This window comes from Desulfosporosinus acididurans, from assembly GCF_001029285.1.
GTDB classification, from domain to species: Bacteria; Bacillota; Desulfitobacteriia; order Desulfitobacteriales; family Desulfitobacteriaceae; genus Desulfosporosinus; species Desulfosporosinus acididurans.
In genome coordinates this window covers 115343-230685 of the sequence record NZ_LDZY01000002.1, presented here as the reverse complement: position 1 = coordinate 230685, position 115343 = coordinate 115343, and the positions used below count along the sequence as shown (strand labels likewise).

The 115343-nt window shown below is 41.2% G+C and carries 110 protein-coding genes, 4 pseudogenes and 2 other annotated features (1 of these 116 cut by a window edge); of the genes and pseudogenes, 32 read left to right on the top strand and 82 right to left on the bottom strand.

Annotated elements, in window-relative coordinates; translation table 11 throughout:
• The 20 genes from ileS to DEAC_RS03045 form a co-directional block, all read right to left on the bottom strand.
• A protein-coding gene (gene ileS / locus DEAC_RS03140; RefSeq protein ID WP_047808585.1) for an isoleucine--tRNA ligase crosses the window boundary here: on the bottom strand, positions 1-661 show its 5' end (the start). Its footprint begins 2438 nt before the window's first position; the window shows 661 of its 3099 coding nt (coding positions 1-661); its start codon is at positions 659-661; its stop codon lies beyond the left edge, outside the window.
• Positions 662-737: 76 nt separating this feature from the next.
• Positions 738-964 (bottom strand) — a binding site (T-box leader).
• A 406-nt stretch (positions 965-1370) separates the two neighbouring features.
• Positions 1371-4898 carry a pyruvate:ferredoxin (flavodoxin) oxidoreductase gene (nifJ, locus tag DEAC_RS03135; RefSeq protein ID WP_047808584.1) on the bottom strand — a complete coding sequence of 1176 codons (3528 nt, stop codon included), beginning with the start codon at positions 4896-4898 and terminating at the stop codon, positions 1371-1373.
• Positions 4899-5162: 264 nt separating this feature from the next.
• On the bottom strand, positions 5163-5972 hold the full coding sequence (locus DEAC_RS03130; protein ID WP_047808583.1) for a CoA-transferase subunit beta: 810 nt from the start codon (positions 5970-5972) through the stop codon (positions 5163-5165).
• Complete coding sequence (locus DEAC_RS03125; RefSeq protein ID WP_047808582.1) at positions 5972-6946, bottom strand: CoA transferase subunit A; 975 nt, start codon at positions 6944-6946, stop codon at positions 5972-5974. The genes DEAC_RS03130 and DEAC_RS03125 overlap by 1 nt, the downstream gene beginning before the upstream one ends.
• Positions 6947-7006: 60 nt before the next feature.
• The gene (locus DEAC_RS03120; RefSeq protein WP_047808581.1) at positions 7007-8155 is read right to left on the bottom strand and encodes an acyl-CoA dehydrogenase family protein; all 1149 of its coding nucleotides are present in this window, start codon (positions 8153-8155) and stop codon (positions 7007-7009) included.
• 50 nt (positions 8156-8205) lie between these two features.
• Positions 8206-9564 carry a thiolase family protein gene (locus DEAC_RS03115; protein ID WP_047808580.1) on the bottom strand — a complete coding sequence of 453 codons (1359 nt, stop codon included), beginning with the start codon at positions 9562-9564 and terminating at the stop codon, positions 8206-8208.
• A gap of 296 nt (positions 9565-9860) precedes the next feature.
• Positions 9861-11951, bottom strand: coding sequence for a sigma-54-dependent Fis family transcriptional regulator (locus DEAC_RS03110; RefSeq protein ID WP_047808579.1), 2091 nt, complete (start codon positions 11949-11951; stop codon positions 9861-9863).
• Positions 11952-12309: 358 nt separating this feature from the next.
• Positions 12310-12693 carry a desulfoferrodoxin gene (locus tag DEAC_RS03105; protein WP_047808578.1) on the bottom strand — a complete coding sequence of 128 codons (384 nt, stop codon included), beginning with the start codon at positions 12691-12693 and terminating at the stop codon, positions 12310-12312.
• 23 nt (positions 12694-12716) lie between these two features.
• A complete protein-coding gene (gene rd / locus DEAC_RS03100) occupies positions 12717-12878 on the bottom strand; it encodes a rubredoxin (protein ID WP_047808577.1) in 162 nt (53 codons plus the stop codon).
• 358 nt (positions 12879-13236) lie between these two features.
• Positions 13237-14394, bottom strand: coding sequence for a UxaA family hydrolase (locus DEAC_RS03095; protein WP_047808576.1), 1158 nt, complete (start codon positions 14392-14394; stop codon positions 13237-13239).
• 18 nt (positions 14395-14412) lie between these two features.
• Complete coding sequence (locus tag DEAC_RS03090; protein ID WP_047808575.1) at positions 14413-14700, bottom strand: UxaA family hydrolase; 288 nt, start codon at positions 14698-14700, stop codon at positions 14413-14415.
• A 318-nt stretch (positions 14701-15018) separates the two neighbouring features.
• Positions 15019-16977 carry a sigma-54-dependent Fis family transcriptional regulator gene (locus DEAC_RS03085; protein WP_047808574.1) on the bottom strand — a complete coding sequence of 653 codons (1959 nt, stop codon included), beginning with the start codon at positions 16975-16977 and terminating at the stop codon, positions 15019-15021.
• Positions 16978-17258: 281 nt separating this feature from the next.
• On the bottom strand, positions 17259-17606 hold the full coding sequence (locus tag DEAC_RS03080; protein ID WP_047808573.1) for a cupin domain-containing protein: 348 nt from the start codon (positions 17604-17606) through the stop codon (positions 17259-17261).
• Between the two features lie 26 nt (positions 17607-17632).
• Positions 17633-19282, bottom strand: a complete 1650-nt coding sequence (locus DEAC_RS03075) for an L-lactate permease (protein WP_047808741.1) — start codon at positions 19280-19282, stop codon at positions 17633-17635.
• 219 nt (positions 19283-19501) lie between these two features.
• Positions 19502-20278, bottom strand: a complete 777-nt coding sequence (locus DEAC_RS03070) for a LytR/AlgR family response regulator transcription factor (protein ID WP_047808572.1) — start codon at positions 20276-20278, stop codon at positions 19502-19504.
• A gap of 13 nt (positions 20279-20291) precedes the next feature.
• Entirely contained in the window at positions 20292-21992 is a 1701-nt protein-coding gene (locus DEAC_RS03065; protein ID WP_047808571.1) for a LytS/YhcK type 5TM receptor domain-containing protein, read from the bottom strand.
• 210 nt (positions 21993-22202) lie between these two features.
• Positions 22203-23021: a GDSL-type esterase/lipase family protein gene (locus DEAC_RS22035; RefSeq protein WP_053006264.1), complete on the bottom strand. Its 819-nt coding sequence runs from the start codon at positions 23019-23021 to the stop codon at positions 22203-22205.
• Positions 23022-23064: 43 nt separating this feature from the next.
• The gene (locus DEAC_RS03055; protein ID WP_242847062.1) at positions 23065-24039 is read right to left on the bottom strand and encodes a DHHW family protein; all 975 of its coding nucleotides are present in this window, start codon (positions 24037-24039) and stop codon (positions 23065-23067) included.
• 221 nt (positions 24040-24260) lie between these two features.
• Positions 24261-25667, bottom strand: a complete 1407-nt coding sequence (locus DEAC_RS03050; RefSeq protein ID WP_047808569.1) for an MBOAT family O-acyltransferase — start codon at positions 25665-25667, stop codon at positions 24261-24263.
• Positions 25668-25713: 46 nt separating this feature from the next.
• A complete protein-coding gene (locus DEAC_RS03045; protein WP_047808568.1) occupies positions 25714-26193 on the bottom strand; it encodes a DUF4358 domain-containing protein in 480 nt (159 codons plus the stop codon).
• 404 nt (positions 26194-26597) lie between these two features.
• Here DEAC_RS03045 and DEAC_RS03040 point away from each other — a divergent pair.
• Both DEAC_RS03040 and DEAC_RS03035 read left to right on the top strand, forming a co-directional pair.
• Positions 26598-27883 (top strand): annotated as a pseudogene (locus tag DEAC_RS03040) (IS110 family RNA-guided transposase).
• Positions 27884-28317: 434 nt separating this feature from the next.
• Entirely contained in the window at positions 28318-29211 is an 894-nt protein-coding gene (locus tag DEAC_RS03035) for a GDSL-type esterase/lipase family protein (protein WP_047808567.1), read from the top strand.
• A 113-nt stretch (positions 29212-29324) separates the two neighbouring features.
• Here DEAC_RS03035 and DEAC_RS03030 read toward each other — a convergent pair whose 3' ends face one another.
• Both DEAC_RS03030 and DEAC_RS03025 read right to left on the bottom strand, forming a co-directional pair.
• Positions 29325-30167: a GDSL-type esterase/lipase family protein gene (locus DEAC_RS03030; protein WP_047808566.1), complete on the bottom strand. Its 843-nt coding sequence runs from the start codon at positions 30165-30167 to the stop codon at positions 29325-29327.
• A gap of 260 nt (positions 30168-30427) precedes the next feature.
• Positions 30428-31444 carry a resuscitation-promoting factor gene (locus DEAC_RS03025; protein WP_161796411.1) on the bottom strand — a complete coding sequence of 339 codons (1017 nt, stop codon included), beginning with the start codon at positions 31442-31444 and terminating at the stop codon, positions 30428-30430.
• A 287-nt stretch (positions 31445-31731) separates the two neighbouring features.
• Positions 31732-32010: a binding site (T-box leader), on the top strand.
• A gap of 72 nt (positions 32011-32082) precedes the next feature.
• On the opposite strand from DEAC_RS03025, the gene iorA reads away from it, so the two are divergent.
• From iorA to DEAC_RS03005, 4 genes are all read left to right on the top strand, one after another.
• Positions 32083-33870 carry an indolepyruvate ferredoxin oxidoreductase subunit alpha gene (gene iorA, locus DEAC_RS03020; protein ID WP_047808565.1) on the top strand — a complete coding sequence of 596 codons (1788 nt, stop codon included), beginning with the start codon at positions 32083-32085 and terminating at the stop codon, positions 33868-33870.
• A complete protein-coding gene (locus tag DEAC_RS03015) occupies positions 33871-34458 on the top strand; it encodes an indolepyruvate oxidoreductase subunit beta (protein ID WP_200903081.1) in 588 nt (195 codons plus the stop codon).
• 9 nt (positions 34459-34467) lie between these two features.
• Entirely contained in the window at positions 34468-35694 is a 1227-nt protein-coding gene (locus DEAC_RS03010) for a phenylacetate--CoA ligase family protein (protein ID WP_047808737.1), read from the top strand.
• A gap of 343 nt (positions 35695-36037) precedes the next feature.
• Entirely contained in the window at positions 36038-37162 is a 1125-nt protein-coding gene (locus DEAC_RS03005; protein WP_047808564.1) for an NAD(P)/FAD-dependent oxidoreductase, read from the top strand.
• Between the two features lie 12 nt (positions 37163-37174).
• On the opposite strand, the gene asrC is transcribed toward DEAC_RS03005, so the two are convergent.
• The 4 genes from asrC to DEAC_RS02985 form a co-directional block, all read right to left on the bottom strand.
• Entirely contained in the window at positions 37175-38161 is a 987-nt protein-coding gene (asrC, locus tag DEAC_RS03000; protein WP_047808563.1) for a sulfite reductase subunit C, read from the bottom strand.
• Positions 38162-38176: 15 nt separating this feature from the next.
• A complete protein-coding gene (asrB, locus tag DEAC_RS02995) occupies positions 38177-38998 on the bottom strand; it encodes an anaerobic sulfite reductase subunit AsrB (protein WP_047808562.1) in 822 nt (273 codons plus the stop codon).
• Positions 38991-40001 carry an anaerobic sulfite reductase subunit AsrA gene (asrA, locus tag DEAC_RS02990; RefSeq protein ID WP_047808561.1) on the bottom strand — a complete coding sequence of 337 codons (1011 nt, stop codon included), beginning with the start codon at positions 39999-40001 and terminating at the stop codon, positions 38991-38993. Before asrA ends, asrB begins: the two co-directional genes overlap by 8 nt.
• A 277-nt stretch (positions 40002-40278) precedes the next feature.
• The gene (locus DEAC_RS02985; protein ID WP_047808560.1) at positions 40279-41274 is read right to left on the bottom strand and encodes an NADH:flavin oxidoreductase; all 996 of its coding nucleotides are present in this window, start codon (positions 41272-41274) and stop codon (positions 40279-40281) included.
• Positions 41275-41568: 294 nt separating this feature from the next.
• Between DEAC_RS02985 and DEAC_RS02980 the strand changes: the two genes are divergently transcribed.
• The 4 genes from DEAC_RS02980 to DEAC_RS02965 all read left to right on the top strand — a co-directional run bounded on the left by DEAC_RS02980 (position 41569) and on the right by DEAC_RS02965 (position 45209).
• A complete protein-coding gene (locus DEAC_RS02980; protein WP_047808559.1) occupies positions 41569-41895 on the top strand; it encodes a DnaJ family domain-containing protein in 327 nt (108 codons plus the stop codon).
• A 287-nt stretch (positions 41896-42182) separates the two neighbouring features.
• On the top strand, positions 42183-42839 hold the full coding sequence (locus DEAC_RS02975) for a response regulator transcription factor (RefSeq protein WP_047808558.1): 657 nt from the start codon (positions 42183-42185) through the stop codon (positions 42837-42839).
• A complete protein-coding gene (locus tag DEAC_RS02970) occupies positions 42836-44290 on the top strand; it encodes a HAMP domain-containing sensor histidine kinase (RefSeq protein ID WP_047808557.1) in 1455 nt (484 codons plus the stop codon). Before DEAC_RS02975 ends, DEAC_RS02970 begins: the two co-directional genes overlap by 4 nt.
• Before the next feature lie 46 nt (positions 44291-44336).
• Positions 44337-45209 carry a hypothetical protein gene (locus tag DEAC_RS02965; RefSeq protein WP_047808556.1) on the top strand — a complete coding sequence of 291 codons (873 nt, stop codon included), beginning with the start codon at positions 44337-44339 and terminating at the stop codon, positions 45207-45209.
• Between the two features lie 214 nt (positions 45210-45423).
• On the opposite strand, the gene nagA is transcribed toward DEAC_RS02965, so the two are convergent.
• The 6 genes from nagA to DEAC_RS02935 all read right to left on the bottom strand — a co-directional run bounded on the left by nagA (position 45424) and on the right by DEAC_RS02935 (position 50421).
• A complete protein-coding gene (gene nagA, locus DEAC_RS02960; RefSeq protein ID WP_047808555.1) occupies positions 45424-46587 on the bottom strand; it encodes an N-acetylglucosamine-6-phosphate deacetylase in 1164 nt (387 codons plus the stop codon).
• A 108-nt stretch (positions 46588-46695) separates the two neighbouring features.
• On the bottom strand, positions 46696-47190 hold the full coding sequence (locus DEAC_RS02955; protein WP_047808554.1) for a rubrerythrin family protein: 495 nt from the start codon (positions 47188-47190) through the stop codon (positions 46696-46698).
• A gap of 153 nt (positions 47191-47343) precedes the next feature.
• Complete coding sequence (locus DEAC_RS02950; protein ID WP_047808553.1) at positions 47344-47553, bottom strand: DUF3006 domain-containing protein; 210 nt, start codon at positions 47551-47553, stop codon at positions 47344-47346.
• 55 nt (positions 47554-47608) lie between these two features.
• Positions 47609-48529, bottom strand: coding sequence for a ComEC/Rec2 family competence protein (locus DEAC_RS02945; protein WP_047808552.1), 921 nt, complete (start codon positions 48527-48529; stop codon positions 47609-47611).
• A 393-nt stretch (positions 48530-48922) separates the two neighbouring features.
• Entirely contained in the window at positions 48923-49597 is a 675-nt protein-coding gene (locus DEAC_RS02940; RefSeq protein WP_047808551.1) for an SOS response-associated peptidase, read from the bottom strand.
• A 275-nt stretch (positions 49598-49872) separates the two neighbouring features.
• A complete protein-coding gene (locus DEAC_RS02935) occupies positions 49873-50421 on the bottom strand; it encodes an isochorismatase family protein (protein ID WP_047808550.1) in 549 nt (182 codons plus the stop codon).
• Between the two features lie 428 nt (positions 50422-50849).
• Here DEAC_RS02935 and DEAC_RS02930 point away from each other — a divergent pair, with 428 nt between their 5' ends.
• The 3 genes and pseudogenes from DEAC_RS02930 to DEAC_RS02920 all read left to right on the top strand — a co-directional run bounded on the left by DEAC_RS02930 (position 50850) and on the right by DEAC_RS02920 (position 52967).
• The gene (locus DEAC_RS02930; protein ID WP_047808549.1) at positions 50850-51071 is read left to right on the top strand and encodes a hypothetical protein; all 222 of its coding nucleotides are present in this window, start codon (positions 50850-50852) and stop codon (positions 51069-51071) included.
• A gap of 544 nt (positions 51072-51615) precedes the next feature.
• Positions 51616-51972: pseudogene (locus DEAC_RS24760) on the top strand (helix-turn-helix domain-containing protein); the annotation flags it as partial.
• 137 nt (positions 51973-52109) lie between these two features.
• Positions 52110-52967 carry a pyridoxamine kinase gene (locus DEAC_RS02920; RefSeq protein ID WP_047808547.1) on the top strand — a complete coding sequence of 286 codons (858 nt, stop codon included), beginning with the start codon at positions 52110-52112 and terminating at the stop codon, positions 52965-52967.
• A 93-nt stretch (positions 52968-53060) separates the two neighbouring features.
• Here the strand turns inward: DEAC_RS02920 and DEAC_RS23460 are convergent, their stop codons facing one another.
• Positions 53061-53225, bottom strand: coding sequence for a hypothetical protein (locus DEAC_RS23460; RefSeq protein ID WP_161796410.1), 165 nt, complete (start codon positions 53223-53225; stop codon positions 53061-53063).
• A gap of 197 nt (positions 53226-53422) precedes the next feature.
• Complete coding sequence (locus DEAC_RS02915; protein ID WP_047808546.1) at positions 53423-53980, bottom strand: DJ-1/PfpI family protein; 558 nt, start codon at positions 53978-53980, stop codon at positions 53423-53425.
• Positions 53981-54252: 272 nt separating this feature from the next.
• On the opposite strand from DEAC_RS02915, the gene DEAC_RS02910 reads away from it, so the two are divergent.
• Genes DEAC_RS02910 through DEAC_RS02900 form a run of 3 tightly spaced genes read left to right on the top strand, consistent with a single transcriptional unit; the run spans position 54253 to position 56110 of the window.
• On the top strand, positions 54253-54621 hold the full coding sequence (locus DEAC_RS02910) for a GntR family transcriptional regulator (RefSeq protein WP_047808545.1): 369 nt from the start codon (positions 54253-54255) through the stop codon (positions 54619-54621).
• The gene (locus DEAC_RS02905; RefSeq protein ID WP_047808544.1) at positions 54621-55319 is read left to right on the top strand and encodes an ABC transporter ATP-binding protein; all 699 of its coding nucleotides are present in this window, start codon (positions 54621-54623) and stop codon (positions 55317-55319) included. The genes DEAC_RS02910 and DEAC_RS02905 overlap by 1 nt, the downstream gene beginning before the upstream one ends.
• Entirely contained in the window at positions 55313-56110 is a 798-nt protein-coding gene (locus DEAC_RS02900; protein ID WP_047808543.1) for a hypothetical protein, read from the top strand. Before DEAC_RS02905 ends, DEAC_RS02900 begins: the two co-directional genes overlap by 7 nt.
• Before the next feature lie 171 nt (positions 56111-56281).
• Here the strand turns inward: DEAC_RS02900 and DEAC_RS02895 are convergent, their stop codons facing one another.
• The 11 genes from DEAC_RS02895 to DEAC_RS02840 all read right to left on the bottom strand — a co-directional run bounded on the left by DEAC_RS02895 (position 56282) and on the right by DEAC_RS02840 (position 66357).
• Positions 56282-56734: a GGDEF domain-containing protein gene (locus DEAC_RS02895; protein WP_053006262.1), complete on the bottom strand. Its 453-nt coding sequence runs from the start codon at positions 56732-56734 to the stop codon at positions 56282-56284.
• A 147-nt stretch (positions 56735-56881) separates the two neighbouring features.
• Complete coding sequence (locus DEAC_RS02890; protein WP_047808542.1) at positions 56882-57979, bottom strand: RNA-guided endonuclease InsQ/TnpB family protein; 1098 nt, start codon at positions 57977-57979, stop codon at positions 56882-56884.
• A gap of 4 nt (positions 57980-57983) precedes the next feature.
• Positions 57984-58382, bottom strand: coding sequence for an IS200/IS605 family transposase (gene tnpA / locus DEAC_RS02885; protein ID WP_047808541.1), 399 nt, complete (start codon positions 58380-58382; stop codon positions 57984-57986).
• Between the two features lie 40 nt (positions 58383-58422).
• Entirely contained in the window at positions 58423-58821 is a 399-nt protein-coding gene (locus tag DEAC_RS02880; RefSeq protein WP_161796409.1) for a tetratricopeptide repeat protein, read from the bottom strand.
• A gap of 340 nt (positions 58822-59161) precedes the next feature.
• Entirely contained in the window at positions 59162-59800 is a 639-nt protein-coding gene (gene trmB, locus DEAC_RS02870) for a tRNA (guanosine(46)-N7)-methyltransferase TrmB (protein ID WP_047808538.1), read from the bottom strand.
• A 33-nt stretch (positions 59801-59833) separates the two neighbouring features.
• On the bottom strand, positions 59834-60451 hold the full coding sequence (locus tag DEAC_RS02865; protein WP_047808537.1) for a TetR/AcrR family transcriptional regulator: 618 nt from the start codon (positions 60449-60451) through the stop codon (positions 59834-59836).
• A gap of 193 nt (positions 60452-60644) precedes the next feature.
• A complete protein-coding gene (locus DEAC_RS02860; RefSeq protein WP_047808536.1) occupies positions 60645-61502 on the bottom strand; it encodes a damage-control phosphatase ARMT1 family protein in 858 nt (285 codons plus the stop codon).
• A gap of 315 nt (positions 61503-61817) precedes the next feature.
• Positions 61818-63365, bottom strand: a complete 1548-nt coding sequence (locus DEAC_RS02855; RefSeq protein ID WP_047808535.1) for a DUF4153 domain-containing protein — start codon at positions 63363-63365, stop codon at positions 61818-61820.
• Positions 63358-63591, bottom strand: coding sequence for a helix-turn-helix domain-containing protein (locus DEAC_RS02850; protein ID WP_047808534.1), 234 nt, complete (start codon positions 63589-63591; stop codon positions 63358-63360). The genes DEAC_RS02855 and DEAC_RS02850 overlap by 8 nt, the downstream gene beginning before the upstream one ends.
• Before the next feature lie 16 nt (positions 63592-63607).
• Positions 63608-64069 carry a DUF2975 domain-containing protein gene (locus DEAC_RS02845; RefSeq protein ID WP_047808533.1) on the bottom strand — a complete coding sequence of 154 codons (462 nt, stop codon included), beginning with the start codon at positions 64067-64069 and terminating at the stop codon, positions 63608-63610.
• 347 nt (positions 64070-64416) lie between these two features.
• Positions 64417-66357, bottom strand: a complete 1941-nt coding sequence (locus tag DEAC_RS02840; RefSeq protein ID WP_047808532.1) for an endonuclease MutS2 — start codon at positions 66355-66357, stop codon at positions 64417-64419.
• 640 nt (positions 66358-66997) lie between these two features.
• Here DEAC_RS02840 and DEAC_RS02835 point away from each other — a divergent pair.
• Positions 66998-68074 (top strand): GTP pyrophosphokinase, encoded by a 1077-nt coding sequence (locus DEAC_RS02835; protein WP_047808531.1) that lies wholly within the window; start codon positions 66998-67000, stop codon positions 68072-68074.
• A gap of 66 nt (positions 68075-68140) precedes the next feature.
• Here DEAC_RS02835 and DEAC_RS02830 read toward each other — a convergent pair whose 3' ends face one another.
• The 6 genes and pseudogenes from DEAC_RS02830 to DEAC_RS02810 form a co-directional block, all read right to left on the bottom strand.
• Positions 68141-69238 carry a plasmid pRiA4b ORF-3 family protein gene (locus DEAC_RS02830; protein WP_047808530.1) on the bottom strand — a complete coding sequence of 366 codons (1098 nt, stop codon included), beginning with the start codon at positions 69236-69238 and terminating at the stop codon, positions 68141-68143.
• A 204-nt stretch (positions 69239-69442) separates the two neighbouring features.
• Positions 69443-69643: a 3'-5' exonuclease family protein gene (locus DEAC_RS24100; RefSeq protein WP_242847061.1), complete on the bottom strand. Its 201-nt coding sequence runs from the start codon at positions 69641-69643 to the stop codon at positions 69443-69445.
• 216 nt (positions 69644-69859) lie between these two features.
• A complete protein-coding gene (locus tag DEAC_RS02820; RefSeq protein WP_047808529.1) occupies positions 69860-70198 on the bottom strand; it encodes a type II toxin-antitoxin system HicB family antitoxin in 339 nt (112 codons plus the stop codon).
• 2 nt (positions 70199-70200) lie between these two features.
• Positions 70201-70458, bottom strand: coding sequence for a type II toxin-antitoxin system HicA family toxin (locus DEAC_RS02815; RefSeq protein WP_047808528.1), 258 nt, complete (start codon positions 70456-70458; stop codon positions 70201-70203).
• 274 nt (positions 70459-70732) lie between these two features.
• A pseudogene (locus tag DEAC_RS24670) lies at positions 70733-71038 on the bottom strand (hypothetical protein); the annotation flags it as partial.
• 257 nt (positions 71039-71295) lie between these two features.
• On the bottom strand, positions 71296-71643 hold the full coding sequence (locus DEAC_RS02810; protein WP_047808527.1) for a winged helix-turn-helix transcriptional regulator: 348 nt from the start codon (positions 71641-71643) through the stop codon (positions 71296-71298).
• Between the two features lie 111 nt (positions 71644-71754).
• Between DEAC_RS02810 and DEAC_RS02805 the strand changes: the two genes are divergently transcribed.
• The gene (locus DEAC_RS02805) at positions 71755-72147 is read left to right on the top strand and encodes a pyridoxamine 5'-phosphate oxidase family protein (RefSeq protein ID WP_047808526.1); all 393 of its coding nucleotides are present in this window, start codon (positions 71755-71757) and stop codon (positions 72145-72147) included.
• A gap of 89 nt (positions 72148-72236) precedes the next feature.
• Here the strand turns inward: DEAC_RS02805 and DEAC_RS02800 are convergent, their stop codons facing one another.
• From DEAC_RS02800 to DEAC_RS02785, 4 genes are all read right to left on the bottom strand, one after another.
• Positions 72237-72740: a PaaI family thioesterase gene (locus tag DEAC_RS02800; RefSeq protein WP_047808525.1), complete on the bottom strand. Its 504-nt coding sequence runs from the start codon at positions 72738-72740 to the stop codon at positions 72237-72239.
• A 16-nt stretch (positions 72741-72756) separates the two neighbouring features.
• Positions 72757-73572 carry a nitroreductase family protein gene (locus DEAC_RS02795; protein ID WP_047808524.1) on the bottom strand — a complete coding sequence of 272 codons (816 nt, stop codon included), beginning with the start codon at positions 73570-73572 and terminating at the stop codon, positions 72757-72759.
• A 146-nt stretch (positions 73573-73718) separates the two neighbouring features.
• Positions 73719-73976: a phosphopantetheine-binding protein gene (locus DEAC_RS02790; protein WP_047808523.1), complete on the bottom strand. Its 258-nt coding sequence runs from the start codon at positions 73974-73976 to the stop codon at positions 73719-73721.
• Positions 73977-74322: 346 nt separating this feature from the next.
• Positions 74323-74721, bottom strand: a complete 399-nt coding sequence (locus tag DEAC_RS02785; RefSeq protein WP_047808522.1) for a rhodanese-like domain-containing protein — start codon at positions 74719-74721, stop codon at positions 74323-74325.
• A 309-nt stretch (positions 74722-75030) separates the two neighbouring features.
• Here DEAC_RS02785 and DEAC_RS02780 point away from each other — a divergent pair, with 309 nt between their 5' ends.
• Together DEAC_RS02780 and DEAC_RS02775 are read left to right on the top strand one after the other, a co-directional pair.
• Positions 75031-75456, top strand: coding sequence for a MarR family winged helix-turn-helix transcriptional regulator (locus DEAC_RS02780; protein WP_047808521.1), 426 nt, complete (start codon positions 75031-75033; stop codon positions 75454-75456).
• Positions 75457-75605: 149 nt separating this feature from the next.
• Complete coding sequence (locus DEAC_RS02775) at positions 75606-76325, top strand: DUF169 domain-containing protein (protein WP_047808520.1); 720 nt, start codon at positions 75606-75608, stop codon at positions 76323-76325.
• 4 nt (positions 76326-76329) lie between these two features.
• On the opposite strand, the gene DEAC_RS02770 is transcribed toward DEAC_RS02775, so the two are convergent.
• The 6 genes from DEAC_RS02770 to DEAC_RS02750 all read right to left on the bottom strand — a co-directional run bounded on the left by DEAC_RS02770 (position 76330) and on the right by DEAC_RS02750 (position 82212).
• Positions 76330-76911 (bottom strand): Uma2 family endonuclease, encoded by a 582-nt coding sequence (locus DEAC_RS02770; RefSeq protein WP_047808519.1) that lies wholly within the window; start codon positions 76909-76911, stop codon positions 76330-76332.
• 397 nt (positions 76912-77308) lie between these two features.
• Positions 77309-79759, bottom strand: coding sequence for a DsrE/DsrF/DrsH-like family protein (locus DEAC_RS02765; protein WP_047808518.1), 2451 nt, complete (start codon positions 79757-79759; stop codon positions 77309-77311).
• A gap of 404 nt (positions 79760-80163) precedes the next feature.
• A complete protein-coding gene (locus tag DEAC_RS02760; RefSeq protein ID WP_047808517.1) occupies positions 80164-80637 on the bottom strand; it encodes a hypothetical protein in 474 nt (157 codons plus the stop codon).
• A 52-nt stretch (positions 80638-80689) separates the two neighbouring features.
• Entirely contained in the window at positions 80690-80848 is a 159-nt protein-coding gene (locus tag DEAC_RS23455) for a hypothetical protein (RefSeq protein ID WP_161796408.1), read from the bottom strand.
• A 12-nt stretch (positions 80849-80860) separates the two neighbouring features.
• Positions 80861-81499, bottom strand: coding sequence for a nitroreductase family protein (locus DEAC_RS02755; protein ID WP_047808516.1), 639 nt, complete (start codon positions 81497-81499; stop codon positions 80861-80863).
• 20 nt (positions 81500-81519) lie between these two features.
• Positions 81520-82212, bottom strand: a complete 693-nt coding sequence (locus DEAC_RS02750) for a DNA alkylation repair protein (protein WP_047808515.1) — start codon at positions 82210-82212, stop codon at positions 81520-81522.
• A gap of 294 nt (positions 82213-82506) precedes the next feature.
• Between DEAC_RS02750 and DEAC_RS02745 the strand changes: the two genes are divergently transcribed.
• Positions 82507-82827, top strand: coding sequence for an MGMT family protein (locus DEAC_RS02745; RefSeq protein WP_047808514.1), 321 nt, complete (start codon positions 82507-82509; stop codon positions 82825-82827).
• Positions 82828-83037: 210 nt separating this feature from the next.
• Here DEAC_RS02745 and DEAC_RS02740 read toward each other — a convergent pair whose 3' ends face one another.
• Positions 83038-84381: a VWA domain-containing protein gene (locus DEAC_RS02740; protein WP_047808513.1), complete on the bottom strand. Its 1344-nt coding sequence runs from the start codon at positions 84379-84381 to the stop codon at positions 83038-83040.
• 65 nt (positions 84382-84446) lie between these two features.
• Positions 84447-84980, bottom strand: a complete 534-nt coding sequence (locus DEAC_RS02735) for a YehS family protein (RefSeq protein ID WP_200903079.1) — start codon at positions 84978-84980, stop codon at positions 84447-84449.
• 257 nt (positions 84981-85237) lie between these two features.
• Between DEAC_RS02735 and DEAC_RS02730 the strand changes: the two genes are divergently transcribed.
• Both DEAC_RS02730 and DEAC_RS02725 read left to right on the top strand, forming a co-directional pair.
• Entirely contained in the window at positions 85238-85606 is a 369-nt protein-coding gene (locus DEAC_RS02730) for a hypothetical protein (protein WP_047808511.1), read from the top strand.
• A 355-nt stretch (positions 85607-85961) separates the two neighbouring features.
• Positions 85962-86234, top strand: a complete 273-nt coding sequence (locus DEAC_RS02725; protein ID WP_053006261.1) for a hypothetical protein — start codon at positions 85962-85964, stop codon at positions 86232-86234.
• Between the two features lie 192 nt (positions 86235-86426).
• Here DEAC_RS02725 and DEAC_RS02720 read toward each other — a convergent pair whose 3' ends face one another.
• From DEAC_RS02720 to DEAC_RS24095, 4 genes are all read right to left on the bottom strand, one after another.
• A complete protein-coding gene (locus tag DEAC_RS02720; protein WP_047808510.1) occupies positions 86427-87269 on the bottom strand; it encodes a site-2 protease family protein in 843 nt (280 codons plus the stop codon).
• Positions 87270-87610: 341 nt separating this feature from the next.
• Complete coding sequence (locus DEAC_RS02715; protein WP_200903078.1) at positions 87611-88531, bottom strand: ketopantoate reductase family protein; 921 nt, start codon at positions 88529-88531, stop codon at positions 87611-87613.
• A gap of 373 nt (positions 88532-88904) precedes the next feature.
• Positions 88905-89552 (bottom strand): flavodoxin family protein, encoded by a 648-nt coding sequence (locus DEAC_RS02710; protein ID WP_047808508.1) that lies wholly within the window; start codon positions 89550-89552, stop codon positions 88905-88907.
• Between the two features lie 205 nt (positions 89553-89757).
• The gene (locus DEAC_RS24095) at positions 89758-89919 is read right to left on the bottom strand and encodes a hypothetical protein (RefSeq protein WP_242847067.1); all 162 of its coding nucleotides are present in this window, start codon (positions 89917-89919) and stop codon (positions 89758-89760) included.
• Between DEAC_RS24095 and DEAC_RS02705 the strand changes: the two genes are divergently transcribed.
• Positions 89843-90442, top strand: coding sequence for a DMT family transporter (locus tag DEAC_RS02705; RefSeq protein ID WP_242847060.1), 600 nt, complete (start codon positions 89843-89845; stop codon positions 90440-90442). The genes DEAC_RS24095 and DEAC_RS02705 overlap by 77 nt on opposite strands.
• Before the next feature lie 251 nt (positions 90443-90693).
• On the top strand, positions 90694-91518 hold the full coding sequence (locus DEAC_RS02700; protein ID WP_047808507.1) for a hypothetical protein: 825 nt from the start codon (positions 90694-90696) through the stop codon (positions 91516-91518).
• Between the two features lie 301 nt (positions 91519-91819).
• Here the strand turns inward: DEAC_RS02700 and DEAC_RS02695 are convergent, their stop codons facing one another.
• The 8 genes and pseudogenes from DEAC_RS02695 to DEAC_RS02660 all read right to left on the bottom strand — a co-directional run bounded on the left by DEAC_RS02695 (position 91820) and on the right by DEAC_RS02660 (position 101878).
• Positions 91820-92680 carry an NADH-quinone oxidoreductase subunit B family protein gene (locus DEAC_RS02695; protein WP_047808735.1) on the bottom strand — a complete coding sequence of 287 codons (861 nt, stop codon included), beginning with the start codon at positions 92678-92680 and terminating at the stop codon, positions 91820-91822.
• 46 nt (positions 92681-92726) lie between these two features.
• Positions 92727-94430, bottom strand: a complete 1704-nt coding sequence (locus tag DEAC_RS02690) for a hydrogenase large subunit (protein ID WP_047808734.1) — start codon at positions 94428-94430, stop codon at positions 92727-92729.
• 33 nt (positions 94431-94463) lie between these two features.
• On the bottom strand, positions 94464-95936 hold the full coding sequence (locus DEAC_RS02685; RefSeq protein WP_047808506.1) for a hydrogenase 4 subunit F: 1473 nt from the start codon (positions 95934-95936) through the stop codon (positions 94464-94466).
• Between the two features lie 10 nt (positions 95937-95946).
• A complete protein-coding gene (locus DEAC_RS02680) occupies positions 95947-96621 on the bottom strand; it encodes a hydrogenase (RefSeq protein WP_242847059.1) in 675 nt (224 codons plus the stop codon).
• Positions 96614-97570, bottom strand: coding sequence for a respiratory chain complex I subunit 1 family protein (locus tag DEAC_RS02675; protein ID WP_047808505.1), 957 nt, complete (start codon positions 97568-97570; stop codon positions 96614-96616). Before DEAC_RS02675 ends, DEAC_RS02680 begins: the two co-directional genes overlap by 8 nt.
• A gap of 39 nt (positions 97571-97609) precedes the next feature.
• On the bottom strand, positions 97610-99667 hold the full coding sequence (locus tag DEAC_RS02670; protein ID WP_047808504.1) for a proton-conducting transporter transmembrane domain-containing protein: 2058 nt from the start codon (positions 99665-99667) through the stop codon (positions 97610-97612).
• A 43-nt stretch (positions 99668-99710) separates the two neighbouring features.
• Complete coding sequence (locus DEAC_RS02665; RefSeq protein ID WP_047808503.1) at positions 99711-100259, bottom strand: TetR/AcrR family transcriptional regulator; 549 nt, start codon at positions 100257-100259, stop codon at positions 99711-99713.
• Positions 100260-100517: 258 nt separating this feature from the next.
• Positions 100518-101878: pseudogene (locus DEAC_RS02660) on the bottom strand (transposase).
• Between the two features lie 271 nt (positions 101879-102149).
• Between DEAC_RS02660 and DEAC_RS02655 the strand changes: the two are divergent.
• Positions 102150-102458, top strand: a complete 309-nt coding sequence (locus DEAC_RS02655; RefSeq protein ID WP_047808502.1) for a carboxymuconolactone decarboxylase family protein — start codon at positions 102150-102152, stop codon at positions 102456-102458.
• A gap of 389 nt (positions 102459-102847) precedes the next feature.
• Complete coding sequence (locus DEAC_RS02650; RefSeq protein WP_047808501.1) at positions 102848-104149, top strand: homocysteine S-methyltransferase family protein; 1302 nt, start codon at positions 102848-102850, stop codon at positions 104147-104149.
• A gap of 58 nt (positions 104150-104207) precedes the next feature.
• On the opposite strand, the gene DEAC_RS02645 is transcribed toward DEAC_RS02650, so the two are convergent.
• Positions 104208-105092 (bottom strand): LysR family transcriptional regulator, encoded by an 885-nt coding sequence (locus DEAC_RS02645; protein WP_047808500.1) that lies wholly within the window; start codon positions 105090-105092, stop codon positions 104208-104210.
• A gap of 144 nt (positions 105093-105236) precedes the next feature.
• On the opposite strand from DEAC_RS02645, the gene DEAC_RS02640 reads away from it, so the two are divergent.
• A complete protein-coding gene (locus DEAC_RS02640; protein WP_047808499.1) occupies positions 105237-106481 on the top strand; it encodes an MFS transporter in 1245 nt (414 codons plus the stop codon).
• Between the two features lie 70 nt (positions 106482-106551).
• A complete protein-coding gene (locus DEAC_RS02635) occupies positions 106552-106803 on the top strand; it encodes a hypothetical protein (protein ID WP_047808498.1) in 252 nt (83 codons plus the stop codon).
• Positions 106804-106973: 170 nt separating this feature from the next.
• Here the strand turns inward: DEAC_RS02635 and DEAC_RS02630 are convergent, their stop codons facing one another.
• The 5 genes from DEAC_RS02630 to DEAC_RS02610 all read right to left on the bottom strand — a co-directional run bounded on the left by DEAC_RS02630 (position 106974) and on the right by DEAC_RS02610 (position 111012).
• On the bottom strand, positions 106974-107642 hold the full coding sequence (locus tag DEAC_RS02630; RefSeq protein ID WP_047808497.1) for a flavodoxin family protein: 669 nt from the start codon (positions 107640-107642) through the stop codon (positions 106974-106976).
• Positions 107623-108165 (bottom strand): flavodoxin family protein, encoded by a 543-nt coding sequence (locus DEAC_RS02625; protein ID WP_047808496.1) that lies wholly within the window; start codon positions 108163-108165, stop codon positions 107623-107625. The genes DEAC_RS02630 and DEAC_RS02625 overlap by 20 nt, the downstream gene beginning before the upstream one ends.
• 34 nt (positions 108166-108199) lie before the next feature.
• A complete protein-coding gene (locus tag DEAC_RS02620; protein ID WP_047808495.1) occupies positions 108200-108847 on the bottom strand; it encodes a VC0807 family protein in 648 nt (215 codons plus the stop codon).
• A gap of 2 nt (positions 108848-108849) precedes the next feature.
• Complete coding sequence (locus tag DEAC_RS02615; RefSeq protein WP_047808494.1) at positions 108850-109419, bottom strand: PadR family transcriptional regulator; 570 nt, start codon at positions 109417-109419, stop codon at positions 108850-108852.
• Between the two features lie 765 nt (positions 109420-110184).
• Positions 110185-111012: a DUF1906 domain-containing protein gene (locus DEAC_RS02610; RefSeq protein ID WP_053006260.1), complete on the bottom strand. Its 828-nt coding sequence runs from the start codon at positions 111010-111012 to the stop codon at positions 110185-110187.
• 350 nt (positions 111013-111362) lie between these two features.
• Here DEAC_RS02610 and DEAC_RS02605 point away from each other — a divergent pair, with 350 nt between their 5' ends.
• Genes DEAC_RS02605 through DEAC_RS02595 form a run of 3 tightly spaced genes read left to right on the top strand, consistent with a single transcriptional unit; the run spans position 111363 to position 114165 of the window.
• Complete coding sequence (locus DEAC_RS02605) at positions 111363-111923, top strand: UBA domain-containing protein (protein ID WP_047808493.1); 561 nt, start codon at positions 111363-111365, stop codon at positions 111921-111923.
• 33 nt (positions 111924-111956) lie between these two features.
• Positions 111957-112634, top strand: coding sequence for a response regulator transcription factor (locus DEAC_RS02600; RefSeq protein WP_047808492.1), 678 nt, complete (start codon positions 111957-111959; stop codon positions 112632-112634).
• Positions 112624-114165: a sensor histidine kinase gene (locus DEAC_RS02595; protein ID WP_047808491.1), complete on the top strand. Its 1542-nt coding sequence runs from the start codon at positions 112624-112626 to the stop codon at positions 114163-114165. The genes DEAC_RS02600 and DEAC_RS02595 overlap by 11 nt, the downstream gene beginning before the upstream one ends.
• A gap of 111 nt (positions 114166-114276) precedes the next feature.
• Here the strand turns inward: DEAC_RS02595 and hydE are convergent, their stop codons facing one another.
• On the bottom strand, positions 114277-115332 hold the full coding sequence (hydE, locus tag DEAC_RS02590; RefSeq protein ID WP_047808731.1) for a [FeFe] hydrogenase H-cluster radical SAM maturase HydE: 1056 nt from the start codon (positions 115330-115332) through the stop codon (positions 114277-114279).
• Positions 115333-115343 lie beyond the last annotated feature (11 nt).

Genomic DNA, 115343 nt, shown 5'->3' with positions numbered 1-115343 from the left:
AAAAGTATTCCTCGGCATCTTTTTTCTTGAACTTAACGTAGACAGTATTGGTCTTTATTTCCTTATATCCTTGGGCAACTTCATGGGAAGCCAACCCCGTACCGCAGCGTGAACAATAGGGGAGGATTTTATGTCCTTCATAGATTAAACCCTGTTTGAAAAACTGATCAAGAATCCACCACACGCTTTCAATATAATTATTATCTAATGTCACGTAAGGATGATCTAAATCAATGGAATACCCCATCCGTTTTGTCATTTCCCGCCACTGTTTCTCATAACTAAATACAGATTCCCGGCATTTTTGATTGAATGCGGCAATACCATAAGCTTCTATTTCCTGTTTATTGGAAAGCTTAAGTTGTTTTTCGACTTCGATTTCTACAGGGAGCCCATGAGTATCCCATCCGGCTTTGCGTTTAACTTGATACCCCTGCATAGACTTTAAGCGGCAGACGGAATCTTTAAGAGTTCTGGCTATAACGTGATGGATTCCCGGTTTACCGTTAGCTGTAGGAGGCCCTTCATAGAAAACAAAAGGAGTCTTACCTTCTCTAATTTGAATACTTTTATCGAGTATCTCATTTTTGTCCCAGAAATCAGCGATTTCGCTTTCTTTATGAGCTACGTGTTGCTCAGCTAAAGGTTTGAAGTCAGCCATGATTATCTTCCCTTCTCAATGAGTTAATTGTGGCAAAAAACTGTGGCGATAACAACAAAAGTCCCTAAGTCTATGACTTAGGGACGAATTATCGCGGTACCACCCTTTTTATTAATGGATTGTTCAAGAAACAATCCGTTAATCACTCAAAACATGTAACGTATGTCACTCGGAGCAGCTTAATTAGTTCAGCCGCCCAACTCCAAGGTGATCTTCATAAAGAACCTTCGTCATAATCTTTCAGCCAGGGATTATGTCTCTAAGAACCGGATTCTAGATTACTGTCCTTTTCATCGTTGTTTTCCATACTTTAACCGAAATTATAAAACTTTAAACCTACACCATTAGTCTTTTACTCAAGGTTAACATTTACAATCCCCCCACGTATCCTCGAATTATAATACCCATACGCCTAAAAGATTGTAAGAAATAACGTGAAAATCCAAATTAAGCGTATGCGAAAGGGTTAATAAAGTTAGCCAATTAGTAGATCTAATTAATAAAGTTTAACCAATATTTTGCTAAAAGTAAACCCTTCCTAGTACTTTTTTTACCCGGAATACTCATTTTAATCTCGCTGCCCACGCTTTACCTAAAAGCCTGGCACCTGACATGGACCATAATGTAAACTCCAGTAAGAATGAGGACGTTACAAAAACCTAAGGTTTAAGCAACGTCCTCATTCTTCACTTTACTTATAAATCGGTTTTCAATATTGCATTTCTGCAAAACGCTTTAAGGTTTGATATTTATCTCGAGCATGACCTTCGGCAACATCGAACATTTCCTGTGCGACATCCGGGAATACGGTTAGCAGAGAAGAGTATCGGATTTCGCCTTTGAGGAAGTCTTGGAAAGAAGCCGTTGGCTCTTTGGAGTCAAGTATAAATGGATTCTTTCCTTGATCCTTAAGGCGGGGGTCAAAGCGCCAGAGATGCCAATAACCGGCTTCGACAGCCTTTTTCTGCTCAAAAATACTTGTTCCCATTCCGGATTTAATTCCATGGTTTATGCAAGAAGCATAGGCAATAATAATCGAGGGGCCATGATAACTTTCGGCCTCGGCAATCGCTTTAATCGTTTGATTCATATTCGCTCCCATGGCTATTTGGGCAACATAGACATAGCCATAGGTTGTGGCAATGAGGCCTAAATCTTTCTTACGGACTCTCTTACCTGCTGCTGCAAATTTGGCGATAGCCGCCGTCTGCGTGGCCTTTGAGGATTGTCCGCCGGTGTTGGAATACACTTCCGTATCCATTACCAGAATGTTTACATCATCGCCGCTGGCGATGACATGGTCGATTCCATTATAACCAATATCATAAGCAAAACCATCACCTCCGAAAATCCAAACGGAAGGTTTAATGAGATAATCTTTCTTTTCTTTGATTTCACAAAGAAGCGGATTACCTGCAGAATCTTCATTCTCCATCACTTCAAGCAACCGGGCAGAAGCTCTTTTTGATCCTTCACCGTCTTCCATATTATCAAGCCATTCACGGAAAGCGTCTTTGAGATTATCGCTTAATGCGCTTTCTAATCCTTGGCGCATCAATTGAGCAAGCTTTGCTCGAACCTGTTTAGAACCTAAGTACATACCATAGCCGAACTCGGCATTATCTTCAAATAAAGGATTCATCCAAGCGGGGCCTTTGCCTTCGGCATTAACCGTATAGGGAACCGAAGGTGCACTGCCTCCCCAGATTGAAGAACAACCTGTGGCATTAGCAATAATCATCCGATCGCCAAACAGCTGGGTTACCAGGCGAGCATAAGGTGTTTCACCGCAACCTGGACATGCTCCGTGAAATTCAAGAAGCGGTTGGGCAAATTGACTGCCTTTCAGGGACTTAACATCCATGAGATGACGCTTTTCAACAACATGTTTAATCGCGTATTCCCAATTTTCGGATTCCATTTCTATTTCATGGTCAGCAGGTTTCATGACAATGGCTTTACCCGGTGCGGGACAAACGTCAGCACAGTTTGCACAACCGGTACAATCGAGGGGAGCAACCTGAATTCGGTAGTGGTAACCTTCCAGCCCTTTGCCGATCGGTTTCTTAGTTTTGAAAGTATCTGGAGCTTTCTCAAGCTCGCTGTCATCCAAGAGGAAGGGACGGATCGTTGCGTGAGGACAAACATAGGAACACTGATTACATTGGATACATTTATCGATTTGCCATTCAGGCAAGTAGACGGCAATTCCTCGTTTTTCGTAGCGCGTAGTGCTTAAGGGGAAGGTCCCATCCTCCACCCCAACAAAGGAACTAGTCGGCAAGTCTTCTCCTTCATGACGCGCCATAGGCCTTTGAATATTTTTAACAAAATCCGGTTCATCTTTAACAGGCATTTCCTCATCCGGAACTTCAGCCCAGGAAGCAGGAACCTCCACTTTATGTAGAGCTTCAATTCCGCGATCCACAGCCTTATGATTCATCTCTACGATGTTGGAGCCTTTTTTGCCATAGACTTTCTGAATAGAGTCTTTGAGGTATTGAATAGCGTCCTCAACAGGGATGACCTTGGCTAATTTGAAGAAGGCAGCCTGCATGACCATGTTAATCCGCCCGCCAAGACCAATTTCCCCAGCGATGGAAATAGCATCGATAATGTAAAAATTGATATTGTTCTTAGCTATATATCGTTTTAAAGAAGCCGGTAAATGATCGCCGATTTCTTCAGCACTCCAAGGACAGTTTAAAACAAACGTTCCGCCTTTTTTCAAACCCTTAAGAATGTCATAGTGATAAATAAATGACCTATTATGACAAGCAATATAGTCGGCGTCAAACACCATATAGGAGGATTTAATCGGTTTCTTGCCAAAGCGCAAATGAGAAATCGTTGTACCACCGGATTTCTTGCTGTCATATTCAAAGTAACCTTGAACATAGAGATCCGTATTATCACCAATAATTTTGATAGCACTTTTATTGGCCCCAACTGTACCGTCAGAACCGAGTCCCCAGAATTTGCAGCGTATAGTACCCTCCGGCGAGGTGTCAACGGTCTCTTCGATAGGTAAAGACGTATTGCTCACATCGTCAACAATGCCAATCGTAAAGCGATCCTTAGGCTGAGCCTTCTTCAAATTCTGATAAACAGCGATTATCTGTGACGGAGTGGTGTCTCTGGAACCCAAACCATAACGCCCGCCCACAACTATAGGTTTTGAGGATTCATGATTAAAGATCTGAACAATGTCCAGGTACAGAGGTTCCCCCGTCGAACCCGGTTCTTTTGTCCGATCGAGAACGGCAATTTTTTTAACAGATTTAGGTAAAACATCAAAAAAGTATTTTTTGGAAAAAGGCCGGTATAAATGTACTTTTATTAGTCCGACCTTTTCTCCCCGCTGGGCTAAGAAGTCTATAGTTTCTTCAATGGTATTGCAGACAGAACCCATGGCGACAATAATCGTTTCTGCCCCAGGATCACCGTAATATTGGAAGGGATGATACTCCCGTCCGGTTACTTTTTTAATCTCTTTGAAGTAATCTTCAACGATATCAGGAACAGCTTCAAAGATAGGATTGGAAACTTCCCGGCCTTGGAAATAGATGTCAGGGTTTTGGGCTGTTCCTCTGAGAACAGGGTGATTGGGATTTAAAGCTCTATCTCTGAATTCTTTAATCTTATCATAATCTACAAGCTTCCCAATCTCATCGTAGCTTGTCGTTTCTATTTTCTGGACCTCATGGGAGGTTCTGAACCCATCAAAAAAGTGTAAAACCGGAACCCTTGATTTAATCGCTGCAAGATGGGCAACAAACCCCAAATCCATGGCTTCTTGAACGTCATTTGAACAGATCATTGTAAAACCGGTTTGACGAGCAGCATTAATATCTTGATGATCACCAAAAATTGATAAAGCATGAGTTGCCAAAGCCCTGGCACTAACATGGAATACTGCCGGCACCAGATTTCCGGCCATTTTATACATCTCGGGAATCATAAGCAGTAATCCCTGAGAAGCAGTGTAGGTTGTCGTCAGGGCTCCAGCTTGAAGGGAGCCATGAGTTGCGGCGGCAGCCCCTGATTCTGATTGCATTTCCACAACTCTTACAGGTTGATCAAATAAATTCTTCTTACCGTGGGCAGCCCATTCGTCAACCCCTTCTGCCATTGGGGAAGAGGGCGTGATTGGGAAGATCGTTGCAACCTCAGTCAGAGCATACGATGCTTCTGCTGCAGCTTGGTTCCCGTCCATTGTTTTCATTTTCTTAGCCACACTGAGAGCCTCCTCTGAAAAAACTTTAAATCTGGTCCAAATTAGTATTCGTCATTGAAAAACTCTCATACATGATTTATAGGAAAAATAACAAATTCGATATCCATTTAATACTGCCTAAGCGAAAAAGGTTGACATATCTCCGCCCAGGAAGATAAGTCAACCTCTTCTTTTTACCTCTATTATCAAATCCTAAATGTCCCGCTTTTAGCGAGCATGGACACCCGTTGTTCACATTAGACCGAACAAGTTCACTGTGAGCACTTATTTCATAATGATTCCTTCAGGATCGATGACTTTGTAGAGCAAATCCAATTCTTCGTACGTAGGAGTCAGCGTTTCTCCCTGACATCGGGCAATATTAAGCTCGAAACTGCAGTTCTCCCGGCATTCCTCAGGCGTGAAACCTGGATGAACGGTGTCAAGGTACATTTCGCCCTGCTCGTCAAAACGATAGACTCCCATGTCAGAAATCACGGCGGCCGGGCCGCCATTGAAGGCCGGGCCGTAGACTTGTTGTTTGGGAACCCATTCTTGATCCGGCCAATGAGGAATTTTCCAACCCGGAGAGGTAATATAGCTGACTCTCTCCACAAAGCGCCGTTTTTGACCTAACTGAGGCATAATTAAAACACTTCTCTTCGCCAGAGAGTGTATATCCGAATTTCCACCGCTGCCGGTAAGTCTTTTGCCTGTAGGGCCGCCCATGAAGGTGCAGTTAACGTTTCCATAGCGGTCAACTTCTGCCCCTCCCAGATAAGCCAGGTCAACTTTACCTGACTGGAGCTGCCCGAAAACATCCGTTAAACCATCAGCCACAGCCGCTTGATAACTACAGCGGGCATCTGCCACCGAGGTCGGCAGATCAATAGGTCTGCCGTCAATTGAACCTGACTCATAAATGCATACAGCTGTAGGGGCTTGAGTATGCTGAGCAACCATGATTGCTAACATCGGCAAACCGGTCCCTGCAAAGACGATTTCACCATCCTTTACTTCTCGAGCAGCAGCACAGGCTAAAAGATCCATGGGCTTAAATTCGCCGGGTTTAGAATATCCTTTTTTGCTCTCCATTATCTCGACCCCCTTTTCATTGTCGAAGAATAGCCTAGAGCAGGATTGGCTCTGAGGGATTCTAGGCGGTTGATTCCCAGCTTATTAAGATATTCCTGAAAATCTTTGACACCAAAGATCCATTCCTCAGCCCATTGGTCAAAGCCTTCTTGAGTCCGAGTCGCTTTAAAAAAGCTGGAGATAAATTCACCGTCCGGTTCATGTACCCCATATAACCCCGTTGGGTGAGCACCCCAAGGCAACTCAACAATATAGTCAACCAGGTATCCCGGCAGCATATTGCGGGTTGGTTCCCGCCGCAAGTATTCCTCTGGAACAATTTGTTCTGTAATAATAATATTGTGCTTCGAAGCTTTGATAACTTCCTGGTCGCTGAATTTTAACCCCTCAACTCTTACAGTTCCTTCATTGCCTGCCATCTGAACATGGGTGATGCACCAGTCCGGATTAGCAGCAGGAACAAGAATAATCTCAGAATCTGTGAAGGGCTCTTTATACATCATGTATTTATGCTTGCCGATATGACGATTGGAGCCATTACGAAGTCCCGCTTTACCAAGATTATCATTCTCCGGATTCAACATATCGCAGCCCATAGCAGAATAGGTCGGCAAAAAGGGGAGACCTTTTGCTCCGGCAGTTAACCGGTTTAAAATATGAATATGGGCCCAATCTTCGTATAAAATTTCGCCCTTTTCAATCCTGCGGGCAAGATTGCTGCCAAATTTCCCATAAAGTTCATGCCCGCACCAGCTCGATTCCCATATGCCAACGCAGCCGGCTCCGACAAGCATATCATCATGTGTTCCGCCATTAACCTCTACGAGGTGAAGATTCCGCTTCTTCTGGCGAATCAATTCATAAATAGCAGCCATAGGACGACGCCAGACTGTAAATCCTCCGAAGGTTAACATATCCCCGTCATTGATCTGCCCGATAGCTTCTGTAAGGCTTACAACTTTAGGTCTAGCCATGACACAACCCCCTCACTGTTATTTCATTGCTTCCTTCAGTGCACGCAAATCCCAATTAATCTAAAAACGGCCGATGACTTCCCGTCCGATAATCATACGCTGAATTTGATTAGATCCTTCGTAAATTTGGGTAATTTTAGCGTCTCTCATCATGCGTTCGACCGGGTATTCCGAGCAATAGCCATATCCGCCCATCAATTGTACACAATTGGTGGTAACCTCCATGGCAGTATCTGTAGCGAAAAACTTAGCCATTGACGCTTCCTTGTTATGAGGCAAGTTATTGTCTTTGAGCCAGGCTGCTCGATAAATTAACATTTGGGCAGCCTCAATTTTGGTGGCCATTTCAGCAATCATGAACTGAACACCTTGATTCGCTGCCAGCGGTTTGCCAAATTGTTGTCGTTCTTTGATGTAGTTATTGGTATATTCCAAAGCCCCTTCAGCAATTCCCAGGCCCTGGGCACCGATTGTGATGCGACCGCCGGCCAAAAGCCCCATGGCGACAGCAAAACCGTTATTAATCTCTCCCAGGACATTTTCTTTAGGAACTTTTACGTTTTCAAAATTCAGTTCCACCGTCGGTGAACCATGCATTCCCATTTTCTCAACAGGCTTGCTGATGGTAAACCCAGGAGTGTCCTTTTCAATGATTAAGCAGGTAATCCCTTTGCCATTAGGCTGGGAGGAATCAGTTTTGACAAACGTGCAATAGGTTGTTGCCTGACCTCCATTGGTGATAAATATTTTGCTGCCGTTAACCAGGAAATGGTCACCCATATCTTCGGCCCTGCATTTCAGCGAACCAGCGTCCGATCCGGCATTAGGTTCGGTCAGTGCATAAGCCCCGATAATCTCACCAGTGGCAAGTCTTTTGAGATATTTTTCTTTTAGCCGCTGACTCCCATATAAGTAAATACTCATACAGCCTAAACCCGTGTGTACGCTCGTAATAACTGCCGTCGAGGCACAGGCTTTGGCTAATTCCTCAACAATAATTGCAAAGTCGAGATAAGTACCGCCTCCACCGCCCCATTCTTCCGGAACAGGAAACCCTGTCAATCCCAGTTCCCTCATTTTATTCCAAGTTTCCACGGGAAACTCATGGCTCTTGTCAATTTTTTCGGCCAATGGGGCAACCTGACTCTTGGCAAACTTCCTTACCATGTCCCTGACCATTAGGGTTTCATCGCTGAGCTGAAATTCCATCCTAACTCCACTCCAATCATTTAATAGTAGTAATAACCCCATTAAAGCCCTTAGTCTGCATCCACACGTATCAGCATAGCGTCACCTTGGGCGTGACCGGCACAGATTCCACAAACCCCATACCCTCCGCCGCGACGTTTTAGTTCATAGGCTAAGGTCATGACAATCCGAGCGCCTGAAGCCCCAATGGGATGACCGTAGGCAATAGCCCCGCCGTTGACATTAACCTTTGCATACATCTGTTCTTTGGTCATCCCCAGAATACTCCTGGCGCTTACGAGAACCACGGCTGCGAAGGCTTCGTTGATTTCGATAAGCTTTACATCTTCTAACGTCATATTGTTTTGTTCCAGAACCTTCTTGATAGAAAGACCGGGAACCGTGGCAATGTCCTTCGTAGGCTGTGACACCTCCGCATAATCCACTATGGTAAAGAGAGGTTTAATCCCTAATTCATCAGCTTTAGCGCGGCTCATCAGCAGACAGACATCCCCCCCATCATTCGTACCGGGGGCATTACCGGCGGTTACACTCCCTGGCTTTCCGGTTACGGCACTGACATGATTGAACACCGGTCCAAGCTTAGCCAAACCTTCCAGGGTAGAATTAGCACGCGGTCCTTCATCCTTTTCCATAATTTCCTGACCCTTTTTGACAGCAACGGGAAAAACTTCATCATCAAGCTTTCCGGCAGCGATGGCTGCTGAGGCAGCTAATTGGGAATGAAGTGCCCATTCGTCCTGTTCTTCGCGGCTGTAGCCGAATTCATCGGCTACTTCAGAACCATGAATAGCCATATGCCGATCGTAAATCGAATCCCAAAGGCCATCTTTAACCATTAAGTCTTCACAGGCCGCATTGAGCAGACCCATCTTCTTGCCGCGTCTCATATCAGGAAGGGCAAAGGGAATCTTGCTCATGCTCTCTTGTCCGCCGGCAATGACGATATCCGCTCTTCCCAGGGCAATCATTTGCGCGGCTAAATCGATGGTTTTCACACCCGAAGAGCAAACCTTATTCACCGTAATCGAGGGTACATGTTCGGGAAGTCCTGCCAAAAGAGTGGCCTGGCGGCTGGGAACCTGCCCGCAGCCGGCTTGAACGACGTGACCCATAATGACATAGTCAACATCACCAGGGGCGACCTTGCCTTCAGTTCTGTGGATCACTTCTTTAATAGCTAAAGCTCCTAATTGAGCAGCATCATACTCGCCTAAAGCCCCAAGAGATTTACCATATGGAGTCCGGCAAGCTTCTACACATACCACCTCTCGTTGTCGTGCATAGGTATTGCCGATTTTCCGTCCCATAGTCGAATAATCAGGCTTTCGTTCGCCATAAGCACAGATTTTCGCATCTTTGTAGTAATTTTTTCTAACTATTTTTAGCTTTTGCACTTCCTTGGGCATCTGTCTTCCTCCATTCAAATCCCTTATTTTTTTATATGTCCGAATCGTAAGAATTATTTTGCAATTACTATGCCACTGAAGACTGCAGGCCTTTATAATCTTAAATTCAGTTGATCCATCAGCCTATACCGTTGCTAATCATGAACTTTTAACTCTCAAGACCGCTATCTTTGCACATGTTAGCCTCTGAGAGGACAAAAAATCGTCCCGAAAGCGGACACATCTGTTCAAAGTGTGTCCGCTTTCAGGACGACAGGAGGTACTTGAAAGTATGAAAACCACTAACGGGGATATAACTAGTTTTTCAGATTATATTTATTCAGTTTATCATAAAGCCTAGATCGACTAAGGTTAAGGATTTTGGCGGCCTTTGTCTTGTTCCCGCCGGCTTTCTCTAGAGCTACGATAATCATATTCCGCTCTATGCGGGCAATCTGATCTTGATGGCGGATCTCACCATTATTTGTCTGACTTTCAGAGGAGCTGTTGCTTAGAATTTGATTTGGCAAATGAGTTAAACGTATTAAACCGCTGCGTGTATAATTAACGGCCCTCTCAATAACATTTTCCAATTCACGTATATTTCCCGGCCAGGAATAGTTTAAGAGGGCTGCCATAGTATCATCGTCGATACCCTTGACATTTCCTTTAAGAATATTATTGAATTTCCCGATGAAATAATGGGTTAAAGGTTTAATATCTTCCCAACGCTCCCGTAAAGGAGGTAAATGCAGATTGATAACATTTAAGCGATAAAAAAGATCGGCTCGAAACTGACCTTCAGAAATGGCTCTATGAAGATTTTTATTCGTTGCCGCAATAATTCGGACATTGACTTTAATGCATTTGGTACTGCCTAAACGTTCAAATTCACGATCTTGCAGAACCCTAAGCAGCTTCGATTGTAAACCAAGAGGCATGTCGCCGATTTCATCTAAAAAAAGAGTACCGCCATCGGCAATTTCTATTCGTCCTTGTTTTCCGCTCTTTGCGGCCCCCGTAAATGCCCCCCCTACATAGCCAAACATTTCTGCCTCCATTAAGTTTTCCGGAATGGCTGCACAGTTTACCTTTATGAAGGGACCCTTCCAGCGATCACTACAGGCATGTACTGCCTGAGCCACTCCTTCTTTGCCTGTACCGCTCTCCCCGGTAATTAAAACAGTGGAACTGCTTGAGGCAACAATCGTTATTTCTTCCTTCAGCTTTTTCATTTCGCTGCTCTCAGCAACAATATTATTCATAATATCTTGAGCAGTTTTGCTTCTCTGTAATTCCTCCTGAAAAAAAGTTACTTTGTTTTCCAGTAATCTTATTTTATCGGCAAGTTCTCGAACTTCAGCAAGTTGGGGAAATACTGCTTTACCTACTGCACCCACAACCTCGCCTTCTCGAACAATGGGCAGGCGGGAAACAATAATCGGCTTACCCTGAATTGTCATAACGTCACTTGTTTCCGAAACACCTGAACCAGCTACTAAATGAAGCCTGCTGTCCGCCATAATTTCCGTAACATGTTTTCCGATCATTTCTTTGGAAGGCAAGGCTAAAAAGTCTGCCATAGCCTGATTAACTAATGCAGTTTTTCCCTTTTCATCCACCACAATAATACCATCATGAATAATATTTAGAACTGTATCAAAAGTCTTGTTTAAAGCTTTAACCGTCTCTAATTCTTTAGCGGCCTGCTCTAAATCTGTGAGGTCTTGAAAAATCACAATTCCTCCGGCGATGCTGCCTCCAATATTTAAGGGAGTTATGTTAACAATCATGGTAATGTTATCATGCTTATATTTCAATCCTATTTTAACCTCACCATTGACCAAAGCCGGAGTTAAGTCCAGATTCGGTAATAGCCTATTACACCCGCACCCAAGATAGTTCTCAGACTTTAAGCCTAATATACGGCTGGCGCCAATATTCAGGTGTGTTACTATGCCACTGCTGTCAACGGCAATGACACCATTGTGCATGGAATCTAGAATAGCTTTTAATTGACCATTAAGCAGTTCAGATTGCCTAAATAAAGTCATAACCATATTCGTCTTACATAAAAGGCCAATTACTTTTCCTTCCTTGTTGACGACAGGAACAGAGCCCACAGGACTCACTTTTACAAAATCCGCTAACTCTTCGTCGGAGATATCATCGGAAATACTAATCACTTCTTTGATCAGATACGGATCGACGATGTCTTGATGGGTTGCTCCATTTAGGATTGCCCGATAAAGACTGCTCCTGCTAAATATACTCACAAGACTTCCTTTTCCATCTAACACAGGGATAATTGCAATTTTTAAATCCATGAAAATCTGCACAGCTTTGGCAATCGTGTCGCCAAGGACTAGATATGAGATTCGCTTATTAGTCCCTTCCTGCAGGAGCATATCTGATCACTCCTTTAATTTTTACTCAAACCGGCTTCTCCTTGAAAAATTTGAGAAGTTTGCGCAAATACCGTTAATGGTTCTATATGTTCGAAAATTTTCTATATATTCATACCATTCTATACTCTTTATATATTCCCTGCTCCCTTACTTCTATATAAAAAAAACCATTGAGTGTTACCATAAACACGTAAAGACCCTCCTTATAAGTTTACTAAGATAAGTTTACTAAGATAAGTTTACTAAGTTTTTATAACTCTAAGCAATATTTTCTCATTTTTCTCATTTCTTTAAGAACCACAACCAAAATAACAGACGGAAATTAATCCGTCTGTTATTTTGATATATCTTTATCCAGTTACTGAGCATTTTTCCATAAACCATGTATTGTACAGTATTCTCGTACTTCCAGGACTTCTGAAGCATTAACTTTAAACAATGCTTCAGGTGGATCATTGGGCGTAAGTTCCACTCTTAGTACTTGATCTTTTGTTAACACCTCAATGAAGCGAATAAAATGTTTTTCTTCCATTGGGTGAGCAACACTGCCTACTTTTACTTTTACCCAGCCAGCAGACGGCTCGATAACGGGAATATGCTTTTCAGTGCTGGCTTCAGTAACACCCGCTTCCAATTTCTCCATGGGCTGATGACAACACACTAAGGCAGGTGCTCCTGGATTCACTACTTCAACCACATTACCACAAATACTGCACTTATATAATTCTCGCAAATTCGTCATTTCTTATCCCTCCAAAACAATCGTTAATCAACAGGTTCAAATTGATCTTTGCTAACACCGCATGTGGGGCAAACCCAATCCTCTGGTATGTCTTCAAAAGAAGTGCCCGGTGCAATTCCTGAATCAGGATCTCCTAAGGCCGGATCATAAACATAACCGCAAACAGTACATTGATATTTTTTCATTGTCTTTTCCCCCTTAATATTATGATTTTAAGTATTAAGCTAATTAGTAATTAATAAGTGTTAACTCATTTACCTTGTTCTTATTTTATAATTAATTTAATTATAAATCAATAATTAAATTTGATTTTCTCTAAAATTTTTTTCGATTTATTTCGACATATAGTTGATCATGATTTAGGGTTTACCAATAACTGTTCCTCTATTCATCCATTGGCGTCTTGACATAAGCTGAAAGCACCGACAAAAGAAGGATTCCTACATCGCGGAACCCTTCTTTGCAAAAATATATTCAAAGAGCCTTAGTTCATGTCAGATATTTCGAATTTCTTTATCCGGTTATCATTATTTGCCAAGGCCATTAATAGGTCGGAGCAATTTTATAAATTCCAAACTCCTTGTGTCCAAGACTTTCAGCCTTAGGCATATGCCCGTTAGCGACTTCAACAACCATCTCGTAGATTCTTTTTCCGACTTGTTCAATAGTTTCTTCGCCGGAAATAATGGTTGAAGCATCAATATCCATGTTATCTTCCATCATTTTAAACGTCCGCTCGTTGCCCGTGATTTTAATGACCGGAGCAATCGGACAGCCTGTTGGAGTTCCCCGCCCGGTAGTAAAGATAACGACGGTAGCTCCGCCGGCAACCATACCGGTAATTGACTCGATATCCTGCCCGGGAGAATCCATAACGTATAGACCCTTGCCCTTGGGAACTTCGCCGTAGGCCAAAACGTCCTGAATAGGGGCATGTCCTGCCTTATGGATACAGCCCAAAGATTTTTCCTCAATCGAACTGATTCCGCCGGCAATGTTTCCCGGTGTTGGTTGGCCGCCGCGTATATCGACGTTCAGAAGTTTTGCCCTCTCTTCACATTCGCGGACATAGCGGATTAATTTTTCTCCAATCTCCGGCGTCTTACAGCGACGAGCCAAAACGTGTTCGGCGCCAATAAATTCTGTTGTCTCTGAAAGCATAGACGTACCACCTGCAGCAACAAGCATGTCTGAGGCAATTCCACAAGCCGGATTAGAAGCTAAGCCGGAGGTGAAATCAGAACCGCCGCATTCAATAGCCATAACCAGTTCACTAACATCTGTTTTTTCAGGCTGTAAATGGGCAACTTTGCGGGCGAGTTCACCGGCTTTACGGAGTCCTTCAGCCGTGGCTTTGAGTGTCCCGCCAACTTCTTGAATTACTATTACCTCCACTGGTTTCCCGGTAGCGGCGATTTCATCAGCGACCTCACGAATAGGAACACCTTCACAGCCAAGTCCGACGACTAGAACTGCTGCAACATTCGGATTCTTACCAAGGCCAATCAATGTGCGAACAGTTTGTTCATGATCAGCCCCGATTTGACAGCAGCCATGCTGATTGGGAAGAGCTACCGCTCCGGGAACCTGAGCTGCTATATTGGCTGCAACTGTACTGGAACATACTGCCGTTGGAATTATAGCAATATGATTACGTATGCCTACTTTACCGTCAGGACGTCTATATCCCAAAATCTCCATCATAAAATCCTCCCTTTTTTACTTATCTCCACGGCCGCGCAAGCTCTCCATGTTATGAACATGAACGTGCTGGCCGACTTTAATATCTGTAGTTGCGCCTCCAAGGCTTTCTCCGTATTTAATAACCTCTTCACCTTTTTTAATCTCCCGAATAGCCACTTTATGACCAAGGGGGATATCCTGAAGAAGAATTACCGATTGTTCTTGATCTCCTATAAAATAATGAATTTCAGTACCCGATGTAAAATCGTCCACTAAGGTGGCTACATTGTCTTTAACATTAATCACCACTGCTTGTTTTTTCAAAGAGATTCACCTCCAAATTAATACCTGATTTATTTACGCAAAAAACATGCCATATTTTAATGGTTGTCAAAATTAGGATCCACTCCCACTTGTAGAAGGGGGAGTCTTACGATTGGATAAAGTATTTGGAGCCAAGAATATTATGCTTTGCTCCTTGATTACATCACAGCAAAAGCAGCACCGCTTTATAATTCAACAACTTTGCGTTGCAAACTAAAACGATGCTGCATTATGCAACAATTTATACAATACCACTATTACGCCCAGTTCTAAATATAGCAAAAGTGTGTTAAAAGGACCGTCCCCCTGACACTCCTGTCACTCTTGGCGTCTTTTGCGCCAGAGGGTTGAACGGTCAATGCCAAGTCGTCTGGCAGCACGGGTAAGATTATGATTTTCTAACTGCACAACTTTCTCAATCACACGCTTTTCGATGTCATTTAAACTTCCTTGAACGGATACAACGTTTTCAGCAGGATCAGATGTCTCAGGCGGCTGAGAAAAAAGTGCCTTTTGCTGGCTTTCGGGATTCTGATGAGGTCGATCTAAGAGATGGGCAGACTCGTTTTGGTTTTTAATAAAGGAAACAGCCATTAAACTTTCTGGAAGGATCAAGTCGGTTTCAGACAGAACAATAAGTTTCTCAACACAATTTCTTAATTCCCGCACATTACCGGGCCATTGATAGTTTTCAAAGGCTTGATAAACTTCTTCGGTAAAGTTGAGCTTGGGCTTTCCCAATTTAGGAGCAAGCTCATGAAGGAATTTCGTCATCAAAAGCCGTATATCCCCTTTTCGTTCCCTCAGAGGGGGAACCGTTAAACCTAAAACATGTAAACGGTAAAATAAATCTGCCCGAAATTCGTTCTTCTCCACAGCTTCATTCAGCCTGCGATGGGTAGCTGAAATAAGTCGTACATCCACCGGAATTACCCGGTCACCCCCAACCCGCATGACTTCCTTTTCTTGCAAAACCCGCAGCAAACGAGCTTGGACATGGAGGGGCAATTCCCCAACCTCATCAAGAAAAAGTGTTCCTCTGTGGGCTAATTCAAAGAGTCCAGCTTTTCCGCCTTTGCGAGCCCCGGTAAAAGCCCCCTCTTCATACCCAAACAGTTCACTTTCTAACAAATTCTCCGGCAAGGCAGCACAGTTTACAGCCACGAAGGGACCATTTTGACGCAGGCTCACTTGATGAATTCCCTGGGCTAAAATTTCCTTTCCCGTACCCGACTCCCCCTGAATCAAAATGCTGCTGTCTGTAAAGGCGTATTTTCGGGCTTGATTTAGTATTAAATGTACAGAATTGCTGTCTCCAATAAAATCCTTTAGTGAGAATTTAGCAATTAATCCTTTGTGGTAGAGCTTTCGACGAATATTATATTCGGCTTGCTGAATCTCCTGGGCATTCTGCAAGGTCACTACTGTCCCTAAGTGGGTATCTCGGACAAGTATGGGGTAAAGATTTAGAACCAAATCTCTTCCGTTCACCCTTTCAGGGTGGCCTGTGAATTTTTTAAAATGAATCCCTGCCAACAATTGAGGTCGGAATAGAGTCTTGGCCGGCTTCCCTAAGATATCTGGAGTAAGCTCCAGCATTTTTAATGCTTCGGCATTTATGTTAACAATTGTCTCGTTTTTATCGATAGTGACTACACCTTCATGAACTGCATTAAGAATTACTGTACTGAGTGCTGTTTTGGCACGATCCCTTTCCAGAGCTTCAATAAGCCCCTCAGCTTGTAAAATGGCTGCAGCAATTGATTCCGGCCCAGACTTAATGAGATGCACCGGTCGATTTAAAATTTCCGAATAGCGAACAGCAAGAGTGTCTCCGATAATTACTTTTGTTTGCGCCAACTCTTCTTTATTCAGGGACTGGAGTGAATCATTTCCTTCTTCAAGTTCATATATAAAGTAGTTAAGCCCAAACATTTCTGCAACAGTTCGACAGCCTTTAATGACGGAAGGAAAACCAATAATACCGAAGGAACCCTCAATATCCCTCAAAGGATAGAAAGCCCGCAAGATATCATAACCGGTCACCTCAACGTCAACGACAGGAATAGTTACGGCTTGACGAATTAAGGAAGCTGTTCCTCCACGGCTAATAATTACTTCAACCCCGTCATTAAGAGCCTTTTGGGCAGCCGCCGCACCATCGCTCATATCTGCCACAATAACGCGGCACGGCTTTTTCAGTACCTCAACAGTTTTTCTAGCCTCTTCGGCAAGCTCTTCATAAGGTGCAACAAATAAAACGCGCGAATAGTCCATATGTCCTCCCCAAAATTCTCATTAAATGCTTAGTTGTGACATCAGAACAAAGTCTTCAGCGAAAGAACCACTGTTTGACCATACGAATTAGTCATATTATATACTATCCCAGCAAGAGGACATACGAATATCTTAAAAATACCATGGACCTTCAAGTAGAGCTGCTTCGCCCACAAGAGCGAAGTTACCGCATGAAACAAAGCTCAATGTTAGGCAACAAATAAGGGCTCAGGTCAAAAATAAATGTTTGACCTAAGCCCCTATGCCTTAAGGCTTGAAAATTACAGTTTTATTACCTCAACAGGAACAGGTCCGCAAACACCTACGAAAACAAAGCGATTGGTTCCTGTATTTCTCATCCCATGAGTTTGACCCGCTTTGGCCAAAATAGCCATGCCCTTTTTAATGTTCACCTCTTGACCTTCACCAGCAAAATAAAGTCCGGATTCCCCTTCTAAACATATCCAAACATCGTCAGCATTTGGATGGGCATGCAAAAAAACTTCTTGCCCTGGTTCGAGACACCACATGGCGGCCAGTGTTTTATCAGATTCATAGACTGACACCTTCTGCGGAGCATTCTTATCAAATTTCGCCAATTGCTCCAAATCAAATACTCTATCTTTCATGATCATGACCCCCTTCTAATTTTCTACTAGGCAGCAATTACAGGAAGAGCTCCCGGAATGACATAGGCAAAAATCAAGATCATAACAATAACAATGCCCAAAAGTGTTACCGAATATTTCAGAGTACGTCTGAAGATATCTGTCTCCCTCCCAACTAACCCAACGGCCGCACAGGCAATTGCTATAGATTGAGGAGAAATAAGCTTACCAATGATTCCGCCGGTTAAACTGGCAGACACAGTTAGGATAGGATTTAAGCCAAGTTGGCCCGCTGTCACTTGCTGTAGTTTACCAAATAAGGCAGCTGAAGAAGTAACAGAACCGGTAAGAAATACTCCTAACCAGCCTAAAATTGGAGAGAATACGGGGAAAATAACACCGGTTGAAGCGAACGCCAGACCTAACGTATACGACATGCCCGAATAATTGGCTAAATAGGCCAGGCCAAGTACTGAGGCAATAGTCACTAGCGAGAAGAATAATTGTTTTAACGTTTTGCTAAAAACTCTTACTCCAGTCGCCGGACTTATTCCTAAAATAATCATTGAGATAATTGAGGCAACTAGCATAGCAGTTCCTGGTGCGGCAAAAAAATCCCATTTGTAGTTCGCAGCATAGACGGCAGGTTTAGTTGCAATGGGTGCAGCCTTATAAACAAGGCCGTCTAAACCCGGCCAATGGGGAATATTAACAAACCACTTTAAATCCTTCGCCACCCAATCTTTAAACATAGACGTACTCCAAAATCCCATGACGAGGGTTAACATTAAGAAGGGTGACCAGGCCTTAAAAACCTGACCTCCTGTATAGTGAGGTTCATTAGCCGCCGATATTTCCTGATCATTGGGAAAACGCCAAATAGATTTAGGTTTCCAAAAACGCAGAAACAACGTCATGCAAAATAAAGAGACAATCGGTGAAACAATACTTGGAAGTGTTGGTCCCAGGTAATTCGTTACAATGAAAAAGGGAATCGCGAAACTAATCCCAGCCACTAGAACCGCCGGCAAAACTTCTACTGTTTTTTTCCATCCAGCCATGACGATTAACATAGCAAAAGGAATAATAATAGCTACAATTGAAACCTCACGACCAACTGCCGCAGTAATAATATTTTCGTTAATACCAGTGACCGATCCCATCATAATCGTCGGAGTTCCCACAGGCCCAAAAGGAACCGGCGGAACATTGGCCACAAGGCAAATAACAGCCGCCCATAAGGGATCAAAGCCCAAACCGATTAACATAGCTGCGGCAATGGCTACGGGTGCACCCTGACCGGCTGCCCCTTCCATAAAGGCTGAAAAGCAAAAAGCAATCAGCAAGGCCTGCATTCGGCGATCGCTGGAGATTGAAGAAATAGAACTTTTAATAATATCGAATTGTCCAGCTTCAACAGTAAGATTATATAAGAAAACGGCTGAAACAATAATCCAGCCAATGGGAAACAGTCCATTGACCGCCCCTAAGATTGTGGAGGAAACCGCAGCACCAACAGGCATTTTATAAACGAGTACAACATCAATAATTGCTATCAATAAGGTTAAAAGTCCGGCGACATGACCCTTCATACGCTTTATGGCCAGGGCCCAGAATAAGAAAAAGATCGGGATCGCAACAACTAATGCGGTTAGGCCAGTGCTTCCTAATGCTGAGTAATTCTGTAACCAGTGCATGTCATTCATTCCTTTACCAATTATTTAAGTACAGGAACCCCCCTAGAAAAAGAAAATCTTAGAAATTTAGTCCCTTTACGCACCGCCCTTCATTAATAAATCAAACAAAATTTGCAATTCTGATTGTATTTTACAAAGGAAAAGTTCACTGAACTTCGATTTAACAAAAAAGACAGGATATTATGTCTAAACAGCCATAAATCCTGTCCGAACGGATTTTTACAGTTTTAAACGTTGTCTTAACGATTTAACGTGCGTACGACTAACATGAATTCCCGAACCATCTTCCATCGTTAAATTGAATGTGTTATTAAACCAAGGAACAATAGCCCTAATTTTATTGAGATTGGCGATATAACTCTTATGAACTCTTAAAAAGGAGTCTCCTAAAATGCTCTCCAGTTCATTTAAGGAATAATGGGTTAGATAATTGCCATCACCTGCAAACACCCTGACAGATCGCTCTTCAATTGTTGCATAGATAATGTTTTCGATCGGAATTAAATATATCGTTTCATTTTCTTCAACTTTGAGTTTCAATTTATCGTTATTCGTCCGAAGTAGCGCGTAAATGCTATCTAACTTGTCTTTAAACTCGCTGGACAGAGTTCCTTTGTCTCTCTCCATTTCTATACGAGTTTTTAGTCGCTGGAGCGTTTCAAACAGCCTATACTCTTTGAAAGGTTTAAGCAAATAATCTGCAGCATTTAAATCAAAAGCCTGCACAGCATAATGATTATAAGCAGTAGCAAAAACGATGGCAGGCTTAACAGCAAATTCTTTATCCTTCGAAATTCTTAAGGCAGTGTCGATACCGGAACCGTCAGGCATCTCTATATCCAGAAAAACTACATCGGGCTTTAATTCTCTTACTTTTTGCAATACTTCTTCGTTGGTTGAGGCTTCACCTATGACCATAACGCCCTGCATTTTAGTCAGTAGATAAACAAGTTCGTCCCGGGCTGGCTGTTCATCATCTGCTACGATAACTCTCATTGCATTCTACTCCTTAAGCGATTTCCAAATGGGATACTTCAGGAATTTTTAAAGTCACCACAGTCCCTCTGCCAAGATCACTGTTAATCGTGAATTTTGCCTGCCCATGGTAGGCATATTTCAATCTCTGTTCAATATTTTTAAGGCCAATGCCTAACCCTTTACTTTGAACGGTTATTCCTGATTGCAATAATGTTAAGGTTTCTTCGGGTATACCTACTCCATTATCAATGATTTTAATCACAAGATAGCCTTCATCCTCAACAGCCGAAATAATCACCTTTCCGCCTGAATTTAAGGGATAAATCCCATGTTTAATGGCATTTTCAATTAATGGCTGAAGTGTTAATCCCGGGATCTGCCAATTTAAAGTTTCCTCCGCTATCTGTTCCTGGACATTTAAGCGATCAGAAAATCGTGCTTGCTCAATTGCTAAGTAAGCTCGAATATGATCACATTCCTCCCGCAAGGAGACAAAACGATTACCACTCTGCAAATTTATTCTAAAAAAGTCACCTAACTGTAATAATAAATCTCTAGCTTTACCGGGGTTTGTTCTGCAGAAGGACACAATGGTATTGATAGCATTAAACAGAAAGTGAGGATTAATCTGGGCTTGGAGTGCTTTCAATTCGGCTTTACTAACCAAGTGAGCCTTTGTTTCTAAAGCTGACAGTTCCAACTGAGTCGAAAATAATTGCCCAAGCCCCTCGGCAAATTCCCAATCAACTTTTGTTAAACTTCCTTTTCCTTGCCTGAATATTTTGAGTGAACCTACAACAGTGTTCTTAAACTTTAAAGGAACAATTAAGGCTGAACCCCGAAGGCCAGTATTCTCAAAAGATCCGCTTTCTTCTCCACTCACAGCCAATTTTATTTCACCTGTTCGTATGCTCTCCATCGTCTCCTTAGCCATGAACCCCAGGGCATCTGTTTGGTGATCCGCCGCTTTGCCCACATGGGCCAAGACATTGTGATCTCCAGTGATTGACACGGCACTAAAATCGGAGCGTTCAATAATTATATCGCAGACTTTCTTAGCCGTTTCTTCATTGAGTCCGAGCCGTAAGATAGGGAGAGTCAGGTTCGCGATATATAATGCTTTTTGTGCCTGCAGGGCACCAATTCGTTCTTCTTCAAGAATAGACTTTTGACCAATTCCGTAAAAAACAGCAATTCCTATTCCATTCATCACAATCATGGGAGGGCCCATCGTTTTGACGACATCCCAACCTGCAGAGGTGGGTTGGGCCAATAAAATCATTGCCATCTCCAGGATTTCAGAACCAATACCAATTAAGACGGTCTGCTTCCAAGTTAACATTTTGTTGGAAGCATGTTTACTAAGAACTCCGGCTAAAAAACCATCGAGTACTGTCGCAATTCCACAGCTCAGGGCTGTTGATCCCCCCAAGAGCAGTCGATGCCCCCCGGCAATAATCCCTGAAGCCAAACCTACAATCGGCCCGCCTAAAAGTCCACCGGCGACAACTCCCACTATTCGTGAATTTGCTAAAGCTCCTTTTGTCGGCAGACCAATATAGGTTCCAACAATCCCTACACTTCCAAATAGTAATATGAGAATGACTTTTTCTTTTGTATTAATCATTCCTTGTATTGTCCTTTTGAATAAGGGAGTAAGGCTTAATAAATAGGCAATAGTAATTATAAAACTTGTGTTTAAGGCAAGCTGCTTAAAAAGACTTGAATACATTCCTAACCTCCCTTTATGAAGTTTCACTTTGAGAAGCGTTTAATCTAATCCTGAAGAAAACTTGTTTAAAACTCAAAACAAAATTTTCCCAACAGATTAATAATTAATCGCCCGTAAATACAATTAAACCAACCCGCCATGCCTTTCTTTGCTTGGACTTGCCGGGTTGGTTCTTAGGGTCAAGGTCTAGTGATTGGATAAAATTAAGCGCTATTTAAGAAGGTTCTCCAGATAGGTTAGCCACATACGATAGAAATCCGATTTAAAATGAATGCCATCGCCTTCGTACAAGTTTTTATTGCTGTCATTCAAGATCGAGCTTAAATTAACATAGTTTACGTTTTCTTTATTTGCCATCTCAAGGAGTCCGGTATTGCATTCTTTAATATGGGCATTGTTAAGGTGAGGGTTTTTAACAATGTTCTCCAAAACAGGAAGCATAGATGTGACATAAATTTGGGAATTTGGCAGGTTGACTTTTAACTTTTCTACTAACTTCGTATAGTCGTCTACAAGGACTTTGCTTGAAGTTCTGTCATCTGCCTCATTTAAACCGATAAGTATAAAGACACGCTTAGGCTTGAGTGCTATAACTTTATCAGCCTCGTCAATGCCTTTAGTAATACTAAGACCCATTTCTGCAATAACTCTGCTGTCATCTAAATAATCATAAAATGATAATCCTTCCGTTATAGAATCACCAAGGAAAGCATCATCCTTAAAGAATTCTTTAAAATCCGAGGTCTGTTGTGCCGCAGGCTCATTGGCAGAAGTTATAGGCTGCGATTTTGTCTCTTGCGCATCAGTAGTATTGGGAGAGCTTTTTTCAGCGGTATTTGTAGGAGCTGTTGATTCTTTGTTTGAGGAACCCGCGATAGTATTGTTGTCTGTAGCAGGACTCTGAAGAGAACCTGAAGCCTGAGCTTTATTAGAACCGGCAAAAACAAAAATTGATACGCCTGTGACGACCACAACAAAAATTATCAGTCCCAGTATTATTGGCCAGCGTTTTAATTTTCTAATATCCATAAGCCCTACCCCCATACCCAATAGTTATCTGAAAATTATCAATTTAATTGGATGAGTCATTATAAAATGTATTTACATTATATAAAATGAGCAGATCATTGATCTTATTCGTTGTAACTAATTTACTTATGTCATCTTCATAATACCTTGGATCTACAACATAGATTTCACTATAATGACTCATGAGAAAAGGAATTAAGCAGTTAGCAAAGGAATCTTTAACTATTAAAAGCTTTTTCCCACCGGGTACACTAGTCGTTATTTTTACTAGACCGTAATTCCCGCCAAAAAATACATTGTACTTGTCTTTTGTCTGAAGACTTTTCATATCATAAATAGTATTGGTAACTTTGTTCAAATCAACATAGTCCACTGTATAACTTTTTTCATCTTTAGGAACGTATAGTTCAATACTATCTGGTTTTAGAAATTGATAACCACTTTTTGATGCCAATGAACCCAGAAAATCATCAGTGACATCCTTAATATTATAATAGCTTTCAGCATGAGCCTTGAATCCCATATACTTCGAAAGCTCTTGATATGCATAATAAGCGCCCTTCGACGTCCAATGATGATCTGTCCGGTAGAAAATGTATTCATTCTTTTTGGAATTCAAGGTATCAGATACATCAACGAATTTTATACTTTTATCAAGTAACTGCTTCGTTTGCTTAAGAGCCGCCGCTTCACTGTCCGTTGGAGCATATGCCGGAAGATAATCCTTTAATATCTCTGCAGTCGTCGGAACCATCATTAAATACTTGTTTGCCAAGGGAGCTTGAGCCGCAATCTGATTAATGGTGTCAAGTTTAGACTTAAAACTTCGGGTGCTAGGTTTAATGTATGTTTGAATTAAGTAGTTATGTTGACTTAAGAATACACCATTACTTTCATTTTTAAGGAATAATCTTTCACAGTCAGTTTTAATTCCGATCCACAAATCTCTTAATACGAATTGGTCTTCGATATACTTCTCATACTCTTTAGTAAACCGTCCTTGAAAGAGATTTTCCAAGGAGAAGACAGGCTTCTGTTCAAGGTCCCTATTTTCTGTTTCAGAAAAGGTTTTAATCGGTGATATCAAATTGAAGAAAACAAGTAAGAAGATATATATACCCACGAAAATTCCCAAAAAATATTTATATGATAAACTATAATTCTTCAAAATAATTCTTCTTTCTCCAAAATTACATAACTATCGCGCATAGTTAACTCAACTTTCAAGCGAAAGTTGAGTTAGAATCTGAAATATAAAAATGGATTATAGCTTTCATTAACTAAGTAGGCAGTACATAATACGACAATGAGCATATAGGCAACAGGAATAGCAATGGTTCCGGTTACTTTCATAGTTTTCTTAAATTTATTCAATAAATTACGCATAAGAGGTGTGGAACAAATGGCGAGTATAACAAACAATATGGCATTAGTATAGAGATAGTATAATGAATGCCCATCAATCAGTTTATTAGCTCCAATCCCAAACATTGTTCTAATAAACCCTAACCCTTGACTTAAGCTGTCAAACTCAAAAAATACCCAGCCTACAATGACAACCAAAAGTGTATAGACATGACCTATAAATCTGGGTTTATTGTTAAGCCATTTTAATAAGAAGAATTTCTCTAATACTACAAAACTTCCGAAGTATAAACCCCACACAATAAAATTCCAGTTAGCTCCGTGCCAAAAGCCTGTTAAAAACCATACAACAAACAAATTTCGCAGTTGTTTCCATTTACCTTGTCTGTTTCCCCCAAGAGGTATGTACAAATATTCTCTAAACCATGTACCGAGTGATATATGCCACCTCCGCCAAAATTCCGTAACATTCCTGGATATATAAGGGTAATTAAAGTTTATATTTAATTCAAAACCAAGCATCTTGGCAAGGCCGATAGCCATATCAGAATAGCCGCTAAAATCAAAGTAAATTTGAAAGGTGAAGGAAATAATTCCTATCCATGCTGTGAGAATAGATATTTCCCCCTGCGGAGTTGCTTTGATGCTGGTCCATAAGATGCCAATATTATTAGCAAGCAAAACCTTTTTAGCTAGCCCGATAATAAAAAGCTCAAGGCCATCTAAAAATTGAACTAAGTTTTGTTTTCTGTTGTCTATCTGCTTTGAGATATCAATGTACCGTACTATCGGCCCAGCAACAAGTTGAGGAAACATAGTTACAAATGTAGCATAGGCTAAAATCTTCTTTTGTGCAGGGACTTTCCCTAAATAAACATCGATAATATATGACATAGACTGGAACGTATAAAAGGAAATTCCCAGAGGTAAAGGAAGACTTTTAATCGTTAAATTAAGATGAAATAAGGCCGAAACGTTGCTGACAAAAAAACCATAGTACTTAAAAAAACTTAGCAGGCCAAGATTTACTACTAAAGACGCAATTAAGCCCAATCTTTTTATAACGATATTCGCAGAATTTTTTTCAATAATCAGCCCATTAGTATAATCAAAGACTATTGCGAAAAGCATAATTACTATATAGACAGGTTCTCCCCAAGCATAAAATATTAAGCTGGCAAGAATTAAAACAATATTTCTTAGAGACTTTGGTACGATATAATACAAAAGAAGAGTAATGGGCAAAAATTTAAAGATAAAAAGCAGACTACTAAAAACCAAATTGCCACTTCCTAAACGAAATCAAATTAAATTAGATTTAAAAACACTAATTAAGCACTTGATCGATTGCACTGGAAATTTTGTCAGCATCTTTGGAAATAATTAAGATAACAAAATTCCCCTTAGCTTTGACGATATTATGTTGAACAAGATATGTCTCGTCAGGAAGATATCCGCCGAAGTTCCTTTCTTGCTTATTGATGCGTTTCTTAATTTGGTCTTTAATACTTTGAATATCATTAGAATTTTTAACTTTGAAAATAGCTAATTCATCAGCTTTTATATTAGAAGATGCCGTGTAAAGTGCGAAATCAGAAAGTTCGTCACTATTTATGCCATATAACTTCTTTAATTCTGCAGCATCTGCAAGTCTCATTTTAGAAATATCAACTGTTTGTTTGACTTTCTGAACTATATCTGCCGCAGAAGGGTCTTTAGCCGCTACTGTTTGCGATGAACCACATCCAACTAAGGTTATGACCGTAATTAACAGCATTAAAGAAATAATTCCAAACTTTTTCACCATTTCCCTTTATCCCCCGTTTTCGTAAATAAGTACCCAAATTTCTTGGTAATATGTGAATAAACTCATAAGTATAGGCTATATTAATCTGAAAACCTTGTCAAGACGCAAATTATTACAGAATTATTACAGTATGTTTAAATTATTATTACGGTGAATTTTCCAATTCTAATCTTGATTTAGAAGTCTCGTAATAGTATATTTATAGCAAAATATCGCAAAAAAGCTATACGATTCTTCAGGGCAGCATAATCTAAGATGACGATGTTAGATACTAGTTCTTTGTTCAGAAAGGAGCATTCCTGTAGTAGGAAAAAATGAGCTTTGTCAAAAAGAAGACCTCACGTTACAATTTGAAAGGACTGTTGGCCAACAGAATCCAATCAAAATAACGGAGGTCATCCCAAATGAATTTTACACAAAACGAGAAACTAAAGCAACTTTCTGAAAGAAGTATTGTTATCGGAGTGGACATCGCCAGCGAGCTTCATTACGCCAGGGCTTTCGACTGGCGAGGAGTAGAGCTGGGCAAAGTATTCAAGTTTGAAAACAGTGCTGAAGGATTCAGGGATTTCTATGCATGGATTGAACGTTTAAAAGGTCAAGCACAAAAGGACTGCATAGTGGTAGGCGCAGAGCCAACCGGCCATTACTGGTTCGGCCTGGCATCATATCTAAAAGAGCAAAGCATTAAGCTAGTCCTCGTAAACCCATTCCATGTAAAGCGTAGTAAGGAGCTTGATGACAACCACCCCAGCAAAACGGATGCTAAGGACCCCAAAACAATTGCTAAGCTGGTCATCGAGGGGAGATACAATGAGCCCTATATCCCGGAGGGGATCTATGCAGAACTGCGAATAGCGATGGCTTGCAGAATGCGCATCCAAAAGGAAATGAGCAGTATAAAAAATCGCATTCAGAGGTGGCTGAAAATCTACTTTCCCGAGCATGAAACGGTGTTTGGAAAGTTTGATGCGACAAGTAGCATGCTGGTTCTGCAAGTTGCCCCGCAACCTAGGGATATCAAAAGACTTGGAGTAGAAGGAATAAACCGAATTTGGAGAGACAACAAGTTGAGAGCAGTCGGAATGAAAAGGGCTAAGAGCCTGTATGAAGCTGCTCAGAAGAGCATTGGTTGCACCGAAGGAGAGTCTTGTTCCCGAATGGAAATTCAGCTATTACTCCAAGACTATCACACTAAAACAGCACAATATCAGGCAGTCATAGAAACCATCGATGAGTTGTGCCGTCAGATACCAGAAGTAGCGAAGTTACTTGAAATTAAAGGTGTTGGCCTTGTTACCGTGGCAGGCTTTCTCTCCGAAGTTGGAGATATTAGACGCTTTAATTCTCCAAAGCAGATCCAAAAGCTTGCGGGCTTAGCCTTACGAGAAAGCAGCTCAGGTAAGCACAAGGGACAGACCACGATCAGTAAGCGCGGCCGCGCACGACTGAGGGCAATCCTATTTCAAGCAGTGATGCCGCTAGTCGCAAAAAAACGCAGAGTTTGCAGAGATACACAACTACTACACAACAAGGATCAAGAATCCCCTGAAGAAGAAACAATCACTAATTGCCCTTAAGCTGTAAACTAATTCGGGTGTTCTATGCAATATTAACAAAAGGTACAGAATACGATCCAGAAAAGCTAATTAAGGACATTCATCGTCCAGTTGAGCATTTAGCAGCGTAATTAGAATAGCAGCGAAACCATAAGAAACAAACGATCTGTGGGTTAAAGCGTCACCACAGAAGCGAGCAATCCAGGTAACCTAGCAAAACAAAAGAGCTGGTAGTCAGTCGCATATTTTTCCATTAGAGCAAGGACTCGGTAGAGGAGCATAACTGACACCCAATCATGGATAGGTGGAACGAAGGAATTTAGGGCAGATTTATAATCTTGACCCTGTTAGACATGGGAGGTTTACCACCGTGAGAATCATGGGTTTACAACGGCCAACATATCCACAAATAGTAGACGTTGGCTTTGCCATATCCAATTTCTCCGAATTAGACATTTTATGCGAATTCTATCCGTGGTGAGCTAATTTGGTTAGCTAGGAATTCTATGAAAATACGAGATATCTAAAGAAAATATCAAGATATTATAGGGAGGATATAACAATAATGTATATATCTAATCCTGATTTAGCAACATTACTTCAATCCAGTACTCTTAATCAAGAATCTTCCACCAAAAGCGAACTGCCTGCATTTCTCAATTGCTTTGAAACATTTTTGCAATACGAACTTTTACATACTGAAGACTCTTCCGGTCTATTTAACTCCAATTCCTCAAGCTTTGATAATTCAGATAATTCATTCCCTAATATATTGAGCGTCCATAATAATATGCTCACGAATCAGCTTTTTACTAATTTAATTGCCCATACCCTTCTCGAACATGAAACCGGTTCGCTGCCTTTGGAAGATAAAAATCAAGTTGCCCGAATTTATTCACAGAACCAGCCCATATACTCCACCTCATCTAACAGCAATTACAATAAAATATTTAATAATGATGTGTTTTTAGGAGATTCAATAACGAAAGGATTATCTGCCTACAAACTGTTGGATGATTCCAAGGTCTATGCCCAAGTTGGAATTGGTACTGACAAGGTTAGACAGTTGGTTGATTCGGCGGCAAAACAGAATCCGCAAAGAGTTTTTATTATGTGTGGAGTTAATGACGTGGGAAAATATACAAAGGCCCAATTTACTCAGCACTATACCGACTTAATAAATACGGTCAAGGCCGAATGCCCAAATGCCAAAATATATGTACAATCTATCCTTCCTGTGCAAAATCAAGCAACTCAAAGAAATCCCTCTTTAAATAATGTTAATATTGACGAATATAATTCGGCAATCTTCCAGATAGCCAATAATGAAAATGTTGGATTTATTAATCCTTCATCTTTAGTTAACTTTAATCAAAGTTACTATGCCAATGATGGCATACACTATAAACCGTCTTTTTATACTTCTTGGTTAAACTTTCTGCAAAACAATGCTCTATAGCGATATCCTGATTACCCAAAAGAAGCCGCTGCTAAACGACTGAATCGTTTTATAGCAGCGGCCTTACGTTTGCATGGAGGTCCTTTTTAAAATTGCTCTAACCAGCTTGAGAATTATAATAGTTGTTTAACATTATTTTTAATCACCGCAATCCAGAGGGGATACAACTCTGATTTAAAGTGCAATCCATCTGAAAGAAGTAAATTTGTCGCATTAGGAATACTCTTGGAAATATCCAAATACGTTACATCTTCTTCAGCAGCTACAGCTTTTACAATCTTATTCAGTTTTTGCGGCTCCAAATTCCTTTGCGGTTGATCAATGGTACTCTTCATAGGCATCACAGATTGCAAAATAATTTTGGACTCGGGGAACATCCTTTTTGTGGATTCTATTAATTCTTTATACCATTTTTGGTAAGAACGCATATCATAGCCAAAATCGTTTGCTCCAAACATCAGGAATACATAATCTACCGAACCATTACATCGACTCCTGATTATATTGCTGTTGTCTCCCAAAAGTTTAGCCCCTTCATAAACATGAGCCCCAATTTTGGCATAAACGTGGTCCTGTTTTACTACAGTATTGTGAGACTTCTTAAATCCATATGTTATTGAATCACCGACAAATATTACATTTGAAAAGTCGGCCTTTATTTCTCTGCTTGGCACTATAGTCGATAATGAAGATCTCGATTGGGATTCGGATTGAACAATAGTTTGAGTTGAGGGCGCAGAAGCGGGGATTGTTCTGGTTTTAGTCTGGGTCTGGGTCTGGGTTTCCTTTGCTGTTGAATCAGGAGATTGCGTGGGATTGTTTGCTTTTCCAGCCCTTAAGGGCAAGAAAAAGCCAAAGATCAATAAAAACAATAGCCCTGTAACGATCGTGGCTTTTAGCGATAGGTACCAATTGATAGGTTTCTTTAAGTATTTGTATTTTCTAAAGCTAGTCATTTATCCTACAACTCCTCTCGCGAATTGTGTAACATCAATCGCTTTAGACCTATGAAGCGTCCATAAACAAAGCTTCTGTTTCGTTTACATATTTTACCATATATAGATATTGATGTACCAGCCTTTCTGCATTATCTTTACCACTACCTCTTATTGTTTTCCAAACATGCTTTAAAGCCAAAAAAACTCTAGCTTCCTGCTAGAGTTTTCATAATCCGTACTTATTAGAACCATTTCGATTATACCCGCTATGGGATGTTTTAAAGAATATATACTTTTACATATTTAACAGCCCATCTGCGAGCTTCCGCAGATGTATCAAAGAAAACATCAATCCAATTTCCTCGAATTGCCGTACCGGTATCAGCGGCAACGGCAAAGCCATAACCTTCGACAAAAACTTTAGTCCCATAAGGTATAACGCTGGGGTCTACGGCAATCGTGCTGTATCCGTCCGGATTTCTCACTGCCATTCGTCCAGAACTAGTGTAAGTACTGCCAACACCATGAACAGCATAATAGGCTGTCGACTTAACTTGAATAACTTTTTTATAATCAATTTGTTGTCCGCCTCTAGATACAGGCATTGAAGGAAAGGTGCCGACAACTACAATTTTATCAACGGGCTTTTTCGTGAAATGCTCATCTATAATTTTCTTTGAAATCTCTTTACCGTTTTCATAGATTGTATCAAAAATAGTTTGTTTTTCTCCATTTTGTCCTTCTTGCACCGTTTGTTCATAGGTATTAGGCAAACTGCTGTCAGGCCTTCTAATAGTATTATAGGCAACCGTATCCAGGGAAGAAAGAGTCTTATGCTCAACTCTAACCACATCAATCTTTATCCCATTGTACAATTTAGCTTCTTTTTCAGGGGTAACTTTATCTTCCGAACCTACGACGATTCCTTGAGAGGTTAAGAAGTCTTTGACATTATCCTCAGGAGAGTATTTTGTAGTTTCTTTCCCTTCAAGGGTTAAATTTACAGCGACGGCATGTTTTACAGTTATGGTCGAATGATTAGTTACTTTCGAATCCAGCGCTGGAGTAACTTTATCATAAGGAGATATTTTAACACCTTCGCTAAATAACACTTGACTTACATTAGATTTATAGGTAATGACATTTTTCGAATTGCCATTAATAATAATGCATACGGATTTTCTTGTGATTAAAATAATAATCACAACAGCAAAAAGTGCTGTTAACGTTAAAGGTAAGATAGTTTTAAGTAAATTTTTCTTATTAGATTTAAGATCACCTCTAATCTTTGCCAAAATATTTAAACATTTGATTCTTAAGTTTACTATGAAACTCACCCCACTTTAAATGATAACAAAGGAGGTTTAGCGAAGTTGTCACCCTGATGTTGGCTTATTGTATCATATAATTGCGTTTAAGTAAATATTAGTTGTATTAGCAGGAAAATATTCCATAATAAGTAAATAGCTTGACCGCAAATACCTGCAGATATTTTAGCATTTCACCGCATCTGCACGAGAGAGCTTACCAGGTGCCTATTGACAAAGGAACTTATTCCATCTAAAATTAAGTAAATTTTAAATTAAATCCTATGATCAGAAAAAGTAACTGATGAATATTGAGAAGCGAGCCGGCGATTGGTGAAAGGTCCGGTGCAGTGGAAATCAGCGAATGGTTCTGGGAGGAGCAGGGTAAAAGAGCAATGCTTAACTAGCCCGCGCCGTTGTCCCTGCGTTATAAGGGAAGGGTATTAATACTAAGGTTTGACACCTGCGTTGCGTACCTTTTGAAGAGAAACCAACTTTCCGAGAAAGTGCCGGTTTCTGAATTGGGTGGCACCGCGAGCTATATCGCCCCATATTTATGTGGGTGATATGGCTTTTTTGCTTTTAGGAAACCTTTATTTTGAAAATCATATCAGGGAGGTAAGACTATGGCATTAGAGTTATTAATGGGCAATCAGGCTATCGCTCTGGGTGCAATTCGCTCCGGAGTCGGAGTCGTTACAGGATATCCAGGTACACCTTCAACTGAAATCCTGGAAACAGTTGCTAAGAGGAATCCCGGCATCTATGTTGAGTGGTCTGTCAACGAAAAATCGGCATTGGAAGTTGCCTCTGGCGCTGCTTTCGCCGGGTTTCGAACCATGGTAACCATGAAACAGGTTGGACTAAATGTAGCTTCAGACCCCTTAATGAGTCTGGCCTACCTTGGCGTCAAAGGAGGCATGGTTATCGTCGTCGCCGATGACCCCGGCCCGATCTCTTCACAAACGGAACAGGACACCAGGCATTTTGGCATCTTTGCCAAATTACCTGTCTTTGACCCCTCTTCTCCCGAAGAAGCCTATCTGATGATCGGTGATGCTTTTGAATACTCGGAGAAATATAATACTCCCGTGTTATTCCGTCCAACTACCAGAGTATGCCATGGTTATGCCACAGTCGATCTTGAAGAAAAACGCTTTGAAGTTAAAGCCGAGGGCTTCATTAAAGACCCCAAGTGGGCAATTTTCCCCCGGCTTTCTTACCTCAATCATTTGAAAATGGAAGCACGACAGCCTGTGCTTAGTGAAGATTTTTCGTCTTATCGCTATAATTCCCTGCAGGGAAGCGGTAAAAAGGGGATTGCTTCCGGAGGAATCAGTTATGCCTATACTTGCGAAGCATTATCAAACCTAAAGGGAGAATGCAAAATCTTCCGCGTGGCTACACCGCATCCTTTCCCGGAGAAATTGGCTCTCGAATTCCTGACAGGCCTTGATGAAGTTCTCGTAATCGAAGAATTAGATCCTGTTATTGAAAAAGAATTGGTTTACTTATGCGGAAAGCATCATTTACCTGTGAGAATTATGGGCAAGCTGACAAAGCATATCCAAAACGCCGGGGAAAATTCAGTCGAGTCAGTCAGTAAGGCCGTTTCTGAATTTTTGCGAATCCCAATTCATCCTGTAAAACCCTCTGAGGATATGCCGGCTCTTCCCGTCAGGCCGCCTGTTTTATGTGCAGGTTGTCCGCACAGAGCTTCTTTCTATGCCGTAAAACAAGCGATGAAAGGGCGAAAGGCCGTTTTCTCCGGTGACATCGGCTGCTATACGTTAGGAAACGCCAAGCCCTTGGACATGGTTGATACGTGCCTTTGCATGGGCGCCGGAATTACCATAGCCCAAGGCCTTCATCGAGCAGAACCCGATGCGGTAAATTTTGCTTTTATCGGAGACTCTACCTTTTTCCACACGGGTATACCCGGTGTCATTAATGCCGTTTACAATGAGACAGATATTGTTCTTATTATCTTAGACAACTCAACAACTGCTATGACCGGTCACCAACCACATCCGGGAACAGGCAAAACAATGATGGGAAACATTTCTGAAAAAATCAAGATCAGCGAAGTGCTGAAAGCACTCGGCGTTAAGCATATTACAACGATGAATCCTTTTAACCTCCAAGACTCTAGCGCAGCCGTCGAAGAAGCAGCCGCCAACAAGGGGATATCCGCTGTTATCTTTAAATCCCCCTGCATTGCTGTTGCCGACCCGGCACCTGTCTTTTCAGTTGACAGCGACAAATGTACAGGCTGTAAACTATGTATTAAGGAATTGGGATGTCCGGCTATTGTTAAAGATAATAACAAAGTTCGAATTGATGCTTCCTTATGTTATGGCTGTTCAATATGTGCACAAGTCTGTCCATTTAAGGCAATCGGAGGTGCAAACTAAATGATTAATTGCATTTTAGCGGGGGTCGGCGGTCAAGGTACGGTACTTGCATCGAAACTCATTGCCCAAACGGCCATGGGCAAGGGCAAAAACGTCCGCACAGCGGAAACTATTGGTATGGCACAGCGCGGCGGCTGTGTCGTCAGCCATGTCCGAATTGGTGAAGAGATTCATTCTCCCTTGGTTCCCCTCAGGTCCGCCGATGTTATTATTGGCTTTGAACCTGCCGAAGCGGTGAGAAGCTTGCCTTATTTAAAAGAAGAAGGAATTGTCATTGTCAGCCAAAAAGATATCAAGCCGGTTACAGACTCTCTTGCCAACACGAATTATGAGGGAACAGAAATGCTTGACTACCTGAAAAGTCATGTCAAACGTCTGATCATTATTGATGTTGAGCCAATCTTCGCTGCCTGCGGCAGCACTAGAGTTTTAAATATTGCCCTGCTGGGAGCGGCGGCAGCTGCCGGTGTATTCGATATTTCTTTGGCAGAAATAGAGCGAACCATTGAGCATAAATTACCACAGCAATTTATTGCGATGAATCTAAAAGCATTGCGTGCAGGCGCTAAAACCGCCATAAAGGAGTAATTTAAAATGATGAATCAGGCCCAATTTGACGCTATTAAAAAAATGCTTGTCAAACTTTCCCGAGTCGATGGGTTTTATAAGAAAAGATTTGCAGACATCGATGTAACGGCTATTCAGAGCCAAGGGGATTTTGAAAAGCTCCCTTTTACTGACAAAGGCGATTTAAGAGAGGCTTATCCCTTAGGACTTCAGGCAGTTCCCGACAGTGAAATTGTTCGTATTCACTCCTCTTCCGGCACGACGGGTACTCCGGTAATCATTCCCTATACTAAAAAGGATGTTGCTGATTGGGCAGAAATGTTCAAACGCTGTTATGAAACTGCCGGGTTAACCAATTTAGACCGAGTCCATATCACGCCCGGTTATGGTTTATGGACTGCAGGAATAGGTTTTCAGACCGGTGCAGAACTGTTAGGTGCTATGGTTATTCCTATGGGACCTGGGAATACGGACAAGCAAATTCAGATGATGAAAGATTTAAAAAGTACAGTTTTATGTGCGACGTCTTCCTATGCCTTACTTTTAGCGGAAGAGATCACCAAACGCAAAGTCAAAGATAAAATTCATCTTACTAAGGGCATCATTGGTTCAGAGCGTTGGGGAGAAAAAATGCGCCGCCGCATAGCCAATGAACTCGGAGTTCAGCTCTATGATGTCTATGGTTTGACTGAAATCTACGGGCCCGGCATCGCTATGAGCTGTGATCAAGAATGCGGCATGCATTATTGGGATGACTATTTCTATTTTGAGATTATTAATCATAATACCGGAGAACCGGTTCCTTTTGGGGAGATCGGCGAGTTGGTTATTACAACTCTCCGTAAAGAAGGCGCTCCGCTCATTCGCTATCGCACTCACGATCTGACGCGGTTCATACCAGGAGAATGTGCTTGTGGTTTGAAATATCCAAGGATCGATACCCTGATTGGCCGAACCGACGATATGGTTAAAGTTAAAGGCACAAATATTTTTCCGGCGCAAATTGATGAAATGCTGCGGGAAGTTGAGGGAGCAAGCAGTGAATATCAGGTCATTATTGACCATTTGAATGGGAAAGATATTATGACGGTGTTCTTTGAAACGGAGAATGAAGCCGATAAACGAGTCATTGAACAGAACGTCAAGCAACATTGTAAAGCAAAAATCGGAATCACAATTGTGCCAAAGGCTGTTGCCATTGGTGAACTTCCCCGAAGTGAGAAGAAATCCACGCGGATTTTCGATAACAGATATTAAGCGCTTTTGCCAGCCTCTGGCGGCAGCGGCAGGTTAGTTGCACTGAAGCTAGATGAAAGTCTACAACCGAAGATTATAATTTCAGATTATACTTTCTGATATTACAAATAGCCCGAGAAAATCCTAATTGCTGGAAGTTCTCGGGTTTTACTTTACTTTAATCCAATTGTAAGACGCCCACTTCTCCCAGTGGGGGCGGTTCCCAGTTCACTCTCTAAAAAAAAGATCAAGCACAGTTTGGAAATGTTGACAAATACCAAGACATAACGCTTATAATTATAGAGTAAGACTAGTAATACCTTGGAAAATTTACGTTCACAATTGACAAAAAGGGACGGTAGCTATGGAGCAAGTAGATATTGTTGTTATCGGAGCGGGAGTCGTCGGTTTAGCCGTCGCTGCGGAACTATCAAAGCAATTCAATGATCGTTCTCTGGTCCTGCTTGAGCGGCATAGCAAATTTGGGCAGGAAACCTCCAGCCGCAACAGCGAAGTCATCCATGCCGGTATTTATTATCCATCAGGAAGTCTCAAGGCAAACCTATGTGTTGAGGGCAACCAACGCCTTTATCACTTCTGCCGGGCTTGGAATATTCCTCATCAACGAATTGGGAAATTAATTATTGCCCGAAGTGAACAGGAAATCCCAGTACTGGACTCCCTTCTGGAACAGGGGCAAAAGAACGGAGTTAATGATCTGGAACTTATCGACAACGATCAGATCGCCCGATTAGAGCCCCACATTAGCGCGGTCGCCGCCGTCTTATCTCCTTCTACCGGGATCGTTGACTCTCACCAGTTGATGTTAAGACTTGAATGGTTAGCTCTTGAACAAGGAGCCGTTATAGCCTATCAGCATAACGTCCAAGGTGTTGAACACATGGATAAGGGCTATGAGGTGACTTACCGCAACCCGGCAGGCCAACTCGAAACACTGCGCTGCCAATGGCTTATCAACTGTGCAGGCTTAAATTCAGATCATATTCCTTCCTTCCTGGGGATTGACATTGATAACAGCGGTTACCGCATCTATCCCTGCAAAGGAGAATATTTTAGTGTTCCGAGCTCCAAATCCGCACTGGTGTCACATCTTATTTATCCGCCTCCCCTCAAGGCACTGAAGGGCTTAGGTATACATGCTACCAAATCCTTGGATGGTCGGCTGAGGTTCGGCCCCAATGCTTTCTATACCGAAACCCTGAATTATGATGTAGATGAAGCTCATGGGCAGGAGTTCTATAATGCCGTCACAACGTATATGCCATTTTTAGACTCTGAGGATTTCTTGCCTGACATGGCCGGCATACGCCCAAAAATTCAGGCCCCTGGTGATCCCGTTCGCGATTTCATTGTCTGTCATGAAGCCGAACGCGGTTTTGAAGGGTTAATTAACCTCATCGGCATAGAATCGCCCGGTTTAACCTCTTCCCTGACTTTGGCTGAAAAAGTAAAGGATTTAATGTACTAATTATTGACCAAATTAGTCAAAAAGACATTTTTTATCATAGGTGTATCCTGAGAAATCCAAATAATTGGCTGTTTTTGCTTTCGGGCCCAATTCAACTCCCTTAAGCATCTCCTCTCTAAAGACAGGATAGCCTGTGCGATCCAGGATATAACCAACATGTTCTTTAGGAAGAGAACGGTCAATGTGCTTATCAATATAATCATAAAGGTTATTACACAGCCGCAGGACTGCTTCTCGTTCTGCCCATTCCAGGAATGGAGCAGCTAAACGAGGATTCTTTTTCCCGGTTCTGCCCATAACCACAACTCGATAATATTGTCCGCCCCGAGTCCAGGCACCTGTCGGACATTTCAAAACACACTCGCCGCAGCCTATACAGCGGGAAGCATCTCGTTTCACTTTATAATTGACTATGGAAAGAGCCCCGGTAGAAACCTTGGCACAATTTTTAACACAGGCTTGGCAGTTAATGCAGCGCTGGGCATCGTAAAGAGGTTCAACCTGTCCAATAATGCCGATATCATGCATATGAACTTTTACGCAGTCATTGGGGCAGCCGGTGACTGCAATTTTAACGTGGGGATTATTAGGGTAAATAATTTTCTCGATATCCTTAGCTAAAGCCGTCGTATCAAACACAGCATTAGTACAAACTTTATTGCCGATACAAGCTACTACATTTCGTGTCCCAGCCGCAGGATAACCCTGAGCAGGCTGCTCGAGGAGTACTCCGATATTAACTTCCAGTTCCTCAAGGAATGGCTCGAGGAGAGCATTAATTTCCTTCATGTACTCAAAAGGAATAGCAGGAATTTCCAAGCCTTGTCTTGTCGTGAGATGAACTTCGCCATTGCCGAAGCGTTCAGCTATTTCCTGGACCAGCGGAAGCAGCTTTACCGGCAAATGACCTCCGGGTACCCTGAGACGCAGACAGGTAAGATTTCTGTCTTTCGTAATCCGCCAGGCATTTTTCATAACTTTTTTTGTATTAATTGTCATCCTAAATCCCTCCAACTAATCCAAGAGAGTTTGCGCTTGAGCAAAATTAAATACCGGACCTTCCAAACATACATACGTTTCGTCAATCTTGCAATGACCGCATTTGCCAAGGCCGCAAGACATTTTACGTTCAAAAGAGACCCAAATGTTCTCTTTGGCTAAGCCTCTGCACAGGAATTCTTGAGCAGTAAACTTCATCATGACCGGCGGACCAACGATGATAACCCGCACATCTTCCAGGGAGGGTATCTCTACATCCGGAATCAAAGCAGTAATAAGACCTGTTCTGCGGCTGCAAGAATTGGCGATTACTTCGAGGTTTCCAGACTCATCAAGTTTATCAACGGTAACTTCAACTCTGAACGTTTGGGCCCATTTATCTAAGTCATGTTTAAACAAAACGTCGTTAGGGGTTTTAAATCCGGTTAAAATATCGCACCGTTGCAAAAGCTCCGGACGAGCATAGAAGTAATTAATGACACTTTTGACAGGAGCAAGTCCTGTTCCACCTGCGGCGATAATCAAATGTTTATTGTAAAAGGACTCCAGAGGAAACCCTTTCCCATAAGGGCCTCGCAGGAAAAGATAATCTCCCGGAACTAGCTTATCGATACCCCCTGTCACCTGGCCAACCCTGCGAATGGTCATTTCGATATAGCCATCCCCAAAGTCACTGATGGAAATCGGACATTCCCCGACTCCGGGAAGGGAGACTTCCATAAATTGACCGGCAATAGGTTGTATCTGGCACTCTAAACGGTAGGTCCAATCCAGTTCGGTCTGTTGATATTTAGCGAGAATTTTAGCCTTAAAGGGTATATAGCTGTTTTTAACCACGGTTTCCTGCCTCCTCTTTGCCCAGGCGGTCGATGCAGTGAGCCAAGGAGATGTATTCGGGACAGGCATTGTCACAACGTCCGCATCCAACACACATATGAACTCCGAATCTTTGTTTAAAGTCTTTTATTTTGTGCATAACCTTGAAACGCATCCGCTCTCCATTATTACGGCGAAAGCTGTGCCCCCCGGCCATATCTGTAAAACCATCGATCTGGCAGCTGGCCCAAACCCGACGTCTCTCTCCGCACTTAGGGTTATCGTCATAGAAAATATCCTGCATTGTATAACAACTACAGCTGGGACAGACGACAGTACAGCGTCCGCAGGCAATACAGCGTGAACCATACTCCTCCCAGATAGGGTTTGCAGCCACCGATTCAAGGACCAGATTTTCTGGGACCTTAACTGATTGCTTATTACTCTCAACAAACTTAGGAGACACCTCAATCGTCTCACCATGGAAGGCAAACAATCCTTCAATGTCTTCTTGAACATCGCTTAGATAAACACCGTTCTCCAAACGCACAGATGCACTGTAGTTCTCAGTCTTATTAGTTCCCATACTAACGCAAAAACAACTGTCAAAGCTCTCCTGACAATCCATAACAATCAGCTTTAGTTTATTTCTCAGTCTCTCATAGTAATAATCCGCAGAGAGACCGTTTTCTAACATTATTTTATCCAGACGTTCTACCGCCTGTATGTCACAAGCACGCAAGAAAACAATCATACCTTTTTCATCAACAACAGCTTCACTAAACCCATTTTCATTAAAATAGAAAAGTCTCTGAGTAACAGGATAAAAGGTTTCTTTAGGAGAAAAATAGGACTTTTGGTTAAAGACAACGTCTTCAATTTTTGAGATTTCAGCATACCCGACCAAATCGGTATCGGAAAACTTGCCTTTGCCTTTTAATAAAGTCGGCGCATAGACTCGGTACTTTTCCCTTAGACTCTCAAGAAGCTGATTAAACGCCGCGGCGGTAAACCTATAGCCCAAAGTTCACACTTCCTTTGATTTCTTTTACTTCAATGTTAAGTATAAGCCCTTAACTCTTTTGTGACTGTGATTGTTATCACAAAAAGCTTGCCTTAGATCTTAAATCTTAATCCTTTTTAACAAACAAGTTTAAGAATTAAAACAGCCAGAGCAATTTAACCTCTGGCTGTTAATTTAAACGCGAGGGAAGAGTCCATCCTTTCAGCGCGATAGCATTTGTTATGGGCTGGACACCTTCGTCACCGAAACCCCGATGTTCGGCTTCAGTTGAACGAGTTCACTCGAAACTTCTCATTGCATTTTGGGCCCAATTAGAATCTTTGTAAATAGCCCTGCCAACACCAACCAAATCGGCCTTTTTGTCCCTAAGAATCACTTCAGCGTCTTCAGTTTTAGTGATACCACCGGTAACAATAACAGGAATTGACACTGCTGCCTTGATAGCTGCAGAATAGGGGGCAAAGTATCCGGGTTCTTGAACGCCTGGAAGGGAATATCGGCACATTCCCCCCGAGATATCTAAAATGTCGACCCCGGCCTGAGCAAAAGCTGATGCGGCTTTTTGACTATCTTCAATGGTAAGGCCATCTTCTCTGTAATCCGTTGCACCCATACGCAGAAGAATCGGGAAGTCACCAACCGCCTCGCGGATCGCCTTGATAATTTCTAGATGAATTTTGATTCTTCCTGTAATATCCCCACCATACTCATCGGTTCTTTTATTTGTCAGGGGGGATAGGAATTGGTTGAGGAGGTAGCCATGGGCAGAATGAATCTCCACACCATCAAATCCCGCCTTTTTTACCCGGACCGCAGCTTCTTTGAAATCATTAACAACTTCTTTAATCCCCTCTTTGTCCAAAGATATAGGCATCACTGCATTTTCCTTAGAAGGATTACTTATAGCCGAAGGGCCAACTGGTTTCATACCAGTAACTTCTTCGCTGGCGGCGCTTCCGGCATGGTTAACTTGCATCACTGTTTTGGAACCATTATTACGGATAAGGTTAGACAGCTTTTTCAGTCCGTCTATAAGAGAATCCTCAGCGACGGAAAGTTGATTTTTACTGGCTTTTCCAGCAAGAGTGACATAACTATGTTCAATGATTACCAGAGAAAGATAACCACCCTTAGTTTTTTCCTCATAATAGTTCAAAATATCCTGGGTGATGCCCCCATCTATTCCAGATTTCGCAGTAGCCATTGGCGGCATTATTAATCTATTTTTTAAGGCTAATTTACTGTTTTCTAAAGGTTGATCTAAATACATTATCTGGGACCTCCTTATTATTTCTTATGTTCCTGTTATACATGATAATAGTTTGATAACAATAGAATGAGTTGTCAACATTAATAATGCCTCTAGGTTGTATCCTCTGTTAATTTATGGCCCCCTATTCTGCTCGTTTTGAAAATTAGTTTTCTCAATTCTTCCGGCTTGTCAGTCAGGAGAAATCTTAGATCATCAAGTTAGCCGTTTTATTGCAAATTTAAGTTAAAAAAGCTCTCTAAACCTTATATAATAAGATTATGAAATCTATAGTTTGGATTAAGGAGCTGTCCTTCGATGTCAAACATTTTCGATAAGATTGCAGAAGACAGGATTCAAGAGGCCCTTAGAAACGGTGAATTTGATAACCTCCCTTCCCAGGGTAAGCCTATCAACCTCGACTACTGGGCAAGTCTTCCCGCAGGAATTCGCGCCGGATATATGCTTTTAAAAAATGCAGGATTTGTTCCTGAAGAAGTACAGTTGTTAAAGGATATGGAAACATTAAGGGAAGAAATGTCAAGTTGCCCTGATCAAGAAGAAAGGCTTGCTATGCAGAGGAAGCTGCAAGAGACGCAATTAAAATATAACCTAATAAGCGAATATAAAAAACAGAAGAAATAATCTCTTTGCCCAAGATTATTTCTTAAGTCAAAAACAAGCTGCTCAATTATTGAGAAGATGCAGCAAGTGCATGGCTTAAATCGCAAGGCCTAATCAAATAGTATTTATGATGTTATTTATTAATGCTATGAAATAATTAAAGGAGTGTCCCCAAAGCAAAGCGGGTCTTCGATTTGCTTTGGGGCACTCCTTTTTACGCAGCCGCCTTACCTTATAACTACCGAATTTACAACTCTATTACATTGTTGACCTTGAGGGCATGCTACAATATGAGTTGAGGTGGTTTTATGGCACATATTCTTATTATTGAGGATGAAAAATCCATCAGTGATCTGATTGCTATGAATCTTGAATTAGTTGGACATACCAGCCAGCAGGCCTATAACGGCCCTGAAGCACTGAATTACATGAAGCAAAATACCTATTCTCTGATTATTATGGACATCATGCTTCCAGGCCTGGATGGATTCACCCTGATGGAGTATGTCTCCGAAAATACCCCGGTTATTTTTCTCACTGCCATGGGCAACCTAGCCGATCGAGTTAAAGGACTTAAATTAGGTGCCGACGATTATATCGTTAAACCTTTTGAGACCATTGAGCTGTTGGCCCGGATTGAAGCAGTTCTCCGCCGTACCCAGCGCTCAACAAATACCTTTTCCCTTGATAAGACGGTTGTTAATTTAGAAAGCAGAATCGTTACAGTAGACGACAGGGAAATCGAACTCACTCTTCGCGAATATGAATTATTAGAAATACTCATTAAAAATAAGAACATCGCCTTATCCCGCGAAAAACTGCTCAAAATGGCCTGGAATTACGACTACTTAGGCGAAACGCGAACTGTCGATGTACACATCCAAAAACTACGCAAAAAGCTCAATTGGGAACAGAGAATAAAGACCGTCTACAAATTAGGATATCGCCTGGAGGTGGACCCTTGAAGTTCTGGCAAAAGGCCTTTTTAGGAATTCTAATAGTGTTCATCTTTTCTATCAATATCTGTTTATACCTTACCTCCAGTTATAGCTTCTCCCTCAACATGAAGCGAGATACGGACCGGGCATTAGGGGAATACCAACTTATTCTTAATGGTGTCTCAGAAACCATGAACAGTTTATATTACCGTGACCAGGCTTTGCCAACGCCTTCCTCAACAGAAAGTTTGATGCGCTCATATGCGGACTATTACAAACCGCAAAACGTATATTTTGAACTTAAGAAGTCCAAGCAGATCGTGTTTACTAATATTCCCTCTCAGGCTAAATCTGACATCAATACCGAGGGACAAACCCAGAGCTCCAATAACACCTATACCATTAAAGTTCTGCCCAGCAACGGAATCCATTACTTGTATATCACCGGAAACATCGGGGGGCTTTACAGCGATTATACTCTTACTTACGTGCGTGACCTGTCTGAACTTTATAATACCCACTTCCAGCTCACCCGCTATTTGATCACCATCAGTACCTTAGTTGAAATTATACTGACCCTGGCACTCTTGCTGATTTTAAGAAAACTCACCCATCCTATAAGAATCATGCAAAAAGCCACCAAAAAAGTTGCCGGCGGAGTATACGATGAACGAATTTGTATACCGGGCAAGGATGAATTTCATGATTTAGCCGTAAACTTTAATCAGATGGCTTCAAGCATCCAAGAGAAGATTAACGAGCTTGATAAAAATGCCCAGGATAAACAGCGTCTTATTGATAATCTGGCCCATGAATTGAGAACTCCGCTGACAGCAATTCGAGGCTATGCCGAATATCTGCAAAACGCCCATACCAGTGAAGCGAAGCGGCTCAAAGCAGCAGACTATATTATTAGCGAGATTGACCGTTTAAAAAATCTGGCCTTTAAGTTACTGGATCTGGCGCTGATCAGAAACAGCAAACTGGAGCTGCAAGAAATCACCCCTTTGGAATTACTTAAGCAGGTTAAATTAACCTCAGAACCGACCTTAAAGGAGAAAGGTCAAAAATTAGTCCTTAATTCCACTCTAGATAAACTAAAGGGAGACTCTGTCCTCCTGCAGTCGCTGCTAATAAACCTTGTTAACAATGCTGCAAAAGCTTCCGCGGAACATTCGATCATTGAGCTCTCAGCTTATTTTGATTCTTTTCCCATCCTCGAAGTCAGAGATTCAGGCTGCGGTATGGACGAAGAACAGACTGCTTTAGTATGTGAACCCTTTTATCGCGTGGATAAGGCACGTTCCCGCAGCTCCGGCGGCGTCGGTCTGGGATTAGCCCTTTGCCGTGAGGTTACCCAAATGCATGGCGGGGAATTAAGAATCATCTCCAGCCCCGGAAAAGGAACCAAAATACAGATTGTTTTTACAACATCTTTACAACCCTCTGAAAACTCCCTAATTCCCGCTGAGATATAATTTGTATGTAGCTACGAACAAACTATTTAAAAAAGGAGTTAACAAGATGTTCAAGATTATACCCCCAGCTAAAAAAGTCTGGATCTATGGTGCAGCAACCGCGATCATTATCGTAAGCAGTTCTACAATGGCCTATGCTCTCAACAATAACATACCGGAAACCGTCTCCGCCAATGTCGTTTCCTCTGCTAACGTTACAAAAGGGAATAGCCAAACTCAGATTTCCAACGCAAAAATCAGCACTGAATACAAAGTTGTTGACTTATCTAAGCAAAAAGTCGATCTCACACAACTAAAAGATGAACTCAAACATAAAGCAGTTAATGCTGGCGTAACACCTGAGAAACTTGATGAAGAATGTAAGACCATTTTAGCCAGCAGAGTTCCCGGTGACAAAGATATTTCAGCAGAACAGGCTGCCGCTTATGCTGCAGCAATCCTGAAAAAAGCTTATGGCGTTGATTTTACCGGTTATACGGCTGAGGCGAGTTTTTCCAAAAACTCCGTACCGAACTCAGACAACTGGACGGTTATCTTTCACGCTCCCAATGAGAACAAGAGCACCAAAAGGTATCTTGCCAGTGTTAACTCCGTAACCGGGTCAATGCTCGATGCCAGTGTCTACGACCTTTCATATAAGGTGGCCGATAATAAAAATCTACAAGATCCCCAGTGGGTAAAAACGGCTGAAGATGATATTGCCAAATTAATGCCGGGAAATGTCACGATAACCAGCAGTAAAGTGGTAGGAGCAACCCCGCAAACCGGCGTCTCAGTTGTGTGTCAATTATCCGACGGCTCGGCCTGCGCGGTTCGCTTAACCGGCGACAATAAAGAAGCGGCGGCCTATCGATACTTCCCCAACGGCTATGACGGAAGCTGGGATTATCATCCGGTAACAGCTAACGGAGTCGGTTAAAACAATAGAAAATTCGTTTCCGTCCTTTTGTAGAAAAGATTAAAGAGTACTCTGTTGGCAACAAATCTTCGAGTAAAGTAACCTATAGTGACTTTTGTTCATATTCATAATGGGCAGCGATAAAGGTTTATAAAACTCTGTCAAAAATAAAGCGTCCCCACTCCACTGGATAGTGTAGCGAGGACGCTTTATCCTGTATTAAATGAGATCATTGCTATGGCTTCGAATTGAGATAAACTACGTTGCCGCCGACTATTGTCATCTCAACTCTGAGCAGCTCATCAAGTATGACGAGATCGGCATCTTTGCCTATCTGAATAGAGCCCTTATGCTGTCCCAGATTCAACATTGATGCAGGATTTGCTGTCAGCAGCAAAATAACCTCTTCTAATTTTCGACCGGTATAAGTCATCAGATTTCTTAAAGCAATAGACGTGGTAAGAGTGCTTCCCGCTCGCGTGCCGTCGCTAATAAGTTTGGCATCCCCGTCGCTGACCTGTACTCTGCTGACTCCAAGATTATAAAATCCATCAGGCAATCCGGCTGCCATGATACTGTCTGTGATGGCCACAATTCTGTTGAGACCCTTTGTTTTGAGAAGCAGTCTTATTATTCCCGGATGAAGATGTTTTCCATCACAAATAGCCTCGCAAAAAATATCCGTCTCTAGAACAGCTCCGCAAATTCCGGGAGCATGATGATCCAATAATCTCATAGCATTAAAGGTGTGAGTCGCGCTCCTCGCTCCATTGCGAATACACGTTAAGGCAGTCTCATAATCAGCCCCCGAATGACCAATTGAGACAATAACCCCTTTCGCCGATAGTTCTTTAACCAACTCGGGCGCTCCCTCCACTTCGGGGGAAATCGTAATATAGTTAATCAAACCTGCCGCTGACTTCTGATAGGTTTCAAACAAGGAGTTATCGGCTTTTCGCAGCCAACGCCTATTCATTGCTCCTTTATAAGCCTCGCTGAGAAAGGGACCCTCCAAATGAATGCCAAGTATTTGGGCCCCGTCCTTTATCTCCGCTTTAGCCCGACAAATCTGTTCTATACACTGGACGGTCCTTTCATATGTATCGGTGATGATCGAGGCAAGCCATCCGGTTGTTCCTTGAGCGGCAAAATAGCGACTGAGCCGAAGTAGATCTTTCGTCGTTGCATTGTTAATATCAACTCCATTTCCTCCGTGAGTATGGACATCGATAAAGCCGGGAACTATTTTTTTACCGGCAGCATTCCAACGGTTAAATGCTTTCTGATCAGAACTGTTCTTCTCTAAACTTACGATTTTCCCATTGATGATACCGATATCGAATGTTTCAAAACGACCGTTTATTAAGACGTTACCCTTCTCAATGAGGAGATCTAGCATAATCTTAACCACCTTAAATTCACAACATTGACCTGAAGCAGCAAAAGCTGCTGCAAAACAAACCTATTCGGTTCATTAGGCAGCAGCTCTCGCTTTCTAAAGGATATTCTAATACTTAATAAATTTAGATCCCGGAACCCCACAGATCGGACATTTTTCCGGAACAAATTTCTCAATGTTTCCACAAACGGGGCAGAGATAATAAAATACTTCTTCCTCCTGCTCCAAGTTATCTAAGGCTTCTTGATAAAGTTTAGCATGGGCTTCTTCAGCTTTAAGAGCATAGGAAAATGTTCTTATGGCAGCTTGGTTACCCTCTTCTTGAGCAACTTTCAAAAATTCCGGATACATGGTTTGATATTCGTAGTTTTCACCATTAACCGCATCATTTAAGTTTTCCGTTGTCGACTTAATCTTTTCGGCGACCTCAAAATGTTTTAAAGCATGAATGGTTTCTGCATCTGAGGCAGCCTTAAAAAGTTTCGCAGCATTCTTTTTCCCTTCAGACTCCGCTTTTTTGGCATAAGCGAGATATTTCCGATTGGCTTGAGATTCTCCGGCAAAAGCGCTCATCAAGTTTTCCAATGTTTTTTGGCTATTCATATATGTTCCCTCCCATTTCTCTAATCATCATGATTGGCCGCTTAACATAAGACCATTACAAAAGCACGCAAGACTATATATATCACTACTTCTACTGTTTTATGACAACTCCTGCAGGTATCTTCAAAAATAATTACAGCTTAATAGGGTATATCACCACAAATCTTGGGTGAGTTTGGCAGTCTCGTCCCTAAGCCGTTTTGTTTCCTCACTATCAATTTCATACTTGCCGTTAACAGGTCGAAGTACATCGCCTTCTCTAGACCCAGCAGGAATATCAGATTTAGGGATATTTTCCATAGATCGTCCATCAACTTCAACGACTGCAAAATCACCCTCAAAACGATCAATGATCATGGCCATAATATGATCCTCCCTCAACAATTTCAGGTTTCCTCAATAGTTTTGACTCATTTTTCTAATTCACAGCTTTAAGAGGCGGGGTATTGGATGGAATGGTTTCTCCTGTTTTAGTAAATTCTATGGTGTTTCCATTGGTTGTTGCTATGATTGTTCCATCTTGATCTGTGCGATATACTTGAACCCCGGCACCCGCTAATTTTTTTAACGTCGTCTGAGCGGGATGACCATAATCGTTATTAACCCCCACAGATATAACAGCATATTGCGGAGAAACTGCTTTTAGAAAAGCTTTGGAAGTTGAACTGCTGCTGCCATGGTGTCCAACTTTGAGCACTGTTGCCCTTAAATCTTTCCCGCTTTTTAACATTTCCGCCTCGGAAATAGATTCAGCATCTCCTGTGAACAGGAAGGAAACCTTACCATATGTTAGCTTTAAGACAGCACTATAGTTGTTAAGATCTTCATAATGTTCACTATTTGGTGCCAGAAATAAACCTGTAATCCCGGAAACATCCAGCTGAGTATTCGCCTTAGCTCTAATTTTCTTGGCTCCGCTGTCATTGACGGCGGTCATAAAATCTCTAAAAGCTTGAGTGTTTGCCGTTCCATTGCTTAGATAAACTTGTTTGGGCGGAAAACTGCGAATGACAGCGGCAAGTCCGCCAATATGGTCTTCATGAGGATGTGTGGCAACAATTGCGGTAAGTTGTTTGACTCCCTGGGATTTCAGATAACTGATAACCCCAGGTCCGTCCTCAACATTTCCCCCATCAATAAGGATTGTCTGACCGTTAGGCACCATCACCAAAATACTGTCTGCCTGGCCAACATTAAGAAAATGAACTTGTAACAAGCTGCCTTGTTTTGTTGGAACGTCTGAAGGATTTGGCTTCGTTGCCGCAGGACTGCACCCGGAAAAGACCATCAAAATGAGGATAACCAAAGGAATGATAAAAAGTTTTCTGCGAGATAACAATTAAGGTAACTCCTCTCACTATTTAGTCTTTTGACTCATTTGACTCTAATTATGCTTTTCTTCACAATCGCTTGCCTTTTAAGGTTCTTTTTTTAGTATAACATTAACCTTCGACAAGAAGTTTTTGCTTATGAACTCGTTCGGCTAAAACTGAATATTGGGGCTGGTTCAAAACAGCCTTCAGAAAATAATATGCAAAAAAAATAAGCCCATAAGGACGCTTTAACGCCTTTTGGGCCCCTTTTCTCACCTTATTTTTAAATGCTTGAGCAAATTGCTATTGCAGGTTTTATCCAGTTTTTAAGGCCCTCACTTCTTAAGTGGGGGTGGGCCCCCATCTGAAGTCCCGATGTTCAGCTTTAGCTGAACGAGTTCACTTTACAACAAGCAAATCTAAAATAGTTTATTTACCGGCATTACACACTCAGGGCCTTCATAGCTCGGCGAATTAACGTAGGGCAACACTTCGTAGGCAACCATCTGTTCTGAGGGATACGGCGTCAGAAGACCCTGAACATCGTGACTGGAACTTGCCTCAACATTAAGCCAAAGGGATTCCTTGTCTGCCGGCAAGATCACAGGCATACGCTGATGTATTGTCTCCATGAGCTTGTTTGACGCTGTAGTAATGATGGTACACGAGTTTATCCTCTGTCCCGACGGTGACAGCCAAGTATCCCAAAGGCCCGCAAAGGCAAAGGGTTTGCCGTCTTGCAAGGTAATTCGGTAAGGCGCTTTAATTCGTCCTTCCTTTTTCCACTCGTAAAAACCATCAGCTAAAACCAGGCAGCGTTTTTGCTCGAAGGATTTGCGAAAGCTCGGCTTTTCGCTTAAAGTCTCTCCTCGAGCATTGATCATCTTGCTTCCCAAATGTTCATCCTTAGCCCAAGAAGGTATAAGGCCCCAGCGAAACATCCGAAGATAGTTGCGGTCATTCTCTCGTACAACTACGGGAACTGACTGAGACGGTGCTATATTGAAGCGCGGCTCAAACTCCAATTCAAGTTGGACAAAATCAAATCGTTTTTCTAGGTCTTTGACCTGGATCAGGGAAAATCGGCCGCACATCCTGACATTCAACCTTTCTAATCTAGCAGGATCCTTTAATATTCTTAGGAAGGCCACTATAACTCTTGTTCAAACTCAGTTTAATCGAATCGTAAGGGGCTGTGTAAAAACTCAACTCTAAAAATCTGAAGTGGGTGGCAAATGGCCAAAGGCGTTCTCGCTTAACTTTTATATAGTGGCGCGAGAACGCCTTTATTGAATGATTAGGCAAGCGAAAGTGGGGATTCAATGGGGGCCGCCAACAAGTTTTGGTACAGCCCCCTTCTTTAATCCACTTATTTGATCAGCTTAGAGAGTTCCTTGAAAAGAGGCGTCCCCGATTGCTTCAAGATATCAAAAAGCAGGGTTTCCGTATTTGATATGACTGCTCCCATCTCTGACATAAGTGATAGTCCGTTGCGGTAATTTTCTTTCGTTCTTGAGCATACGGCATCACTAGCTACAAAAACCTGGTAACCTTGAGATAATAAATCCCTTACAGTTTGAAATACACAAACATGAGTTTCCATTCCGGTAATAATAATTTTTTTCCTTCCGATACCTTGAAGTGCAGAAGTCACTTCGCTGGTAAAACCACTAAAGGTACTCTTTTCGATAGTTAAGGAACCTTCGAGATTGCTGCTGACATCAGAAACTGTTTTCCCCAAACCCTTAGGATATTGTTCCGTTGCAATGATTGGCGCTCCGATTTTTTTCATAATTGAAATTAAGATATTCGTGTTTTGAATAACCTTTTCTCCATATTTCATTGAAGGTACCAAACGTTCTTGGATATCAATAGCCATCAACACTGCTTCTTCTCCGTTTAAACAGTATTTTTCCATAATATCACGCCCCCTTAAAATTTTTTTCTTCCCTAATAGGCTAGTTGAGTATGTTGCTAGATCATCTGTCCTTGGCTTCGAGGTCACTCGGCCAATCAACACTTGCAGGAGCATGCGTAACGAGCTGCACAGTATGGCGATAAACTCATCCGCTTATCCTCATTGGCCTGCGGTTCACGTCAGGTGTTACCAGGAGATTTTAAGAAGAGCAACTCTATATACGTTTTATTCTAGCCTTATCCGCTTCATGTCTTTACAAGTATTAACCTGCTCATAAAGTTTTATTAATATTGCGTTAATACTCAACGTATATAATTAAGGAAGGGTAGCGCTCAGGAAAAGAGGTGAGGCTATTACTGCGTATTGGGTCCGAGACGTCATTACTTAAAATGAGCTGCTTATTTTAGCTTATAAAGGAGGCTGTATCAATGACCCCGCAATACAGGTATTCTCTCTTAAATACTACGGAAGCTACATATTACCTTGAAGTATCAAGGTTTAAATTTAAGAAACTTATTAAAGAAGGACATTTAAACCCCCAAATTTGGACCATTCGAAACGGAAAAGAACTTCAGTTTTTTGATCCGCTGGAATTAACTAAAGTCAAAAAGATGCTCAAAAAAGAAGGATACCACTACCTTAACGCCTAAAAAGTCAGCTCTCCTCTCTTAACAGAATATCATAATGCAGGCTTTCCATAAATCCTGGAAGCCTGCTTTTTTTTATAATTTTTCTTAATAGTCACTCCAAACAAATTCATCTAAGCCAAAGATTATGTCCATCTAAGCCCCAGACTTAGTATATAATGGTATTAAGTTAAATTCAGGCCGGTTGAGGAAGGTAGGGATGCTATTGGGCTATGTATCATCCAAAAAACCAACTGCTCCGTCCGGAGGTTGGTCCGACCTTTGGAAACAAGAAGATTATTGGGCAATGTGGTTGGGTCTTACAATTGTAGTATTAGCCATCGCTTTTTGGAGTCTAGGAAATGACTTTCTGAACCGGATTGTCCTTAAAGTACCAAACTATAGTGATTATAGAACTGCTGTTGCTTACATCAGCAGTCATAAAAGTGCTCTTTTTACCCTCTACTTATTTTTTCTTGGTTTATTTACAATTGCCGTTAAAGCGCTCACTGGGTACGGCACTCCAAACTCAGTTTTACGTAAAAATCGGGATTGTATTAATGGGAGTGAAACCAAGGAACAGCTTCTCAAGTATAGTTATCCCGGTAATGTTCGTGAACTTTTCCATCTCATTGAACGCGGACGGATTTTAGCCGTCGACGGAAAGATAGCCCCTAAAGACATTTGGGGGGACTCAGAAGAAATTCAGCAAACACCTTCTTCCTTTGATTCAGACGAAGAATTTTTCAATCTTTTCCGTAATAATCAATATCCAACTTTAGAAGAAGTTGAAAAGCACTACATCGCTGCTGCTCTCAAAAGGTCCAAAGGCAATAAAACTCAGACAGCCAGCTTATTAGGCATCAGTGTGCGAAATCTGTATCGAAAGTTACAGAGTTATGAGAGTGAGCCATCTAACCATTAACTATGATTCCATTTAAATTTTTTCGGAACATTAACTTTAATTGAAGCAGCTTAAGAGAGAGATAAATGAACCCTACCCCACCGCAGGAAGGCATGGGAACCATATGGCATTAATACAAAGGAGGATTTAATCAACAGATGAATAAACAAAAAAGAGTCGCAGCAATTCATGATATCTCTTGTGTCGGCAGGTGTTCCCTAACGGTGGCTCTGCCAATTCTCTCGGCAGCCGGGTTTGATACCGGCGTCTTGCCTACAGCTATCTTATCCACCCATACCGGAGGTTTCGAAGGGTTTACCTATAGAGATTTAACAAGCGATATTGAACCCATCTCTAAACATTGGCAGTCACTCAATCTGAAATTTGACGCTTTATACAGCGGATTTTTAGGGTCCTTTGAGCAAATTGATTTAGTGGCAGGCCTCTTTGACACATTTCGAAGCAACGAAACTCTCGTCATGGTCGATCCGGTTATGGCAGACAATGGGATTTTATATTCCGTTTACTCTCCGGAAATGGCCAAGGGAATGAGTAAATTATGCGCTAAAGCAGATATTATCGTACCAAATCTGACGGAAGCCGCTTTTCTTTTAGAAGAGGAGTACATCGGGGAAAATTACTCCCAGGAGTATATTGAAGCACTGCTAAAAAGGCTCTCAGCTCTGGGAGCGAAAAAGGTTGTCCTAACGGGCGTTTCCTTTGAAAAGAGCAAATTAGGAGCCGCCTCCTTTGATATCAGCACAGGGAAAATCAGTTATGCTTTCAATGAGAAAGTTGACGGCTACTTCCACGGCACAGGAGATGTTTTCAGCAGCACCTTATTATCAGGGCTATTAAATGATTTTTCCCTTGAAGATGCCTTGCAAATTGCTGTGAACTACACTCTTAAGTGTATACGCTTGACGGAAAATTTAGGGTTGGAGAAACGCTACGGCGTTTGCTTTGAAAGAGCCATCCCCTATCTTATCCAACAATTGGGACTGCACGCAGACTAATCTCTTCTCTTATTCTCATGACAAAACCATTCAGCGCCCTCGTCCATAATGACGAAGGCGCTTTCTATCTTGCAATTTATCTAAATATTAATTTTAAATGTTTCCTTCAAACGCATCCAACAAACATTCGCATTCTAATTTTCGTCCTATTGCTTGTTCTTTCAGTTTACCTCTTAACTCACTAGCCCTCTTTTCCCATGCTGCAATTTCCTCTTTTAGCAGGATTTTGAATTGTTCCTTAGTCGGTCCTTTTGCCATTCCTCTTAACCTCCCAACAATATTGGTAAAATATGGTTTATATTGTTAATTAGACATCAACTAAGCACTTTCCTGCTTTGAGAAAAATTCTATATAAGCCATTAGAATTAGTGAACACTAAAAAAGAGCTCTCCATGCAGTGGAGAGCTTCTTTGATCAGTTTACATTCGGTAGAAACGTCCTTGACCTTTATCACTTTATTTCCTTACTAACTTAAGAAATTCTCTCATAAAACCAGGAAGATCAGGCCAAGCGTGACCAGAAACGATATTGTTGTCAACATGAAGTGTTTCTTTAGTATACGTTGCCCCTAAACTCTCCACATCAAGGCTGCAAGCCGTGTAAGCCGTCATGGTACGCCCTTGGAAATACTTTTTATCGTTTAAAGCACTCAGTACAAGAGCTGCGTGACAGATTACCCCTACTGGCTTGCCAGCCTCCAAGAAATGCCCAACAATGCGGGGAATATTCTCATCAAGTCGAATATACTCCGGAGCGCGGCCGCCGGGAATAATCAAACCATCATATTGGGTTGGAACAACATCAACAAAAGAAATATGAGATTCCAGCTGATATCCAGGTTTCTCAGTATATGTTTCCCAGCCCTCAAAATCATGGACAACGGTACGCAGCACTTTCTTGTTTGGTGAAGCAATAACAGCTCCAAATCCTTCTTCTAAAACGCGAAAATAGGGATAGTAAATTTCGAGAGCTTCTACGGCATCACCGGCAATGATCAGAATCTTTTTCGACATCTAAAATCCTCCTTCAGTAATATAAATAACATATTTTTATTATATAACATAAGAGCTGAATGCAGGGAAAAAATTAGAATATTTATTCAATTGCAATTATGCGCGATCGCATTTATTATGGACTAGCTTTAGCTGAACGAGTTCACTATTTCTAAATGAATTGCCTTCTGATCACTTCACATTACTCTCAGAGAATCTTATATCTTGACAGCAGTTCAAAAAGGTGTATTATTGTATTAAGCGCTTAATACAATAATACACGAGGTGATCGCATGCCATGGGATTTGAAATCTGACAGACCCATTTATACCCAGCTTGTCGAACAAATCAAGCTGATGGTGTTTTCCGGAACTTATCCGCCAGGGTCAAAACTGCCTTCAGTACGGGATATGGCACAAGAAGCTGCGGTAAATCCCAATACCATGCAAAGAGCTCTGGCAAAATTAGAGGAAGACGGCCTCATAATAACCCACCGCACCAGCGGTCGGTCGATAACGGAGGATGCGAGTATGATTGAACTTGCTAAAACGAAGCTGGCTCAGGATCAAATCTTTGAGTTTTTGGAAAAAATGCGGCTAATGGGCTTTGATCAAAAAGAGATTTTAACCATTATCACAACTATGGCAAAGGAGCTGAAGTAATGAGCACTATTTTTGAATGCAGCGGCCTGACAAAGAAATTCGGCAGCAAAACAGCCTTATCTGATGTTGATCTAAAAATTGAACGCGGGCAAATTGTAGGACTTCTTGGCCCTAACGGCAGCGGAAAAAGCACCCTCATTAAGCTTGCCAACGAACTCTTAACTCCCACTTCCGGTCAAATCCTCATAGGCGGCAAACAACCTGGCATTGAAACCAAGAAAATTGTGTCATATCTACCGGAAAGAACTTATTTGAATGATTGGATGCGCGTTCAGCAAATCATTGAGTTTTTCTCTGATTTCTATGATAATTTCAAACCCGAAAAGGCTTATGATATGCTTAAGCGTCTGAATATCAGCCCCAATGATCGGCTGAAAACCATGTCTAAAGGAACGAAGGAGAAAGTACAGCTCATTCTTGTTATGAGCAGAGAAGCAGAGCTTTACTTTTTAGATGAACCTATAGGCGGGGTCGATCCGGCGGCAAGGGATTATATTCTGGAAACAATTCTAAGTAATTATAATGAAAATGCCACGGTGATTATCTCCTCCCACCTTATATCGGATATCGAAAAAATATTAGACTATGTCATCTTTCTCAATCAAAGCAAAGTGGTTTTGACGTCTACAGTCGACGATATCCGCGATGCCAAGGGAAAATCTGTAGATCTCTTATTCAGGGAGGTATTCAAATGCTAACCAAGCTTTTAAAATACGAGGTTAAGGCAACAGGAAGACTATTCCTTCCTATATTTCTTTCTCTGCTGGTCTTTGCCGCCATTAATAAAATACTTTCTGTTTTTCACCATCCAACATGGACCACTCCTTCAGTTATAACTATGATTATTTATAGCATTATTATGGCTGCAATGTTCGTGATGACCTTTACTGTCATGATTCAACGTTTTCATAAAAACCTGTTAACCGATGAAGGTTATTTAATGTATACGCTTCCCGTAAAGTCCTGGCAGCATATTATGAGTAAACTTCTGATATCTATGATGTGGATTATTGCCAGTGTAATCGTAGCCATGCTTTCGATTGAAATAATCACTTACAAACCAGGGACTCTCGGCGCCATCCTACAGGCCTTAGCCGCAATTTATAAGCAAATGATAGGACATTTTGGGGCTTCTGACTACTTTTTGCTGTTTGAGTTAATCTTAGGTGGTTTGATGACCTTGGCATCATGTATTTTAATTGTTTACGCTTCCATAGCTATCGGACATCTGTTCGCTCGCCATAAAATACTATCATCCCTCGGAGCCTTTATTGGTCTCACGACACTAAGTCAAATCTATCTCGTACTTGCCTTTCAGGTACCGAGAATAGCCCACTTTGCTGATTTTTCGCTCTTTAATATTACTTCCAATAAGTTCATCCAGTCAGAACTAATTTTTGCATGCGGGTTCATTCTGATTGCAATTCCATGTGCAGCTTACTTTGCTGTGACCAACTATATTTTGAGCAGGCGCCTAAATCTGGAGTAAACTCGGAAGTCTACGATTGGGTAGATATGCAAATGATCGGAACCCTCCTGCAGCTCCATTTTGGGCGGCGGGAGGGTTCTTTTTCCATTGGGCAAAACTCACCGTAGGCGAACTGAACATATTCGATTGTGACCTTGGTCTTTAGCCTGATACAGTTTTTGGTCTGCTGCTTTAACTAGATTCATGTGATTTTCTCCAAATGTAGGAAACGATTGAAGACTGTTCATGGACGATCTTCAGCTTTTCTATCCGCCTCCTCATCCGAGCGGCAATTTTTAGGGCATCATCGTAACTCGTATTGGACAGGACCGCAGCAAATTCTTCTCCACCAAATCTCCCTATAAAATCAGAGAATCGCTTTAAGATACTCTCTAAGACTTTGGCAACTTTCCTTAGACACTTATCGCCTTGCAAATGACCATAACTTTCATTGTAGCGTTTAAAATTATCGATATCCACAAGGATTAGCGAAAGGTCTTTTCCATCTCGCAGGCAGCGGTTCCATTCTTTTTTTAAAGTATTTTCAAAGGAACGCCTATTGGAAATTCCCGTAACCTCATAAATTGTCGCAAGACGTTTTAATCGTTGGTTCGCTGTTTTTAACTGCTCCTGAAACTTTAACATCTTCTGATTAGCTAAATTGACACTCCCACGGCTGAAGCCGCTGGGATTCTTGGGTGATTAAACCAAAATCTATTTCTAGTATCGGAGTATGACCCCAAGTTCAGGGCTATGCCATTAGCCCGTCCTAGAGCAGTACACAATAGTACTCTAGGCTGATAGCCTGTTACCAGCTACCACAGTTGCAGAGATTATATTAATCGCCCCAACTCGATCTCGATGAGCCTTAAATCCACATTCACATTGATACTTTCTGTCTTTAGCATGGTTACGTTTACCACAAGACGGGCATGTTTGGCTAGTGTATTTAGGATTGACGTATTCAACTCGAATACCTGCCAGAAAGGCCTTGTACTCGATAAACGATGCTAGGCGATAGAAGCTCCAAGTATGTAGATTCTTCTCGTTTTTACGGCTTGTTCTTGCCGTCTGGCGTATACCAGAAAGTTTTTCTAATCGAATGACTCCCACATTGTTTTCTTTCGCGAAATTCACGATCTGTCGGCTCACTTTATGGTCAGTATCGTTCATCCAACGTTGTTCTTTATCATGGCGTTTTCGTATAGCTTTGAGTTTCTTCAGTTTGCCGAGTTTTCTACGAACTGACCGATGTTTACGCTTGATAAACTTATTTTGTCTGCCATTACCGAAGAATTTGGTTTTACCAGATTCAGTTGTAGTCACAGCAGGAACTTTAAGCCCTAAATCAACACCCATAACCTTATCGGCTATATTGAGTTGTTTAGCAGCTTCGACAGCGATTTGAGCCATATAGTTACCTGACTTTTGCGTTATTCTAAGGCTGCCCAATTTACCGATCAGCCGTTCTTGCTGATAATTCGTTAGGATAGCTTCAATCTCAAGACGCTGTGATTTGCCCTCAATAATTACAGGAAACGAGAGTATATTGCCTTTAATCGCATAGTTTTGATTGTTCCAGATAGCTGCCGCTTTTTTGAGTATAGGGACTTTAATTTCTTTCTGTTCTTCAGGTTTTAGTTTGGCGTTTGCTTTAACCGTTTTTTTGTACGTCGTGAAAACACTCTTGGCCTCTCGAATGGCTTGATTTTTAACGGCACTGGGTAGGATCGCCACTACGTCTTTACTTGAATAGTTGAGATGCGCGTCTGCTGAAACGAAGTCTGAAACAACCTGATTGACCAAGCGTATGTACTCTTTAGTAGTTTCACTCAGTAGCTGACGTTGTTCACTTGTCAGCTGCAGCTTGATTTTTATGGTGATTTGCAAATGCTCACCCCCTTGTTTTTTGTTCAGCAATGTATCGCTGAATCGTTTCACTAGATACATTGCCAGCCGTAGAGCAAAAGAAAGAACGAGTCCACAGACTAGGCAAGTGCTGCAGGTGTTTGAATTCCTGCCGTAGTTTTCTTGATGTCACTCCTTTCACTTTTGCCATAATGTCTGATGGACTAATAGAAGGTAGAGCGTTCACGAACAAATGAACATGATCTGGCATTATTTCTAATGCCACAATCATTAAAGAATGTTCATCACATAGTTCTTGCAGAATCTCCCTAAACCTTCTATCTACGTCATTTACTAATACCTTGCGTCTGTAGCGTGGGCAAAAAACAAAATGATAGTTGATTAAAGAAACAGTGGTGGTTGTTCGTCGATATTCTTGTCCCATATCATTATTGTATCAGTTGTTCAATGATACTACAACGGATTTATTTAGAAACGAAACGGGAGCCGCCTTCATCCCACGATTGAAACCGTGGGCTTTTGGCTACGTTTCTGTAATATTGTAAAGCGACATGCTCCTTTTGTAGTTTTTCATAAGCTTCCCCTAAACAATTCAATACTTCGCCGATCTTGATTTTATCGTCAATTTTCCTGCAATAGGTAAGGCTATCCTTATATATATTCAGAGTCTTAATATTCTGGTTTAAGCACCTATAGATATGGCCCATATTTATTAGAATACCAGCCATATTTCCAAAGTTATTTAAATCTTTGCTCATAACAAGAGCATTCTCGTAATATATTAAAGCCTCTTCATATTGTTCCAGTTGTCGGTGAATTTCACCAATATTATTTAAAATGCCCTCTCCTCTTGACAACCACACTTCTGGGCTAAATGATAGGCATATTTACACAGTCTAAGTGCTTTTAGAGGTTTTTGAAAAGCAATCTCATAGGAACGAGCATTCAAACCCTTTATCCATTTTATTAGCTCAATATAATTACTTTTTTTGGTTTCTTTCAACTTATACAGCATAATACCTCACACGATTTCCTAATAACTAACATTTCTACATTATTTCTCCATAACCTCCTATGATAGGAAGAATTTATTCCTTATTTTTACTAATTTATTGTTTTTCTATGTTAAATTATTGATCATTTAACATTAATACCAATAAAAATGTCGAGGTGCTCAGCATCTCGACATTTTTATTGCTTTTTTTATTTAGAATTTTTAAACCTGCCAAATTTAATTTTAATTCCTTGAGCACAAAATTTCTCTTCATATTCAGTCAGAACGTTGCCCTGGAAATCGCTCTGATGTAAATCGTAGGTCTTATAAAGTTCTTTAAACCTCGCGGCTGCAAAATATTCAAGACTATCCATGAAAAGAAATTCGCTATCAGTTTTAAACCAGATTTCCGATTCGCTTTTTAAAAATGTTTGATATAATCCTAAAAAATTTGGATGAGTTAATCTTCGTTTATGATGTCGTTTATTAGGCCATGGATTACAAAAATTAATATAGAGTTTCTCAATTTCATCTTGAGCAAAGATATCTCCAAGATTCTGAGCATTTATAGAGATCACTTTAAGATTATCTAAGCGGCTTTCATTGGCTTTTCTCAGAACATACACTAAAAGCTCATCATAAACATCAATAGCAAGGTAATTTATATGCGAATTGATCTTAGCTAGCTCATTGATAAAGCGTCCCCGCCCACAGCCTAATTCCAAATGAATCGGATGGTTATTGCCAAAAAGCCCTTTCCATTTTCCTTTGTAGCGTATAGGATCAAAGACAGCCTTATCATCCTTTTCTAATTCAGGCCTTGCCCACCACTTTCTTCTAAGCCGCATTAACTTTTCTCCTCAATAACTATAGATCAAACTTTAATTGTCTCTTTCAGGTGGGATAAAGGTTAAACAGACCTGTTCCAAAATCGTCTCCGGCGAATAACCTCGCACTTCTTTCTGAAACAAATAGGCATCTTTGCTTAAGGCCATTAAAAGCATATCGGCTCTAAAAGCACTCTCAGGATGAACTGGCTCTCTTTTATTTATCTCGTCAAAGAGCTCAACCAATAGCTGATGCAGTTCGTCATGAATTGGACTCCGCGTTCGAGTCTTGGATTGGCTTGACGATGAATCTTCGACACCTGTAAGCAATTGCGCTTTCTTTTCTCTGAAACGGATAAATAGACTAAGAATTCCCTTCAAGCGTAGACTTGGCGGTCTAGAACGATTCTGTTCCAGGTAAGTTTCAATATCCTCGAAGAGCAGAACTACGTTATCTTTAATTAAATCAAGACATAATTCACTTTTATTTCTATATCGGCGATAAAGAGTTCCTGATCCAATCTGTGCTTCTGCAGCGATTTGATTCATACTGACATGTTCAACCCCATGCTGTTCAAAGAGTCTGATAGCCACATTCAAGATACGTTGTCGATTCTCGGCGGCATCACGCCGTTCAGTGCGAACGGTGCTTGCCCCTATTTCCTTAGCCATACCATCACCTCCTAAAATAATTTTGAGAACTATATTAGTTTACGGAGACTGCTCCGCTTAATATAAAAGGAGTGTTCTCCACTTAATAGTAACATACCAAAAAGGAGTGCACAACGTGTCAGATCGTTCCAATAAACCTGCCTTGTTAATTATAGATGTTATTAAATTACAGCCATTTTCGGTTCTTACTCTTTTAGCTACAGCAAAATACCATTTCGCCAAGTTGAACCCCCAAATTTTTCGCCACAATTTCACACTTTGCCCTCAGCAGAAAATACAGTCGTTGATCCTCTTTGCCCAGAGCCTCCAGCGATTCATAATTGGCCTGCCCTTTACAGATTATTAAATCAGCCATTTTATAGGCCCGTAAAAATTCATCAGAACAATCTTTGAGAATGGTCCCCAAAAAGATGCTGCCATTCGAAATAACGCGAGCTTGCTCTGTCATACCTACATGTTCCGCATCCTCCATCGTAGCATCATTCAAAATCGGTTGATCCTTAACGGCATAGGTTATTCTGATCCCCAACTCGGACAGTTGTTCAGCCAAAAGCCGATCGAAAGCAATTTCTCCGCTGTTATCTCCGAGAATTAAGATTTCCTTGGCATCGTTTAATTTCCTTTGGAAAGACGAATAATCGTCCCGGGCAAAATTCTTCTCCATAGCCTCCCGAATGCTTCCTTCAACGTCAAAATCCTTCAGAATGCCCATATCGATAATATTGCCGGCAACAGCGATCTTCAAAGACATCAAGAGCGTATCTGAACTTTGCCCAATTCTCTCTTTTAGCTGGGGCAGAAGTTTTAGCGCTAATTCATTGGACTCCCTCTTAGCCTTATGAAAGGGATCTTTGTTTCCTAATAGCTCATTGACTTTTCTCAGAACAATCGTCGAATTTTCAGCGGGAGTTCCTTGGGGATCTAATTGCGAGAAGAGAGGCAGCGTCTGATGAATAATTTCTCGCATTTCGTCCTCAGAACTATCACTTTGGGCTAACGTATTAATAGTTTGTTTAATATAACAGGGGATACAATCCAAGACAACGTTCAATGTGGGAGCCTCCTTGATATTTAGCTTTAAATCGGTTATTTAGCTTTAACTTATTATTTATCTATTACTCTAAAGCAATCCCCGATTTAAGTTATCCCATTTCAGATGAATATATTGTTAATCTGTAATTTTGCTTCGGTGTACAGAAGTATAAAATTCTACCTCTGGTTCAGTCTCTTTTCCAAATCATTATAATTATATCTATTTAATCGGTTTATGTCGCTCACAAAATATAGTGCATCCTTTAAAAGATAATCAAATACTACTGCAGTATCGACTGCAGTAGCGTTGAGAGTTTCTAAGTCGGTGCCGAGCTTATTGTTGTGATAAGGCTTTACTTGCCCTATACATTGAGATATTAAAAGACTGCCAGGGCCTCTCTTTAGCCAGCACTTGCTTCTTATAAATAAGCCCCTTCTCCAACTGGTCTGCCAACACCCGATCAGATGTACTGTGCGCGAGATCAACGAGCTTGGGAACAACATCATAGGAGAGAGTTGTCAAATATGTAATGTCGATAGGATTTCCCTGGTTGTAGCGTTCAATATTATTTTTGACAATGATATTGTCTATATTAACATAATTGATCAGGGTATAGGCAACTATTGAGATTACTAGGTAAGATTTAAGTAATTGTGTCCTTTGACGCCATATTTTACATAAGGTAACAGCTAACAATACAAACAAATAGACCATGAAAGCATGGGTTAATACCCGCAGATAGGTATAACCGTATACATCCTCATACAGGGACATTCTGAAATGGGCCGACAACAATATAATGAAAGTACTGGCCACCAGAATTGTGTTTAAAAGTTTCACAACCTGATCTAGTTTAGTCCCCGATGACTTCAGAAAATTCATGTTCCCCAAAAGAATTATCAGATTAATCAAGGTGATTACAACCAGTTCAAAAAATCCTTTCCTTGCGTATTGGGAGTATGTGAAATTTGGGGGAAGGCCAAACTTTAAGCTGCCAAAAAGGTAGGAAAACTGAATTGCTATGAAAATGGTATAAAGTAAGTCAATCAGCACCAGCATTGAGGTAACCGTAATTGGATCAAGAAACGCTCTGGATTTTTGCAGACTGTCGGTCTTTAAAACTTCCCCGCTTAATGTGTCTGATGACCCCTTGTTTAATCCTACCTTGCAACTTAATAAACTCCACAGATAGCTGAACACAAGACATGTAACCAGTGTGACGACAATCAATCTTGGAACAATTTCATTAATGTTAATAACCCTGAAAACATTAGGAACTCGTTCAAGCAACTGCCGAAATATATCATCTGCAGAAGCCAAGAGTGGGATGATGACCATTAACAATCCTGCCGCAGCCAGTAAACCTATCAATATCTTACTTGCTGCCCTATACTTGCCTGAATTGGGCCTACGCTTCGCAAAGGCTAATATTACATAAAAAGGTTTTAGAAAATTCTCCAAGGGACGGACCACCATGCCATAAATTACCTCACCTAAAAATTGAGATTTAAACCACTCATATCTATTGTTTGAAGTCAGAAGCAATGTATGAGCAACTACGAGAATAGGAATTGCCATAAAATTGAGAACAATAAATACCTGATTGGAATATAGAAAATAAGAAAACGAAAGTAAAATTATCGGGATGCCCATCAGCAATTTCTGGTCAACTTTAAGGGGGCGTTTATTTCGCATATTCCAAAATAATACTAGATATAGAGCCATTATGTATAACGGATAGGATACTCCCAGAGGTTTTCCATAGAACAAAAGATTAAACAGCAAACCCAAACCTAGAGTAGAAATCAAGAGCACGCTATTCTCCTTCTTGGCAAAGAGTTCATCCTTGCATACAGATGGGTTATCATGAATTTCACTCATCGTTAATGTCTCCAATCTGCCCTTCCGGCGTAAATTCTAAAATATCTCCTGGCTGGCAATCTAAAGCACGGCAAATCGCTTCCAAGGTCGTAAACCGAATGGCCTTGGCCTTATTATTTTTTAAGATTGAAAGATTCGCTAAAGTAATATCTATTTTAGCTGCTAATTCGGATAAACTAATTTTTCTTTTTGCCATTACCACATCTAGGTTCACAACTATAGCCATTTCAAGCATCCTTTCATTATACTGTCAGATCATTTTCTTCCTTAACTGCAATTGCTTGTCTAAATACTTCTGCCAGAACTACGGCAAACAGTCCCGCAATAATAAACACCATTGTAATAATCGCAGTTAGGACTGAATTATAGAAAAAAATCTTAATGAGATAAGCCGCAGCAATGATAAAACAAGACCCTCCAACTCGGTTCAGACTTTTTACATTGTCCATCATAAAAGGGTTTCTTCTATTGAGGGTTTTAAATATCTTTCTCATCTCGTTAACCAACCCAAGGCATACCAGTCCCGTTATGTATAGGAAGCCAAGCAAAAAATAATAATTTTCTGTGCTCGTGCGGTAGATTGCATTCATATACCATCTCAGGGCATAGGGAAGAGTAACAAAGATTCCAAGCCCTCCCAGGAAAATAAAATCCAGAATCCGTTTCGTAAAGCCCGACAAGCCGTTTTTGTCCAAAATAACCATGATCCACTAAATCCTCCTTTATAACATCTTCTGCTGTCTTATAACGTTCCCTTACCATAAGAGTATAAATGGGATTTGCGTATTTATCAATAAATTTTTATTAAATATCGCTAAATTTTTATTGTTTTTCAATAAAAATCGATCCAAAGACAAGCTGCGAACATAATTGAAAGGCGAGATGCCATTTTGTAAACCGAAAAGCAGTTTTTGTAGCCGAAAAGCCCTTTTTGAAAACTAAATGCAACTTTCCGATGAGGGCAAAAGAACCGGATCACCCTGTGATCCGGCCATTTAAGAAGGGACTTGTATTCGGCAATGATTGCTTCACTGCACTTCGTTAATTTCCTTTAATCCTCGTCATATTCAATCACTACATCGTGCCCTTTTTCTAATTGGTGTCTGGCCTTTCGGTTTTCCACCGTATCAAAAATAATCGAAAAATCATAATCCTCAGGGTAAAGTTCACTTGCAGGAATGAAAAGCTTAATTCGCTTGTGATTGATAAGCTGCTTCTTATCTTTCATCTGTACTCCCAGTTCGCCCTTTTCATTAGCCTTCTTGTAAATAATGCCAAGCAGCTTTTGAGGGTAAACCGTCACACAGTCGCCTATATTAAAGCTTTCGCTCCGTGAGGGCGATTTTTCTTTTGGAACTTCTTTTTGAATTTTACTGTAGGAAACGGTATCAGCATCCATCTTAGTCTTATCTTCGTCAAACAGAATAGTATTTCTGTCGCTTAACTCCGAAGATCTGCTTCGATATGCTTCCCTTTGGGCTCGCTTTAGCATATGCCCTGGGAATCCTAATCTTTGGGCGATAAATAAGGCACAGCTTTCTCCAGCCTCACCAATTTGCAGCCTGTATAAAGGCTGTAAGTTTTCACGATCAAACTCCATGCGTGCATTCATAAGTCCTTTAGTATTCTTGGCAAAATCCTTTATTTCCGGGTAATGGGTAGTCGCAACAAAAAGACAGCCCCTCTGAATTAATTCAGCTAAAATTGCAATGGCTAGTCCCATTCCCTCAGCAGGATCTGTACCTGAACCTAACTCATCCAGCAAAACAAGACTTTCGCTGGATATACCTTTAAGAATGGCAACGATGTTTTTAATATGGGATGAAAAAGTGGATAGATTTTCGGAAATACTTTGCCCATCACCAATATCGCAGAAAATACTATTATGCATGCAAAAGATGCTGCCCTGGGACACAGGAACATGAAGTCCGCTTTGAGCCATCAATGATAGTAAACCAATTGTTTTTAAGGCCACGGTCTTACCGCCTGTATTTGGTCCGGTAATCACAACACCGTTAATTACTTCATCGCGAACATCCCCTCCTAGTTCAAAATCAAGAGGGACGCATTGAGCTTGCCTCAATAGTGGGTGCTTTCCCTGTTTTATGACAATTTTTCGTTCTGTTGTCATGGAGACGGGAATTGCTTTCATTTTCACAGACAGCTTGGCCTTGGCAAATATGAAGTCCAATGTTTCCATGCAGTCCTTGTTGATTTTTAACTCATTCATATGCTCATCAACGAGGACAGTAAGGGTATATAATATTTTTCGAATCTCATTCTCTTCATCAATTCTTAAAATGGCCAGTTCTTCCTGAAGTTTTCTAACTGCTGTAGGTTCAATAAAATACGTGCCGCCTGAACTTGAAGTATCAACGACTGTGCCGCTCAACTGATTTTTATAGCCCTTTTTAACCGGCAAGACAAACCGTCCGTTACGGATGGTGACATATCCATCGGTGAACCATTCCTTTTTACTGTGAAGGATAGCGTCAAGCTTGAGATTAACGGCAGCTTTTGTGTTCTCTATTTTTCTGCGTATATCCCGAAGGGCAGGAGAAGCGTTATCGTCAACCGCTTCATTTCTGATGCAGCGCTCAATCTCCTCAAAAAGCACGTCGAGCGAACTTAAAGACTGACCATAAAAGGCGATCTCCGTCTTGAACGCTTCAGCCTTTTTAAGATATTTCTTCATTCTTTTGCATGATGAAATAAAATCACAGATACCTGTAAACTGTTCAGGGGTCAGCATAGAGCCTTTCACCGTTAAATCCAGAATTTTATCGAGTTCTTTCATTGCTGCAAGCGGCGGCGTGCCAATACCCTCTAACATCTTCCGCGCCTCGGTTGTTTCCTGCATTTTAGATTTGCACTCCCGCTCGCTTAAAAATGGCTTTAGGGAAAGCAATTTTTCTTTTGCCCTTTGAGAAAGTGCGTATTCCGCCAAAGTTTCAAGTATACTATTAAATTCCAGTGTATTGTTGACGTTCATCAATAAATCCTCCTCATAACAATGAAATTGCCCACAAGAGAGGTGCCTTATTTTAAGGATCTTAAGATCCTTAAAATGCACAAACTACTCCTGTGGGCAATGATTTTAACCAACGTATAAAATCACATAACAACGATATTGAGAAAATAAATAGAGTGCAACAGGACATGTCTGTTACACTCTACATACTATAACGATATCTTCGCCATAGTTTCAATGTCAGCTTTGTTGACCCTGTCATCAAAGGTTGACACTGTTATAACTCAAATGGTTATTGTAGGAAGTAATCTGTAAGGCGTTATCCAAAAGCGCAAACGTTGCGCTTTCAGAAAGGCACACTTAAAAATGCAGGCTTAACACCCACGTTTATAAAGTAACCTCTCTCAACTGTTTAGTTGAAAATCACCATTACAGACACATTTAACAAAAAAACCATCCTCTCGTTTTTAGGTATAATCTAGTTTATTACATTTCTATGGCAAATGTCAATTATACCATAATATGGTCAATGGCGAATGGGTTGCAATAATAAACTGGGAGATGATGTACATTCAGAGTGATGACGTGACGTTTATATAGCAAAATAAATGTGATACCATAATAACCAAAATAAGATTAAGAAGCCGAAGGGAAATATAAGATGACCAATCAAAATTCAGCCGACATCATCGCTAAATTTGATCAAGTTTATCCAGTATATTCCGATTTTACAAATGTCACTGAAAACTTGTTAAAAGGAATACTTCAGCTTAAGGGCATCAACGTTCACTCAATCACTTCCCGGGTAAAAAGCAGAGAAAGCTTAAAGAGAAAAGTAAATCGGGAAGATGATAAATACTCAAAACTAGAAGACATCACCGATTTGGCCGGAATCAGGATTATTACCTATTTTGCTGACCAAGTGGACCTTATCGCAAGTTTCGTGGAGGAGGAATTTGAAGTAGATCGGTCAAATTCCGTGGACAAGCGAGAGTTGATTGACCCTGAGAAATTTGGCTATCTATCCCTTCATTATGTCGTCAAACTTTCCTCCTTTAGACTTCAGCTTATTGAGTACCAACGCTTTATTGATTGTAAAGTGGAAATTCAAATTCGATCCATCCTTCAACATACATGGGCTGAAATTGAACATGACCTGGGCTATAAAAATGAACACGCCGTTCCCCGAGAAATCCGGAGAAGCTTCTCGCGACTAGCTGGATTACTGGAGTTGGCGGACGAAGAGTTTATCAAAATTCGTTCCAACCTCGCAAATTACGAAGCTGAAGTTGAAGCTCAAATCGAGAATACCCCCACTATGGTACTTATCAATCAGGCATCACTAAAATCTTATGTTCAGAAATCCCAACACATCCGCAGCCTCGACCAGAAGATTAGTCATATCGTCAACGCTGATCTGGAATTAAAGGATCGTTTTTTTGGCTATCTCACGACAGTCTTTAGTTACCTGGGAGTGAAGACCATTGGGGAACTCGATGAAATCGTTAAAGACATTGGTGATGATCTCTTAAATTTCCCTCGCAATGGACTCAAGAACAAACAGGGCGAGAAAGTCAATTGGGGTACCTCTTTATTCTACTTAGCTTATGCAATCGTTGGTCGAAGAGGTTCTCCTAAACAAGTATCTGATTATCTTGAGCATTTCAAAATTGAAATCCCTGAAAGCCGGCAGGAGCTCATCCAACAAATCCTGACAGCCTATTCCACAAAATCTTAAAGAACGTTCACAGTCGGAAATTGGCTGTCGAGACTGCCAATGATCTCCGTTATTCTCTATCTTTCGTTACACTACACGCAAGATAGTTTCTAATCTTCTATTGATTAATTCCATATCAAAATTTCTAAACCCTTGGCTCTTAGCCCAATTCTGCATCGTTTCATAGTCAATATGGTTCGGATCTGCCATGATTTTTAAAAATTCCACATATCCCGAAATGCCCCCTACATCTTCCGGTGGTGCGTTACCTTCCCCCATTAAGCAAACCGGATAGGTTTTATTATACTCAGTATTTATACCTCGAATGGTAATTTCATGCTCCCAGTTGTCGCCGTAGTCATAGCAATAAGTTATTTTATAAGGCTGCTTGGCATATTCCGAGAAGTAGACCTCTGAATCTAAACGCATTGGACAGTCCGGCCTTGGCTCAAAAACTTCCTCAAATTCACTAATCACCTTTAAAATGCACTTACTTGTCTCATCAAAGATATTAAAATCATACAGATGATAACTTTTCCAACCGAAAACTGCTTGTAATATGCTATGAAACTGTTTGAACGTAATATCTATAGGAGTAATGACTCGTCTCCAAACTGTGCGCCTATCTAAATTCAGCTTGACCATTATATCGACTGCCTCACACTTAACGATTTCTTCCCCGGCAAAAAGCTTGAAATCCCTGTATAAAAGAGCATGGGGGTAGGTATAATCAGATTCCTGGGGGATTTTCATGAGATCATTATTCATCCTTTTGGCAACATTGGTCTGATAAAGTTCCTTTGTTTCTAAGCGATCATCGAATATGTTTACCTGTTCACAGGCTTTATTGAGACGAGCAACATATTTAGCACCTCTGGTCTTAGAGAAAACTAACTCTTCAGCTGCTTCCAAATACCTTTCAATGATTTCGCTCTTTATTTTCTCGTCTCTCAAACAATTTCCGATTCCTTGAATAAGTAACTCCTTGATGTGTTTGAAATCGTTTGCTTTCAAACCATGCAGAACAAATCCATAGCGATTGCTGTCATTGACTGCGACAAGTGTCTTTCTGCGCTTCACCGTGATTAAATGCACACTCCAACAAAATAAATCGTTTTCTTCAGTTCCCTTCCCAGGTACTATCCCCATCTCGTCACTTAGTTTTTTTGTACAGCATATTTGCATTTTTTCCCTCCTAAGTCCAAAAACTTAATCCTATATCTATGAGACGAGATTCTACGCCTTTCTAGATGTGCGCTTCGCTATGCTGCACGGTTTATATCCTTCCTGTGTACAATTTACCAAGCCTCATTCCCACAAGAGCCGCGAGCTCTTTTATTGTGGTCACTCCCCTGGCAGATAAGGCTGATAATAGGACATTGCCACAGGCTATGGCATCTTTACATCTTGCGCTTTAATTCCATGGATTGAGACATTCAAGGGGTCAAAATAATTATACCGGGGATGAGGTTTTATAAGCCAATAGTTAGTATCGACAATCTGGCCTTCTTCTAAAACTGCAATTCCAACCGAGCAGGCACTGCCAATAAATCCATTCGCAGTTTCAAAATCTATGCACACGGCTCTCATTGGACTCTCCTCCTATTTCTTCTCCTACATAATTTCTGCTTTTTTCTACTAAACCCTGCTGCAGCTATTGCTATTTCTTACAAAATGCATAATTAACGACTTAAAGATAACCTAAGAAAAGCAGGCAAAACAAAAGGGCTGACGTGTTGCCTGCACGCCAGCCCAGCAGATTATCTAACCAAGCGGTTAGCCCGAATTATAAGTTCTTCTTCATTCTTATTCTTTTGCTGAATAGTGCTTTATCGCCTCTTCAACATACTGATTCAATGATTTGCCCTCTATCAAGGCCCTTTGTGCTGCCTGTTTATGAAGCTCAGGGGTTATTCTTACGTTAAAGCTGCCTTTATACGTCTTTTCAGGTTCTTTACCGTTCAAATTGCATAGTTCAAGATAATCCTCAACCGCTTCTTCAAATGCTGACTTTAGTTCACTGACACTACTGCCTTCATAACTGATTGAATCATTTATACCTTCAATCTTGCCATAGAAAATCTCGTCTTCTGTGCTGTAATGCACTGAACCAATATAGTCTTTGTATATCATCACGTCTTTCATAATCAAACCACTCCCTGACTTTTCAACTCTTCAATTAACTGCTCAATTTGATATTTCTTCAATATATTACCTGGATGCGGTCTATGAAGTCTTATAATATGTCCTGTTTCCCAGTGGACGAAAGCAACCCTCGACCCCGAAGTACACCCCCTGTTATCTTCTTTGTAACCAAATTTTGCTAACAGACTTCTTGCTTCATCATATTCAAAGTCGATAGGTCTATTAAACAATCTCTCTATAAGTTTATCTCTTTTACTCATTGTGCACCTCTTACCTTAACTATATTATCAAAGATCAAAATATGCAACTAGATATTAGTTGCATATTCCTTGGCGTTATTAACTTAGTGAGCTGCGCCTTCCGTTAGCATCTTGCGGTGAACCTCCTCGAGATGAGTACCCGACCCGATCATAGCAAAACAAACTAAGCGCCGGGAAATACAGCGCATCTATCTTAAGTTTAAAGTTTACAGTCATGATCCTCTGTACATTAACGATCAGGTCTTAGAGCTATACCTATTTAACCTCTTCACGTCATTGTCCGTTCCACCGTAGTTAAAGAATGCAATAAAGAGCCTCTATTTAAAAGAATCAGCGGTAGAATCTTCTGCATAAAAACAATCCAGCGTCTGGAATTTACAAATGATAATCTTCCTAGTGCTGAAGCCAGCAATCGTTCCCTCTCGGTATACACCTGATAGCCCTTGAGCAGACCGGCTTGAGCCGCCAGTCACACAACCGTCACTTTTTTGCTGTAAACGTCCTGAGGTATCCTTGATAACAAAGCTTTAAAACGATCTTCAAAGGAATACTTCTGGTGGGCTTGGGCCACAAAGTCCAAGTATGCTTCACAAATACAAGCATTAGTTAAATATCAGCAAAAAAGCATCTCGTAAACAGATGCTTATCATTGATATATTCAGTTTGAAATAACAGATAATACAATCTAATGGCTCTCATAAACCAGAAATAGGTTCAGCAGAGTTTAGACTGTTGAACCTATCTCTAGTTGTAAATTTTCTCTTACCCAGTGTCTGTTCAGATGTTGTTCATCTTGCAGTTACACTACCGGATCTGTATAAGTATAAGCTGGAGGTCTTAAATTTGTAAATTCTTGTCCTTCAAGGTTTTGATATATTCGTTGCCCCAAATTGCCAATTCAGCTAACACTTTTTTAAACTTTATGCCTATATCACTTAAAGAGTATTCGACCTTTGGTGGAACTTGCGGATATATCTTTCTTTCGATCAATCCATTCTCTTCCAAAGTGCGTAACTGTTTCGTCAGCGTTGACTGGGTTAAATCAGGCAACTGCCGCTGCAATTCTCCAAAGCGCATGGTTCTTTGACCGAGATGGTAAAGGATAAGCATTGACCATTTACCCGAAAGAACCTTCTGTGCTGTTGTATAAGGGCATTTCCCAAATAAATCGTTCTCTGTTTCCATAATCTCCTCCCAATAGTATCTTTATGAATACTATATATCATAAACAGTCGTACTTGCAATTTCAAGACTTTTATTATAAATTTATTGTATAAATTTGAAAGGGGATAACTTATGCAAGAGGTTTTGGATTTTTTGAAAAAGTGCCAGACATATTACTTAGCAACCCTGGATGGAGATCAGCCACGAGTCCGTCCCTTCGGGACCGCCAACATTTTTGAAGGAAAGCTCTATATTCAGACGGGTAAGGTAAAGGACGTTGCCAAGCAAATCATGGCCAATCCCAAAATTGAAATTTGCGCTTTTAATGGCCAGGAATGGATTCGTATCCAAGCCGTTGCTGTAGCGGATGAACGTGTTGAAGCAAAGCAAAGTATGCTTGACAGCTATCCTTCACTTCAATCCCGGTATTCTGCAACTGATGACAACACGCTGGTACTGTATTTGCAAGATGCCGTAGCTACGATTGCTTCCTTTGCAGGCGAACCCAAAGTTATTAAATTTTAACTGTTAATTGAAGAGCCTGAAACTTCAATAAGCCACCGTTTTTCTGTGAACGGTGGCTTATTGTCGCATTGTTTTCTGATGACCTTTCATTAGATCTCTATTTCGCTGGGTTCACTATCTGACGATACAACTTGCCATTCCTGTTCATCTTCGTTAAAGTCTGCTATTTTCTCAATTGGCATTTTCATGTACTTGCCCCAAGCTGCAGCTGCAATCTCCCCATTAGGCAATAGTATTTCCCCTGTCCCTTCAAACAATCGTTTAGAATCCTTAGTAATTCTGCCCACGACCCTTAACTCTTGATCCAGGGGAATAGGCTTTTTATATTTTAAATTCAATTCAACAGTAACTCCCCAAATCGTTTCATCCTGGATCATGATAGCTCTGCCAATCGTTTCATCCAAGATTGCTCCGGCAATTCCGCCATGTAATCTTCCTGGATAACTTTGATGTTCGTCGAGGGGTTTAAAGATGGCAATCAATTCATTCATGTCGGTTTCGTAAAAAGAAGCTTTTAATCCGAGGTCATTCTTTAAGCCGCAGACTAAGCATTTCTTACAATTTTGTTGTTTTTTAACGACTTTCTGGTTCATTGTTTTTCCTCCACCTTTAGTCCCACCACGATACTTGCAATGGATTTCTGTCCACCAATCGTTTATAAGTATACTTTGGAAAGCCTACTAACAATCCACCGGTGACGACCCTGTTTTCCGGCAGCTTCAAAATATCCAATAATGGTTTATACTTGGCAGAGGCGCACCCTTCAAAGAATCCCGCCCAACATGTTCCCAATTCAATAGCAGGTGCATAGAGTTCAGCATACGCAAGTGAAAAATGTGTATTATCACGTCCGCGGGGTTGAAAGTTCTTTGAAGTTATAGCCACGATCAGACACGGAGCGTTTCGTAAAATAACATCTTGACCGGTTTGGCGATAGGTGTCCACTACTCCAGTATAATACTGTGCCCATGCAGAACCACTTTTTACCTGCTCTTCCATCCAATCAACTGTAGCAGCCGTTATTTTGCGCAGCGTTTCAGCGTTATCAATAACGAGATAAGCAACACCTTGAGTATTGCCTCCGGTAGGTGCCAAGCGCGCGATATCAAGGAGCTGCACTATTTTTTCCCGTGGTACAGGACTTTGTTTGTAGCGGCGAATAGATCGTCGGGAACGGAGAAAGCGAGCCGCCGTGTCGGCGTCAAGGACAGGCACATTTTCAAGCGGCAACTGTTTGGCAAGTGGTGCCTTCACATTGTCCATTGCCGCCACGGGACATACAGCCACGCAGTGTCCACAGGCAATACAATTCCGATCTGTGGCCTGTGGCACTTGATTCTCCATTATGATACATCCAGAAGGGCAGACTTCTGCACAGAGTCCACAGCCGATACATTTCTCTTGGTTAACTTGAATTAGATCCATGTTCATCACTCCAACTTTCCACTTTTTCTAGTCTTTTTGCATAGTCTTTATGCACAAAAATGACCATTCGTTTAGAATTTCCAGCGGAGGAATAAGCCAGATGGATTGCGTTTCAAATCCAGAAGCTGGGAACGAAGGGTATGAAATCAGATCGAATTCATAATCGATTGGTAATCGGATAAACCTCTAGCTTTAAGTTTTTCTACAATATCATTGACGGTAACCACATCTGCAAACTCGTCATCAGTAATGGTTATCTCGAATTCATCCTCCAGATCCCCAATAATCATCGACATATCTACCGAATCCACAAATAAGTCTTCCCATAAACGGCTCTCCAGGGTTATCTTTCTCTTCTTCTTTTGTAAAATATGATTTAAAGTGAACAGTACTCTGTCTTCCATTTTAGTCACACACCTTTCCTCAGCGATTATGTAACATAGTGTTGGCTGATTCGAATTCTAATTCGCCTCTTAAAACCAAATCAATTATGGTACAATTTCACAATGAATGTGTAATTATTATTTTATCCCGCCTGGGTAAACTTCTTAATCTTAGCAGCAAGGCCGCTTAATACTAACCGTCCTTCGACAAGGTGTTACAAGTATTATAGCATAATCCTCCAACGAAAAGATGAATCTTATCTCCGCCTATTCACCGGGTTCAGGCCCTCTCCTTTGAATGATTGCGTTAAAAACTCTGAGAAAGACGCCAGTCAGTCTCCAAATCTGATTGGCGCCTAAATACGTTTTACTTCTTACCGGATACAGTCCTATACGGCCAGCGTATTATACCGCCCAAATTGTAAACATTAGAGTACCCAAGCTTTAATAACATCTTTACAGCAGCTTTACTTCGATTTCCACTCCTACAATAAACAAAAATAACAGCTTGCTTGTTTGGTAGCTTTTGGCCGGCTTCTCTGGCCAGCACGTTCAAAGGGATCAAAGTGCTTCGTGGAATGTGGTTCTCGACATATTCTCGTTCGGTCCTAACATCTAGAAGAATGATATCCTTTTCAGTATCCAGCCTCTTTTTTGCTTCCGAGGGATCAATCCGTAATTTATTTACTTCTTTGTCTGAGTACTTGCCGTACAGCCAGATTATTATTACTCCAACTATAATTGATATAGTTATTGTCGGATTCATACTCTATCCCCTTCCCCTTTAAGATAGTAATAAAGATGCCGATATACCCTTATGGGGTATATCGGCATTGTAGGTCAAAACATCAATTTTGTCAATCAAAATAATCTCATCATCATCATGCTAAACATCTTATCCATGAAACCCTTCTGAATGTTGACCTTTTCCCCATGTCTGTAGCCCCATTGGAAATTATAAACGATGCTATGGCCTTATCTAAATCCTGCTAAAAACGAGAAGCTGGCTTAAGTATTGACTGAAAATTACGACGCGTATATAATATAGTTGTCATAACAACTGAGGTGATAGTCGATGGAATTTAAATTAGAGGATTCATTGGGATTTATTCTAAATAAGACGAATACAAAACTTAAAAATAAGTTATTTCAACGCTTTAATGACTATAATGTTACGCCAGAACAATGGTCTGTACTTAACTGTTTATGGGTCCAAGAAGGCCTGACCCCTAAAGAGTTGGCAGATATCATCTTTAAAGATAAACCAAATACTAATCGCATTCTTGAAAAATTACAAATGAAAGATTTGATTGTCCGAAAGCCTCATCCAGTCGATAAAAGAGCTTATCAGATCTTCTTGACAAAAAGTGGCTGGGCATTAAGAGATGAGTTAGTTCCTAAAGCTATGCAATTACTAGAGGAAGCTACTATAGGAATAGAAAAACAGAAAGCAGCAGAATTGATAAAAGTATTAAATCAAATCTATGATAATCTTAATTAGCTATTTTTTATCATTATAGTTGTTATGACAACTATAACGATAATTGGCTTTGGTTATAGTCTTAAGCACTATCAATCGGTAGTGGTTTATCTTAGCAAGGAATAACCTGAGCTCTATAACCTGACGGATTAAGAATAAGGAGGGTCACTATGAAAAGTAAGATCGCCGCTGCTATTAAACTTAAGTATCAACCTGTTGCCGTATTTCGTTCGGACTCTAAGCCAGAGGGAGCATTGCAGTTTAAGGAAGGGAAATGGGGTTGCGCGATTTCTATGTTAAATGCCGCAGCCAAAGGTCGTGTTGCTGCATTTGATAACAAGACTACGACATGTAGTGGCGGCAAAGTCGGCTTAGGTTTTCAACGGTTTCAATTAGGTTTTATTGAATATTTCCTCTCAACGGGCGGTGTAGGCGGCAGAGAAGGAGAATTCTACAAAAAAAGTCCTGAACTGGCCGCAAAATTTGCCGCTGAATTACCGGATGTTGAGGCAAAAACTTATCTTATTTTTAAGCCTTTGGCCGAATTAGCTCAGGACGAAACGCCAGAAATCATAATCTTCCTAGTAAATGCCGACCAACTGTCCGCTCTGGTACAGTTCGCCAATTACGATAAACCAACCCAAGACAATGTTAAAATAGAATTTGGTGCTGGTTGTCATCAGTCTGTACTATATCCTCTGGCACAAGCTGAGGAGAAAGAACCAAAGTGTGTTATAGGGCTAACCGACCCCTCAGCAAGAAAATATGTAGACAAGGATATCCTTTCATTCAGTATTCCCTATAGACGATTTTTAGAGTTAGAAGAGCAGGTGGAAGAGGGTTTTTTAACCAAAGAAACATGGCTTGGCATAGCGTCACGAATTGAATAGTATCTTACAGACCAGCGAAAACCGGATTAAGATCAATTATTAAATCGGGTAAGGCGCTTAAGTTTATTTTTTCTTCATCTGAATAAACATCCGGCCGTCCATAACGCTTATTGTTCTGTAAGGTAAACACGCTCACGAACTTACCATCCGGTTCAATGATCCAATATTCTTTAACCCCGGCCTTTTCAAATTTATTGAACTTCAAAAGCTTATCTATCCTTGCCGTTGAAGGAGATGATATTTCAATAATCAGGGTCGGAGTACCATAATACCCGGTACCTTTTAAACCGGCATCATCACAAATGACGAGAAGATCAGGCTGACATACAAACGTTGTTTCTTCGTCTTCTTCATTTAATTCAGGTATCCTTAAATCGAAAGGAGAAGAAAAAACTCTACAAGGCTTATTCCGTAAGTATTCACCAAATTGCAACATTAGTTCACTGGATATGGCTTGATGCTGCCATGTAGGAGCAGATTGCATATAAGGCACGCCATTAATTATTTCCCATCTTTCTCCATCGTTCCAGGTAAGATAATCTGCATAGGTATATTTTTTATCACTACTATGCTGAATTATTGACATTAAAACTCACCCCCGTAATATCAACTATTCAATTATCTAAATCGCCATGAATTATTACCATATTATAACACATCATAGGTAGAGCCTCAAAAAGCAAATTAAGCATCAATTTTTGTCACAAAGCTCGGACAGATTACGTAAATTATTCTAGGAAATCTTATCTTCTGTCATCTCAGATGAAAGGAGATGGCGGGCATGTATCCTTGGTGCTGGGGTAATAGAATCTTTGGCTACAGATGTTGTTATCCTTGTTATTGCCGCCCTTGGTATTGGTAGGATTATCTGATGAAACAGCCCCTAATGCCGTTCGGCATTAGGGGCTGTACTTATCCAGTTCTATTGGTTCCTATTACTAAAGCCAATTATCCTTCACTCATGACCGATAACGAAGTCATCGTTAGATAAACAAATTTACGTTGGAATCCTCTGCTTCACCTAAATAATAACCGACTCCGCCAACTTTAATGCCATCGAGTAATTCCTCTTGGTTGATTCCCATGACATCCATTGACATTTGACAGGCTACTATCTCTACCCCATTGCACATTGCGGCCTTGATGAGGTCTTCGAGGGAAGAAACGTTTTTATCCTTCATAACTTTTCTGATCATCTTTCCGCCCAAACCCAGCATATTCATCTTCGATAGCTTAAGGCGTTTGCTTCCTCTCGGCATCATCATACTAAACATCCTATCCATGAAACCTTTCTGAATGTTGACTTTTTCATGTTTGCGCAGGATATTTAGACCCCAAAATGTGAAAAACATCGTTACTTTTTTCCCCATAGCCGCAGCCCCATTGGCAATTATAAAGGATGCTATGGCCTTATCCAAATCTCCGCTAAAAACGACCATGGTCTTATTGTCCTTTAAGGTTGCCTCTGCCGGTTCTTGCTTAAGCGGGTCCTTTTGCGTGCCCTTTTTGATGAAGGCTGAAATGACACCCCCAGCTTTGCCCACATCGATCAACTGATTATTAGTTCTTTTCGTCCAAGCTTTAATATCCTCATAAAAACCCGGATCAGATGCCAGAATTTTGAGTACCTGGCCCTGCTGTAACGTGTCCATAGCGGCTTTTACCTGCATCAATGGTCCGGGGCAGCACAACCCGCAGGCATCAATACTTTTATCAAAATACCCCTGAGGTTTATTCGCCTCGCCGGCTCCCGGAGCGGGCTGCCGACTCTCAGAGTCTAGGTTTTGAGGCTGAGATTCTTGCAGGGAGACAGTTTTATAGCCACCGGTAATATTTAATACCTTATAGCCATTTTGGCTCAAGATCCTGTCGGCAACATAGCCCCTTAAACCTACCTGACAGTACCCGATGATCTGCTTGTTCTTATCGAGCTCACCCATTCTGTCTCTTAGACTATCCAGAGGAATGTTAAGAGAACCGGGGATGTGCCCATTACTGAATTCCTCTTCCGTTCGCACATCGAGAAGGATTGAATCTGTAAGGTCAGGCAGCTCTACATCCTTCCAGGCTACCACATGAGTTCTTCCGGACAGAACGTTTTGAGCTGCAAATCCCGCCATATTGACAGGGTCTTTGGCCGATGAGAAGGGCGGAGCATAGGCTAATTCCAATTCTGCTAAATCGTCTACCGTGCCTTTTAAGCGAATGACGGCAGCAATAACATCGATCCGTTTATCAACGCCATCGTAACCGATTCCCTGCGCTCCCAATACTTGGCCTTGATCATTAAAAATTAGTTTCAGAGTCAGCTGTAAAGCAGCCGGGTAATAAGATGCGTGAGCCACAGGATGAACGTAGACGACCCGATAAGGCAGATTTGCTTTTTGCAGAGTGCGCTCATTGGCTCCTGTGCTGGCCGCCGTTAAACTGAAAACTTTAAGGATCGAGGTTCCCTGAGTGCCTTTGTAAATCGAATTCAAACCCGCAATATTATCGGCAGCAATTCTTCCTTGCTTATTTGCCGGCCCAGCCAATGGAACAGCCGTCTTTTCTCCCGTAATAAAGTCGACAACCTCTATAGCATCTCCTACTGCGTAAACTCCTTTGACATTGGTTTGCATTCTTTCATCAACGACGATATGACCTTTAGGTCCTAACTTTAAGCCCGAGTCTTTTAGAAAAGCAGTATCTGGTGCTACTCCGATGGCTAGAATGACGAGATCGGCAGAAACCATTTTTGTGCTGCTCAACGTTACTTCGATTTGGCTTCCAATTTCTTTAAAGGCTTTAACGCCGTCTGCCAAGATAAGACCCACGCCATTTTCGACTAATTCCTTTTCAGCCATAACCACCATGTCTGAATCAAACGGTGCCAAAATATGGGGAGCGGCTTCAACTAAAGTAACCTTCAAGCCTCTCTCGACCAAGTTCTCAGCCATTTCAACCCCGACGAAACCTCCGCCGATAACTATGGCACTATTTATGCCCTTGTGATCAACATAGGCCTTAATTCTGTCTGTGTCCGGAATGTTTCTTAAGGTAAATATCTTAGCGCTTTCTATCCCCGGAATATTCGGCCGGAGAGCCTTGGCTCCCGGTGAAAGGACAAGATCGTCATAAGATTCTTCGTAAATCCCTTGCCCCTTACTTCTGACGGTAACCAGTTTCTTTTCCGTATCGATACCAATGACTTCACTATTGATCCTCACATCAATGTTAAATCTTGCTTTCATAGCCTCAGGAGTTTGGACGAGGAGCTTCTCTCTTTCCTTAATGGTTTCACCGATATAATAGGGAAGACCGCAATTGGCGAAAGAGATATAGTCATCTCTTTCAAACAGGATGATCTGAGCCTTTTCATCAAGTCTTCTTAAACGCGCAGCAGCTGAGGCCCCTCCGGCTACTCCACCAACTATGAGTACCTTTTTTGACATAATAATATTCCTCCGTATAAGTTAGTTACATAATTTTAGTTTGCTCAATTGAATGCAAACAGCTGTCGCCAATTCTATTCAGGCTCTACCTGTGAAAAAATGAACTTGAATTGTTTATATTATATCCCCCGGGGGTATAGGGTGTCAATGGGAAATAAATAACAAAGTATTTACCGAAAACCACCTCATTAAGTGAGGTAGTTGTATTGTTAATTTCCATTATCCTTTATCCCGACGCTTTGAAATATTATTCGCTTCGTTAAGCTCTCAAACAGCCCTGCAAAACAAAGAACACCCTAGGCTTAAGGCGTTCTTTGCGCATAATGAGTCTATGTGCAGTATCTCTCCCCGAAATTATATTTTTGACTTAACTGCTTTGAATACCCCTGATTGCTATTCATTACTTAGCTATTGCTTTTCTCTTTCTTGTCAATGAAATTATTCAGCCTATAATAACCCCATGTAGCTGCTGAAAACCAAATTGTAAAAGCAATCAAAGGAACGAAGAATCTATCATAACAATAAAAGACACCCAAACTTATCACAAGGTTTGTGTATATAATGCTAAACATTATGGCAACCACCATATAAATGTAGTTCAAAGGTTTATATTTTGGCAAAAAGTAAAAATATAAAATAAAAAAAATCCCCCACGACACAGGCGAAAAAATTTGAATACCCTTATATCCAAGTGGGCCGTGGTCATACCATCCATATAATCCGGCTAATTTTCCAAGCATATGGAGTATAACTTCAAAAACACCGCCAAAGATAATTCCGTAAATCGATAAGCGCTGGATATCCTTTCTTGGCACACAAACTAATAAAATCACTGCAAATACTGCTGCATACAAAGGATAAATAAGATACTTTGGCATATTAACCACCATCACTATTCTTTTAAAATTAGTATTGGAATGATGGCAATCTTTAATACATTAAATTAACATTTGAAGCCCCGATGTTCAGCTTTAGCTGAACGAGTTCACTTTTTCCCCGATATTCTGCCCCCTGCTTTCTAGAGGGATGGTATTTTGCATCGGCCCGTAAAAAAAGACTGCGGTTAGCAGTCAGCATTTCTTTCTTCATAATTAATTTATTTCAAATAAACCAAGTCGTCACTTCTTCAACTGAAGCAATTGTTGGCTGAGGTGGATTTTGAGCAGGATATCCAATTGCACAGCCATCCAATCCATACTCACCCTTAGGGAGGTTTAACAAGCCGCAAAACTCGCTGTCCTGCTCCATTTGGCTCGTTATTGATACCAGATGGAAGCCAAGTCCGAGCGATGCAGCCTTTAACCACATATTTTCCATACAGTAGGATATGGATTGATGCTGTACATCCGGAATACCTTTCTTTTCAGCAACAACTATATAATATGGTGCGCTGCCTATACCTAAGGGGCCTTGTTGTGCGGTCATTTCTAAACGTTTCAGAAATCCTTGACCTTGAGTTTGCAGAAATGGATTGGTATCCATCTGTGACTTGAATTGTTCGGCAAGGACAGCAGCCTTCTTTCTAACAATGTTCGCTAGTTGAGTAAGGAGCTGATTATTACGAGAAATTACAATAATTTTGCGTCCATCCTTTCCGGTGTTAGCTAAGGCGGCAAAAGGTGCTAAGATACCTGCTTGAATAATTGCTTCGATATCCTCTTTAGCAGGTGTTTCAGTAGTAAACCTACGAATTGAACGGCGGGATTTCAAGACTTCATCCAAATTTTGATTGCTAGGCATTTACTATTCCTCCTTGGGCCTTATTTTACTTTCAGTGTCCGCAGGTACGTCTTTGTTTCATCGCTGATCCGGTAGCTCTCAATCGCCTTCTGGATAGCTTTATTGTGCGTCCACTTCTCCAAACGCTGTTCCTGAATATACGACAAAGACGCTTCATACTGCTTGGCCAATGCCGTTGCGAAATACCAGGCGATCATCATATTGACATAGTATTCGTCCGACCGGACACCAGCCACAAGCTCAAGCATCTCTTGCCGGAAAGCGTCATCGAGATAAAAGCTCATCAGCATTCCAATCCCGAAGCGTACCGTATAGGTCCGGTCGGATAATAGCCAGACTTTGATTTTTTCGAAGAGTTCGGGCAAATGCTTTTTAAATATCTTTGGTGAAATCAAGTCACAGGTTGCCCAGTTGTCTATGTACGGCAGAAACTCGTCGACGGCGGCAACAACGGCATTATAATCCTTGATCGTTTCGATCAGGAAGCCGTGCAGGTTATTTTCCTCATAATACGCGTGCGGCAGGATTTTAAGAAACTCCAAGGCTTCCGGCCTTTTGGAAAATTCCCTGGCGAGCTTCCGCAGGTCCGGCGTACGCACGCCGATCACGGTTTCCGGGTTCACTGTCGGCATAAGTTTGCTCGCAAACTCTTTGTATTTCAGATCCTGCAGCTCGAATAGCCGATGTCGGATCTCTTCTTCAACATTGCTCATATCATTCTACCCTTCATCAACGAATGTTATAATAACCGTAACTAACTAATCAGCCTGATCACATTAACCGAATAATTGCTTAGAAACAAGCCAAGGGCTATTCGCTAGTTCATCTAATCGTAAAGCTCCTGTTTCTCCAAGTGGAGTGATTTTCCATTCGTTATTTTACCACAACAAGAACGGATTTGGAACTAATGTTCGGTAATAATTTGAGGGCGGCTATTCATCTCGCCACCTAAAGAGAATAGGAGCCCTTCACTCCGGAAAAAGATAAAATTGGCCAGGTGAATAAAATTGAACAGAAAAGAATTTTCCAATAAAGTTTATGAAATTGTCAGGGACATCCCCCCTGGTAACGTCGCCACTTATGGAATGATTGCCTTTTTAACAGGTTACCCACAATGTTCAAGAATGGTTGGGCAAGCATTGCATCATGCTCCAGATTCTTATGACATCCCCTGCCATCGGGTTGTGAATCACCAAGGTCGTTTAGTTCCAGGATGGACAGATCAAAAACGGCTCCTAGCCAACGAAGGTATCCGCTTTAAAGCAAACGGATGCGTAAACTTAAAAAAGTATCTGTGGGACTTTGTTCCAAAGACTCAAATCATTTAAAAGTGAACTCGTTCAGCTAAAGCTGAACATCGAGACTTCGGTGACGAAAAGTGTCCATAGGACACTTTCGCCGAAAGCGCCTAGCCCGTAACAAATGCTATCGCGCTAAAGGATGGACTCTCCCCCCACCGAAGCAGAGTACGGGGGAGCCACTCCCACTTACAAGAAGTGGGAGTCTTACGATGAATAAATTATTTAGCCTCTAAATAATTATAAGATTGATTTTTGCCTGGCTTCTTTCAGCCAGTTTGGATACTCACTCATCAGCAAATCATATAAGTGATCGTCAGATATCTGAGAAGGATTTTCCACACTAAAGAAATTAGCATTATCTACATATCGCCCGCTCATCGTGTCCAACTCTTCTAAAAAGGTAAAATCACTGGCGGCCAGTCTGGCAAAAAATCTTCCGCCGTTAGAAATGACATCTTTCTTAGACTTTCCTATAGCCATGAACTGCCAGAAAATTGGTTCATGAGAAGCTTCGCTAAGTTGTTTTTTAGTATAATCTCGGTCGAAAGGTGCCCCATCTGTAACAAACATAACATAAACCGGCAGACCAGATTGTTTAAATCCCGGAGCATAAAAATCCCTGATCATTTTTATAGCTTTGCCATAATGTGTTCCGCCTTCTAAGGGATACTTTTTCAAAGTTCTGCTTACAAACCCGTCAAAATTGTTGATGGACATATCTCCTGCCTCATGGGCTTTGCTGCCAAAAAGGAACAAATCTATGGACCCATCATCGTCAAATTTGCAGCCTAACGCAAGTATTTTTTCAGCAAACTCCTGCATTTTACCGCTTCTGTATAAAGAACTCATTGATCCGGATATATCAAGGCATAGAGCTACCTTGGCACAATGGCTTTCCAAGCCTACCTTTTTGAGAGATATAGCTGCCTTTTTGGCCAATGATAGGATAGCGGGAGCTTTTTGCTCCATCTTCTTCTCTAAGCTAATTTTTTTGGAAGATACTTCAGGTGCAGCAACCGAAGAATTGCTTGTCTGGAGGTCATTCTGTAATGTTTCAGCGGTTTTGACTTCCTCTCCTCCGAAATGTTTCAACAGGGCACTGAGGCCACCGTCAAAACCACTGCCAATAACATTGATACGCCAAGAATCCCTGAAATAAAGTTCAGCGAAAATTATGGCTCGTTCCTTGTTAAAATTCAGACTAGTAAAATCATATCTTAATTGTTCGCCATTCCTGTCAGCAAACGAAATAAAGCCGCTCGAAATTTGGGACATTACTCCCTCCCCATCAATCGCAGCCGTAAATACCATAGTTTTAATGGAAGTGGGAACCTTATTTAAATCGACTTTAAATCGGCCTTTACCATTACTATTTGCGATCATCTGAAGAGAATTCTCCGGAGAATTCATTTGATTGTAAAAAATCATATACCGGTCATCCGAAAGCTGTCTTTTTTCATCGAGACCGAAGCAACTAATATCGACGGTCATTGCTGAGTTTAAAGCTATCGTGACCTCGATTTCCTGCTCAGATATGTAATCTTGGATTTTTACCTTTTCTCCTTGTATTAAACTTTTCATACAAAACGAGCTCACTTCAGTTGAAGAGTATGCCCTTGCTCCTTTCTAAAGAATTCGCCGTTAATCTACCCTCTATATTTTTTTGTTAATCCTTTTAAGAAATTTCGAGCATATTTATCGCCGCACTCTTTATAATTCTTATGCCCTTCTCTTCGCAACAGAGCTCCCAGTTCTCCTTTTGTTACGATAATTCCTGTTTCGGCAAAGATATCTATCATCTCTTCACTTGTAAGGGAGAGCGCTATTTTCAATTTCTTAAGCAGGATATTATTTGGATTTTCATTGTTTTTTAGCACCGTACTTTCAGAAGACTCTGGTTTTTCATCCTGTTTTCCTCGCTTATATGTAATTAAACCATTTAAGAATGACTCTAACATACTGTTTTTGCATCTGATTCTTTCTTCCCTATCATCTGCATCTCTCTCGTTCTGCTCGTCAGCCGTATCATTATGACGGTAAGGATTTATTGATTTGATAAGCATCTTTTTTACTAAGTCTTCCGTTAGCTCAAGGCCGCCAAGCTTAAAAATCTCGACCATTTCAGTATCTCTTAAATTTAGCGCATATCTTATTCTCACTAAAATATCATTATTATCCATCGTAATCCTCCTAAATCTCCCCTAGACTATCCATTATAGCATGAATATTTGATCAGCAGAGCTGACGATACCATCACCATCAGAGAGTTTTTAGCGAAAAAAATTTTCGATAAAACATAACCTATTGACAGCCCAGCTACCAAAAGGTAACTGCCCTCACTTAACCTTCCGAAGTTTCTGCCTTAACGTATTATGCCCCTCTATTTCCATATACTAATCCAGATAATATGTTAAAGACAGAGGAGTGCGCAAAAATTATGACGATAAATCTAACAAATCCAATTACAGAAAATCTGACGATCGAACAGCTTGCGGGGCAAAATGATGATTGCTTTGGAAAGCGTACCGGGTATGAGGTTATTGCCGATAACGAAGTTTTTGCTCTTATTCCCCAAGCTGAGGAAGAAGAAACCGCTCAAATTGGCGAGATTGTAACAGTCGGTTCCTTTGGGTTACCGAGAAGAGCTCAGGTAATAAGGGTATTATCCGGCTTCGAAGACGACTATACAGATCAACGAATTATAGAAGAAAATGAAGTTATATACAAAGTTCAAGAATATACCTATAGTCAAATGGAAGGTAAAAAAGAGTGTAGTTATGAGATTAAGAAAGAGATTTTAAACTGAATATCGAAAAACTCCCAATCAACCCACCGCAAAGATTTGACCGAAACCCCTGCCTTTTTTATCAGCAATGAACGAAACCCTATTCGGGCCTTTTAGCAGCCAACGCCGGTCGTTATAGACGAGCGTTATTCTCAAACTATACCAATATTACTCCAAAATTTATCTATTAAATTGTTCACTAAAAAGCAACTAAGTACATATCTTAAGAACGTGTGTGAGTTTGCCTTCTTTTTACAAAGATTTTACACCGGTTATCTTGAGAATTAACATTATTCCTATAAAATTGATTTAGGCAATCCGTCTAACCTCTTTTAGAAAACCCCATTCCAATAATTGTTTAAGATAAGGAGGAACTATGTTTCTACATTCCTGTAAAGAACTATCCCAATTATCACATGAAATTGATCGACTTTGGGTACCCGACCTACGCGCCGCCAGTGACAAGCTGACATTTAGCACCATTAAGGAAAAAATTCTGGAAATCCTGGGGGATTTATATGGTGAAAACTCCAGAGAATTTAGACTTGTCAAGCTGACTAACTCGCCGGCCACCGTTGTCAAAGTAGTAAACCATATTATTGAGCGAAACAACCAGAACTCGCCCCATATTAATGTAGTTAACATGTAGGTTATACTAAAAATTTATAGAGTTTCAGAAATTAAAAAGCGTTCTCCTCTCACTGTTGTCAAAGTGGAAGGAGAGCGCTTCTGTTTTATTGTATTGCGGCATCATAAAATTCAGCGGCTGCTTCACAGCTGCTATTCCAAGACGAAACCTTGCCTTTCCTGCCAATGCATGGTTTGATTGAAGTATAGCTAATCAAAATCTTCTATATGTCTCAAGTATTTGGAGAGTATACCAGACACCTGAGCCTAAACCGGCAAGTAAACCAAAGTAGAGAACTGCAAAAATATTCCGTGTTTCAGGCGATACTTCGTAGAACTCTTTATCGGTTCCTTTCCAGTGTTTATAGATTTGAATACCCCCTAAGATGATGATTAAAACGAGAATTGGATTGAAAGAGGTAATGGTAAAATATATCAAGATCGGTATTCCGATCAACCATAAATAAGGCGAAATCGCAGTAGTTACTCGGCCTCCATCCAGTGGATGAACCGGTATCAAATTAAACAGGTTAAGAAAAAACCCTGTATAGGACAGTGCTAAAACAAGTTTAGAGCCGGTGGCTAGGTAGAAAAGGAATAATAGTCCCGCAGCCAAGGAACCTGCAAAAGGCCCTGCATAGCCAACTTGAGCATCCATTTTAGCATTGACAGGTGGTTCTTTAAGCTGTATTAAAGCACCGACAAAGGGAATAAAAATCGGTCCTGAGACCGGCAGTCCTACCCATTTGGCCATAATGTAATGGCCCATTTCGTGGGCAAAAAGTAAGGCGACAAAACCTACGGCATACATCCAGCCAAATATCCGGGCATAGATCACTATTGTAATAAGCATTGAAAAAGCAGTTGTCCCAAATTTACCAAGCTTTAATAAAACAAAGACAAATTTAAGCTTTGGTAAAACCAATAATAATCCTGCTTTGAATTTTACCAATAGACCTATGATGACAGCAATTACACCGGCTAAACCTTTTTTCTTTTTGGGGGATAATTCCGGAGGTACATAATTTTGATGTTCAGCATGTACATTGTTATCCATCTTCTTCTCACCCTCTCTTATAGCCTACAAGTTCATCCTAATACCACAGGCTTTCAATTGGCTCTAAATTTGTCTTTAAACTATTTTCTTCCAGGCTATCACTGATAAATACTTTACGCAATAACTTAGAAAGTAGGACTTCATTTTTCCCAAATAATAGCCGCAGTCTATTGCTTTTTTCCTCAGATATGTGACCTTCCTCAGAAGAGTGAAAGCTCAATATAAAGGCATGTCCAAAGAATCTGCAACGTTGCCGACTCTTTGGACATGCCTGACCGGTTCCTCTAGAATCCTATTTCTTTTTCACGACTAAAACCATGAGAGTGGCAAATGCGCCTATTCTAATCATATTGAGTTTCAATCACTTTTATCCGCCTATAAAGTTCTTGATTAACCGGCGTTGCTACACCGTATTTTACCCCTAATTCCAAAACTGCTCCCGAAAACAGTTCCACCTCGCTGAAACGTCTGGCTTCCATGTCCTGCCGCATGGATGGTTTGCCTTCCGGATTTAAGGTATCTAAGAGATTCAGCCAATAGGTTAGATCCGTCTCTGTCAAATTAATGCCTTCCTTTTCGGAAAGAACCATAACTTCTCTCATAGCGGCAATCATTGTATCTCTCGCCGCACCCTCTTTTTGAATCCCGCCATAGTTGCTTTTATACACTGCAACAGTTTGGTTGACACCGACATTGAGCATAAATTTACCCCACATGCGCCGGTTCATATCCGTTACTGCTTCATAAGGCACTGCCTTGCCTTTCAAAAATTGAGCAACCCGTTTCACTCGTTCTGAGATGAGCCCCGGTTCCCCTTCGCCAAAGACCAGCATTCCCATATGGGCATAAGTTAATTGATTGCCAACTTTTACGGCATCCATGCCCTGGGCCACACAGTAGAGAATTTTGTCCATACCATAAGTCTGCCCGATAATTCTTTCGCTGCTGATTCCATTCAGCGCCGATAAGATGATCGTATGTTCCCCGACCTGATTTTTAACGGCTTTGACAGCGTCCTGCAAACCATTATACTTAACGGCAAAGATCAGCAGATCGGCCGGCTCACCTTTGTCTTCAGGTGTCAGATAATTGAATTGGCAGCGCTCACCATTACAATAAAGAGAATCCCTTTGATACCTTCGAATTCTTTCTTGGTCAGCAATAATACTTAAATCCCCTTGGGGCATTCTCTTGCTCAAATGATGGCCAAACAAAATTCCTAAGGCTCCTAAACCGATAATTGATACTTTTTTTATCTCCATCACACATTAACCTTTCTCTCTATTAATATTGCATGTATAGTTCCCAATACTTCAATCGACTAAAAATTACCCAAACAAGCATAGATTACTTTCCCCTTGTTACTTTCATCATCCTTCCTTTTTCGCCAGATCTTCTCAAGTTCCCTCCCACCAATCGCTAATTTTTTCAAAATAACAAAATGGAACGCCATTATTAGTTAAATGGCGTCCCATTTGTTATTTCTATCCGTTAAGTTCTATCCGAAGGATTAAGTTCTTGCAGAAAGATAAGTTCTTACAGATGATTATTGATGAAGGAATTATTTTTTCCTTTTATGCAGAAGTCCAAATGAAATGGATTGCTCATTATTGATTACTGACTAATCCCTAAAATTCAGCTTCTTGCTAAGCGAACTCCCATGTCAAAAGCTTTCTGGCAATCAATGGGAAATCGTTCGGCTTTCACTTGAGCCTTGTGTTTAACATCAAACATAGATGCCTCATACTTGGAATAATCATCAAATTGGTAGGTATCAGCAGAGATCATGAATTCAGATGATCCTCCAAGTAATTGCAGCATGTTTTTGTTAGGCTGAAAGACATTTTCTTCGTATTTAACTTGTTGCAAAATTTCCTCGGGAACATTCATGGTATAGATAAAACCCGATGCTAACTTACCTTGGAAAACAGATCGATGTCCTTCATTATAGGAAAGATTGGAGAATAACAGGCGTTCTAAAAAAGCACGTATCTCGGCGGTAACATTCCCAAAATAGATGGGGGAACCGATGAGAAGGACGTCGGCTGCTAAGACTTTCTCCAGAACAATTTTCAAATCATCTTGTACGGCACAATGTCCGGCGTTCTTGGCGTTTTTCCGTTTACAGGCAAAACAGCTGATACAGCCTTTAAAATTCAAGTCATATAAATGAACGATCTCCGTTTGGGCTCCGACCGATTCAGCACCTTCAAGAGCTTTATGCAATAGCGAAGCAGTATTCCATGTTTTTCTTGGACTTCCATTGACAGCAATTACTTTCATGGTATCTAGTCACACCCTCTGTTGATTATTTTAGTTAGTTAATTAATTATACTCTCAAACAATCAATTGACAAAATAGTCCTGCCGCTGATTTGTCTATTTGCTTCTCGTTCCTTGATATTTTTCAAGCTTAGTCTATAATTGGTTTATTATTTGAATCTAAAGTTTACTTAGAGAGGAGCGCTGGTATTGTCTGATAAAAAGGTTCACCTTTTAATGGTGCTGACATAAGCTATAAATTCATCACTCATCGGGGCCATAAATCCCATAGTCACAACCTTTTTAGCCGTCTTGTTCTTTGCTGAACGATTAACGCCTTCCCGGTTATTGGGTTTAATTTTATCGTTTTTGGGAGTTTTCTTTGTCATCACCAATGGGGACCTGCAATTAATTTCCCAAATGCGTTTCAATAAAGGTGATATTATTATGCTGGTCGCCGTTTGTTGTTTTGCTGTTTATTCATTACTCAGCCGCCGTTTTATGAAACAATATAACTTATCTCCGCTGATGGTAACTGCTTATACTTTTTTGATTTGCGTAATCATTTCCTTCCCTTTCTTCTTGTGGGAAAAGCCTTCTGCTTATCTAGCTTCAACCTCAGCCAGCGGCTGGCTTTCTATTCTCTATATGAGTGTCTTCGCCTCAGTGCTGGGCTACCTCATTCAGATGGTCGCAATTCAACGGATTGGAGCCCCTCGGACAGCTATTTTTGTAAATCTGGTACCTATCTTTACAATTATTCAGTCTGTGACCATCTTAGGCGAATCTGTCACTCTCTTTAAACTTATAGGAGCGGCCATCGTCATTTCAGGCGTTTATTTAACAACACGGCCCAAAGCAAAAAGCAAGTATGCATCAAGCTCAAAAAGCAGCTCTAAAAGTATAGCCTAATTGAATTTCATTTAGGATTCTAAATGAAATTTTCGCTAAAAAATATTAGTGAACTCGTTCAGCTAAAGCTGAACATCGGGGCTTCAGATACAATAATATCCAGTGGACATTATTGCCGGGCCGCCTTTCGCAATGGGAATACTTAGCGGCGAAGGAGAACTCTACCCCGCCTGAAGATAACGAGGGACCCACCCCCACTTATAGAAGAGGGGGTCTTAAAAACTAGATAAACTATAAGAGAGAATATAGAAATGGAACAATTATTAGCCGGAGCCCTTAAAATCAGCTTCCTAGAATTAATCAGTCTTGTCGGTCCGTTGCTTGTCATCGGACTGATATTAGGCATCCTGGAGCGTAAAACAAACCAAAATTTCTTCGCTGCCTTTGGTTATAAAGGAATTTTGGCGACTGCCTGGCTGGGCACTCCGGTGCACGAACTGGGACATGCCTTAATGTGCCTTATTTTTGGTCATAAAATTACCGACCTGAAATTACTAAAAATTAATCGGTCAAATGGCACCCTTGGGTATGTCTCTCACTCTTATAACCGGAGGAGTATCTATCAATCAGTTGGCAATTTCTTCATTGGCATAGCACCTCTCCTCAGTGGGATTGGCGTTCTGTTTCTTTGTCTGCACTTTTTCTTACCAAATTCATTTAAGGCCTTTGAACTTTATTGGAAAACAAGTGGACTGTCTCAACCTTCCGACCTGACTTTCTTCAAAGAATTTTTCAAGGGCACTCTTGTTCTATTGAAGAGTCTTTTTACCCTAAATCATGTATTCAGCCTAAATTTCTGGATTTTTTTGTTCTTAGCCATTTGCATTTCATCTCACATGGCCTTAAGTTGGGCAGACATTAAAGGAGCAACTCAGGGACTCTTTGTTCTTTACTTAATACTCTTTATGCTTTCAACCCTCGGGACCTCTCTGGGAGTTAATACCTACGGTTATATCGAGAAGGTAACCCATTACACTACCTATATAGTCGCTCTCTCAGAGTTAGCTTTAATCTGTTCCTTAGTGAGTTTGGGCTTAAGTTTTATTCTGTCAGCTGCCAGGAAAATTAAGTTTTAAACCTCAGGAAAGAGATTGAAACAGAGTATTTGATCTTTCGGATACAGCGGCGTACGCGTTAAGCAGATAAATCTATTCGTAAAATTTAACGGGGAAGAGAAATCCGGCTCCTTCGAATCTGAGCGGCTGTGAAGTCGTAAGTTTTCATTCAATTTAAGCCGATCTCACTCCACAATACCATTGAAGCGAGATCGGCTTTCGCTATCTGAACTCACTTTTGATTTTTAACGTTAAGTTTCTACACATCCTCTTTCTAATATTTATAAACCCGGTTGTAGAATTCTCTCTATATTAACTATCTCTACTTAACTCTATCTATGGCTTTCAGGATTCCATAGATGATTGCCTGCGGTCTCGGCGGGCATCCCGGGATATAGACATCCACAGGTACCAGAGCATCAATGCCGTTATTTGTGGCATAGGTATCTCTGAAAATTCCTCCGCTGCAGGCACAGGCACCTACGGCGACAACAAGCTTGGGATCAGGCGTTGCTTCATACGTTTTAACCAAGGCCTGCTGCATATTTCTGGTTCCGGTTCCTGTTACCAACAACATATCGGCATGCCGCGGCGAGGCAACAAAGCTTATCCCGAGCCTTTCGAGATCGTTAAAAGGATTATTCAAAGCATTAATTTCGTAATCACAGCCATTACAAGATCCGGCATCGACCTCCCTGATTTGGAGACTTCGGCCAAAAATCTTCTTGACAGTTGCTTGTAGATCGCTGCAAATAGTTTCGTAGGAGGTGTTTGGTAAGTTTTCTTCATTAATTACAGCAGTCTTATAAAAAGATTCACCGTTACTCTTATTGCTTAAAGGCGTATCTCTTAAGGCATTAGCACATAAAGCGTGATTATTCAGCGTTACCTTATCCCTTACAGCCAGTTCAAATTTGTTCGTCGTTTGGACTGCACCAACCTGGCAAATCTCCTCGCACAGAATACAAAAGATACACTTTGCGTAGTCGATGCCTATGCTCCGGGCACTTTTATCCAGAACAATGGCCTGAGAAGGGCAATGTAAGGCACATTCTCCGCAGAAATTACATTTCGCCGTATCGATCTCCGTTTGGCCCAGAAACGAAGCGGGAGTAAGGCTTCTATTGGGATAATCCTGCGTCAGCCTTGGATATTTAATAATTTTTTTCAAAGTATCGAACATATCTATCTTCCTTGCTTTGTATAAAATTCCCTCGGTAGCAAAATTACTATAAATCATTTCCGGCATAGGAAAGATTGAAACTCTTATTAATCAGAGGAAAATCCGGGACGATATTTCCCTTAACAGCGTGGCAGAGAGCAGGCCAGTTGCAGAAGGAAGGAGTTCTGATTTTATAACGGTAAAGGGTATTATTCTCTCCGGTCATCACCCAGTGAATATTTTCACCCCGTGGAGCTTCGGTTAACCCGAAAGCGAAACGATAAGGCTTGACCTCCGCGATTGGTTCACAAACCTTCCCCACAGGCATCCCTTCAATAGCCTGAATCATTAAGTCGATCGCTTCAAAGCTCTCTTCAATTTTAGTATTCATTCTACAGTTAATATCTCCATTGTTGTGTTCAGGGACCTTAAAATTCAAATTTGGATAAGCCGCATAGGGGAACGCTTTGCGAACATCGTAACGTATCCCTGACGCTCGTCCTCCCGGTCCTACAGCATTTAGATCAACAGCTATCTTGGGCTCCAGAATACCTGTATTTTCAACTCTATCGATAAACATACTGTTCGATTTAACAATATTCACGGTGTCTTCAAGTTCGGAACGAATATTTAACAGCAGTTCAATTAGCTTAGCTTCCTTACCGGACACGAAATCCTTTCTGACTCCGCCCAGTTTATTGACACTTCTTAAAAACCGCATACCACAGAGTTCATCGGCAACGGAATAAGCCCAACCTCTCATCATTTGAAACTGAAAGTTAGCAAAACCGTAACCTGCGTCAAGACAAATTCCGCCAAGGTCACCTAAGTGGCTGGTGAGTCTCTCCAGTTCAGCAAAGAGAACTCTGGTATAGGCTGCTCTGGCAGGAACTTTCGTTCCGGCAATTTTTTCAATCGCCTGACAGTAGGCCAGCGAATTGGCAAAAGTCTCATCCCCTGAGATCCGTTCGGCAATGAACAGGCACTTTTCAAGGCTTTGACCTTCAGCTAATTTTTCAATCCCTTTATGAACGTAATACAACTGCGCTTCAAGATTAATAATCGGTTCACCCGCAACACTAAACCGGAAGTGACCGGGCTCGATAATCCCGGCGTGAACCGGGCCAACGGGGATCTCATAAACACCTTCGCCCACAACTTCCTGAAAGCGGATTTTTTCTTGAGCAAAATCCGGCTTTTGCCCGACAGCAAAATCCTTGCGCAAAGGATACACTCCTTGAGGCCAATTGCCGTGAAAGACGAGTCGTTTAGCATCGGGATGCCCAATCGGCACAAGTCCGAACAAGTCCTGAATTTCACGTTCATAACCTGAGGCAGCGTGAAGATGATTGCTAATAGAAGGGATCTCCATACTTTCCGGGTCTGCCTTGGTTTTGATCACTACGAGCATACCTTCTTCTCTAACCGCAAAAACATAATAAACAGCATAGCCTGCTTGAAAGTTCCGCTCATCATTGGCAAACATTAAGACGAGAGGACAGCCAAGTTCCTGAATATAACAGCAAATCTCTTTGACCTTTGCCAAAGGCGCTTCAAGATAATAGACATTATCCTGTTCCTGCCAAAATTTATCATCGTGATCGCTGAAGCTGACATGCTGCGAATTGTCTTTATCAGAAGCCAAAGTAGTTTGAGAATTAATATTTACTTGGTTTGTTGCCAGCGGAAAGGCTGTCTCTGAAAATTCCTTACCAGAAAAAACCTTGAGAGCAAATTTACTCTCAAGATTCCCTTTTAAGTTCGATGTCATCACTATTCGTGCCCTCCTCTTCCCCTCATACGCCTATGTTCCAAGAATAATACCTTGCGCCTTTGTGATAAGTTCTTTTAAATCTCCCGGCAGATAAAGGCCGCTGACTGTAATGCCAACCAGCAGAATGACCAGGCAAACGGTCCCCGGAAGATTTACTTCACCAACCTGCAAGTTCTTATCATCCGGTTCACCGTAAAAAATCTTCAGTAACGTTACGGCAATCCCTGCAAATACTGCAGCCAAAAGCAAGACAAAAATTACCCCAACCCATTTGTAGGGACCGTTAAATACAGCAACCACAATGCTGAACTCACTGGCAAAGACACTAAAGGGCGGAGTACCGGCAATGGCAAACAAGCCCAGCAGGAAGACTGTCCCCGTTACCGGCATTATTTTCAGGACTCCCTTGAGCTTGGAAATCTGTTTGGTGTCATATTTCTGCAAGATATTACCCGACGAAAAAAACAGCATCGATTTGGTCAGAGAGTGGTTAATCATGTGCATGAGCCCTCCGAAGACAGCCAAAGGAGAGTACAGACCCATGGCAACAACAATAATTCCCATGTGTTCGATACTGGAATAGGCCAAGAGTCTTTTATAGTCTTTTTGAGTTAGAATGAAAACGGCCGCCGTGGCAATGGATAAGATTCCAATACCGATGAGAAGCCTTCCCGTAAAGCTGCTGCTTCCCTGATTACGATCGACAATGACTGCTGCACGAATAATCCCATACAGAGCGGTATTCAAGAGGACCCCGGACAACAGGGCACTGATTGGGGAAGGGGCTTGACTATGAGCGTCGGGAAGCCAGTTATGCATCGGAGCAAGACCGGCCTTCGTGCCAAAACCAATGAGAATAAAAATAAAAGCCAGCCGTAAAACAGAACTTTTCAGCGAAGATGCCTTGGTATATAGAGCAGTCCAATCCAAAAATGAGCTGCTGTTTAAAACACCGGCCGAGGAGAGATGAAGCAGGATAATCCCCAGTAGGGCAATGGCAATTCCCACCGAACAGAGAATCACATACTTCCAGGCGGCCTCCAAAGCATGTTTATCATTATAAAACCCGACCAGAAAGGCCGACGACAAGGATGTGGCCTCAATGGCAATCCACATCAGCCCCATATTTTTCACTGTTAACGCGAGCACCATCGTAAAAATAAAGGTATACATCAGGCTATAATAGAGGCCCAGTCTTTCCCTTTTAAGCTTGCCGTGCTTAATTTCTTCCTCTAAATAACCAAGCGAAAAAATGGCTGCCATAAAACCAATGATCAATACAATGTCTAAAACAATCATGCTTAAAGCATCAACATAGAAGAAACCACCGCAAGAAGCGTATTGAACACTGCCGTGAAGCAGCACCTCACGATTCAGGCTTAAGGCCAGGATCAGCAGCAAACTTGAAGTCCCAACACTTATAGCATGCCGGAATTGGCTTTGTTTGACGGTTAATAACAACAGGACTGCAACTAAAGGTACGATTAGGAGTAAAATGCCCATCTTCTGTATCTTATCCTTTCAGGTTATTCAGTTGATCTGTATCAATGGACTCGAATTTTTCATTGATGCGAAACGTCATAACACCCATAATCAACACAAAGGTAAGAAGGTCAATAAAGATCCCCAGGTCAACGATAAAGGGCATCTCTTGTGTTGAGTACATCGCGGTAATATAAAGACCGTTTTCGATGACCAAGAAGCCGATGATCTGGCCGATCGCTTTCTTACGGCTGATCATAAACAAAAGACCAATCCAGATCACAGAGACCGCGTTGACAAGCTGCAGGTTTAAAACGTCCTGACTAAGCCCGTCAACCCCTGTCAAGGTGAAGTAAGAAAACACAACGAGTCCGCAGCAGAGCAAGACGAGGATAGGAATATTTAAAATAAAGTCTTTTTCAACTTTGTAGCTGACATTCTTATAAGTTTTGCTCAACATGTTGGGAATATAAAGAACCTTGAAGATCATGATGAGCAGGCACACCACCAGAAAATCCCACCGCCCCTCGCTTATCAGACTTCGGAGCCCCATGATGCCGGCGGCTAAAGCGATCAGGAACGACTGAATCCGAAAGGTTTTAATGTAGGAATTGATTCTTTTACTAGCCATCAGGACGAAGGAAGATAATAGGATTAAGACCGATAGAGTTTCTAACAGATTAGAATTCACTGCCAAATTAGACATGCTTACCTCCCAGGATCAAAAACTGTAAAACACCTAAAAATGCAAGGATAAAGGACAGGGCGGCCAGATTGGGGATGCTGAAAAGTTTTAATTTGACCGTATTGACCTCAATAATTCCCATGACCAAAGCCAGCAAAATGACCTTTAGTAAATAAATGAGCAGCGAAAGGATCAGCGCCCCTAAACCTATTACTCCAATCAACTGATCTTGGGGGATTAAAATATTCACAAACAAGGTCATAAAAACAAGCTGTTTTACTGCGGCGCCGTATTCTAACAGAGCCAAATGTCTCCCGGAATACTCCAGAATCATTGCCTCATGAACCATCGTTAATTCCAGATGTGTAGCCGGATCATCAACCGGTATGCGGCAGGTCTCGGCAAGGATAATAATTAATAAGGCCAGGCCTACCATGATATAGACCGGATGAGCTAAGGGAATTCCAACCTTCTGAACCGTTTCCATGATTTGAGGCAGCGACGTTGAGCGGGAAATGAGGGCAACCGTGAACATCGAGATCAGGATAGATGGTTCAATGAGCGCAGAGATCATGGCCTCCCTGCTGCTGCCCATTCCGCCAAAGGTACTTGCCGTATCCAGCGCTGCAATCATCAGAAAAAACCTGCCGAGAGCCAAGATGGAAACAACCATAATAAAGTCTCCTGGAATTTGCGGCGGCAGAATCTTCGTCGAAACAGGAACAAGCAAGGCCGCAGCCATAGCTGTCGCAAAGACAATATAGGGAGTCACATGAAAAATCCACGAAGAAACGTTCGAAACGACAGTTTTCTTTTTAACAAGTTTGTACAAATCAAAATACATCTGAAAAACTGAAGCACCTTTTCTTTTTTGGCTCAAGGCTTTAACCTTTTTGATCAATCCATTAACGAAAGGTGCAACGAGTAAAATGACTAATAATTGAACCAAGAGGTAAACAATATTGTTCATTGTGCAATCTCCCCTCTCTTTCTCTGCAAACTTATATCATTATGCAAAGCGGTTATATAACATTAACAACAAGACCAGCGCAAAAATGTAGAAAAGGTAGTTGTGAATGCTACCGGTCTGAACTCTAAACTTTGTTCTTCTGGAAAACCTGAGCAGCGCTCTGTAGACGGGCTCATACAGGTAATCTTCAAAAATTGAAGTAACGGTAGTGGAATAAATAATCGCTTCCGGATGATACTGCGAATCCCCTTCAACAATCGTTTTGCGGATCGGCCTGAATAAGGCCCTAAAGACAATCTTAATGGGTTTGGAGAAACCTGTAGCACTATATTGCGTACGGGAATTCAAAGCCTCAAACCCACAATCCCAAGTCCCGTATCTCCGTTCGATGTATTTCCCCCCCACAATTCTAATCACGATGAACGCAAGAAGAATGATGACACCCAAAGCGAGCATAAAAGTTAGGGGAGATATGCTGTTCACTGAGATCGTTAACGGGTAATAGGCCAGCAAAAACCCTCCTCGAAGCTGACCAGAGATGGAACCGCCGCCTACACTAAAAACGACCTTGTCCAAAAGCTTTATCATTGTTAATGGGAAAAGGCCAATGCCCAGGCAGAGGGCTGCAAGTATTCCCATCCCTATCATCATCGTTGCCGGAACGTCTTGGGCTTTAGCTGCTTGCTCACTTCTGGGCAAACCCAAAAAAGATATGCCAAAAAGTTTCACAAAGGCAGCGGCAGCCATAGCCCCTGTCAAAGCAAGGGCAGCGGCAGCTAAAACAGCTAAGAAATTCAATCCGATATGGCCAGGGAGAATACTGGCAAAAAGCGACTGATAGGTCAGCCATTCACTGATAAAACCATTGAAAGGGACGATAGCCGATATGGCTAGAGAGAAGCAAAGAAAAAACAAGGCCGTAAGGGGCATTGTTTTAATAAGGCCGCCTAAATCTTCAATATTTTTAGTATGAGTTGCATATTGAATAGCACCTGCCCCGAGAAAAAGGCCGCCTTTAAATAACGTATGGTTAAAGGTATGCAAAAGAGCAGCAGTCAAAGCTAAACTGCCGATAATTTGATGATGCAGGGCAAAGGCAATAAAAGAAACGCCTAAGCCAATCAGGATAATTCCGATATTTTCTACACTGCAAAAAGCTAAAAGCCGCTTAACATTATGCTCCATCGAGGTATAGGCAACGCCGAGAACAGCAGACAAAATACCAAGAATTAAGATCACAACTCCCCACCAAGTATTTTGGACACCCAGATAACAAAGCACAAAACGAACCAGTCCATAAATCGCTGTCTTAATCATGATGCCAGACATTAGTGCCGAAACATTGCTGGGGGCTGCTGGATGGGCGTGAGGCAGCCAAATGTGCAGAGGTATAATACCGGCTTTAGTTCCAAAACCGATCAAGAAAAGTATAAACACAATATTTTTGGCCATCCCGGGGATAGCCGCCGTATTTGCGCTTAAAGCAAAGGACTTTGTATAACTATAAATGATAATAAACCCTATGAGGAGCAGAGCCGTGGCAATATGGGTCATGACAATGTACACTGTTCCTGCTTTGGTGTTTTCCTCTTTCTCCGACTCGAAAACCACCAAAAAGTAGGAAAGCAAGGACATCGCTTCCCAAAATATGTAGAAACAAACTGTATTGGCTGAAGTCAAGACACCAATCATCGCAAGAATAAACAAAGTATATAACAAATTAAAAAGTCCAATATTTCTTTTTCCGTTGTAATGGGAAAGATAGCCGATAGAATAGAGGGAAACGCAGAACACTAAGACAGATAGGGCCAATACGAAATAGGCCGAAAGGTTATCCAGGTTCATCTCTAAAGATATGAACGGGATGGTAGATGATAAGTTAATCAGTTTTAGAGAATTAACTGCCAACAAAATTTTAGCCGCAGAAGCGGCTCCTCCCAGACCGGAAGCAACAATACAGACGGCATTTACCATAACGCTGCCGGTCATACTGGTTTTATACGGTTTTTTGAAAAAATAGATTAGAGCCGAAGCAGCAGCACCTAGTACATACAATAAAACAGACATCAAAAATAAATTGCGCAAATATTGCTCCATGAATTATTAGACCTCCAAAAATTTACGGATTTTCTCTTCGTACTTAGCAAATCCCCTTCCAAAAATTGTTCCAGATCCCTTCCAAATGGATTGTAACATTTTCAGCTTGATAGATAATGACGCTTGATAAGATACCATGAATCAAGGCCATATAGGAAGCAGCCACTGTTTCCGGGTCTTGATTGCGAATAATCCCCTCCTTCATATTGGCCCGAATGATATCTTTAACGATTTGAAAGCGCTCCTCAGATAAGATATGTATTTTGGCAATAAGCGTCTGTTCAAAGGCTTGAGGAGGAAACAAGAGCAGCCTTTTCCAAAAATACAGCTTCGTTTGAGATCTATCGTAATAATTCAAAATCATAAAAAACATGCTTTTCAAATCCCGATAGTGCTCATTGATTTCCAAAAAATATTGATTGATCTCCTGATCAATCACCGCATACAACAGCTCTTCTTTACTGGCAAAATGAGCATAGATAGAGGCTTTTTGAATCCCGACTTCACTTGCCACTTCGGCCAAAGAAAACTCGTTTCCTTTATAAGCAAACAATTTGAAGGCAGAATCCATAAGTTTTTTCTTTGTTTCCATTGCTGCAACACTCCTAACTAATCGCCTACCAAACGTTAGGTAGCCTTGCAAAGTATAGTCTCTGATCTTTAGCCTGTCAATGTAGTCGTAATTAATTTTATTAATACTTGATCATACTTTGTTTAATAGCAATATTTTGATTTAAAGCCTTATCTAATGGTGTTATATAATTAATATGTTATTTGAGTCAATTTCATAATGTTTATTTGTATAAGCTCAGGCCTTCAGAATTTCTTCTTTTAACATTTTTTTAAAGATTTATGCAGCTACACGTTTAGACTTGTTCAATCGGTCTACGGCTAATTTGCAGAGAGTGTATGTCAGGATAGAAAAGTCGAAATCGACTTTGGCTAAGTTTCCTCGATGGCGAATGTTGTTTAACTGAAAGTACTCTTTGAGATAAGCATTAACACGTTCTACGGCTGTTCTTTGTTTATAAAGTTCAAAGTAGCTCTCACTTCCTCTGGCCGGAACGGTGTATTTTCTGGGGTCTGATGAAACCTTAACCTTGAATACTTTTTGACACTGGTTGCTTTCTTTCAGAGGGCACTCTTTGCACTCCTTGGGTTGAGTATATTTCAACGTGTCGTATTGGGAATCATAGCTATCATATCGGTAAGAATGACCCTGTTGACACTTGGGGCGAAAGTATTTGTCCTTGTCTTCTGGTAGTTCTTCATTTCGTGAATTGTAATCAATTAGGGCCTTTGATCCTATGGCCTTTGCTTGTTGGTAAATTGGGCTGTAATCGTAACCAGCATCCAAAAGCGAATAGGAAGGTTTCAGCTGGGGATGAAGTTCATGGAGAGCCTTGAGTAGAGGAATCGCCATTTTGCCATCATTGACATTTCCCGAGGAAAGCAAGGATTTTAAAATATATTGGCGTTTACACTCTACGAGAAGATGACCCTTGAAGCCGAACCAAAAGACGTTTTTACCCTCAGAGTTTTTCTTAATTCCCCAGTGAGGCATCTGCGGGATTTGCTGTTCGATCGCCTTAAAATCAAGAGGAAGTTGTGCTTCAATTTTCTTCTCAAAGAGGGGTCGATTCTCTTCCAGTTCCTGTTGCTCTTTGAGCCATTTCTCCCGTTCCGCTTTCGGTTTTCGTCCGCGTTTTTTGGGGGTTTGCTCGACTGGGGCCTCTTCTTCTTTCTTTTTCTCAGGTTTACGATCTCTCGCTTCAATATGAGTAGCATCGATGGCGATAACATCCCCATCGATGAAGCCTTCTTGAAACGCCTGAGAGACTAGTTCATTTTGAATGTTTCCTAAAGCAGAAGAGACATGGATTTTTTGAATCATCCGAGTATAAGAGGACTCACTAGGGACTGAATCTGCCATCGTAAAACCGCAGTTGAAACGGAATTCCAAGCTATTTTTTAATCGTTTTCGTAAGTCTTTAAATCGTAGGAATTCGTTCGATGACTCGAATGAATAAAGGAGTAGATCATGGCAGAATAGTTAAGTCTTGTTGGAGCTCCGAGTATTGCTCTTTTGGAAACAACTCTCAACAACGAGGTGATGTCAAGTGTATCGAAAATGAGGGGATATGATTTTTTGGGAGACATTTCTAAAATTTCCTCCAAGGAAAATAGCCTTTCTTGGCGAATACTAAACATTGGGAGTACTCCTATCTACCTCTCGGTGTTGGTTTGGTCGCTTACACTTTTTCGAGGTTTTGGGGAGGTACTCCTCTTTTTGTCCTTAAAAAGATCAGTAATATCAATGGGTTCAAGTTATGAAACTAATTCATTTAAAAAAATAATGGATACCCTATCCAACATTTGTTCTTGATTTTAGGAAATCGCAAAAAGATTCAGCCTTTATTATGGCTTCCTCCAGTTTTGTGATAAACTAATTAAAATCCAAACACATAAAGGAGGCATTTTTATGTCACTACCTGTCTATCTGAAGTTTTTAGAAAGCAGTGATCCGGACTTTGCTCAGGCGATTGAAAAGGTTTTTGCATCTGCCATGACACCAGGGGCTTTGGATCAAAAGACAAAACTATTGATTGCTCTCGCTTTAGATGCTGCTCATGGAGCAAGCCAAGGCGTATCATCGATTGCCAAGCAACTAAGAGGTCAGGGAACTAGTGATGCTGAGATTGCCGAGGCTTTAAGGATTGCTTATTTCGCTTTTGGAAACTCTATTTTAGCGACATCATCAGCAGCGTTTGCTAACAATGATAAACCCTGAAATAACAAATTCGCTCAAATGATCCGAATGAGTAACTTTAAAAACGCCCCGTAATAGAAAAGCGGAAGATTAGATAACCTAGTCTTCCGCTTCATCAATTTTTGAGACAACATGAAAGCCCAACGAAAATCACCAGATCCATCGCGAACTTTTACGAGAAACTATTACTTAAGTTGGAACGAATATAACGGGTCAAAAAACGAGTGAACTCGTTCAGCTAAAGCTGAACATCGGGGCTTCAGATACAATAATATCCAGTAAACATTATTGCCGAGCAGAAGTGAGGGCCTTAAAGGCTGGATCAAATATTAGTTGCCTAAAGAGGCATTTTTAGTTAGTATTGAGGTTATTGATGACAGTAAATTTGATCTATAAAGGGGGTTAAATCCTTGCATGACTTTCTGAAATCAATTCAGGAAAGAGTTTTATTATATGATGGCTCTAAAGGAGTTATGCTCCAAAAGAAAGGTCTAACCGGACATGAAGCTTCCGAAGAGTGGAATTTATCACATCCGGACGTTGTGAAAAATCTCTATGCTGAATATCAGCAAGCCGGTTCAGACATAATTCAAACCAATACATTTCCGGGTAACAAAATAACTCTGGACAAACATAACCTGGGGGACAAAACCTCTGAACTTGTGGCAGCAGGCGTTAAATTAGCACGGGAGACTGTTGGCGGCCGAACCTATATAGCCGCATCGTTGGGCCCTACCGGTTCAATTATGGAACCTGCCGGTGATTTAAGTTTTGATGAGGCTTACAACGTCTTCCAAGAATCCTTAAAGGCCATCGAAAATGCCGGCGCAGACCTTGTGAACTTTGAGACCTTTATTGATTTAAATGAATTAAGGGCGGCCATTTTAGCAGCCAAAGAAACAACGGAACTTTCGATTATCGCCTCAGCGACCTTCGAAGCCAATGGCCGGACAACCTTTGGTAATTCGCCGGAAGCCTGCGCTATCGTCTGCCAGTCGCTCGGTGCTGCAATCGTTGGGGCTAATTGCTCAGGCGGCCCGGAAAGTTTAATTGAACCTATAAAACGAATGTATTCTGTGGCCTCCGTTCCTCTTTGCGTAAAACCTAACGCTGGCATGCCGGAACTCATCGAGGGAGCGCTGGTTTATCGTCAAACACCGGAACAATTTGCCTCATATACTAAAGATTATCTGGAAAATGGCGTCCGGCTTATTGGCGGATGCTGCGGAACTACCCCAGAATTTATTCGCGAACTAAGAAAATCTCTTACTAGCCTCCAGATCCCGGAAATCAACCTGAAATCCGTGCCGACCCTTGCGTCAGCCTTTAGCCATCTCATACTTTCCCCTGACCAGGAACACACAGTTAAAAAGCTTACCCCAGAAGCAATGGCTTCATTAATTGATGGCAGCTTCTCTGGCTTAGCCCACGAATGTCGATCCGATGCTTTTGATTACCTTCTGCTGGATTTTGGGGATATCCGAGAAACCTTTGATATTGTGGATTTCGCCGGCCAATTTGGATCATTTATTAGAAAGCCTGTAATGATTAAAGCCAAGTCTCCGGAAATTACTGAACAATTCCTAAGATATTATCCCGGGAGAGCAGGAGTTGTTCTTTCAACAGACTCCAGCATCTCACTTTCTCGCTTGCAGCATTATGGTGCATTAATCGTTAATGACAGCTTAAAACCAACGAACGGATCTTTTTAGATCCGTTCGTTGGTTTTAAAGAAGATTTTTTCTCTCCCTGAACTTTTGCCAAGGGAGGCTATTTTTCACGGAGAAAATGCTCCATCACAAATTCTTTAAAACGTTTGGCGGCAGGAGAAAGGTATCGTCCCTCAATCCAGGCCATTCCTATGACCCGCTGGCATAAAGGCGCTGACACATGAACTTGGGATAGTCCGCTCATATCAAAGGCCTTGATCTTGGGAATAAGGGCAATCCCAAGTTTTGCCGCCACTAATCCCATAATCGTTCCAATCTCTTCACCCTCAAAAGTTACCTTGGGGGTAATTCCTGCTTCCTGAAAAAGCCGATCAATAATCTCTCCTAAGGATACATCTTTTTTAAAAGCAATAAAAAGTTCTTCCGCTAATTCGGCAAGCTGAACCGTCTTTCGTTGGGCTAGAGGATGTTCACAGGGAACAATAAGAATAATCTCTTCAGTAAACAACCGAATCCAATGAACATTTTCACGGGCTATCGGCCGGGCACAAAAGCAGAAATCAATATCCCCGGCTTCTAATTGATCTAAGATTTGACTCGTTAAATTTTGGTAAAGCATGAATCGGACCTCTGGAAAGTTTTTGCGAAAGGCTCCCAGTAAGTCCGGGACAAGATTCGAACCCTGAGAATGGATAAATCCCAGAGAAACACTGCCTTGAAAAGGATCGATCAAATCCTCAATTTCTTGCTGTCCTAATGTGATTTCCAGAATAGCGCGGTTTACCCGATTAAGGAAGATTCTGCCATAGCTATTCAGAACTACTGTGCGCCCCTGACGTTCAAACAATGGAACACCCAGTTCCTCTTCAAGTCTGGCAATCGAGCGGCTCAACGCCGGCTGGGAAATATTCAGAGCCTCTGCTGATTTTGTAAAATGCTGTAGTTGAGCTACAACTTGAAAGTATTGAAATTGTGTCCATTCCATGAAAATTGCCTCTCCAGAATCATATAAATTACCGTCTTACTATTCATTACCTACAGTTATCAATTTGATGCAAATTATAAATTAGACGTAATAAGGTGTCAAGGTGTAGGATAATAAGCGAAATAATTATTGAGGTGAACGTTCATGAATGAAAAACCTTATATTAAGAAAGGAACGAAAACCTTTCGCCGAACAACCTTAGCCATGTTTTTCGGTGGTTTTAACACCTTTGCCATTATGTACAGTACACAACCACTACTGCCAGTGTTTTCACGGGAATTTCATATCTCCCCGGCAGCAGCAAGTTTATCCCTTTCTTTAACAACCATGGCTCTGGCCATTAGTATGCTTTTTGTCGGATCCTTGTCAGAAGTCAAAGGGCGTAAGCCGCTGATGATTTTTTCTCTGGTTTCGGCTTCGGTTTTAGCCATGTTCACAGCTTTCGTGCCAAATTATCATGTGCTTCTTCTCTTTCGCGTTCTACAGGGAATTGTTCTGGCTGGATTGCCCGCTGTAGCCATGGCTTATCTCAGCGAAGAGATTGAACGCGGGGACTTAGGAATTGCCATGGGACTCTATGTCAGCGGAATCTCAGTCGGTGGGATGAGCGGCCGGATTATTATTGGCATTCTGACTGATCTCTTCAATTGGCGAGTGGCTCTTGGTGCCGTTGGGATTTTAAGCGTTCTGGCCAGTTTGCTTTTCTGCTATCTCTTGCCGCCATCAGAACATTTTCAAAAGCGCCCACTAGAAATTAAGATGCTGACAAAATCCATGATTAACCATCTCAAAGATCCCAGCCTTCTTTGTTTATACGGAATTGCCTTTTTCATTTTAGGAAGTTTTGTAACACTTTATAATTACATCGGCTTTCAATTAATGGCTCGGCCCTATTCCTTAAGTCAAACAATCGTTGGCTTTATTTTCATCTTATATATTGTTGGTACGTTTAGTTCTACTTGGATGGGCCGTCAGGCAGATCTGCACGGCCGAAACAAAATGCTTTGGCTTGGATTACTGCTTATGGCTTTAGGAGCTTGTCTCACCTTACAGACATCACTGGCTATTAAAATTCTCGGGATTGCTTCCCTAACCTTCGGTTTTTTTGGTAGTCATTCTATCGCCAGCAGCTGGGTTGGCCACCAAGCCATTCGTGACAAAGCTCAAGCCTCATCGCTTTATCTCTTTTTCTATTATGCAGGTTCAAGTACGGGCGGAACCGTCGGCGGTACATTCTGGCAAGCATTTGGCTGGGGAGGCGTGATTAGTCTAATCTTAGGTTTCGTAAGCTGCGCTTTCCTGTTGTCGCTTTACCTGAACCACATTACTTCCAAACACCGGCAGCTAAAGGCGAATCTTACTCCCAGAAAACAGACAGTTCATGTTTAAAAAGTAGTCCACACTTTTACCTGTCGGAGCATATGATGGACTAGATATATTCTCTGATAGGGTGAGGATAATGTTAGACCTCAGTGTCCTTATAGTCATTGTTTATAGTATCGTAGAAACCCTTGAGAAATATGGGGTTAGCCCAAAAACAGCACATCTCTTTGCGATCCCTTTGGGCTTTATCAGCAGTTTTTTGTTTTTAAGTGGTACTATAAAGGAACATCTCCTCGAAGGGTTATTAATTGGCTTTGGAGCTATCGGGGTATGTGATACCGCTAGTAACCTTTTGAGCTGGGTAAAGTCTAAATTGCTTAACAGTTAGTGCATTTTGCAACAGCCTCTTTCAAATTTATAGATAACGGCTCATCTATTCCAAGAATAGATATAGAATTATAAAAATACGCTGAAATTCATATCATAACATTTAAATGATCTGAATTTCAGCGTATTTGTTTGTTTTAAAGGGAAAGCAACCAGAGAGAGAAATTTTGATCAGTCAGATTTATAAGGCTGGGCATAGCTTTCTTCAAATACACCATTGTTCTTAAGCTCTGCTCCCCAGTAATATTTATTGGCAAGCTTGACAAAGGATTTCATTATCATTCTCGAAAGCATCGTCTGAGTCTCAGGCTTGGAATATTGATCCAGAAGATCTCGACTGAACTTGCCTGTTTCTCCAAAGACCCTGCCGATGTCAGAGATCCCATTCAGCACTTTTTTAGTGTGGGAAGAATTTAATTCCTTCGCCAGTCCGTCACACCCGCCTTTAATAATAGTTCCTAAGTATTCCCCATTTAAGAGAGTAGTTACCTTCTCGAGATATTTCTCCAATGCCCGTGCGTGTATGGCCTCTCTAAAACCAAATTGTACTAAAAATCCTATCTTCTTATTACCGCACTTTCCACATAAAGGTTCAAGTTCCTCGATCAATTCCTTAACCCCTGCCGGCATGGAATAAGAATACAAAGGAAACGCCAACAGTATATCCTCCGAGTCTTCAATTATGCTTATAGCTTCCTGCACAGATTTTAATTGATTAAGTTTAAACACCCTGGACCCATTACCCGGTGTCTTCTCAAAACCTCCAAGAAACCCATTCACCATCAGCTCCGTATTGCTTTTCCCAAGCTTTGGTGATCCGTTAAATACTGTTAATTGCATAAGCGACCTCCTCAGGACCATTGTTCATAGTTTTCGTAAAAAGAAACTTACGACTGTTGCTGCTCCGGAAGACCTTTTCTATGATTTTGGCGCTGATCTGATCATAATCTTCCGAATGGTCAAGGAGCAAGGCGATTGCCGGATACTTCTCATACCTGGATATATGCTGCATTCTATCGTTCTTAACATACAAAAACGGAAGCACCAAAGGTAAGCATCGTTCTTGTACACTTTTGAGCAAACTGCTGATAAAGCCCATAATAATAGGCGAAGCAAATAAAACAAAATCGGCTTTCAAATATTCCCTTAATATTGTGGGGCCATCATCGTTAAAAATACATCTACCAGGGGTTTTGAGCCAACAAGAATAACAACCAATACAACGGTTTATTTCCATTTCCTTCAGATTTAACACAGTGGTATTATGACCATTCTTCTTTAGCTCAAGGACCAATTTTTGAATGTAATCCTCGAAGCTCTCGTTCTCTGCTTTTGGGTTTCCATTGAGTATCAGCACTTTCACAGCCTATACCCTCCTTTAATCTTATAACGTTTTTCTATGTGTTGCTTCTTTTCCAATACCATCCCGGAAACCAAAAAGAAATAATAAGCAGCAATGGAGTGGAAATATTTCCATAAGCGGTACTTATAGCGTAATAAACATTTTTAGACACCGTGTATAGCAGGACGACTCTCAATAGGGCCTGAGTTATGCTCAGCACTCCCCAGGCAATCGTTAATATGATCCAGGCCGATTTAAACTTCGGCTGTTTGCGTATTTCCTCTGAAAAGCCTTGCTTTAGAGAATACTCGGCTAAAATCCGAATCAAGGGTTTCCCTAATATAACAGAACCAAAAAAGATCGCAGCGAGAATTAAATCTATGATAATCGGCGAAACAAGATAATAGATGGGATCATTTGACAGAACAGTCCCAATAAGACCAATCGCAGCACAACCTGCGCCAATAGCCCCATAGATATTCACGTTCCGTCGGAAGCAGAATTGAAGCAAAAGGACGCCTAAAGACCAAACTCCGGCAGTGATTGTTCCCGTAAGAGTCCTGTCAAAATGATCAAAAGCAGAAAATAAGATAATGGGAATTACAACACTTAGAAAGAATTCCAGATTAAAAAAGTTCTCAGACAGTAATTTTTGTGTTACTGCCTGATTAGATTGTACTTCCTTAGATTTAAGGGTATTCATGTTCAATCTCCTTCCTTAGCGAAGCCATTTGTCAAGGATCTTATTGTCTCCTGGCACCATTTAATCCTTGCCTCAGAATTATATCTTCCACAACTAAGGGTTGCGAGCCAAAGTGGAAAATTTTTACTGTTTTTAACCTGCTCATCTGCTTTCAGAAAAGCTTCCATCTGCAAATAGTCAGCGACAAGTTTCTCATGCTTTACCTTTTCTTTCTCAAGCTTCTCAATGATATTTTCCAGAGGCACTTCAGAAGAAAAGAATAATTTCAGCAACAACTCGTTTCTCCCCATAACGCTTTGAACCGGTTCCAAAAGCCAGGCAGCCAATTCATGTTTACCTGCTTCAGTAATTGAATAAACGTTCTTCGAAGGCCTTCCTTCTGTATGTTCCGTTTCCTTAACTACCAGTCCTTCTTTCTCCATCTCCTTAAGTACGGGATATATCCGCGCATAATTTTCATTCCAAAAATGGGATATAGAAGAATCACAAAACTTTTTAATGTCATATCCCGAACAAGGCATTACGTTTAAAACTCCTAGAAGTGCATATTTAGTCTTATTAACAGTTGCCATAAATTGCTCACCTTACCCCGTAGTTTTATGCAAGTATAATATCATTATATATATAAATGTTATATATATAATGATATTATATATTGTAGGTATATTTTTTATGCGTGTCAATATAATCAAAGCGATTTTTTCTTATTGCTTAGTATGACCCTCTTAATACTTTCATTTCGCAAGGATAATATTAGCAAGGATTCAGGCAAGCCATCTATCAATAAACTTTATCCGGTTTTTAAGACCCCCACCCCGATATTCAGCTTTAGCTGAACGAGTTCACTATGGGCAAAAAAAAGCCCCTCATAGAGAGGGGAGTAAAGGAAGGACGACGGAAGAAAAGTGAGAATATGTTAACCGCTCAGCGGATAACAATCTTTTACTTGCTTCGGTTTTAAACCTTAAGCTCTTGCCTTTATCATAGATTATTTTTGTTATAGTTCCATGAACTTTAATTAAAAAATATGTTAAACCTAAAAAACATTCTCTACTCTTCTCTGAAAAATCCAGAGATTTCAGGAGTTATGAGCTTCACCCACAAGAGAGAAAACTCATTGCTAATTTCATTCTGCCGATGGTACCGTATTAACATCATGGGAGGTTAATAGGCAAAAAAAGCCCCCTCAGGATAGAGGGGTTAAAATGACGTGTGTTGTATCCTTATAATAAACCCTGAAAGTTATCGTTTCATAAACGTACTGTAACGAATAGTTTAAATTTAAAATCGTCATGAATTCTCAGTGAACTCTACCCCCCAGTTAAAACAATCTGATCTTAACCTAAATATTTTTTCACCGCTGCAACTGTATCATACTTGTCATTGCCGCTCAGAAGTACTTCTTTGGGATGTCCCGTCGTAGGTCCGCCGACCACAATTAGTGTTGCTGCGCTCATAGCAGCCTTAGGGACAGAATGATCGCTCGGCCTCACAAATAAGGCACAATTTCCATTTTTAACAGCTACGTCATTTCCTGCCCAAAAATCTTCCTTTGTATATAATAAGACCGCTATATCTAAGCTCATATTGTCACTCCTCTTCCATAAGCCTGCGTCTTCATTTACATAATCTTGATCGACAAACACACTTGCCAAATAGATATTGTTATTATATTGATAAATATGATTTGGTGCTTTTTGGCCATTTGACCAGGCATAGGTTTGGAAATATTTATCTGCCTGAATTGCCTTCATAACTGCATAAGATCCATAGACCCCCGTTAAAAACTGTCCGCCTAATCCATCCTTCACTCCATTGAAATAGTCTTGGATAGTAATCATATCTCCGGCCTGAGCATCATAATCAACTGCAAAATAAATTGCCGTTCCATTGGGAACATTTAGGAACTCAGCCTCCATAACAGCCTTTTTGGCATCAGCCGCTCCTTGAGCATAGCTGAAATAACTTTTCCTAATTGGATTGGACTCCCAAATAAGAAAGATGGCTAACCCGGCCGCTTGAATTAATCTAACTTCATCAGGAGTCAATGATTTTGCCCAGCCTTGTTTGTAGCCAAGGTATCGTCCGACCGCTAATATTCCCGCTATTTTTAAATTTTGAACATTGATTAAATTTAGCCTTGTAGCGCAATCAATTCCATTCATCTTTCAACCCTCCTTTCTCTTTGATTAAAGCAAAAGATTTCTGCACAGTAGGTTACGCTCGTTTAGAACCAATCGTTACAATTCCCAAGGCGGCAAAAAGAGACAAATACTTTAGTGAGCTATTGACAAAATGGGCTTCGTTGATAGTATTTATATAAAAAATCTTGGCAGCGAATTTTTAGACATCTGCAAATCCGTTACATTAATTTTTTAATGGAATTTTAATTTTTATCAAATTATCCTTGAAGTTTTCAAGGTTAGAATACAAACATAGTCAGTCGCGGCACCGCGACATACATTGAAATTCTGCGAAGAGGTATTCTAACAGAAAACAAGGAGGAATTCTTAAAATGACAACCCTGGAACAAGTCGAAAAATTATGTACGATGGCAAATATCAGTTATGAAGAAGCCAAAGCTGCCCTCGATGCAGCAAATGGAGATTTGCTGGATGCCATTATCTATTTAGAAAAACAGGGAAAGGTTTCTGCCCCAACAGGAGGCGGTTATTACAGCAGTGAAAAAACAATTGACCCCAATGCCGAGACTTATCAAGACAATTGTTGGGGAAAACAGCATTATCACCAACATCATCATTGTCACAACGGAAAAACCATTTTCTCCGTTATAAAAAAAATCGGGGAATTTTGCCTGAAAATTATTCGCAAGGGAAATTCCAATTCCTTTGAAGTGCTTAAGGGAGAAGAAGTCAAAGGCTCTTTCCCGGTTACGGTACTCGGCTTGCTCTTGATCTTCGCTTTCTGGGTTACTATTCCCCTTCTTGTCATCGGGCTTTTCTTTGGTTTACACTATCGCTTCAATGGGCCTGACTTAGGCAATAATACTGTCAATAGGGCAATGGATAGCGCGGCCGATGCTGCTGAAAATCTCAAGAAATCTATTAATATCTAGGCCTGGAAAATTGGAGAAATGACGTGAGGTTTCATGAGTTCTAAAATATTGATTATCGAGGATGAAGAAAAAATTGCCCGCTTTATCGAACTTGAACTTGGTTATGAGGGCTATATCACAACAAAGGCCTTCGATGGCAGAACGGGGCTTGAACTCGCCGAAACAGGCGAGTTCGACCTTGTTTTGTTAGATGTTATGCTGCCCAAATTAAGCGGTATGGAGGTCCTGCGCAGACTTCGCCGAACCTCCTCCGTTCCTATCATTATGCTGACAGCTCGGGACAGCGTGATGGATAAAGTTTTCGGACTTGACAGCGGAGCGAGCGATTATATCACGAAACCCTTTGCTATTGAGGAGCTTTTGGCCCGAATCCGTACCGCCCTGCGCAAAACAACGATCGAAAACGCCGAAGTATTGTCCGCCTCCGGCCTGTTGCTGGATATCGGCCGTCATAAGGTTACAATGGAGGGGAAACCTATCGACCTGACAAAACGGGAATTTGATCTTCTGCACTATCTGCTCAAAAATAAGGGCATGGTCGTCTCACGGGAAGCGCTGCTGGAGAATGTCTGGGGCTTTGATTTTACAGGGGAAACTAACGCTGTTGATGTATACGTGCGTTTCCTGCGCGGTAAAATTGATGAGGTCTTCAATGTCAAGCTGATTCATACTGTAAGGGGCGTGGGATATGTGATTAAGGATGAAAAATAAATCCCTAAATGAGTCCCCGAATTCTTCCAGTAGTATTAGCAGCAGAATACGTTTTTCTATCGTCTGGAAGCTCAACATAACCTTGTTTTTTCGTATGTTGGGAATTTTCCTTGTTCTGGATTTGTTTTTATGTTTGCTGGCAGCTGCAGGCTTATTTATACGCTCCGAACAAACTGTGACATCAGCAGCACAACTAATCACCGAATCAGGTTTACCTGCTCCGGAGGCGGAGCAATGGCTTGCCATCAATGAATGCAGTATAACCACCCCAACGGGGGAACCTAAAGGTATCCAAATCCCCCCGCCTTTAAAGACCTACTTCTCAAAACAAACCGCCTCAGGGATTCGGAGTATTGACCTGCCGAATTCCAAAGGCTTAAATGAATGGGGACGGTTTTTTGGTATTACTTATAATGTGACTATTGAAACCGGTGATCAGCCTTATCGAATATCTTTCCACCTGCAAAAGACACTTCAGATCCTTGTTATAATGTTTGCCATTGTTATAACCTTTGAGCTTTTGATGCTGCTGCGCAGCATTTTTACAGGTGCAAGAATAATCCGTAATACCTTTCGCCCAATTCAGGAATTGGCTCAAACAGCCCGAAACTTGAGTACAGAAGGCGTTTTCTCTCCGGAACAGTTGGAAGTTCTGGCCGGCAAATTAGACGATATTAATGCTACTCATCTCGACACCAGAATCTCTGTGGGAGATACGCAAAGCGAACTTAAAACCCTCGCAGCAGCCATCAATGGAATGCTGGACAGGATCAATGAATCCTATCGTTCCCAAATACGATTTGTCTCAGATGCTTCCCATGAATTAAGGACACCTATTTCGGTTATTCAAGGGTATGTCAATCTGCTGGATCGATGGGGAAAAAACGATGAAAAGACATTACAGGAATCTATCGATGCTATCAAAGATGAAACTGCGAATATGAAGGGCTTGGTAGAACAGCTTTTGTTTTTGGCTCGAGGGGACAACAACACTATGGCTCTACAATTAGAATCCTTTGAAGTATCTGCTCTGGCCGAAGAAGTACTGAGGGAGACGCAGATGATTGATGAAGGACATGTTTATGATTCAAAAATTATGACTGTTTTCATTAATGGGGATAAAAGCCTTATTAAACAAGCTCTGAGGATACTGATAGATAATGCTATGAAATATACTCCCACGGGTAAAAAAATTACGATTTTAATTTCCAATTCAGATAATCTGGCCCGTCTGACCGTTCAAGATGAAGGAATAGGTATTGCCCCTGAAGCAGTCTCCAAAATCTTTGACCGCTTCTTTCGAACCGACGAATCCCGTGCCCGGGCAACCGGCGGAACAGGGCTGGGCTTATCGATTGCTAAGTGGATCACCGAACGTCATGGCGGACACATAGAAGTTTTAAGCAGACAAGATATCGGAACAAGGATTTCCATTGTCCTTCCGGCTGACCAGAAGGCTGATCATACTATGAAAGAGAAAAACAATATAAACTTGGCCAAAAAAGGGCCGCTGCAAAACGAACTAAAATAGTTCGTAAGCAACGGCCTTTTTCTAACGGGGACCCACTCCCACTTACAAGAAGTGGGAGTCTTACGATTGGATAAATTGGGTGAAAGCAATCAATTAATTTTGGCGCAGTTACTATAAACTTCCAACTATAAACTTCCAACTATCACCTTTACCTAAATCTACTTCTTGCCCCACCGCCTGAATTCTTCGCTCAATACAATAACGGCAATCCTCTGGATGATCATCGCCGCAGATCTTATTTTCATAAAGTGCGTACTGTTTCCTTACCGATGTCGGGGTAATGATAGGCATAACAACATTGGCGCCCGCTTGTAAGGCCATCTCCCTTCCAAGGGGATGGAGCGTGCCCAAGGCTGTTGTGGCCGGTATAAGGCTGTCCGGAACAAGCAGTCGTGCCAAAGCCACCATCACTAAAGTATCGTCTACCGTTCCACCCTTCTCTTTTCCCAGAGGCGTCTCGCTGTGGGGAATGAAAGGTCCGATTCCAATCATGTCGGGATGAAGTTCTTTTAAATAATGAAGATCTTCTGCCAAATCTGCTGGAGTCTGTCCGGGAAGTCCAACCATAAACCCTGCTCCCACTTGATACCCGATCTCTTTTAAAGCATTTAAACAAGCCCTGCGATTGGTAAAACTCATTGTCGGATGCAGTGATTCATACAATTCCTCCGTGGCAGTTTCATGGCGCATCAAAAAACGATCAGCTCCGGAAGCAAAAAGACTCTGATACGTTTCCGCTCCCCGCTCGCCGATGGATAAGGTGACGGCCACCTCTTGGTCATAGCGTTTCTTAATCTGACGAATCAGCTCACTAAGTATCTCAACTGTGTACCAAAGATCTTCACCGCTTTGCAAAACAAAGGTCCGATAACCTAATTCATAGCCTTTATCACAGCAAGCCAATATTTCCCCCGGTGTCAGCCGATATCGTTCCACTTTGGTGTTGGAAGCTCGAAGACCGCAATATAAGCAATCTTGACGGCAAATGTTAGAAAATTCAATCAGCCCTCGCAAATAAACTTTGTTTCCATAATACTTTTGTTTTGTCTTAAGGGCACGTTTATAGAGAATTTCCCTTTCCTCAGGTTTGATAGTCTCTATGAGTGCAATTATTTCCTCTTTTGAGAGATCGTTAGTCTGATAGGCTTTCTCAATTAAATTATGCATAGTCACTACTC

Coding starts and splice junctions, on each gene's coding strand:
- DEAC_RS02795 (WP_047808524.1), bottom strand. CDS start 73,572: ATGGATCTAATTCAAGTTAACCAAGAGAAATGTATCGGCTGTGGACTC.
- DEAC_RS03095 (WP_047808576.1), bottom strand. CDS start 14,394: ATGGAGATTTTGGGATATAGACGTCCTGACGGTAAAGTAGGCATACGT.
- DEAC_RS03045 (WP_047808568.1), bottom strand. CDS start 26,193: ATGGTGAAAAAGTTTGGAATTATTTCTTTAATGCTGTTAATTACGGTC.
- DEAC_RS02640 (WP_047808499.1), top strand. CDS start 105,237: ATGAATGAAAAACCTTATATTAAGAAAGGAACGAAAACCTTTCGCCGA.
- DEAC_RS02725 (WP_053006261.1), top strand. CDS start 85,962: ATGTTTCTACATTCCTGTAAAGAACTATCCCAATTATCACATGAAATT.
- DEAC_RS02645 (WP_047808500.1), bottom strand. CDS start 105,092: ATGGAATGGACACAATTTCAATACTTTCAAGTTGTAGCTCAACTACAG.
- DEAC_RS02895 (WP_053006262.1), bottom strand. CDS start 56,734: ATGTTAAAGTTTCAGGAGCAGTTAAAAACAGCGAACCAACGATTAAAA.
- DEAC_RS02605 (WP_047808493.1), top strand. CDS start 111,363: ATGACAACCCTGGAACAAGTCGAAAAATTATGTACGATGGCAAATATC.
- DEAC_RS02790 (WP_047808523.1), bottom strand. CDS start 73,976: ATGGAAGACAGAGTACTGTTCACTTTAAATCATATTTTACAAAAGAAG.
- DEAC_RS22035 (WP_053006264.1), bottom strand. CDS start 23,021: ATGGATATTAGAAAATTAAAACGCTGGCCAATAATACTGGGACTGATA.
- DEAC_RS02785 (WP_047808522.1), bottom strand. CDS start 74,721: ATGAATCCGACAATAACTATATCAATTATAGTTGGAGTAATAATAATC.
- DEAC_RS03105 (WP_047808578.1), bottom strand. CDS start 12,693: ATGACGAATTTGCGAGAATTATATAAGTGCAGTATTTGTGGTAATGTG.
- DEAC_RS02820 (WP_047808529.1), bottom strand. CDS start 70,198: ATGAAAGACGTGATGATATACAAAGACTATATTGGTTCAGTGCATTAC.
- DEAC_RS02670 (WP_047808504.1), bottom strand. CDS start 99,667: ATGGAGCAATATTTGCGCAATTTATTTTTGATGTCTGTTTTATTGTAT.
- DEAC_RS02765 (WP_047808518.1), bottom strand. CDS start 79,759: ATGTCAAAAAAGGTACTCATAGTTGGTGGAGTAGCCGGAGGGGCCTCA.
- DEAC_RS02915 (WP_047808546.1), bottom strand. CDS start 53,980: ATGTCGAAAAAGATTCTGATCATTGCCGGTGATGCCGTAGAAGCTCTC.
- DEAC_RS03115 (WP_047808580.1), bottom strand. CDS start 9,564: ATGCCCAAGGAAGTGCAAAAGCTAAAAATAGTTAGAAAAAATTACTAC.
- DEAC_RS03010 (WP_047808737.1), top strand. CDS start 34,468: ATGAATCAGGCCCAATTTGACGCTATTAAAAAAATGCTTGTCAAACTT.
- DEAC_RS02980 (WP_047808559.1), top strand. CDS start 41,569: ATGTCAAACATTTTCGATAAGATTGCAGAAGACAGGATTCAAGAGGCC.
- DEAC_RS02940 (WP_047808551.1), bottom strand. CDS start 49,597: ATGTGCGGCCGATTTTCCCTGATCCAGGTCAAAGACCTAGAAAAACGA.
- DEAC_RS02810 (WP_047808527.1), bottom strand. CDS start 71,643: ATGGAAACAGAGAACGATTTATTTGGGAAATGCCCTTATACAACAGCA.
- iorA (WP_047808565.1), top strand. CDS start 32,083: ATGGCATTAGAGTTATTAATGGGCAATCAGGCTATCGCTCTGGGTGCA.
- DEAC_RS03075 (WP_047808741.1), bottom strand. CDS start 19,282: ATGCACTGGTTACAGAATTACTCAGCATTAGGAAGCACTGGCCTAACC.
- DEAC_RS03065 (WP_047808571.1), bottom strand. CDS start 21,992: ATGTATTCAAGTCTTTTTAAGCAGCTTGCCTTAAACACAAGTTTTATA.
- DEAC_RS24100 (WP_242847061.1), bottom strand. CDS start 69,643: ATGAGAGCCGTGTGCATAGATTTTGAAACTGCGAATGGATTTATTGGC.
- DEAC_RS03130 (WP_047808583.1), bottom strand. CDS start 5,972: ATGGAGAGCAAAAAAGGATATTCTAAACCCGGCGAATTTAAGCCCATG.
- DEAC_RS02845 (WP_047808533.1), bottom strand. CDS start 64,069: ATGGTTATTTTGGACAAAAACGGCTTGTCGGGCTTTACGAAACGGATT.
- DEAC_RS03070 (WP_047808572.1), bottom strand. CDS start 20,278: ATGAGAGTTATCGTAGCAGATGATGAACAGCCAGCCCGGGACGAACTT.
- DEAC_RS03120 (WP_047808581.1), bottom strand. CDS start 8,155: ATGGAATTTCAGCTCAGCGATGAAACCCTAATGGTCAGGGACATGGTA.
- DEAC_RS02655 (WP_047808502.1), top strand. CDS start 102,150: ATGTCACTACCTGTCTATCTGAAGTTTTTAGAAAGCAGTGATCCGGAC.
- DEAC_RS02615 (WP_047808494.1), bottom strand. CDS start 109,419: ATGGCAACTGTTAATAAGACTAAATATGCACTTCTAGGAGTTTTAAAC.
- DEAC_RS03125 (WP_047808582.1), bottom strand. CDS start 6,946: ATGGCTAGACCTAAAGTTGTAAGCCTTACAGAAGCTATCGGGCAGATC.
- DEAC_RS02800 (WP_047808525.1), bottom strand. CDS start 72,740: ATGAACCAGAAAGTCGTTAAAAAACAACAAAATTGTAAGAAATGCTTA.
- DEAC_RS02830 (WP_047808530.1), bottom strand. CDS start 69,238: ATGCAAATATGCTGTACAAAAAAACTAAGTGACGAGATGGGGATAGTA.
- DEAC_RS02835 (WP_047808531.1), top strand. CDS start 66,998: ATGACCAATCAAAATTCAGCCGACATCATCGCTAAATTTGATCAAGTT.
- DEAC_RS02760 (WP_047808517.1), bottom strand. CDS start 80,637: ATGCCAAAGTATCTTATTTATCCTTTGTATGCAGCAGTATTTGCAGTG.
- DEAC_RS02855 (WP_047808535.1), bottom strand. CDS start 63,365: ATGAGTGAAATTCATGATAACCCATCTGTATGCAAGGATGAACTCTTT.
- DEAC_RS02695 (WP_047808735.1), bottom strand. CDS start 92,680: ATGTTCGATACTTTGAAAAAAATTATTAAATATCCAAGGCTGACGCAG.
- nagA (WP_047808555.1), bottom strand. CDS start 46,587: ATGCTAGATCTCCTCATTGAGAAGGGTAACGTCTTAATAAACGGTCGT.
- hydE (WP_047808731.1), bottom strand. CDS start 115,332: ATGCATAATTTAATTGAGAAAGCCTATCAGACTAACGATCTCTCAAAA.
- DEAC_RS03080 (WP_047808573.1), bottom strand. CDS start 17,606: ATGAAAGATAGAGTATTTGATTTGGAGCAATTGGCGAAATTTGATAAG.
- DEAC_RS23455 (WP_161796408.1), bottom strand. CDS start 80,848: ATGAAGAAAGAAATGCTGACTGCTAACCGCAGTCTTTTTTTACGGGCC.
- DEAC_RS02685 (WP_047808506.1), bottom strand. CDS start 95,936: ATGGGCATTTTACTCCTAATCGTACCTTTAGTTGCAGTCCTGTTGTTA.
- trmB (WP_047808538.1), bottom strand. CDS start 59,800: ATGCGGCTTAGAAGAAAGTGGTGGGCAAGGCCTGAATTAGAAAAGGAT.
- DEAC_RS02955 (WP_047808554.1), bottom strand. CDS start 47,190: ATGAATAGCCAAAAAACATTGGAAAACTTGATGAGCGCTTTTGCCGGA.
- tnpA (WP_047808541.1), bottom strand. CDS start 58,382: ATGGGACAAGAATATCGACGAACAACCACCACTGTTTCTTTAATCAAC.
- DEAC_RS02680 (WP_242847059.1), bottom strand. CDS start 96,621: ATGTCTAATTTGGCAGTGAATTCTAATCTGTTAGAAACTCTATCGGTC.
- rd (WP_047808577.1), bottom strand. CDS start 12,878: ATGAAAAAATATCAATGTACTGTTTGCGGTTATGTTTATGATCCGGCC.
- DEAC_RS03030 (WP_047808566.1), bottom strand. CDS start 30,167: ATGACTAGCTTTAGAAAATACAAATACTTAAAGAAACCTATCAATTGG.
- DEAC_RS02905 (WP_047808544.1), top strand. CDS start 54,621: ATGAGCACTATTTTTGAATGCAGCGGCCTGACAAAGAAATTCGGCAGC.
- DEAC_RS02710 (WP_047808508.1), bottom strand. CDS start 89,552: ATGAAAGTAATTGCTGTCAATGGAAGTCCAAGAAAAACATGGAATACT.
- DEAC_RS02965 (WP_047808556.1), top strand. CDS start 44,337: ATGTTCAAGATTATACCCCCAGCTAAAAAAGTCTGGATCTATGGTGCA.
- DEAC_RS02975 (WP_047808558.1), top strand. CDS start 42,183: ATGGCACATATTCTTATTATTGAGGATGAAAAATCCATCAGTGATCTG.
- DEAC_RS24095 (WP_242847067.1), bottom strand. CDS start 89,919: ATGACAAAGAAAACTCCCAAAAACGATAAAATTAAACCCAATAACCGG.
- DEAC_RS02750 (WP_047808515.1), bottom strand. CDS start 82,212: ATGAGCAATGTTGAAGAAGAGATCCGACATCGGCTATTCGAGCTGCAG.
- DEAC_RS02610 (WP_053006260.1), bottom strand. CDS start 111,012: ATGAATGGAATTGATTGCGCTACAAGGCTAAATTTAATCAATGTTCAA.
- DEAC_RS02720 (WP_047808510.1), bottom strand. CDS start 87,269: ATGGATAACAATGTACATGCTGAACATCAAAATTATGTACCTCCGGAA.
- DEAC_RS02850 (WP_047808534.1), bottom strand. CDS start 63,591: ATGGCTATAGTTGTGAACCTAGATGTGGTAATGGCAAAAAGAAAAATT.
- DEAC_RS02730 (WP_047808511.1), top strand. CDS start 85,238: ATGACGATAAATCTAACAAATCCAATTACAGAAAATCTGACGATCGAA.
- DEAC_RS02775 (WP_047808520.1), top strand. CDS start 75,606: ATGAAAAGTAAGATCGCCGCTGCTATTAAACTTAAGTATCAACCTGTT.
- DEAC_RS03035 (WP_047808567.1), top strand. CDS start 28,318: ATGTATATATCTAATCCTGATTTAGCAACATTACTTCAATCCAGTACT.
- DEAC_RS03005 (WP_047808564.1), top strand. CDS start 36,038: ATGGAGCAAGTAGATATTGTTGTTATCGGAGCGGGAGTCGTCGGTTTA.
- DEAC_RS02805 (WP_047808526.1), top strand. CDS start 71,755: ATGCAAGAGGTTTTGGATTTTTTGAAAAAGTGCCAGACATATTACTTA.
- DEAC_RS02690 (WP_047808734.1), bottom strand. CDS start 94,430: ATGACATCGAACTTAAAAGGGAATCTTGAGAGTAAATTTGCTCTCAAG.
- DEAC_RS02735 (WP_200903079.1), bottom strand. CDS start 84,980: ATGGATAATAATGATATTTTAGTGAGAATAAGATATGCGCTAAATTTA.
- DEAC_RS02635 (WP_047808498.1), top strand. CDS start 106,552: ATGTTAGACCTCAGTGTCCTTATAGTCATTGTTTATAGTATCGTAGAA.
- DEAC_RS23460 (WP_161796410.1), bottom strand. CDS start 53,225: ATGGCAAAAGGACCGACTAAGGAACAATTCAAAATCCTGCTAAAAGAG.
- DEAC_RS02920 (WP_047808547.1), top strand. CDS start 52,110: ATGAATAAACAAAAAAGAGTCGCAGCAATTCATGATATCTCTTGTGTC.
- DEAC_RS02700 (WP_047808507.1), top strand. CDS start 90,694: ATGGAACAATTATTAGCCGGAGCCCTTAAAATCAGCTTCCTAGAATTA.
- DEAC_RS02770 (WP_047808519.1), bottom strand. CDS start 76,911: ATGTCAATAATTCAGCATAGTAGTGATAAAAAATATACCTATGCAGAT.
- DEAC_RS02630 (WP_047808497.1), bottom strand. CDS start 107,642: ATGCAATTAACAGTATTTAACGGATCACCAAAGCTTGGGAAAAGCAAT.
- DEAC_RS02740 (WP_047808513.1), bottom strand. CDS start 84,381: ATGAAAAGTTTAATACAAGGAGAAAAGGTAAAAATCCAAGATTACATA.
- DEAC_RS02935 (WP_047808550.1), bottom strand. CDS start 50,421: ATGGAAAAATACTGTTTAAACGGAGAAGAAGCAGTGTTGATGGCTATT.
- DEAC_RS02910 (WP_047808545.1), top strand. CDS start 54,253: ATGCCATGGGATTTGAAATCTGACAGACCCATTTATACCCAGCTTGTC.
- DEAC_RS02600 (WP_047808492.1), top strand. CDS start 111,957: ATGAGTTCTAAAATATTGATTATCGAGGATGAAGAAAAAATTGCCCGC.
- DEAC_RS03015 (WP_200903081.1), top strand. CDS start 33,871: ATGATTAATTGCATTTTAGCGGGGGTCGGCGGTCAAGGTACGGTACTT.
- DEAC_RS02755 (WP_047808516.1), bottom strand. CDS start 81,499: ATGCCTAGCAATCAAAATTTGGATGAAGTCTTGAAATCCCGCCGTTCA.
- DEAC_RS02595 (WP_047808491.1), top strand. CDS start 112,624: ATGAAAAATAAATCCCTAAATGAGTCCCCGAATTCTTCCAGTAGTATT.
- DEAC_RS02780 (WP_047808521.1), top strand. CDS start 75,031: ATGGAATTTAAATTAGAGGATTCATTGGGATTTATTCTAAATAAGACG.
- DEAC_RS02665 (WP_047808503.1), bottom strand. CDS start 100,259: ATGGAAACAAAGAAAAAACTTATGGATTCTGCCTTCAAATTGTTTGCT.
- DEAC_RS02865 (WP_047808537.1), bottom strand. CDS start 60,451: ATGGCTAAGGAAATAGGGGCAAGCACCGTTCGCACTGAACGGCGTGAT.
- DEAC_RS03110 (WP_047808579.1), bottom strand. CDS start 11,951: ATGCTCCTGCAGGAAGGGACTAATAAGCGAATCTCATATCTAGTCCTT.
- DEAC_RS02840 (WP_047808532.1), bottom strand. CDS start 66,357: ATGAACGTCAACAATACACTGGAATTTAATAGTATACTTGAAACTTTG.
- asrC (WP_047808563.1), bottom strand. CDS start 38,161: ATGACAATTAATACAAAAAAAGTTATGAAAAATGCCTGGCGGATTACG.
- DEAC_RS03085 (WP_047808574.1), bottom strand. CDS start 16,977: ATGGACTATTCGCGCGTTTTATTTGTTGCACCTTATGAAGAGCTTGCC.
- DEAC_RS02715 (WP_200903078.1), bottom strand. CDS start 88,531: ATGGAGATAAAAAAAGTATCAATTATCGGTTTAGGAGCCTTAGGAATT.
- DEAC_RS02930 (WP_047808549.1), top strand. CDS start 50,850: ATGACCCCGCAATACAGGTATTCTCTCTTAAATACTACGGAAGCTACA.
- DEAC_RS02950 (WP_047808553.1), bottom strand. CDS start 47,553: ATGGCCATGATCATTGATCGTTTTGAGGGTGATTTTGCAGTCGTTGAA.
- DEAC_RS02620 (WP_047808495.1), bottom strand. CDS start 108,847: ATGAATACCCTTAAATCTAAGGAAGTACAATCTAATCAGGCAGTAACA.
- DEAC_RS02675 (WP_047808505.1), bottom strand. CDS start 97,570: ATGAACAATATTGTTTACCTCTTGGTTCAATTATTAGTCATTTTACTC.
- DEAC_RS02815 (WP_047808528.1), bottom strand. CDS start 70,458: ATGAGTAAAAGAGATAAACTTATAGAGAGATTGTTTAATAGACCTATC.
- DEAC_RS02900 (WP_047808543.1), top strand. CDS start 55,313: ATGCTAACCAAGCTTTTAAAATACGAGGTTAAGGCAACAGGAAGACTA.